The 96741-nt window shown below is 43.8% G+C and carries 65 protein-coding genes, 1 other RNA gene and 1 pseudogene; 28 read left to right on the plus strand and 39 right to left on the minus strand.

Annotated features, from left to right (window positions below):
• Nucleotides 1-41 precede the first annotated feature (41 nt).
• The 3 genes from PseudUWO310_RS04270 to PseudUWO310_RS04280 all read left to right on the plus strand — a co-directional run bounded on the left by PseudUWO310_RS04270 (nucleotide 42) and on the right by PseudUWO310_RS04280 (nucleotide 3079).
• Nucleotides 42-1844, plus strand: a complete 1803-nt coding sequence (locus PseudUWO310_RS04270; protein WP_142599316.1) for an ATP-binding protein — start codon at nucleotides 42-44, stop codon at nucleotides 1842-1844.
• 138 nt (nucleotides 1845-1982) lie between these two features.
• The gene (locus tag PseudUWO310_RS04275; RefSeq protein WP_142599318.1) at nucleotides 1983-2615 is read left to right on the plus strand and encodes an ABC transporter ATP-binding protein; all 633 of its coding nucleotides are present in this window, start codon (nucleotides 1983-1985) and stop codon (nucleotides 2613-2615) included.
• Complete coding sequence (locus PseudUWO310_RS04280) at nucleotides 2612-3079, plus strand: gas vesicle protein K (RefSeq protein WP_263363380.1); 468 nt, start codon at nucleotides 2612-2614, stop codon at nucleotides 3077-3079. The genes PseudUWO310_RS04275 and PseudUWO310_RS04280 overlap by 4 nt, the downstream gene beginning before the upstream one ends.
• Before the next feature lie 232 nt (nucleotides 3080-3311).
• Here the strand turns inward: PseudUWO310_RS04280 and larC are convergent.
• The 12 genes and pseudogenes from larC to PseudUWO310_RS04345 all read right to left on the minus strand — a co-directional run bounded on the left by larC (nucleotide 3312) and on the right by PseudUWO310_RS04345 (nucleotide 15761).
• Nucleotides 3312-4705: pseudogene (larC, locus tag PseudUWO310_RS04290) on the minus strand (nickel pincer cofactor biosynthesis protein LarC).
• A gap of 293 nt (nucleotides 4706-4998) precedes the next feature.
• A complete protein-coding gene (locus PseudUWO310_RS04295; protein ID WP_142599325.1) occupies nucleotides 4999-6093 on the minus strand; it encodes a pentapeptide repeat-containing protein in 1095 nt (364 codons plus the stop codon).
• 103 nt (nucleotides 6094-6196) lie between these two features.
• Complete coding sequence (gene queG / locus PseudUWO310_RS04300; protein WP_142599327.1) at nucleotides 6197-7174, minus strand: tRNA epoxyqueuosine(34) reductase QueG; 978 nt, start codon at nucleotides 7172-7174, stop codon at nucleotides 6197-6199.
• Nucleotides 7175-7237: 63 nt separating this feature from the next.
• The gene (locus PseudUWO310_RS04305) at nucleotides 7238-8506 is read right to left on the minus strand and encodes a J domain-containing protein (protein WP_142599329.1); all 1269 of its coding nucleotides are present in this window, start codon (nucleotides 8504-8506) and stop codon (nucleotides 7238-7240) included.
• Between the two features lie 359 nt (nucleotides 8507-8865).
• Nucleotides 8866-9573: a tetratricopeptide repeat protein gene (locus PseudUWO310_RS04310; RefSeq protein WP_223805531.1), complete on the minus strand. Its 708-nt coding sequence runs from the start codon at nucleotides 9571-9573 to the stop codon at nucleotides 8866-8868.
• Between the two features lie 109 nt (nucleotides 9574-9682).
• Nucleotides 9683-10720, minus strand: a complete 1038-nt coding sequence (locus PseudUWO310_RS04315; RefSeq protein WP_055076348.1) for a hypothetical protein — start codon at nucleotides 10718-10720, stop codon at nucleotides 9683-9685.
• 424 nt (nucleotides 10721-11144) lie between these two features.
• Entirely contained in the window at nucleotides 11145-12248 is a 1104-nt protein-coding gene (ald, locus tag PseudUWO310_RS04320) for an alanine dehydrogenase (RefSeq protein WP_142599333.1), read from the minus strand.
• Nucleotides 12249-12283: 35 nt separating this feature from the next.
• Nucleotides 12284-12925: an LON peptidase substrate-binding domain-containing protein gene (locus tag PseudUWO310_RS04325; RefSeq protein ID WP_009628782.1), complete on the minus strand. Its 642-nt coding sequence runs from the start codon at nucleotides 12923-12925 to the stop codon at nucleotides 12284-12286.
• A 269-nt stretch (nucleotides 12926-13194) separates the two neighbouring features.
• The gene (locus PseudUWO310_RS04330) at nucleotides 13195-13632 is read right to left on the minus strand and encodes a PH domain-containing protein (RefSeq protein ID WP_142599335.1); all 438 of its coding nucleotides are present in this window, start codon (nucleotides 13630-13632) and stop codon (nucleotides 13195-13197) included.
• Between the two features lie 449 nt (nucleotides 13633-14081).
• A complete protein-coding gene (locus tag PseudUWO310_RS04335; RefSeq protein WP_009628780.1) occupies nucleotides 14082-15281 on the minus strand; it encodes an argininosuccinate synthase in 1200 nt (399 codons plus the stop codon).
• Nucleotides 15282-15315: 34 nt separating this feature from the next.
• Nucleotides 15316-15412: signal recognition particle sRNA small type (gene ffs / locus PseudUWO310_RS04340), an RNA gene on the minus strand.
• 127 nt (nucleotides 15413-15539) lie between these two features.
• Entirely contained in the window at nucleotides 15540-15761 is a 222-nt protein-coding gene (locus PseudUWO310_RS04345) for a hypothetical protein (RefSeq protein WP_142599337.1), read from the minus strand.
• A 675-nt stretch (nucleotides 15762-16436) separates the two neighbouring features.
• On the opposite strand from PseudUWO310_RS04345, the gene PseudUWO310_RS04350 reads away from it, so the two are divergent.
• Complete coding sequence (locus tag PseudUWO310_RS04350; RefSeq protein ID WP_142599339.1) at nucleotides 16437-18872, plus strand: SpoIIE family protein phosphatase; 2436 nt, start codon at nucleotides 16437-16439, stop codon at nucleotides 18870-18872.
• Nucleotides 18873-19151: 279 nt separating this feature from the next.
• Here the strand turns inward: PseudUWO310_RS04350 and PseudUWO310_RS04355 are convergent, their stop codons facing one another.
• Entirely contained in the window at nucleotides 19152-20213 is a 1062-nt protein-coding gene (locus tag PseudUWO310_RS04355; protein ID WP_009628813.1) for a 1,9-bis(guanidino)-5-aza-nonane synthase, read from the minus strand.
• 619 nt (nucleotides 20214-20832) lie between these two features.
• On the opposite strand from PseudUWO310_RS04355, the gene PseudUWO310_RS04360 reads away from it, so the two are divergent.
• Nucleotides 20833-24279, plus strand: a complete 3447-nt coding sequence (locus PseudUWO310_RS04360) for a methyl-accepting chemotaxis protein (RefSeq protein WP_142599349.1) — start codon at nucleotides 20833-20835, stop codon at nucleotides 24277-24279.
• 134 nt (nucleotides 24280-24413) lie between these two features.
• On the plus strand, nucleotides 24414-28265 hold the full coding sequence (locus PseudUWO310_RS04365; protein WP_142599351.1) for a response regulator: 3852 nt from the start codon (nucleotides 24414-24416) through the stop codon (nucleotides 28263-28265).
• Between the two features lie 156 nt (nucleotides 28266-28421).
• Here the strand turns inward: PseudUWO310_RS04365 and PseudUWO310_RS04370 are convergent, their stop codons facing one another.
• Nucleotides 28422-29321, minus strand: coding sequence for a branched-chain amino acid ABC transporter permease (locus PseudUWO310_RS04370; protein WP_009625131.1), 900 nt, complete (start codon nucleotides 29319-29321; stop codon nucleotides 28422-28424).
• 876 nt (nucleotides 29322-30197) lie between these two features.
• Here PseudUWO310_RS04370 and PseudUWO310_RS04375 point away from each other — a divergent pair.
• The 3 genes from PseudUWO310_RS04375 to PseudUWO310_RS04385 all read left to right on the plus strand — a co-directional run bounded on the left by PseudUWO310_RS04375 (nucleotide 30198) and on the right by PseudUWO310_RS04385 (nucleotide 36099).
• Nucleotides 30198-30896 (plus strand): VIT1/CCC1 transporter family protein, encoded by a 699-nt coding sequence (locus tag PseudUWO310_RS04375; RefSeq protein WP_055075196.1) that lies wholly within the window; start codon nucleotides 30198-30200, stop codon nucleotides 30894-30896.
• A 239-nt stretch (nucleotides 30897-31135) separates the two neighbouring features.
• Nucleotides 31136-33787, plus strand: coding sequence for a cation-translocating P-type ATPase (locus PseudUWO310_RS04380; RefSeq protein WP_142599353.1), 2652 nt, complete (start codon nucleotides 31136-31138; stop codon nucleotides 33785-33787).
• A 317-nt stretch (nucleotides 33788-34104) separates the two neighbouring features.
• Nucleotides 34105-36099: an adenylate/guanylate cyclase domain-containing protein gene (locus PseudUWO310_RS04385; protein ID WP_142599355.1), complete on the plus strand. Its 1995-nt coding sequence runs from the start codon at nucleotides 34105-34107 to the stop codon at nucleotides 36097-36099.
• 55 nt (nucleotides 36100-36154) lie between these two features.
• Here the strand turns inward: PseudUWO310_RS04385 and PseudUWO310_RS04390 are convergent, their stop codons facing one another.
• Both PseudUWO310_RS04390 and PseudUWO310_RS04395 read right to left on the minus strand, forming a co-directional pair.
• A complete protein-coding gene (locus PseudUWO310_RS04390; protein ID WP_009625135.1) occupies nucleotides 36155-37291 on the minus strand; it encodes a citrate synthase in 1137 nt (378 codons plus the stop codon).
• Between the two features lie 160 nt (nucleotides 37292-37451).
• Complete coding sequence (locus PseudUWO310_RS04395) at nucleotides 37452-37586, minus strand: photosystem II protein Y (protein WP_142599413.1); 135 nt, start codon at nucleotides 37584-37586, stop codon at nucleotides 37452-37454.
• Nucleotides 37587-37808: 222 nt separating this feature from the next.
• Here PseudUWO310_RS04395 and PseudUWO310_RS04400 point away from each other — a divergent pair, with 222 nt between their 5' ends.
• The 3 genes from PseudUWO310_RS04400 (at nucleotide 37809) to rpmA (ending at nucleotide 39690) form a co-directional block, all read left to right on the plus strand.
• The gene (locus PseudUWO310_RS04400) at nucleotides 37809-38651 is read left to right on the plus strand and encodes an undecaprenyl-diphosphate phosphatase (protein ID WP_142599356.1); all 843 of its coding nucleotides are present in this window, start codon (nucleotides 37809-37811) and stop codon (nucleotides 38649-38651) included.
• A gap of 340 nt (nucleotides 38652-38991) precedes the next feature.
• On the plus strand, nucleotides 38992-39321 hold the full coding sequence (rplU, locus tag PseudUWO310_RS04405; protein WP_009629203.1) for a 50S ribosomal protein L21: 330 nt from the start codon (nucleotides 38992-38994) through the stop codon (nucleotides 39319-39321).
• An 81-nt stretch (nucleotides 39322-39402) separates the two neighbouring features.
• Nucleotides 39403-39690, plus strand: a complete 288-nt coding sequence (rpmA, locus tag PseudUWO310_RS04410) for a 50S ribosomal protein L27 (RefSeq protein ID WP_009629204.1) — start codon at nucleotides 39403-39405, stop codon at nucleotides 39688-39690.
• Nucleotides 39691-39967: 277 nt separating this feature from the next.
• On the opposite strand, the gene PseudUWO310_RS04415 is transcribed toward rpmA, so the two are convergent.
• From PseudUWO310_RS04415 to PseudUWO310_RS04430, 4 genes are all read right to left on the minus strand, one after another.
• Nucleotides 39968-40390: a response regulator gene (locus tag PseudUWO310_RS04415; protein WP_142599358.1), complete on the minus strand. Its 423-nt coding sequence runs from the start codon at nucleotides 40388-40390 to the stop codon at nucleotides 39968-39970.
• A gap of 59 nt (nucleotides 40391-40449) precedes the next feature.
• Nucleotides 40450-40740 carry an Asp-tRNA(Asn)/Glu-tRNA(Gln) amidotransferase subunit GatC gene (gene gatC / locus PseudUWO310_RS04420; protein ID WP_009627975.1) on the minus strand — a complete coding sequence of 97 codons (291 nt, stop codon included), beginning with the start codon at nucleotides 40738-40740 and terminating at the stop codon, nucleotides 40450-40452.
• Nucleotides 40741-41227: 487 nt separating this feature from the next.
• Complete coding sequence (locus PseudUWO310_RS04425; RefSeq protein ID WP_142599360.1) at nucleotides 41228-41740, minus strand: photosystem I assembly protein Ycf3; 513 nt, start codon at nucleotides 41738-41740, stop codon at nucleotides 41228-41230.
• Nucleotides 41741-42051: 311 nt separating this feature from the next.
• Nucleotides 42052-42339, minus strand: coding sequence for an RNA recognition motif domain-containing protein (locus PseudUWO310_RS04430; RefSeq protein ID WP_009627977.1), 288 nt, complete (start codon nucleotides 42337-42339; stop codon nucleotides 42052-42054).
• A gap of 624 nt (nucleotides 42340-42963) precedes the next feature.
• Here PseudUWO310_RS04430 and secD point away from each other — a divergent pair.
• The 4 genes from secD (at nucleotide 42964) to sbcD (ending at nucleotide 47677) form a co-directional block, all read left to right on the plus strand.
• Nucleotides 42964-44457 (plus strand): protein translocase subunit SecD, encoded by a 1494-nt coding sequence (gene secD / locus PseudUWO310_RS04435; protein WP_142599362.1) that lies wholly within the window; start codon nucleotides 42964-42966, stop codon nucleotides 44455-44457.
• Nucleotides 44454-45413: a protein translocase subunit SecF gene (gene secF / locus PseudUWO310_RS04440; RefSeq protein ID WP_142599364.1), complete on the plus strand. Its 960-nt coding sequence runs from the start codon at nucleotides 44454-44456 to the stop codon at nucleotides 45411-45413. Before secD ends, secF begins: the two co-directional genes overlap by 4 nt.
• Nucleotides 45414-45703: 290 nt before the next feature.
• Nucleotides 45704-46147 (plus strand): hypothetical protein, encoded by a 444-nt coding sequence (locus PseudUWO310_RS04445; protein ID WP_142599366.1) that lies wholly within the window; start codon nucleotides 45704-45706, stop codon nucleotides 46145-46147.
• A 243-nt stretch (nucleotides 46148-46390) separates the two neighbouring features.
• Nucleotides 46391-47677, plus strand: coding sequence for an exonuclease subunit SbcD (sbcD, locus tag PseudUWO310_RS04450; RefSeq protein WP_142599368.1), 1287 nt, complete (start codon nucleotides 46391-46393; stop codon nucleotides 47675-47677).
• Here sbcD and PseudUWO310_RS04455 read toward each other — a convergent pair.
• From PseudUWO310_RS04455 to PseudUWO310_RS23860, 3 genes are all read right to left on the minus strand, one after another.
• Nucleotides 47588-48301 (minus strand): TatD family hydrolase, encoded by a 714-nt coding sequence (locus tag PseudUWO310_RS04455; RefSeq protein WP_142599370.1) that lies wholly within the window; start codon nucleotides 48299-48301, stop codon nucleotides 47588-47590. The two genes, sbcD and PseudUWO310_RS04455, sit on opposite strands and share 90 nt — an antisense overlap.
• 62 nt (nucleotides 48302-48363) lie before the next feature.
• On the minus strand, nucleotides 48364-49860 hold the full coding sequence (locus PseudUWO310_RS04460) for a ShlB/FhaC/HecB family hemolysin secretion/activation protein (protein WP_223805534.1): 1497 nt from the start codon (nucleotides 49858-49860) through the stop codon (nucleotides 48364-48366).
• The gene (locus tag PseudUWO310_RS23860; protein WP_142599417.1) at nucleotides 49838-49942 is read right to left on the minus strand and encodes a pentapeptide repeat-containing protein; all 105 of its coding nucleotides are present in this window, start codon (nucleotides 49940-49942) and stop codon (nucleotides 49838-49840) included. Before PseudUWO310_RS23860 ends, PseudUWO310_RS04460 begins: the two co-directional genes overlap by 23 nt.
• A 354-nt stretch (nucleotides 49943-50296) precedes the next feature.
• On the opposite strand from PseudUWO310_RS23860, the gene PseudUWO310_RS04470 reads away from it, so the two are divergent.
• Entirely contained in the window at nucleotides 50297-54628 is a 4332-nt protein-coding gene (locus PseudUWO310_RS04470) for a DUF4347 domain-containing protein (protein ID WP_190315902.1), read from the plus strand.
• Between the two features lie 58 nt (nucleotides 54629-54686).
• Here the strand turns inward: PseudUWO310_RS04470 and PseudUWO310_RS04475 are convergent, their stop codons facing one another.
• The gene (locus PseudUWO310_RS04475) at nucleotides 54687-55601 is read right to left on the minus strand and encodes an Rpn family recombination-promoting nuclease/putative transposase (RefSeq protein ID WP_223805532.1); all 915 of its coding nucleotides are present in this window, start codon (nucleotides 55599-55601) and stop codon (nucleotides 54687-54689) included.
• A 163-nt stretch (nucleotides 55602-55764) separates the two neighbouring features.
• On the opposite strand from PseudUWO310_RS04475, the gene PseudUWO310_RS04480 reads away from it, so the two are divergent.
• Entirely contained in the window at nucleotides 55765-58782 is a 3018-nt protein-coding gene (locus tag PseudUWO310_RS04480; protein ID WP_142599374.1) for a DUF4347 domain-containing protein, read from the plus strand.
• Nucleotides 58783-58787: 5 nt separating this feature from the next.
• On the opposite strand, the gene PseudUWO310_RS04485 is transcribed toward PseudUWO310_RS04480, so the two are convergent.
• Complete coding sequence (locus PseudUWO310_RS04485; protein WP_142599376.1) at nucleotides 58788-59636, minus strand: Rpn family recombination-promoting nuclease/putative transposase; 849 nt, start codon at nucleotides 59634-59636, stop codon at nucleotides 58788-58790.
• Between the two features lie 163 nt (nucleotides 59637-59799).
• Here PseudUWO310_RS04485 and PseudUWO310_RS04490 point away from each other — a divergent pair, with 163 nt between their 5' ends.
• Nucleotides 59800-63291, plus strand: coding sequence for a DUF4347 domain-containing protein (locus tag PseudUWO310_RS04490; protein ID WP_142599378.1), 3492 nt, complete (start codon nucleotides 59800-59802; stop codon nucleotides 63289-63291).
• Between the two features lie 235 nt (nucleotides 63292-63526).
• Here the strand turns inward: PseudUWO310_RS04490 and lpxD (PseudUWO310_RS04495) are convergent, their stop codons facing one another.
• The 4 genes from lpxD (PseudUWO310_RS04495) to PseudUWO310_RS04510 all read right to left on the minus strand — a co-directional run bounded on the left by lpxD (PseudUWO310_RS04495) (nucleotide 63527) and on the right by PseudUWO310_RS04510 (nucleotide 70556).
• Nucleotides 63527-64588 (minus strand): UDP-3-O-(3-hydroxymyristoyl)glucosamine N-acyltransferase, encoded by a 1062-nt coding sequence (gene lpxD, locus PseudUWO310_RS04495; protein ID WP_142599380.1) that lies wholly within the window; start codon nucleotides 64586-64588, stop codon nucleotides 63527-63529.
• A 14-nt stretch (nucleotides 64589-64602) separates the two neighbouring features.
• A complete protein-coding gene (gene lpxD / locus PseudUWO310_RS04500) occupies nucleotides 64603-65664 on the minus strand; it encodes a UDP-3-O-(3-hydroxymyristoyl)glucosamine N-acyltransferase (RefSeq protein WP_223805533.1) in 1062 nt (353 codons plus the stop codon).
• A 200-nt stretch (nucleotides 65665-65864) separates the two neighbouring features.
• On the minus strand, nucleotides 65865-66356 hold the full coding sequence (locus tag PseudUWO310_RS04505; protein ID WP_142599382.1) for a DUF427 domain-containing protein: 492 nt from the start codon (nucleotides 66354-66356) through the stop codon (nucleotides 65865-65867).
• Nucleotides 66357-66794: 438 nt separating this feature from the next.
• Nucleotides 66795-70556 carry a response regulator gene (locus PseudUWO310_RS04510; RefSeq protein ID WP_142599384.1) on the minus strand — a complete coding sequence of 1254 codons (3762 nt, stop codon included), beginning with the start codon at nucleotides 70554-70556 and terminating at the stop codon, nucleotides 66795-66797.
• Nucleotides 70557-71182: 626 nt separating this feature from the next.
• Between PseudUWO310_RS04510 and PseudUWO310_RS04515 the strand changes: the two genes are divergently transcribed.
• On the plus strand, nucleotides 71183-72889 hold the full coding sequence (locus PseudUWO310_RS04515) for an ABC transporter ATP-binding protein (RefSeq protein WP_142599421.1): 1707 nt from the start codon (nucleotides 71183-71185) through the stop codon (nucleotides 72887-72889).
• A 217-nt stretch (nucleotides 72890-73106) separates the two neighbouring features.
• On the plus strand, nucleotides 73107-74321 hold the full coding sequence (tyrS, locus tag PseudUWO310_RS04520) for a tyrosine--tRNA ligase (RefSeq protein ID WP_142599386.1): 1215 nt from the start codon (nucleotides 73107-73109) through the stop codon (nucleotides 74319-74321).
• Nucleotides 74322-74526: 205 nt separating this feature from the next.
• Here the strand turns inward: tyrS and PseudUWO310_RS04525 are convergent, their stop codons facing one another.
• Nucleotides 74527-75066, minus strand: coding sequence for a hypothetical protein (locus tag PseudUWO310_RS04525; protein WP_142599388.1), 540 nt, complete (start codon nucleotides 75064-75066; stop codon nucleotides 74527-74529).
• Nucleotides 75067-75198: 132 nt separating this feature from the next.
• Entirely contained in the window at nucleotides 75199-76320 is a 1122-nt protein-coding gene (locus PseudUWO310_RS04530; RefSeq protein WP_142599390.1) for a hypothetical protein, read from the minus strand.
• A 302-nt stretch (nucleotides 76321-76622) separates the two neighbouring features.
• Here PseudUWO310_RS04530 and tilS point away from each other — a divergent pair, with 302 nt between their 5' ends.
• A complete protein-coding gene (gene tilS, locus PseudUWO310_RS04535) occupies nucleotides 76623-77624 on the plus strand; it encodes a tRNA lysidine(34) synthetase TilS (protein WP_142599392.1) in 1002 nt (333 codons plus the stop codon).
• Nucleotides 77625-77756: 132 nt separating this feature from the next.
• Here the strand turns inward: tilS and PseudUWO310_RS04540 are convergent, their stop codons facing one another.
• The 8 genes from PseudUWO310_RS04540 to PseudUWO310_RS04570 form a co-directional block, all read right to left on the minus strand.
• Nucleotides 77757-79337, minus strand: a complete 1581-nt coding sequence (locus PseudUWO310_RS04540; RefSeq protein ID WP_142599394.1) for a CPBP family intramembrane glutamic endopeptidase — start codon at nucleotides 79335-79337, stop codon at nucleotides 77757-77759.
• A gap of 46 nt (nucleotides 79338-79383) precedes the next feature.
• On the minus strand, nucleotides 79384-79704 hold the full coding sequence (sugE, locus tag PseudUWO310_RS04545) for a quaternary ammonium compound efflux SMR transporter SugE (RefSeq protein WP_142599396.1): 321 nt from the start codon (nucleotides 79702-79704) through the stop codon (nucleotides 79384-79386).
• A 515-nt stretch (nucleotides 79705-80219) separates the two neighbouring features.
• Nucleotides 80220-82628, minus strand: coding sequence for a heavy metal translocating P-type ATPase (locus tag PseudUWO310_RS04550; protein WP_263363382.1), 2409 nt, complete (start codon nucleotides 82626-82628; stop codon nucleotides 80220-80222).
• 436 nt (nucleotides 82629-83064) lie between these two features.
• Nucleotides 83065-84120 carry a hypothetical protein gene (locus PseudUWO310_RS04555; protein ID WP_142599398.1) on the minus strand — a complete coding sequence of 352 codons (1056 nt, stop codon included), beginning with the start codon at nucleotides 84118-84120 and terminating at the stop codon, nucleotides 83065-83067.
• Between the two features lie 65 nt (nucleotides 84121-84185).
• The gene (locus PseudUWO310_RS04560) at nucleotides 84186-85322 is read right to left on the minus strand and encodes a hypothetical protein (protein WP_142599400.1); all 1137 of its coding nucleotides are present in this window, start codon (nucleotides 85320-85322) and stop codon (nucleotides 84186-84188) included.
• 11 nt (nucleotides 85323-85333) lie between these two features.
• On the minus strand, nucleotides 85334-89047 hold the full coding sequence (locus tag PseudUWO310_RS04565) for a hypothetical protein (protein ID WP_142599402.1): 3714 nt from the start codon (nucleotides 89045-89047) through the stop codon (nucleotides 85334-85336).
• Nucleotides 89048-89326: 279 nt separating this feature from the next.
• Nucleotides 89327-89473, minus strand: coding sequence for a hypothetical protein (locus tag PseudUWO310_RS22735; protein ID WP_190315903.1), 147 nt, complete (start codon nucleotides 89471-89473; stop codon nucleotides 89327-89329).
• A 73-nt stretch (nucleotides 89474-89546) separates the two neighbouring features.
• Nucleotides 89547-90230 (minus strand): hypothetical protein, encoded by a 684-nt coding sequence (locus tag PseudUWO310_RS04570; protein ID WP_142599404.1) that lies wholly within the window; start codon nucleotides 90228-90230, stop codon nucleotides 89547-89549.
• Between the two features lie 1180 nt (nucleotides 90231-91410).
• Here PseudUWO310_RS04570 and PseudUWO310_RS04575 point away from each other — a divergent pair.
• The 6 genes from PseudUWO310_RS04575 (at nucleotide 91411) to PseudUWO310_RS23545 (ending at nucleotide 96307) form a co-directional block, all read left to right on the plus strand.
• Nucleotides 91411-92295, plus strand: coding sequence for an MBL fold metallo-hydrolase (locus tag PseudUWO310_RS04575; RefSeq protein ID WP_009628137.1), 885 nt, complete (start codon nucleotides 91411-91413; stop codon nucleotides 92293-92295).
• Between the two features lie 376 nt (nucleotides 92296-92671).
• Nucleotides 92672-93166 (plus strand): thiol-disulfide oxidoreductase DCC family protein, encoded by a 495-nt coding sequence (locus tag PseudUWO310_RS04580; RefSeq protein ID WP_142599405.1) that lies wholly within the window; start codon nucleotides 92672-92674, stop codon nucleotides 93164-93166.
• Nucleotides 93163-93636, plus strand: coding sequence for a TspO/MBR family protein (locus PseudUWO310_RS04585; protein ID WP_142599407.1), 474 nt, complete (start codon nucleotides 93163-93165; stop codon nucleotides 93634-93636). Before PseudUWO310_RS04580 ends, PseudUWO310_RS04585 begins: the two co-directional genes overlap by 4 nt.
• 181 nt (nucleotides 93637-93817) lie before the next feature.
• Nucleotides 93818-94828 carry an L-histidine N(alpha)-methyltransferase gene (egtD, locus tag PseudUWO310_RS04590; protein ID WP_142599409.1) on the plus strand — a complete coding sequence of 337 codons (1011 nt, stop codon included), beginning with the start codon at nucleotides 93818-93820 and terminating at the stop codon, nucleotides 94826-94828.
• A gap of 14 nt (nucleotides 94829-94842) precedes the next feature.
• Nucleotides 94843-96189 (plus strand): 5-histidylcysteine sulfoxide synthase, encoded by a 1347-nt coding sequence (gene ovoA / locus PseudUWO310_RS04595; RefSeq protein ID WP_142599411.1) that lies wholly within the window; start codon nucleotides 94843-94845, stop codon nucleotides 96187-96189.
• Entirely contained in the window at nucleotides 96182-96307 is a 126-nt protein-coding gene (locus PseudUWO310_RS23545) for a hypothetical protein (RefSeq protein WP_263363385.1), read from the plus strand. The genes ovoA and PseudUWO310_RS23545 overlap by 8 nt, the downstream gene beginning before the upstream one ends.
• Nucleotides 96308-96741: the final 434 nt, after the last annotated feature.

Consider the following 96741-nt stretch of genomic DNA (forward strand, 5'->3'; position numbering starts at 1 on the left):
CCTGATTTTGATGACCGTCTCATGTTGAATGCGGCTGGCTTATGGAACTTCTATTTAGATTTTGCTTGCAATGGACAGAAAAAGTAAAATCACCTCTGTGCTTTGCTTTTATTTCCCAACAAGTCTATTACACCAGTCCCGTTTATTCCGAGCAAAACAAGTTTTGCGGCTTAATTTGGTGCTTTCGTGATATTACCGCCAAAAAACAGGCGGATCTTCTGCAACTGCAATTAATGGAAGATCTGCGTAAAGCCAAAGAGGAAGCCGAAGCAGCCGTACAGACTAAGGCAGCTTTTCTCGCCATGATGAGCCATGAAATCCGCACCCCGATCAATGGTGTCATTGGTATGACCCAACTTTTAGCGGGAACTAAACTCAATGCCGAACAGGATAAGTTCGTGCGGACAATCCAAGTAAGCGGTGAAATGTTGCTGTCGGTTGTCAATGATATTTTGGATTTTTCCAAAATTGAATCTGGCAAATTGGAATTAGAGAATAGGGCTCTGGATGTGAGAGCTTTAGTGCGTGACATCTATGATGTGCAATTGTCTAAAGCGAAGGAAAAAGACCTTAAGTTTGAATTTAACGTGCAGTCCCAAGTACCACCATTTATTATGGGGGATGTCACCAGACTCAGACAAATTTTACTAAATCTTGTTTCCAATGCTCTGAAATTTACGGAGACAGGTGGAGTAAGTATAGGCGTTCGCTTAGCTGTCGAGGAGACTCCTACTGCCGATCGCCCTTTTCAATTGCTGTTTTCGGTTACTGATACGGGGATCGGCATCACTGACGATCAAATGCAGCGTCTGTTTCAGCCCTTTTCTCAAGCCACGGCTGCGACCTCCCGCAAGTATGGTGGTACGGGGCTGGGATTGGTAATTTGCAAAAATTTGGTTGAGAATATGGGAGGGGAAATTCAAGTTGAAAGTAAGAACGATCGAGGTTCTACTTTTTCTTTTACGATGACAACGCAAATTGCTAAAAGTCAGCCAAGCTATACGCTGCAAGATGCGGTGAATAAAGCTCCCAGTAGCAATAATACTAGTCTTGGTAGTCGCTTAGGCGATCGCGTGCCCTTAAAGATTTTGATTGCTGAAGACAACTTGATCAACCAAGAGCTAGCTATGGCGATGCTGATTAAAATGGGGTATCAACCCGATGTGGTCGATAACGGGCTTGCCGTGTTAGAAGCGGTACAGGTTAGCCATTATGACTTACTTTTGCTAGATGTGCAGATGCCTGAAATGGATGGTTTAGAAACTGCCGCCTATCTAGTCAATCATTGGCATGAATTACATATCAGTTACGAACGTCCCACGATTATTGCAATGACAGCAAGTGCGATGCAGGGCGATCGCGAAATGTGTCTGCGGGCAGGTATGGATGACTACATCAGTAAGCCAATCATGATGGATTCACTCCAACGGACTATTGAAAAATGGACGTTAGGAGGACATAGTAATGAAGCGATCGACCTAGATAAAGATATGCAATCAAATCCCCCCTCCGTTATCGATCGAGCAGCTATCAAAAATCTCGAACAAATTAATCCTAAACTCATCGGACGGATGATTAACTTATTCACGACTGAAGAAGCTCCGATATTATTGTACAATCTGCGGCAAGCAATCTCTAACAACGATCTTAAGGAAGTGAGTTATGGCGCTCACACCTTAAAAGGAAGTAGCAATATTTTGGGTGCAAAAGCATTGGGGAAATTGTGCCTTGAAGTCGAACTAAAGGGAAAGCAAGGAGACAAAGAAGGATTAACTGAGTTATTAGTGGAAATTGAAAAGCAATATCAAATTGCCTGTGAAGAGTTGGCGAAATTATCTAGCTAGATATATTGCTCTGCACTGTATAAAAAGAGGGTTGCTGCGCGGAGCGCGGCAACCCTCTTTTGAGGTTTATGATGATGCAGTTGACGGTAGCTATAGAATAGAAAAGCGCAACTTTTCTATTCTATAGCTGCCAAATTTATGCTCTCCATCCGCAATCTTTGCTATCACCCATCCGCTACTCCTGAGGCAATCCTTAACAATATATCCTTTGAACTACAGGATCGGCAATTGGGGCTGATGGTGGGACCTAGTGGTTCTGGCAAAAGTACATTACTCGAAATTTTGGCAGGATTTGTAGAGTGGAATAGTGGCAGTATTTATTGGAAATCGCAGGAACTAATGCCCGATCACTTGCAGCAAATATGTGGTTTAGTATTTCAGTTTCCCGAACGTCATTTTTGTGGGAGTACTATTCTAGAAGAACTCAGGTTAGGACATATCGATCTAGATGGCGATCGCATCCAAGGTGCTTTAAGCTCAGTGGGGCTTAGTCATCTCAATCCTAGTAATTCACCGCAATCCCTTAGCGGTGGGCAGCAGAGGCGATTAGCCCTCGCCGTACAATTAATTCGCCAGCCCAGTCTGCTGTTACTGGACGAACCAACCGCAGGCTTAGATTGGTCAATGCGCAAACAAATTCTGGGTATTTTGCAAGAGCTTAAAAAAAATTGGACAATTCTCGTCGTTACCCACGATCCTGAAGAACTTGATGAAATGGCAGATCAGACTTGGTCGATCGATCATGGCAAGATAGGAACAATTCATAAATGAGTGATATGACCGATAACAATGGCAATCCTGATAGTTTAATCGTCAAGCCTAAAAAATCGGGACTAGCCCCCCTAATTCTTACTTTAGTAGAACTATTGCGCCAGCTAATGGAAGCTCAAGTAATTCGGCGCATGGATGCTGAAAAGCTGACAGAATCAGAAATTGAAAGGGCTGCCGATAGTTTACAGGCTTTAGAGCAGCAGATTCTCAATCTTTGCGATGTTCTCGATATCGATCCTGCGGATCTCAACCTCGATTTAGGAGAATTTGGCAAACTTCTTCCTAAATCTGGCTCCTACTATCCCGATAAATCTTCTAGTGAATCTTCAATTTTAGAATTGCTCGATCGCTTAATCAGTACTGGTATTGTCCTCGAAGGTGATGTGCAGATTGGCTTAGCGAATATTAATTTAATCGATCTCAAGTTGAAATTATTGCTGACTTCTGGCGATCGCACTTCGTAATACCAATTCCCAAAAGTATAGCTACAGTCACTTGACTTAGGACAAATCAAACCCCAAGAATTGACTGGCGGCGCTTCGCGCCGCCAGTCAATTCTTGGGGTTTATGTCCTAGTACAATTGGCGACAGCTAAATAGCCACACTTTTGGGAATTGAAAACCAAACCCAGTAAGGGTTTTAAAATCACAAAATGGCGTAGCCATTTTGTGATTTGGTATAAATTGGTAGTCTTTTTCAGATTTCCTGTGCTGCTTGTCTGACGGCTTCTTGAACTGTTAATAAAGGAACATTTTGCAAACGGGCTAGGCTCGCGCAATCCTCATATTCTGGCTGGATTGTCCGAAAGCCATGGCGCTGGGCAATTTTTACTCTCGCTTTACCATATACCGTTTCTACTTCATGGATTTCCCGATTGAGAATTTTACGCTCCTGTAATCGATATCGAATGCCGAGGGTACTCGTTTCTCGAAAGAGAACTCGTTCGCAAATATCCTGTCGATCGCAGGGACAGAGGACGGTAATTAAGATGCCGCTGCGAGATTTTTTCATGCCGATCGCTTGGGTATAGACATCCAAAGCGCCATGATGAAATAGTTGCTCCATCGTGTAGGCGATCGCTTGGGCAGTCATGTCATCGACTTGAGTTTCGAGGATCGCGATCGTTTCCGTTTGGATAGTAGGTGGATTCTCAAGATTTAAGCTTTTTTTTTACCCTCGCCCACCCATAAACGCAGAGCATTCGGAATTTCTAAATCCCTCGTACCCGCTCCCATACCCACTTTTTGGATTTCCATGAAGGGAACTTCACCGAATTTTTCACAGAGGGTAACGGCGATCGCTGCTCCTGTGGGCGTAACTAATTCTTTCCTGATGCCATTGTCAAAGGTGATGACTCCATGCAATTCCCATAGCTTTAATGTGGCAGGCGCAGGTACGGGCATCTTGCCATGATCGCAATCCACATAGCCACCGCCCGCAGGTAAAGCCGAACAGTAGATTTGTTCAATATCTAACCAAGCAAATCCCGCACAGGTACAGACAATATCGACGATCGCATCCAGCGCTCCTACTTCATGAAAATGGACGGCTTCGGGGGCAATGTTGTGGACGGCTCCCTCGGCGATCGCTAATGCTTTAAAGGTAGCGAGGCTCCATGCTTCAACCTGTTTTGGTAGCTTTGCCTCGCGAATAATTTTATTAATATCAGGTAAGTGCCGATGTCCTTGAGGAGAATGTTTATGATGGGAAGATTCATGATCAGCATTGGGTAAATGAGAATGCGATTCATGACTATGGGAACTAGGACTATGGGAACTAGGACTATGGGAACTAGGGCTATGCTCTCCATGATCGTGATGAGCGTGGGAATGCTCCTGACTTAACTCAACCGTGGGAGGCTCGCTACCACCATTGTTTCCTAATTGGTTTAGTAATTCGACATGTAGCTTTGTTGCGGTAATGCCACCACGAAAAACAGATTCTGTCCATAACTTGACTTCGCGATCGAGTCCTAATTTGTGAACGACCTCCTGTAGGTAAGCTAAGGGGACACCTGCACTTACCAGCGCTCCCAAGCACATATCACCAGCGATACCTGTTGGACAATCTAAATATGCCACACGTCCCATGAAAATACCTGTAGAGTCGATAAATTTATAAAATATTTCGCCTCTCAGAATCCTAGCATTGATAGCTATCGCCGCCTGTATTAATACCAAAGCTCAAAATGGCTATGCCATTTTGAGCTTGGAAAACCCCTACTGGGTTTGGTTTTTAATTCCCAAAAGTATTGTCACACTTGCGTGAATTGGTATAATCCCAATTCCCAAAATGGCAATGCCATTTTGGGAATCTCAAAATCTTACTGGGTTTAGTTTTTAATTCACAAAAGTGTTGCTACACTTTTGTGAATTGGTATAAATTAAGGAGAGAAACCGATCGCGCCTTGCAGATTGGCATCTGTCCAAATGGTGCTTTCCGTAACTATATTAGTTAAATTTGCATTAGTTAGATTTGCCTGTGTTAAGTTGGTTCCGATCAAGACGGCTTCACTCAAATCTGCACCCCCAAAATAGGCCCTTTGTAAATTCGCGATCGCAAAATTTGCTTTTTTGAGAAATGCCATACTTAAATCAACTTCCTGCATCTCGGCATTGCGAAATTTAGTTTCGATACAGATGGAATTCGACAAAATTGCTCTATACAAATAGGCATAACTGAGATCAGCCTCGCTGAGATTAGCCTTAGTCAGGTTCGCCATACTCAGAGAAGCATCACTTAAAAATGCATTGCACAACTCCGCCCCAACCATTTGGGCTCCACTAAAAATAGCGCCCCCAAGATTAGCTTTGTTTAAAATCGCCTTGTTTAAGATCGTCTCGCTAAAATTCGCCATCAGACAGCCAGCCATACTAATGTCGGCAAAATCAAGGGAGGTTCCCCATAAATTCGCGCGAGTTAGTAACGCTCCTCTCATTTTGACACGGCTCATTTTGGCGTTACTTAAATTGGCATTACTTAAGTTTGCGCCACCAAAATCAGCATTCTGAAGGTTTGCGCCACTGAGGTTTGCGCCACTAAAGTCAATATTTTTAAAACTACCCCCACTCAGATTTACCCCCCTTAGGTCAGCGCCACTGAGATTCGCTGCACCGAGATTGATGCCGCGTAGTTCTAGCGATCGCAGATCTGTGTTTGTAAGGTTAACGTCTTGGAGATTTGTTTGATTGAAATTGACCTGATGGATCAAGGCTCGGCTCAGATTTGCCCCCTGCAAGTTAGCATTCACAAAAACTGTTTCCTGTAAAACCGCCCGTGATAGATTGGCTTGAGTTAAATCGGTGCGACTAAAGTTCGCCCTACTCAAGTTAGTTTCGCTCAAGTTGATGCCTCTGAGTTTCAACGAGGACAAATCAACTTTTTGTAAATCGATCTCTGCGAGATCGGTGCTATCGCGCCAAGTATTCCAATGCTCGGCACCATCTTTAATATGTCGAACAATTCTTAGATCGGCCAAAATGATTTACTCAAATTGATGTTTAGACATGCTTCTAATTTAAGCTGTTTTTCCAGATAAATCTAGACAAGCCAAATGGCGCAGATCCAAGAACTTGAGGGAATTATGTGGGATTACCGTCTAAATTACTGTCTAAATTATTAACAACATTATGGATAACAGTTTGAGCATTTCGTTGCCAGCGATCGCGTTTAATCCTTCTCAATGCTGATCCCGTAAAATGTTGATTCCATTGCTCGTCAGTCATGGTTGCCAAATCGGTTAACTGCGGATTGAGATTGTGAGGAAAAGGTTGAAAATCAGTTTCCAAAGTCTCTTGGGCAAAACGTTGATTCCAAGGACAAACATCTTGGCAGATGTCACATCCCGCTACCCAATTTTGTAAATTAGCACCGATCGCTTCGGGGATCTGATCTGACCTATTCTCAATGGTATGGAAAGCGATGCAGCGATTGGCATCAACCACAAAGGGCTGAGCGATCGCTCCCGTCGGACAGGCCTCGATACAGCGCGTACAAGTACCGCAGTGATCGGTATGGGGGCGATCGGGCTCGATCTCCAGATTAGTTAGTAATTCTCCCAAAAATAACCAAGAACCATAGTCGCGGGTAATTACATTGCTATGCTTCCCAATCCAACCGATTCCTGCTCTCTGGGCTAAGGCTTTTTCGGCTATGGGTCCCGTATCTACATAATAACGAGTTTGAATATCTTCCCCTTGCGCCGTGAGCCAAGTGGCGAGAGCTTTAAGCTTCTTCGTCAAAACCTTGTGATAGTCCCTTCCCCAGCCATAGCGGGAAATTTTACCGATCTGGCGATCGCTGGAATGTTGGTTTGGGGTGTAGTAATTCAGAGCCACGCAAATGACTGACTTTACCCCTGTCATCACCGTTGTAATATCCTGCCGTTTAGGATTTGCCATCCAATCCATATCCGCTTGATATCCGAGTTCGAGCCATGCTTGTAAACGTTCTGCCTCAATCCCAGACTCGGCTCTGGCAATACCAACTTTGCTAAAACCGAGGGCGATCGCTTTTTGTTGAATCGCCTGTTTAATTTCTGCTTGTGACAAATTTTCCATAATATCGGCTAATTGGCTAATCGGCTAATCGACAGAGCCAATGGCGATCGGCGGCAACGACCACTAACCACCGCCCAACCAACCAAAAAATCCACTTTTCTTGTCATTTTTGGCTTTAGGATCTGGTTTTGCTGGATTTGCAGCAGCAGAACTTGTCCCACCAACTTGATCGATATATTGATTTGCCAGAGGCTCGTTAGGATTTAGTTTCAAGGCTTGCTGAAAACTCACTTTAGCCATGCCCGATAACTTTTGATTCATATACACAAGCCCTAACAATGCATGGCACTTACTATTATTGCAATCAAGTTGAATGGCACTCCGCAATTCTTTTAACGCTGATGTCCATAATTTTTGATTGATGTAGCTTTCAGCTTGGCGAATGTACTGCTTGATTGCTGCATCATTGGTGTCCTTGCTGCCATCTTGGTTCTGGCGTTGGGCTTGACTGTTGCTGGTTTGACTGGCACTTCTCGCCACTGTATTACCACTAGTATTGCCGCTAGTATTGCCACTGGTATTACCCATATTACTAGCACTTCTCGCTGCCGTATTGCCACTAGTATTGCCACTGGTATTACCTATATTACTGGCACTTCTCGCCGCCGTATTGCCACTGGTATTGCCGCTAGTATTGCCACTGGTATTATCTGTATTGCTGGCATTCCGCAACGACTCACTCCGCATTTGGTAGGCATTGCCACTGGTATAGCTTGGTCGCGCTCCCGTGTTAATGCCTGTATTACCATTTGGATTGCTGGTGGCGTGATGGTTAATGCTAGGATTAGGAGGAGGGGCAATAGGAGTTTTAAGCCCAGTATTAACTATGGGGTTGGGGGAATGACTGTAACCCTCTTGCAACAAAATATGGACTAAATTTAGTTCGCTTAATAAACCAATGTTTTCTAAAGCTTGTTCTAAATTTTGATACTGAACTTTTGCTATTTCTTGAACTGCTTGTTCGTAATTTACTTCTTTAGATGAAACTAAATATTTTTTAGCGATGTCTGATTGTGGAGAAAATTTTTGGTTGCGTTTCATCAATCGTTTACCCAGCAATTTTAAGATTGCTGAATACTCAGTCCGCTCTCGCTCTTGCGACAGCACATTGTAGGCTGGGTTAACTAATTTGGATAAATATTGGGTTGCTACTTGCTTTTCGGAATTCGATCGCCCATGAACATCGGGATGCAAGCATTTAGCAATTAAGAGATATCGTCTACGCACAAGGGAGGATTCAGCTGTTAATGGTAAGCCCAGTACAGCGTAATAATCGTTAAAGTCATATTGACCGATGCCGCGATCTATACGAAATGTCTTTGGATGTTCCACAATCTATCCTCGGCGTTGCGCTACTCAGAAAAGAGCTTTCAGGCTTTAAGAGTTTCTAAACCAGATAAGTAATGATAGCTTACCCACTAATAATACAGGTACGATCTCGACAATCATATATTTTCTAGAGATAAAACAGTGAAAATTCAGAAATAATTGTCAAATTATAAAGATGATTAGAAATTATTAATTATTAATTATTAATTTCTATAGCTGTCGCCAAATATCCTACTCCCTAACCAATAATTAGCGTTGCGGCGCGAAGCTAATTATTCACTGGGAAGGGAATAGGACATAAACCCCAAGGATTAATTGGCGGCGCTCCGCGCCGCCAATTAATCCTTGGGGTTTACATTCTTTTATGAACTAGCTAAAACTTGTTTTGCGGTTTGAATTTGATCGCTGCTAAAACCTGCTTCATTAAGAAAGTTTAAAAATTCAGAATTACGATATCTCGCGTCAACGCCGATCGCCTCGCGAAAAATTTTGCGTGCGTTAGGTAGATCGCCTGATGCCCATTGCGCGATCGCCTGAGCGACAAAGGGATGGGGATTATTGGGTTCCAGTTCGATCGCTTTTTGAGCATAGGCGATCGCCAGATCGTATTGCTTGAGACGTTGATAGGCCAAGCTGAGGTTGTAATGGGCGATCTCATTATCAGTTTTGAGGATAGCTGCCCAGCTATGCAGAACCACCGATTGAGGCAAGTCCCCACGGACTAGATATACAATCCCGATCGCATTAAAGGCTTGTAGCGAGGATGGGGATCGATAAATTGCTTCCCATAGGGATGCTGCCGCCGCCTCATCTTTTTTCGCAAGATGCTGTGTCCAACCCAGAATAATCCGACCATCAATATTTTGGGGATCGAGGGCAATGGATTTCTCTAAAGCCGCGATCGCTTCCTCAAATCGTTCTTGTTTGCGGTAAGCAAGCCCCTGTTGGCGATACTCATCCGCTGCTTGTTTATCGGCTGGGGTTGCTTTACGCGCCTGCGATGAATTTGATGGTTTAGAACTAGCAGCGATCGCAGGAAATATAAATATGAGGCTTGTTGCAAGCATCATTACAAGCATCATTAAATTTGACAAGCTGAAAATTGTGGGCAAGCGTTTCAAAGCAATTTTCCTATCGATAATGCAAAAGGCTCGCTTTGCGAGCCTTTTGCATTTTATTTTATTTGCTTGCCGTAAACTGACGATAGGCTCTGGAAACTAATTTGTCATCCAAAAAAGTAACATTCATATTCATCTCGCCACTCGACCAACTGACAATCACGGCGCGATCGCTAACATTGTGATCGATCCCCAAAGGCTTACCTTCACTGCCTAAAATACTTGCCACTTGGTCGTAACTCATTCCTCGACCGAGGCAGATATAGTTTTTCAAGGAGATGGCAGGATTGCCACAACGATATTGAACGTTGGTGATATTGGTGTCATGGTGCTGTTTGGGCATCAGAGCAAGGTTAATGGATGGTCCTGATAAGACTTCAGTTAGCCAATATAGAGCAATTAGCATCACGCCAAGGATCAGCACATCCTCAATTACAGCCCGAACTAAATTGCGTTGATGGCGACGCTTGATTTGCTGGGCTTTTTCCTTTGTCCAAGTTTCCCAAGGGAAGGTATCGACCCACTGGATTGTGTCGTTAAACTTAGCGATCGCGCTAGTGCCAATCGCCGCCAAAGCTCCTTTGGGATCGCGAATCGTGAGGCGGCTAGCAGTGCGGGCTGCTTGGATCGTTTTGGGATTAACTAACCAGCCACGGAAACGGCGCACCAAATTACCAGCTTTAAATTTACCTCTAGCTAGAGGGCTGCTTTGAGCGCTACGCGATGGCTGACGCGAATCGCGGACAAGTGCATTGGATGGCAAAGGCTTGGGGGCGGCAATAAATGGAATATCTCGTCCCTGTGCTAATAATGGAACTGCTTCGCCAATGACATAAAATTCCCATTCAATGCGCCGCACGCCCACGAGTTGGAGTCGATTAAAGTATCGATCGATATTTTGAGTAAATTCATTGAGGCGATCGCGATTAGCGTCAGAAGTAATCAGAGTAAAAGCAATGGATAGAACTTGCTGCTCAAACTTCAGCTCCGTTTGCTCAGCAGCCACTAGATCCATATAGTCGGAAGCAAGACTGGTCAAAACATGCTGCAATTTCTGCCAAGCTTGTCTGTCTTCAAGATTTAATCGCACTGCTTTCATGATTTATCCTCATCATTGACCCTAATTAGGTCTCATCATCTTAGGTAACTATGGGAACAGTTACGCTGTTTGTAACAAGGTCGATGTTACCCAAACCCAACAAGTTTTTTAACAACCCCAGCAAATATGGTTGTAAGTAGCTAGGCATAAGTAAACTTAAAACCTAGAAGAGCGTACCGCCCGCGTAGCGGGCGGTACGCTCTCTGGTTTTGGTTTTTAATTATGCCTAGCTACTTATCGCTAAAGTCACTTGACTTAGGACAAATCAAACCCCAAGAATTGAGTGGCGGCGCTCCGCGCCGCCACTCAATTCTTGGGGTTTATGTCCTAGTCCATTTGGCGATAGCTATATCTAGGACAAAATTAAAACCCAAAAGATGAGTGGCGACGCTTAGCGTCGCCACTCATCTTTTGGGTTTTATCGCTAAAAGATCCTCATGCTTGTGGGTAAATCAGGGAATGCTTCGGCTACAGCCTGATAAACAATACGACCATTCTGGATATTGAGCCCTTTAGCTAGAGTGCGATCGCGTCCAAGGGCTTCCAATCCAAAATCAGCTAAAGCACAGGCGTAAGGAAGCGTCGCATTGACTAAAGCCTGCGTTGCCGTCCAAGGTACTGCTCCTGGCATATTTGGTACGCCATAATGTAATATTCCTGCTTCTTCATACACTGGAGCTGTATGGGAAGTGGGATGTACAGTCTCAATACATCCGCCTTGATCGACTGCCACATCAACAATGACTGAATGCGATCGCATTCTTTGGACAAGTTCTCTTTTGACCAATGTAGGAGCGCGTTTACCCGCCACTAATACTGCGCCAATGACGAGATCTGCCAATGTAACCGCTTCAGCAATATTACTCGCCGTACTGTATAACAACTGTACCCGCGAGCCAAAGAGAGCTTCCAATTCTCCGAGGCGTTGAAGATTGACATCTAAAATGGTTACCCTTGCCCCCAAACCGATCGCCATTCTGGCGGCTTCCGTACCAACTACGCCACCTCCAAGGACGACCACATGCCCCGATCTCACTCCAGGAATGCCACCTAGTAAAACCCCGCTCCCTCCCTGTTGCTTAGTGAGGTAATGGGCTCCAAACTGCACCGATAATCGTCCTGCAATGATACTCATCGGTACTAATAAAGGCAACTGTCCGTTATCTAGCTGTACGGTTTCATAGGCGATACAGGTGGAACCAGACTGGATTAATGCTTCGGTTAATTGGCGATCGGCAGCGAGATGGAGATAAGTAAAGAGAATTAACTGGGAATGAAGTAGGGCATATTCGCTGGGCAAAGGCTCCTTCACCTTGATCACCATTTCTTGGGAGTACACATCCTCTGGTGCGTTAACAATTTTCCCCCCTGCTTGGATATATTCATCATCGCTAAACCCTGAACCAACGCCTGCGTTAGTCTCGATCATCACTTGATGCGATCGCGCGGTTAATGCTGCAACTCCCGCAGGGGTCATGCCTACCCGAAATTCCCGATCCTTGATTTCTTTCGGTATGCCGATCTTCACGGTTGATTCTCCTGAAAATACCTGAAAATAATAGCTTAAGTTTCCTTAAAGGTGTCCTTTAAGACAGTACGAGCGGCTAGCTGACTTCTGGTAGAAGATAAAATCTCCGCCTCCCGTCTTAGCCTTGCGGCTGTGTCACAGGTTTCTAACAAGGACTGCTGTTCGAGGCTGGCTCCTTGAAAGTTACTGGCTACCCAATAGGACAATTCGATTGGACCACGGGGGATTTTGGGTAGCTCGATTTCTTGATCGGTGAGCTTCTGGGATAGACGAATAACGTCATTGAGCAGTTCGCGGACTTCCGTTGCTAACAGAAATGGGGCATCGTTGCTAGGCTCGTCTTCAATCCATTCAACTAAGCCCACTCGATAGGGAGTTTCGCGCACATATTCCAGCACGCGAAATCGCTGTTGACCCATGGTTAAAATCTTAAATCGATCATCGGGTAGGCGATGGTACTGTACGATTTGAGCGACACAGCCGATATTGGCAGGCTTACCCGTCTCCGAGTCCCACATTAGTACTCCAAACATGCGATCGCTCTCCAGTACCGTATTGATCATCATGCGATAGCGATACTCAAAAATGTGAAGTGGCAGCGACTGTCCCGGAAATAGTACCAACTCAGGTAAGGGGAACAGAGGTAATTCGCGAACTGAAATCGATGATGAAGTCATTGTTGCTAAACTGGGCACTAGTTAAGACGCTCTCACTAGTTTAGCTTGAGTTTTATAGCGATCGTTAAGTAAATTCAAAGCTCAAGATCGCAAACCCAAGCAGAGAAGGTTGGCGCAAAGCGCCAACCTTCTCTGCTTGGGTTTGGATTTTGTCCCAGAGAGGTACAAACCAAAGCCCATAAAGTTGCGTCCCGTAGGGGCGCAACTTTATGGGCTTTGCATTTATCAATAGCTTTGATTTTGGGGATAAGCCGAGAAAAATCAAAATTTCAAAGCAATTCCCTTGGATTTTCTTCATCGCGGACACGATAGCGAAACCTTGCCTGCTGAATGCAAGGACGCATCTGTTCGTATAGTTCTCTGACATCAATTGGTAAGCGATCCAATATTACCCTTGGTGCGGAGAGATCGCGAGTTACTAAAAGTATGTTGCCCGTGCCCATAATGCGCTGATTTAAGGGCTTCTCTAAATGAATATCGTCGATCTGATAGATTTCTAGGGTTTCAATTTCCTTGGAAAAAATCCCAACTTCGATGACAATGCGCTGCGAAGTAATCAGATATTGCGTATTAATTGATTTCAACCAATACCAAATCGCTGCAAACCCTAGGGTAAAAATGGCAACAAGTAACCTCGTCACACTACCAATAACCGCAGGATGACCTTTGAAGAGAATACGCTCATCGGGTAAAGGTACTTTTGACATAGAAAAATTGCCAGTTAAGTGCTTATCGAGTGCTAGCTGTAGTAGATTTTACCGTGACTTGAGTCTCATCCCAATCAAAAATTATACCAAATTACAAAATGGCTACGCCATTTTGTAATTTTAAAACCCTTACTGGGTTTGGTTTTCAATTCCCAAAAGTGTAGCTACACTTTTGGGAATTGGTATTAGTCACTTGAATTAGGACAAATCAAACCCCAAGAATTTACTGTCGGCGCTTCGCGCCGACAGTAAATTCTTGGGGTTTATGTCCTAGTACATTTGGCGATGGCTATAAGGGACTTGCGAGAGAATAAGATACCAATCCAGATTTGCCAGAATCGGTGGCGCGGCGGAGCCGCGCCACCGATTCTGGCTTTATATTTGGTACTTCATTAAATCGCAAGTCCCTAAAAGCTAAAAGCTAAAAGCTAAAAGCTAAAAGCTAAAAGCTATTTATTTTTCTGCGCCCATACTCGAATTGGCATACCCCAGACATAGATAAAGCCTTCAGCCGCCTTATGATCGAACTGGTCGGCACTGGTGTAGGTTGCTAAATCTTCGTCGTAGAGGGAGTTAACCGACTGACGACCGACGATGATAGCATTGCCTTTATGGAACTTTACGCGGACGATCCCCGACACGCGCTCTTGGCTGCTATCAATAAAGGCATCAAGGGCGGATTTGAGGGGACTATACCAAAGCCCGTTATAGATCATCTTGCCGTAGGTATCTTCAATGCCGCGCTTGTATTGGGCGAGATCGGAAGGCAAAGCTAGACTTTCGAGATCGCGGTGGGCATGGATCAAAACCAACATTGCGGGAGCCTCGTAGATTTCGCGGGACTTGATCCCCACGAGACGATTTTCCACCATGTCAATTCGCCCGACACCGTTATTACCCGCGATCGCATTAAGCTGGGTAATCAATTCCACAGGCTCCAGAGCTTTGCCATCGATCGCTACAGGAATACCCTTCTCAAAACCAATTTCGGTATAGGTTGGCTCGTCAGGGGTATCTGCGATCGCCTTGGTCATAGCATAAATTTCTTCGGGGGGCTCGTTCCACGCATTCTCAAGGGGACCAGCTTCGATGCTGCGACCTAGCAAATTGCGATCGATACTAAAGGGTGAAGACTTCTTCACGGGTGAAGCAATCCCAAATCTTTCGCCATAGGCGATCGTTTCTTCCCGACTCATGCCCCACTCGCGTGCAGGAGCTAATACTTTAATATCAGGATTTAATGCGGCGATCGACACATCAAATCTGACTTGGTCGTTGCCTTTACCCGTACATCCATGGGCAACCGCATCTGCACCATACTCTTCCGCTGCTTCCACCAAAATCTTGGCGATGAGAGGACGTGCTAGAGCTGTGGTTAAAGGATAACGACTTTCGTAGAGTGCATTTGCCTTAATTGCTGGAAATGCATAGTCTGTAACAAATTCTTTGGTTACGTCTCTAACCAGTGAGACTGATGCTCCTGAATCTAGAGCCTTTTGCTTGATGGGATCTAATTCATCGCCTTGTCCTAGGTCTGCCGCAAGGGTAATGACTTCTTCAACACCCCATTCTTGCTTGAGATAAGGAATGCAAACAGATGTATCAACGCCGCCCGAATATGCAAGTACGACTTTTTTCGCCCGACCCATGAATCTCTCCTGAACCCATTGCTAAACCTAAAAAAGTAGCCCGGGTACTACGCCTATCTCAAGCATCCCTTAGTGCTGCTGTCTTCCGACCCTGACACGATTCGGGCGTTGCGATCGCATAGATCCGAGCCATTTATAAGATTAGCACTAAGAGGTGAAGTTATGGCAATAGTCAAATAAATTGTTGGCAAATCCACACATTACGAACCAGAAGGGAGAATATGGCGCTTTGCGCCATATTCTCCCTTCTGAGTAATTTCACCTTAAGAGATCGACTTTAGACCTTTCTAGCTGCTGCCATAGCTCTGCAATCTGTAGGTAGGCTTCCCGAGATGAAATTTTCCCCCCCGTTTCTAGGCTACTGATGATACTTACACGGTGAGAGAACTCCTGCAAATTAGCATTAAATATCAAGTTCTCAGGTGTGAATTTACCGTAGTAACGCGAACGAGGAAACAGACATTTGGTGATATTGGACATGATTTTCCCTCCGTAGATTACAACTCAGAGTGGCTAAAGTGCCTATAGGGGCAAAATTTGAGCCTTATAAAAGCAAACGTCGCAAAATGCAGAGTGTATGACATTTTGAGGCAGCTATCAGAATGACTATGGGTATAGATCTATCTGTTAAGTATGGTTTGTTAACTTAATCTTAACCTAGTTTTTACTTTAATTTGTGTATATGTATGATTCCCTATTTTGTGATAAGTTCCGACAGATTCGGATTTAGATTGTTTACTTAGCTAGGTTTACTAGTAGATTCGATTAGTATGGGATTAGCGATCGCTTTCTGCCCGATTTCCTGATGTCCTTCCCACTAAAGAAATAGATATATAAAACCAAGAAATAGCGGTATGGGACGAAGCCCCGCACTGCTATTTCTTGGCTGGGAAGGTAGTAGCAATAATTTGGCAATAACTTGGCGATAATTATTAATAGTCTTTAATTAATAATCTTTAGTTATTGATTAGTTATTAGTTGTTGATTAGTTATTTATAAGGATTAATTATTTAAGTACCTCAGCATAATTAAAATCCAGAGCTAAAACCTGCGGGGCAAGCGTAGCGTGCGCCACAGGTTTTAGGGTTTTATATTTAATTAAGCCCATTTACTTACTCACTTAAACCAAAGTTGTAAGTTGTTAGAGTCTGGAGCATGGCGAGAAATAGATTAGAAGATCGTCTCAAACAAAATATGATGCTATTCAAGCCCGCGATCGTGCTTATGAACCGATTGAAATATCCACAGAAATTTTTTCTGATCAGTTTGCTATTTGTCTTACCGCTTGCCTTGGTGATGAATTTGCTCATGTCAGAGCTAAACAGTCGTGTGGAATTTACCCAAAAAGAAATTTATGGCAATGCGTACCTAAGACCTATTAGCCAACTATGGCAATATATTCCCCAACGGCAATTAATTTTGCAAAATCAGTTTTACAGGAATTCGCAAGGTGCTAGTTTCATAGATCGTTCAGATCGCTCAGAAATATCTCAATCGCCGCAACGAGAATTGCAGGATCTCCAGAATGCGATCGATCGAGAGTTCGCCAATTTAGAGAAGGTAGATCGTCGTATTGGAGGCATTATTCAAACTGGCGATAAGCTCAAAGATATGGAGACTCTAAGGCAAGATTTGCAGAAATCGACAGGGCTTGCCGAGTTTCGTAATCAAGATTTAGTTTTAGAAAAACTCGATCGCTTGAGAGCTTATGTCGTCGATTTTTCAAATTTAATTCTCGATCCAGACCTAGATACCTTCTATCTAATGGATGCGAGTGCGGTTAAGCTGCCAGAGATGCAAAAAGTCTTAAATAAGATGATGCGGACATATCGGGAAATGTCATTTGCCAAAGAAACCGCTAATGAAAAAAAGACCTTACTGATTTCTTTGTTGGGGTCGCTGGATGAATCCAATAACGACTTAACTGCCAATTTAGAACGCGCTTTTAAAAATAATCGTCGTGGCAATTTGCGTAATTCGCTGAACGGGGCACTTCAAGATTTTGTTTCTGGCGTTAATGAGGCGATCGCTAATACCAATCAGATTATCGGTAAGGAAAGCAAGTCTGCTGTGGCGGAAGGGGCTTATCAACAAACCATTGAAAATACGCTGAAATATAGCTTTACGCTGTCACAACAAATTTTCGATCGCTTAGATGAATTATTGATGTATCGGATTCAAGCTATTGAGGAGCGCAAACTATTTATCTCGCTCTTCGTGTTGATTATCTTCATGGCGATCGCTTATTTGTTTGTCGGTTTCTATCTATCGGTGATGCGCACCGTTTATCAGTTGGACATTGCTTCTAAGCTCATGACATCGGGAAATGCGGCGGAGATCGAACTAGATAGCAAAGATGAATTATCGATGGTCGTGCGATCTTTCAACAAAGTGGCGATCGCTTTGAGAGAATCTGAAGAAAAATATCGGAGCATTTTTGAAAACTCCGTCGATGGCATTTTTCAGACTAGCCCTGAAGGGAAGTATCTCAGTGTCAATCTCGCCTTGGCGAAAATCTATGGCTATGAATCCGTTGAGCAGATGGTCGCACAATTAGTTGATGTTAATACCCAACTCTATGTCGATCCCGATCGCCGCCAGCAGTTTCAAGCTCTCATGGATGTAAATGATACGATTACTAACTTTGAATCGCAGGTATATAAACGCGATCGCAATGCGATCTGGATTAGTGAAAATGTTCGCGTCCTCCGCGATCAGCATGGCAGAATACTTTACTACGAAGGGACTGTTGAAGATATTAGTCAGCGTAAATTGGCAGAAATTGCCCTAGAGAAAGCAAATCAACAAATTATTGCGCTGAACGAGCGGCTCAAACAAGAAAATCTACGGATGAGTAGCGAGCTAGAAGTTACACGCAAACTACAGGAAATGATTCTGCCTAAAGACAAGGAATTAGCAATGGTCATGGGCTTAGATATTGCGGGCTTTATGGAACCTGCGGCGGAGGTCGGTGGCGATTATTACGATGTGCTGCAACAAAATGGGCGGATCAAGATTGGTATTGGCGATGTGACAGGGCATGGACTAGAAAGCGGTATGTTGATGATCATGGTGCAAACTGCGGTACGCACTCTACTCCAAAATGAAGAAGACGATCCAGTCAGATTTTTAGACATTCTCAACCGCACGATTTATGGCAATGTGCAGCGCATGGATTCGGACAAAAATTTAACCCTCTCCCTAATTGATTACGACCAAGGTAAGTTGACGCTAAGCGGTCAGCATGAAGAAATGATCGTGGTGCGTAAGAATGGCTATCTTGAGAGATTTGACACGATTGATTTGGGATTTCCCATTGGGCTAGAGGAGGAAATTGGGAACTTTCTTGCTCACAAGCAAATACATTTAAGTTCTGGAGATGTCGTTGTGTTGTATACCGATGGCATTACTGAGGCGGAAAACGAAGCCCGAAAACTTTATGGTGTCGATCGATTATGTGAAGTGATTTGCCAAAATGTTGATGCTTCCGCGATCGCTATTCGTCAGGCGGTAATTGAGGATTTGCGATCGCATATTGGCAAGCAAAAAATCTATGATGACATTACCCTTCTTGTACTCAAACAAAAATAGGTATTCCTAAATATAGCTACCGCCAGCCCCAAATAGTGTTGCCGCGCTCCGCGCGGCAACACTATTTGGGGCTTTATACCAATTCATAAAAGTGTGACAACGCTTCTATGAATTATATACGAATTACAACTGTTGCCAAGATTAGGACACACACCCCCAAAAATAGAATAGCGCCGCCATTCTATAACATAGAAAACATCCTGCATTGCAGGATGTTTTCTATCTGTTTTAGGAAAGATGCTGTCATGTATTGGAAACTACACAGCTTGACAATAAGAGCTATACGCCTACAGGAGCAGGAATACTGCTGAAGTTAGGAACGAAGGGCTTGTTGAATAGTTGCGCCAATTGACGAGGAGCGCGATCGCACCAATTGCGCTTACCGTAGACATAGCCAGCGATGAGAGGAAGAGCTACAGTTGCTTCCGAGTAAACCATTTGCTCTTGGACAATGTCCACCTTGCCCCAAGAATGTGCTTCCTTCAGAGTGGAACCTGAGAGAGCGCCATCACGTTCGTCAGCAACGGTAATCTGGACTGCGTATTTGTGCATTGCTGCTTCAAAACCAAGCAATTCCGCCGCAACAACTGTGTCTTGAGCAAAGTTCTTGGGAACACCACCACCGATCATGAATAGACCAGTATGAGGGCTTGCCAACTTGCATTGAGTCAATTCACGGAAATCGCGTACGGAGTCAATGCTGATGTGATCTTCAGGAGAGTTCCATTGGTGGTGAACAAGTCCAAAACCTGCGGAACAGTCACTGAAAGCAGGAACGAAGATGGGAATTTGATGTTGGTAGGCTGCCAATACTACCGAGTGACGGTTCTTCGCGTTTTTATCGAGATAGGCTCCCATTTCGTGGATAAATTCACGGGAAGAGTAGGTGCGACGAGGTAAAGAATTCGCGATTTCCGCGATCGTCATGTCGCAAACGCGCAATTCATCTTCATCGATGTAGGTGTCATAAATGCGGTCAATAGCATTTTCGCGGAGGACTGCATCATCAGCAAAGGTATCACCGACATAGTGACGAAAGCCGAGGGCTTCAAAGAAGTCTTGATCAACGATATTTGCGCCTGTAGAGACAATCATGTCAACCATGTTGTTGACGATCAAATCGTAGATAACTCCCTTTAGCCCTGCACTAAATAAAGAACCAGCTAAACAGAGGATGATCGCGCAATCTTTGTCTTTGATCATATCGTCATAGATATGAGCTGCACGTCCGAGGTTTCTACCTTGGAACGCTGTATTTGCCATTGCGTCAACCAATCCGACAACATCAAAAGCTTTGATGTCAATATGTTCAACAGTCTGTTTAAGTAGATCGCGTTTCATGATTTTGTTTGTCCTAGATGCTATGTGTTGTAGATGTATGCGAAAAAATTTTGAGCAAACTTCAATAACAGAACAAGCAAAACTACATACTCACGCATCAGGTAAAACTTTTATCTATGCCCATGATAACTCACAGCCCATATCAATCTTTTCGATAAAAGATATCGGCTCCAGCACCATTACACACAAACAAATCCTACCCCTAGGGAGTTCTTTGCTGCCTATTCAGTTTTGAAAAAATATTTAATCTTCCCCATGATGAGAAGCGATCGACCTAGGCTGTTAACAGTGGTTACAACCCTGATAGTTAGAAGGTCGATCGGAACATACTAGGTCCTTCACAGGCATCGTCCCAAGAAAGAGTAGGATCAGACTCGCGTCTTTCTCCCAACTTTAGGTTGAGGAGCCAATCACATCCAAGCAATAAAACCAGCTTTTTCAATTTCTATATAACTGAGTGCAACAAGTCCTTAAATACAATAGCACTTTTTTTAATAAACACAAGCAAAATGGCGCTAGAGGATCTATTTGTTAATGCGTTTAACTGTGTATTAGGAGACTTGTAGAGACTAAGCCTCCTTTTTGAAACAAGATAGACGTATTTCATGCAGGGACGATCATGATGACAGCGCAGTATCAGGCGGCTCTACACTCCTATGCAGAGGGTCGGTATGAAGAGGCGATGCAACAGTTCTCAGAATTGTTGTATGAAGATCCTCGCAATCCCAAGCTGCATATTTGGTTGGGGGCAACTTTTCGTAAGGCAGGGAAGATTGAGTATGCCAAGGTTCAGTACCAACAAGTATTGACGCTTACTGACGATCCTGACCTACTCGATTTGGCGAGTACTTCCCTAGCTCAAATTCAGAATAAGCTTGCTAATCTTGCTAAGAAAAACAAGTCTCCCGAAGAGCTTAAGGAGCTTCAGGAAAATGCAAATACTTTCAGTACTTTTAATCAAAAGGCTAAGCCAAAAGGATCTGGGGATCAGGGGACTGGTGCTCAAGGAACGGATAAGCTCGAAGGGGCTAAGCAGAAAAATAGAAACTCGCAACCAAAATCTGGGCGTAACAAAAGCCCCAAGTCTAATGGGACGAGTGCTAATAGTATTGCCTACATAATTGATCCTGAAGATGAATCGGGTTTAGATGAATTGACGGTCTTAGCTACGCCTCCTAATAAGACAGTTGATAAGACGGTTGCTAAACCAAAATTTACAACCAATGCCGTAGGTGCTAGTAATGGGAATGGAATGATCCCACCACCACCCGCGATCGCTGCGCTATCTAAGAACGCATCTCAGAATCGTGAACAGGTTCCTTTGACACAGCCAGAGGATCTGCTCGAAGATCAGCCCTTGATATTTGGCGATATAGAGAATCTTGTGGAAGATATCGATGACCTAACTGATCGATCTTCTTCCTACGCTCTAATTGGTGATGGTCTAATTGGTGATGGTCTAATTGGCGATGGTCTAATCGGTGATGGTCTAATTGGTGATGGTCTAATCGGTGATGGTCTAATTGGTGAAACTCAGAAAAGCTATCAATCAAGTAACAGTCAGGATACAACCCTTAAAGGTAAAGGTGAAAATAAAGGTGAAAAGAATAAGGATTTAGATTCCGTATTTCTTGATTGGGGGACATCATCTCAAAATAGTCGCGTTAAGGGGAAAGATACTGCCGCGATCGCTTTGGAGGATATGTTTAAATTTTCTAGCGTGGGGCAAAAGATCACTCTATGGGGTACGCTAATTGCCACCATTCCTGCGATCGCTTTAGGGGTAACGGCTTATCAAGTCGGGGATAGCTTGTTATTAAATAGGGTTAAGCAAGCCCAACAGTCAGAGGCGATCGCCCTTGCCAACGCGACCAAAAGCTTTCTCAAGGGACAAACGGGCGATGTGGAGGTCTTGCAGAAGCTATTGGGATCGACGGATTTAGGGCAAATCAATTCGTCCAAGCCAGCCAATCCGACAAATAACAAATTGCTTTCCCTTGAGTCCCTACCAATTGCTGAGCAACGTCAATATAAGCAGCAGTTGACTAATCGCCTTAATCTTTACGGTCAAGCCTATCCTGAATATACCAGCATCGCTTTGTTTAGTGTTAATGGTGAATTACTGGCTCAGTCAGCTAATTCCAAAACGCTGCAAACTATTAATCCCAAAGCTCTGAATAGGGCAAAGTCCACTGAAACAGTGCAACTTAGTAATGCGATCGTTACCAAGAATGGAGCGTACTTTTATGCGGTTGCCCCAATTAAATTTGCTGGTTCACCAAAGGCTAGCGTGATCTTACAGGTGGAAATTTCTACGAAGAATTTGGTGAATGAATTAACTAACGCTAGAAATAACAATGGGGTTGGGAATGGTAATTTTTATGTGATTGATAGCGCTAACAAGTACTTTGCTAGTTCGCAGCCAATTACGGGCAGTGAAGATGCGTTAGCAGATTTTGCGATATTGACCGATTTGCGATCGGGACAGTCCGCAAATCCCAAGGATTTAGTTAGGGGCGATCGCAATGTGCAAATGGTTGCCTATGCACCTGTTCCTAATGCCCAAGCTGCTGACTCATTGGCTTTAGACATACTGACAACCGTTGACAAAGCCACTGTCATTGCAGGCAACCAGAATCTACTGTTAGTAATTGGTATTGGTATTGGCGCAACTCCCTTACTTGCCGCAGCCATTATTTATGCATTGTCGCGGCGCATAAGTAACAGACTGAAAGATATTCGGGCTGTTTTACGAGATCTCAGACAGGGGAATGTTGATGCTAGCTTTGGGGCTTTAAGCGTGGAAGGAAATGACGAACTGTCAGACATTTCTTTCAGTATTAATCGGATGTCCGAGCAGTTTCAGACGATGATGCAAAAGCAGGAGCAGGAGAAACAACACCTGCAATTGCAAGTGGTCAAACTGTTTAAAGTTTTGGCAAAACTGGCGAGAGAAGAAAAACAAGAAGTTAAAGATGAGGATTTACTAGACGAGAAAATATTGTATTTGGGTAAAAAAGTACGAGCGGAGATCGTCCAAAGACATGCTGAAGCTGAGAGCTATCGCCTACAGAAGGAAGAGCTTCAGGAGCAGTTGATGAAGATGCTTAAGGATGTTCAAGCTCTGTCTGAAGGGGATCTTACTGTCTCCACCAAGTCGATTGACGGTAGTTTAGAGAATGTGGCTATATTCTTTGATGATGTAATTCGTGGTTTACATAATATCGTTGGTCAAGTGAAGTCCTCGACTAACCAAGTTAATTTCTCCCTCGGACAGAATGAGCAGGCGATCGCTAATCTCGCAAGTATTTCGCAGAGACAATTAGATACGGTGACGCGCTCCCTTAATACTGCTCAAATGGCGAAACTTTCGGCAGATACGATCGCCAACCATAGTCAGCGAGTAGTGCAATCATCACAACTGGTAGTAGAAAAACTGTCGGATGGCGATCGCTCTTTGGATGCAGTTATGTCCAAGGTCGGCGAATTACAAAACACGGTTTCGACCACTGCCAAGCGAATCAAGCAACTGGGAACTGTATCCCAAAAAATTGCGAAGGCGATTTCGACAATTAATGAGATTGCCATTAAGACAAATTTCCTCGCAATTAACGCCACGCTTGAATCTTCGCGGACAGGTGATGGCGTAAGTGGATTTGCGATGGTTGCTGAAGAGGTCGGCGAACTGGCGTTCCGTTCCGTTGAGGTAACTAAGGAGGTGGAAGTTCTACTTGGTAATATCCAAACCGAAACTACGGCTGTAATGGCAGCGGTGGAATCGGGTAGTACTCAGATCTCGGAAAGTAATACATTGACGATCGCCGCTAAGGATAGTCTCCAACAGATCGCGCAGATCTCACAGCAAATTGACGGATTGATGGCAGCGATCGCTGAGGCAACATCATCCCAAGTTCAAACATCTGAGGGGGTTGCGAACTTGATGCAGGATATTTCTCATATGGCTAAGAGAACCTTGGCTTCTTCATCGGAGGCTGCCAAATTCATTAAGGCAACGCGCCGATATTCTGGCGACCTACAACAGTCCTTAACTCATTTTAAAACATGATGCAAAACCGTGATGCAAAAACATGACGCAAAAACATGATGCAAACTCGATCGAGTCTACCTGAGCGATCGCTCTTTATTACTACTGAGTTTTAAGGCGGAAGATAAACAAAGTTAGATATACCGACTTTTCCTATGATTGAAATATTACCTCAACCGAAAAAAATCTTTTCTGAAGAGTCTCAAGTTCATACCCAGAATCTGAAAAATAAAGTTCTGGAATTAGATGCGACTTTGCCCAATTTTCGCGAGCAAATTGATAGTCTGATTGCCACGAATAAATTACTCCAAGATGCTGCGCTTCGGGCAGATTTTTGCCAACCGAACTCTGCTTTTGCGGAGATAATTAGGCGTTTTGAGGAGGTGTTTTATCTATTACGCGATCGCCATTCTGAGGTTGATTGGATTACGAAGGAGTTGCTTTTAGAGATAATTGGCGTAGCTAATCAGATAATCAATGAGTTCTGTCTGGAGATCGAAACCTCTAAAGACTGGATGAAAATTCAGTGTGACCTGTTCGAGCAGCTCCATGAGGATTTATCGTTAGAGTTGGAAGTGTTTGATACTCTAGAGGAAATAAACTCTCAGGATAAAAAGGATAAAGGCGAACCTTTTGGTTTAGATAATACGTCGGAGGGGATGCATTTATTCGATATAGATTTTAGAACTGATTTGGATGGTGATTTTGAAGAGGATTTTGCTAATCCATCCTATATCAATAATATCAATATAAGCAGTCAGCTTAATAGTTTGGATGGCTTTCTGATCATTCAGGAGGATCGAGATCTAGACATGGCTAGCGAACCATTTGAAGATATCTCAGGAATGGCTAGTCGGGAATTAGAGGGATTGTTTCCTGATTTGTTTTCGGATACTGCGGATACTATCAGTCTAGATGGTGATCTAGATAGTAATCTAGATGGTTTTTTTGATGGTTCTGGTGACTTAGGAAAAGAAATTCCACTTGGCGATGAGAATATATTGCCAAAGCCAGAAATTCTTACAGAAATATTTATGGAGTCTCCTTTTGAAGTCTTGGCGAATGATCCCGACTCCCATGAATATGAACCCATGCCACAGGAAATCAGCGCAAGTGAGTCTATCGTTCTAGAAGATATTCTAGAAGAAGTTCTAGAAGATATGCCTGAGGATAGGTATGAAAACCCTGCTGAGGTTACTGCTGAAGAGCTTGTTAATGAAGATGGAGATGAGGCGATCGCAGATCATTACGATCACGATCATCACGATCACGATCATCACAATAATATTGAAGTTAAAGCCATTGAAGAGGATTGGATTGCTGAGATTGCCCCAGAAAGCGATCGGGGTATTTCAATTATTCCCCTATTGCGGGAACTTGAGGTTCCATCTGCGCCTCCTAGCTTTGATTTGGTCGAAGATAATTATGCCGATATCACAATTTCCAGCGATTTCTTTGAAGCTATAGATAACGGGGACGATCGTTCAATAGCTGGTGATTTTTTTGAATCTTTAGAAGGCGATTTAATCTCCAGCGATTTTTTTGAATCTTTAGAGCAAGACGATATATCTATTGGTTTGACTGATAGTGATATGGGCGATGACGATATGTCTATTGGTTTGATAGCTAACGATTTTTTTGCATCCCTAAAGCAGGATAAAGAGCAAGATCATAATATTTCTGTCGAATTGATTAACACCGATTTTTTTGTTGCCTTAGAGCAGGGTGACGATATCCCCGATGATGTTGACCATTCTCTAGGATTGGATCAGGACTTCCAATTAGCTTCATTAGCTGATGCTGAAATAGTTAGAGAGGATTTTTCCGTTTCCGATATTGATACCTCGTTGGAGGAATCACCAATTTATCATAATAGTATTGATAATACTCCCACGGATTGGCAGGATCTGTCTCAGTTGGATTTGGGCGATCGCGAAATGTCCTATGCAGAATTTACAAATCTGTCATTGACCGCTAACTATGAAATGAGTCCAGAAACTGATGGGGGCGATTTAATCGAAGCAAAAGCTTCCCAAGGTGATGTGAGTGACAGTGAAGAAACCATTCGGCTTCCCTTAAATCATGTAGAACTGCTGAGGGATCTGTCGGAAGAGCTATTGTTGCGTAAAGGGAGCCTAGATGTCTATTTAGAAGAAATGCAAATGTTGTCGGGAGAGGTGCAAAAACACCTCCAGTTGTTAGAACCTAAATTGGCGAACGACAACCCTGAGGCGATCGCAAATCTCCAAGGGGCGATCGCTAGGATCGCTAACGTCATCGAACTAGCGGACAAACAGACCGATGTGATGAGCCAAGATATTTGTCATTTGAGAAAAAATTTACGTCAAGTTCTCAAATGTCCTGTCTCTAGCCTTGTGAGAAAATTTCCGCGAATTTTGCGAGAGATGTCATTACATAATGGTAAGCAAGTTGAGTTGATTGTCAAAGGGGCGGAAATTGGACTGGAAAGAGCGATCGCTGCCGTTGTTGCTGAGTCTATGGAAGTTTTGCTTCGTAATGCTCTCGACCATGGGATCGAGTCCATTGACGATCGCCAACGGATGGGCAAGACTCCACAAGGTAAGATCGAACTCATGGCAACTCAATCTGACGAAGGTATCCAAATCAAGGTCTCCGATGATGGACGGGGGCTGGATATGGAAAAGATTCGCCAACAGTTTGAGCAAGCGATCGCGGTTACGGATAGGTCGAAATTTTCGGCCATGGATATGAGTGACGAGCAATTAACAAACTTGATTTTTGAGCCAGATTTTAATCTCATCAATAGTTCTGTTCAAGGAGCCAAGTTGAGCGATGTGAGAGCCAAGCTTGGCGAGTTTGGTGGTTCTATCACCGTACATTCCGAGAGGGGGAAGGGAACTCAATTTACTTTGATGTTGCCAAACCTGCTTTCCTTGATGCGCGTATTACTGATTGATATTGATCGCATGTGCTTAGCAATCTCCAGTAAAAATGTATGGGAAGTAATTGCGATCGAGGATCAAGCCCTTAATCAAACATTGGAAGGCAAAGAAACCTTGCTATGGCGTGATCGGACGTTGCCAATTGTTCAACTTAATTCTCTTCTTCAGATCAATTGTCGTCAAACTTTAAGTCAAGGCGCGGAACTGAGTCATTCTTGGGGTTACCCCTATCGGAGCGAAACCCAGTCATCTGGTCGTAATCCATCTTCCTTTCTGATAATTCATCACGAAAATAACTTCTTTGCCCTACAGGTAGATGGTTGCTGGCACGAACAAGAAGCCACGTTCCAGCCTATTGAAGGCGATATCCTACTCCCTCAGATTTTTCTGGGAAGCGTGATTTTGGGTAATAATCAGGCGGTGGCTCTACTCAATCCTGCTGAATTAGCGAGCCAGTTTTTGCGATCGCTTCCGAAGGAAAACGAGCAATTATCGCGTCCGCATCCAGTAAGTTTAAACAATTTGAGTAGTTTATCTGACTTTTTTAGTGCTGGTGATAGATCCTCAGAATTGCCACCTGTTAAATTACCTGTGCAGGTAACAACCATAGCCGAACGATTGGAGCGATCGCCTAAGTCAGAAAATCTAGAAAGTTCGGGGTTATTTACAGACGCGATCGCCAAGAATTCGCCTCGGAAATTATTGCACCCTAGAGTATTAATCGTTGAATCTTCGGCGAATGTCAGACGCTATCTAGCGATGACGCTTACCAAGTCTGGATTTGTAACCGAGCAAGTTCAAAATGCGAAGGAAGCTCTTGCGCTGCTGAAGACGGAAGTCACCCTAAGTCAGAATTTTGATGTGATGATTACTGATTTAGAGATGCCTCAAATGGATGGATTTAAGCTGCTATCGACAGTTCGCTCCGATACCGATCTCCGCAATTTGCCAATAGTTGCACTGATGGCAAAGAACAATGAAAATGGGCAAAAGTTGGCTCTAGAATTAGGCGCAAATGCTTGCTTTAGTAAGCCTTACCAAGAAAAAGAATTAGTCAACAAACTGAAACAACTAATCGCTTGATCCCCAAGGATAGCGGAGCAAAGCTCCGCCATCCTTTGACATGTTACAGCGTTTTGCGCTCAAACCTAAACCAAGGAAATTTTTGAAAGCGTTGCGAAGCAACGCTTTCAAAAATTTCCTTGTGGTTCGTTTGATCGGTAATTGCTGTATGCTTGATTAAATCGTGCCTTTGAATAAACCTTGGGGTTTAAAGAGCAATACCAAAATCATAATTACCAAACCTACCCCTAACTTATAGTCAGTCCCGATACAGTATTTTTGCAACTCTCCTAAAGCCGCAGGACAGGTAGTTGCTACCTCTTGGGAAATTCCCACAATTAAGGCTCCTGCGATCGCTCCGTAGGGATTGCCAATTCCTCCCAAAATTACGGCGGCAAACATGGGCAAAATTAGGAACCAACCCATATTGGGACGGAGGTTGGTAATCAATCCATACATACTGCCGCCAAAAGCTGTCATGCCTCCTGCAATTACCCATGTCCAGATAATGACAGCGTTAACATCGATACCTGCAACCTTGGCAAGTTCAGGATTATCCGCCACGGCTCGCATCGCCTTCCCGATTTTGGTGTTTTGCAATAGGTAATACAGTCCTACAATTATGGCGATCGCTGCCACAATAACCACCATTTTATTGCGAGTCATCTCTAGCCCCAATACATTAATCGCTGAAAAAGTTGGTAAATTGTATTTCTGAGGTTTTGCTCCCCAAATTAAAACGATCGCATTGCGAATCACAAGAGCTAAGCCAATTGACACGATCATCATGGTCGTTGCGGTCGCTTTTTTGGCACGTAGGGGTTGCCATAGGATTTTTTCCCATATAAGCACTAAGGCGATCGAGATAGCACTACCAAAAGCGATCGATAACCAAATATCGAGCTTGAGGGTGGTATTGGCAAGAAAGGCAAGGTATGCGCCTAGGGTGAGAATGTCGCCATGGGCAAAGTTAGCAAGACGTAAGATGCCATAGGTAAGCGTTAAACCGACTGCCGCGAGTGCAATAATGCTTCCGACAGCGATACCATCAATGGTTGATTGCAGGACTTCCAGCATTAAAAGAATTTATCAGAACTTTGTAGCTATCCATATTAACGCCATTTAAACAATTATTCCATAAACCAGAATGCAGAGACCCACCCCCCAAGATAAGTGGCGGCGCGGAGCGCCGCCACTCATCTTGGGGGGGGTATGTTGCTATAGGTTTTCAGTTTACTTATGCTTAGCTGCTTACTTCATAATTCCTCTTCATAATTCCTCTTCTTTTTTAACGTGAGTTCAGGATAATTTGAAACGGGTTTTGAGAAAGGGTTGGCGTAGCCAACCCTTTCTCAAAGCCCAAAGTAAAAGCCTTGCATAGCAAGGCTTTTACTTTGGGCTTTACCTTGGGCTTTGAGAATTTGCCAGCTTAATCCGAACTGACGTTTTTTTAGGAAAGGGATATGCTGAATTAGTTCACCATGAAAATTACAAGCGATTATTTTTACCATCTGAGCCTGTAAATGCTTTGTGTGACAAGGAATTTCAACTTCTATGTTAACTATTAATTCTATCTTTTTCTGTTAGTTATAGACGATAGTTCTCATTAATAGATTTGCAAGGTTGTAAATCTGAACTAACTGTTATAAAACTGTAAGTAGCTAAGTAAACTTAAAACCTTGAAGAGAGTATCGCCCGCTACTCGGGCGGTACTCTCTCTGATTTTGGTTTTTAATTATGCTGAACTACTTAAATATAGCGAACTGAACTGAGTTGAAAGAGGGTTCGTCTTCGCTTAACCACGGGATACGCTGGTTTCGTGAAGTCGAAGTTCTACTTTTCTCATCGGTGAATCTCAAGGAAAGACGTTCCCATTTTGATAATTCCCATTTTGATAATTCCCATTTTGTAATTCTCATTTTGTAAATATTCTCTAGCTGATTTCTAATTAAGATGCAAAATAAGCCACACTATGAATATCACTTCTCGTCAAGTGAATTCATCCGAGATATTGTCATTGGCATGTCAGATGGTTTGACAGTTCCTTTTGCCCTAGCAGCAGGATTGTCAGGCTCAGTTGCATCAACAGCGATCGTGGTTACGGCAGGATTTGCCGAAATTGTGGCAGGCTCGATCGCGATGGGACTAGGTGGGTATCTAGCGGCAAAGACCGATGCAGAGCATTATCAAAGCGAACTAGAACGCGAATATTTAGAAGTGAGTGAAGTGCCTATGGTTGAAATGTCAGAAGTAATGGATATCTTCCAATCCTATGGCGTTTCTGAACTAGAAAGTGAAGTTATTGCCAAGACACTCATCAAAAATCCCGACAGCTTTGTGAACTTTATGATGCGGTTTGAATTGGGCTTAGAAAAGCCCCATCCCAAACGCGCATTGACAAGTGCGATGACGATCGCGATTGCTTATATGGTTGGAGGTCTGATCCCCCTATCTCCTTACATATTTATGCGTAATTTGAATAGTGCTTTCCTAGTTTCTATTGTGGTTACCCATATTGCCCTTGCTGCTTTTGGCTATGTCAAGGGAAGATTTACAGGAACTACCCCTATCCGTAGTGCCGTTCAAACTGTGTTAATTGGTGGCATTGCTGCGGCTGCGGCTTTCTTTATTGCAAAAGCTATTTCTCACTAACGCCAGCTAAGTAGTTCGGCGAGCATACCGCCCGCTGCGCGGGCGGTATGCTCTTCTCGGTTTTAAGTTTACTTATGCCTAGCTACTTATACCAAATCACAAAATGGCTATGCCATTTTGTGATTTTAAAACCCTTACTGGATTTGGATTTTAATTCCCAAAAGTGTAGCCACACTTTTGGGAATTGGTATTACTAAGCAACTCGATTGAGATTGTTAATTTTCAACAATAGGAGCTATATGAAGTCTGTACTGAACCCCCAAGAATTAACAGGTCTATCAGAACAGGAAGTTAGCCAACGCCTGCAAACTGAGGGATATAACGAATTACCATCAAGCGATCGCCGCAATATTTTGGGAATCATTCTCGAAATTACTAGTGAACCCATCTTTCTACTATTGCTTGGTTGTGGTGGTATTTATCTTTTTTTGGGGGATGTGCAAGAAGCACTGATATTACTAGGTTTCGTCTTCTTTATTGTGGTAATTAATCTCTACCAAGAGCAGAAAACCGAGAAATCCCTCGAAGCTTTACGCGATCTCTCTAGTCCTCGTGCTCTGGTAATTCGGGATGGAGTGCGGAAAAGAATTGCAGGTCGAGAAGTAGTACGTAGCGATCTGATTGTAATTGCGGAAGGCGATCGCATACCTGCGGATGGGGTCTTGCTATGGTCAACGCATCTCACCGTTGACGAATCCCTTCTCACAGGTGAATCAGTACCCGTGCGAAAAACTGCGCTTGACGATCGCGAACCCGTACCGATTAATCGCGCTGGTGGTGATGATTTGCCCTACGTTTATTCGGGGACTTTAGCTGTCCAAGGACAGGCGATCGTCGAAGTACAAGCCACTGGCTCAAAGACCGAAATGGGTAAAATTGGCAAGGCTTTACAAACGATCAAACAAGAAGACTCGAAACTCCAAAAGGAAACAAGGCGGATGGTCAAGCAACTGACCGTCATTGCGATCGCTATTTGTGTTGTCGCAGTGGTGATTTATGGAATTACACGCGGCGATTGGCTGCATGGAGTGCTGGCAGGATTAGCTTTAGGAATGGCAATTTTGCCCAATGAAATTCCCGTGGTTTTAGCGATCTTTTTAGCTTTAGGCGCATGGCGCTTTTCGCAACAAAATGTTTTGACTCGGCGTATTCCCGTCGTGGAAACCCTCGGAGCAGCCACAGTGCTTTGTGTCGATAAAACAGGTACGCTGACGATTAATCAAATGACTGTGCAGCAGTTATTTGTTTATCAAAAGGAATCGCAATGTCCCGCTTTTTACGATCTAACTTTGCACGAACGGGAAGTTCTACCCGAAGACTTCCATCGCTTGATCGAATATGGAATTCTCGCCAGTCGCAAAGATCCCTTCGATCCCATGGAAAAGGCTCTCAAATTGGTGGGTGTGGAATTACTCACGGGCACAGAACACCTTCATGATGATTGGGATATTTTACGTGAATATCCCTTGTCGGGAGAATTACGAGCCATGTCTTGTGTCTGGGAAACCAGTCAAGGGGTTGAAAGTCAAGGGGTTGAAAGTCAAGGGGTTGAAAAAGAAATCGCAGCTAAAGGCGCACCCGAAGCGATCGCGGATCTCTGTCACTTTAGTCCAGAAGCGATCGCCGATCTCGCAACTCAAGTTAACATCATGGCATCGGTAGGACTGCGCGTGCTAGGTGTGGCTAAGGGAACGCTTTCAGCAAACAGTTCGCGCCATATTTATCCTGTCGATGGATCTTTACCCAGCGATCAGCATGACTTTGATTTTGAATTTATTGGGCTAGTTGGTTTAGCCGATCCAGTGCGTTCTAATGTTGCCCCTGCGATCGCGGAATGCTATCAGGCAGGAATTCGCGTAGTGATGATTACGGGTGACTATCCCTCTACGGCGCAAAATATTGCTAAGCAAATTGGGCTGTCAGGTGGTGAAGTAATCACGGGTTCTGAATTAGAACAAATGTCCGCCGAACAATTACAATCGCGCATTCGCAGCACGAATATCTTTGCCCGTGTTGTGCCCGAACAAAAACTCTTGATTGTGAATGCACTTAAACAAAGCGGTGAAATTGTTGCCATGACAGGTGATGGTGTCAATGATGCCCCTGCGCTCAAAGCCGCGCATATTGGGATCGCTATGGGCGAAAGAGGTACTGATGTCGCTAGAGAATCAGCCGATCTGGTTCTGCTTAATGACGACTTTAACTCAATTGTCGGATCGGTCAAGCTCGGTCGTCGCATCTTCGATAATCTCAAGAAAGGGATGTCCTATACCCTTGCCGTTCATATTCCGATCGCAGGCATTTCTCTAGTACCAATTTTTATGCAATGGCCCCTAGTGCTTTTGCCCATTCACATCGCCTTTTTGCATCTGATCATCGATCCCGCCTGTACGATCGCCTTTGAAGCTGAACCCGCCGAAGCCAATATCATGCAGCGATCGCCCCGCAACCCGAAGGAACCACTCTTCGATAAGCGCACTTTACAAATAGCTTTTTTCCAAGGCTTAAGTGTCTTAGTTGTATTAGTGACGGTTTATGCGATCGCTTACTATCAGGGTAACTATGCCCCCAATGTCAAACTTTGTAGTGCAGGAGCCTGTGATGCGAGGGGTTTAGTCTTTACGACATTGATCGTTTCTAACCTTGCGATGATTCTGACCAATCGTTCATGGACTAAAACGATCATCAGTACGATACGAGTCCCTAATCCCGCGATCTGGTGGATTATTGGCGGTGGTGTATTATTTCTTGGACTAATTCTTTATATTCCATTTTTGAGACAACTCTTCCAGTTTGACTATCTCCATTTTGAGGATTTAGCGATCGCCTTATTGTCTGGCATTGTCAGTGTCATCTGGTTTGAGTTATTTAAATGGAAAACTGCCAAGTAGTTTAGTATATCGCTGTCGTCACTCTTGTTAGCAGATAATACTAATTCACGAAAGTGTGATAAGTAGCATAAGTAAACTTAAAACCGAAAAGAGCATACCGCCCGCTGCGCGGGCGGTATGCTCTCTGGTTTTGGTTTTTAATTATGCTTAGCTGCTTATCACTTTTGTGAATGAAGAAATGAACCTAGTGAGGTTTTCAATTTAAGAAATGGCGTAGCCATTTCTTAAATTGGTATTAGATCGTTAAAAAGGTAAGTGATTCTGACGATTTTTTTGCAAAGCAACTGCGATAATCTTACTAAAAATCTCACTAATTTATGAGTATCGTTAAACTGTCCATTCCCAAATTTCGATTGCGGACAACCATTGTCATTCCCTTTGTCCTGCAAATCATTGCAGCCGTAAGTATAGTAGGCTATCTATCATTTCGGAATGGACAGCACGCTGTTAACGTTCTTGCCGACCGATTAAATGGAGAAATTAGCGCCAGAATTGAACAGCATGTGATTGGTTATCTCCATAAATCTCAGAACACCCTATGGTTAACCAAGGCAAATGTTTTAAGCGGAAACCTTAACCTGAAAGACTTTGAAGGAATGCAACGCTATTTTTGGCAGATCGTGCATAAAGGGAACTTTGAGGGATATTTATCCTATGGTAATGAAAAGGGAGAGTTTGTCGGTGTTGAATATCAGGAAGATGGTACTGTCCAACTGAAAACGGTTACTAGTGAAACTATTCCTCAAAGAGAAACCTATGCTTTAAATAGTGTTGGCGATCGCCAAAAGTTCTTAAAATCTGCTAAATACGATCCGCGCGATCGCCCTTGGTACAAAGCCGCGAAACAGGCGGGAAAAACAACATGGAGCGAAATCTACCCATTTTTTTCCAGTAAAAATACAGTTATGGGGATTTCGCCCGTATCGCCAATTTTCGATTCCCAAGGAAATCTCCAAGGCGTTTTATGTATTAATGTCCGCTTGACTCAGGTTACAGACTTCCTCAGCCATTTGCAGATTAGTGCCAATGCGCAAAGCTTTATTATCGAGCGAACAGGGGATTTGGTAGCAAGTTCGGCGATCGCTCAACCTTTTAAGGTGATTGGTGAAGGCGATAATCGGACAATTGAGAGGCTTTTAGTCACTCAAAGTGACAATCCCATGATCAAAGCAACTGCGCGACATTTACTCGAAAAATTTGGCAGTTTTGCTGCAATTAACGGTAGCCAAAATCTCAAGTTTCAAAGCGGTGATGGCGGTTGGTATTACGTTCAGGTCTTGCCCATTAAGGATGAGATGGGTATTGATTGGCTGACGGTGGTGGTCGTGCCTGAGAATGACTTCATGAGTCAAATTAATCAAAATAATCGGGATACTCTTTTCTTATGTTTGGGGGCTTTAATTATTTCGATTCTCCTCGGTATTCGGGCAGCGCATTTGATCGCTCGTCCATTATTACAGTTGGCTAAAGCCTCCGAGCAGGTTGCTGAGGGTAATTTAGAACAACAGATTCATAGTAGTGCGATCGTGGAAATTGCAACCTTGAGTCATTCCTTTAATCATATGACCGCCCAACTAAAGGAATCCTTTGCGGCACTCTACCAAAGTCAAGAATCTCTTCGTTTAGCGAATGAGGAATTAGAAGCGCGAGTGGAAAGACGCACAGCTGAACTCCGAAAGGAAAAGGAACGCTCGGAGCAGTTGCTATTAAACGTCTTGCCTGCCTCGATCGCTGATCGCCTCAAACAAACGAATGAATCACCTGCCGAGCATTTTGAGGATGCCACAATTCTATTTGCGGATATTGTCGGCTTTACGAGCTTGTCAGCGCGGATGGAGCCTCTAGAACTAGTTTCGGGGTTAAATCAGATCTTCTCAGCCTTCGACCAATTAACCGAAAAGTATGGGCTAGAAAAAATCAAAACGATTGGCGATGCCTATATGGTGGTGGGTGGTTTGCCGATTTCACGCCCAGATCACGCTAAGGCGATCGCCGATATGGCTCTGGATATGCAAGCCTATATCCAAAACGCATCTAGTCTGCTGAGTGAATCCATAGAGCTACGCATTGGCATTAATACGGGAGCGGTCATTGCGGGAGTAATTGGCATCAAGAAATTTATCTACGATCTGTGGGGTGATGCCGTTAATGTTGCCTCTCGGATGGAGTCCCACGGTAAACCAGGATATATTCAGGTGACCGAAGCAACCTATCAACGTCTAAAAGAGGATTACTTACTGGAATCACGAGGTACTATCACCGTCAAAGGGCGAGGGGAAATGGTGACCTATTGGCTGATCGCTAAAAAATAACTGACAAGCGATTAAAGCGATCAAAAAGAGCGCGTAAAACGCGCCCTGTCTAATTTTATCGTTCGTTTATGGGTTTATAGGTTACATCATGCAAACCTGTATAGACCTGTGTTGGACGGAAGAGACGGTTATCAGAGAGTTGTTCCTTCCAATGGGCTAGCCATCCTGGGACACGGGCGATCGCAAAAATAGTTGTAAACAAATTGCTAGGAATACCAAGCTTTTTGTACACCAAGCCCGAATAGAAATCGACATTTGGATGAATCCCTTTGTTGGCAAGCTTTTCATAAGCCTGCTTTTCCAGTTCTAGGGCAATATCATAGTAAGGATCATGCCCGAACTCATCAAACATTTTGTGCACTAAGTCCTGTAGTACGATCGCGCGGGGATCTTTGACTTTATAAATGCGATGACCAAAGCCCATGAGTTTTTCTTTGCGTTCGATCTTGCGCTCCAAGTAAGCGGTCACATTGTCAACGGAGCCAATTTCCTCAAGCATCATCATTACCTGCTCGTTAGCACCACCATGGAGAGGTCCTGCCAAAGTCCCGATCGCCGAAGTCATCACCGCATAGGGATCGGTCAAGGTCGAAGCCGTTACCAAAGCCGCAAAGGTGGAAGCGTTAACCGTATGTTCGGCATGAAGGGTCAAGCATACATCAAAAATTCTCGCCGCTAGAGGATCGGGAACTTTCTCATTTAACATGTAAAGAAAATTGGAGGCATAATCGAGATCATCGCGGGGCATTACGGGATCGTTGCCTTGGCGCATCATATGAAAAGCTGCCACCATCGTGGGCACTTTCGCAAGCAGCCTTACCGTGGCTTGATAAATGTATTCTGCATCATGAAAATTTCCCAGCGGATAGAACATTCCTAAAGCCGCCACACTTGTTTGCAAAGCATCCATGGGATGGGCATTATCTGGGAAAGACTTAATCATGTCGCGAATGCGATATTTAATCCTTCTTCTGTGTGTAAGATCATGTTCAAATTCTTCTAATTGAGTAGCTTTTGGCAATTCACCAAAGATTAGTAAGTAGCTGGTTTCAAGGAAATTACTATGCTTGCAGAGATCCTCAATACGGATGCCTCGATATTCGAGCAATCCTACTTGACCATCAACATAACTTATATTGGACTGGGTGGCAGGAACTCCTTCTAAACCAGGCTTATATTCTCCGATCGCCATATCTTAGCTACCTTACAAGATTAATTTTGTTTATTTCTTGGTTTATTTTATCGCTATGTATGCTTATGACTGTGCATCCCTAACAATAAACCCAAAGAAAGCCAAAGATTAAGAGAGGACGCATTGCGTCCTCTCTTAATCTTTGGCTTTTAAGCTGAAATTATTGAAAAGGGTTATTGCCCTGTTTGCCAAATAGGGAAGCTTCGCCCTTGATCACAGCTTTTCCGAGATTAAAAACTGCCCAAGCAACAACTAAAGCAATGGGACCCAATACGACTAATACTCTTAAATCCATATATTTATACCAAGTTAAATAGAAATTGATTTTATTATTCATTATGACAGCAAAGCCGAGAATTAAAAAGCTAGAAACCTTGGTGTGGTGGCTTTAATTTTTCTGGGTTTTTAATGGCGACAGCTATAATTATGCTGAACTACTTATTTCTCTTGCGCTGCGGATTTTTTGGGGAGTATATTTAGTTGCGCCCAGCTACCTACGTCCTTTGTTTAAATTTTTATGGAATATTGGCAAGCATTTGTTTTGGGAATCGTACAAGGACTAACTGAGTTTTTGCCAATTAGCAGTACGGCTCATCTGAAGGTATTGCCCGCAATTTTGGGGTGGAAAGATGCAGGCTTATCCTTTGATGCCGTCATTCAGCTTGGCAGCATTGTGGCGGTAGTTGGCTATTTCTGGAAAGATCTTCGCAATATTACGCTGGGGAGTATTCAAGCGGCGCGATCGCAAAATTACAAATCCCAAGAATTTAAGCTAGCCACAGCGATCGTTTTAGGTACTTTCCCGATTTTGTTTGTGGGATTGCTAATTAAGATATTTGTCCCAGACTATGACAAGTCGCCCTTGCGCAGTTTAACGGCGATCGCGATTGCTTCAATTGTGATGTCTAGCTTACTTGCGCTAGCGGAAATATTGGGACGACGCGAAGACAAAGACAAACGTCATTTTCAGAGAGTAAGGGTAATTGATGGCATCTTAATGGGCTTGGCTCAGGCGATGGCAATCATCCCTGGAGTATCTAGATCTGGTTCTACTCTAACCGCAGGATTGTTTCTCGGTTTAGATCGGGTGGCAGCAACCAGATTTTCCTTCTTATTAGGTATTCCTGCGATTACGATTGGGGGGCTGGTCGAATTAATTAGCATTATCAAAAAAGGGTTTGGTGATGTCAGTATGGGGGCGTTAGCGATCGGGCTATTGTCATCGGTGATTTTTTCGTATTTGGCGATCGCATGGCTATTGAAGTTTTTCCAAACCCATACAACTTGGATCTTTGTGGGCTATCGATTAATATTTGGCGCTTTATTGCTAACGGGAGTAGGACTGGGTTGGTTGAAATAAGAGTAAGTAGCAAAACCAGAGAGCGTAACGCTCTCTGGTTTTAAATAACGTCAGTTCGGGATAATTTGCAACGGGCTTTGAGAAAGGGTTTGCTACGCAAACCCTTTCTCAAAGCCCAAAAGTAAAAGCCTTGCGTAGCAAGGCTTTTACTTTTGGGCTTTGAGAATTTGCCAGTTCAACCTGAACTGGCAAAAAATGTGAGCCTTATTTTGTGATTTCATGTATAGTTATAGATCGCACGATCTTTCATGCTCGGATCGGGTTATTTAGAAAATTGGTGAAACTTAGGTAAAGCTGATTTCCCCATACCTGTACGGCATCTACTGAATATTTAAACACCATGAGTTACGCAATCATTGAAACAGGCGGTAAGCAATATCGCGTCGAAGTCGGCAGATTTTATGACGTTGAGCTTCTCGAAGCCGAACCAGACAGTAAATTGACCATCGATAAAGTTTTGTTTGTCAATATGGACGGTGATATCTCCATCGGTCAGCCCGTAGTTGATAGCGCCAGTGTAGAAGTTACCGTCATGCGCCATCTGAAGGCGAAAAAAGTAATCGTTTACAAAATGCGTCCTAAAAAGAAAACCCGTAGAAAGAACGGTCACCGTCAGCCCTTGACTCGGATCATGGTTGAAGCGATTAATCTTAGCGGTCAGGCTGCTTAATAACCAATCTTAACCAGAAATAAATGGATCGTAGTTTCATTTATTTCTGCATCTTTTAATCATTAAGAGGATAAACACAAAATGGCACATAAGAAGGGTACAGGTAGTACAAGAAACGGTCGTGACTCTAATGCTAAGCGCCTCGGTGTAAAGCGTTACGGCGGTCAAGTTGTTAAAGCTGGCAGCATTCTCGTTCGTCAACGTGGCACTAAGTTTCACCCAGGCAACAATGTTGGTCGCGGTAGCGATGACACATTGTATGCCACCGTTGATGGCGTAGTTACTTTTGAGCGTTTTGGCAAAACCCGCAAGAAAATTAGCGTATACGCTCCTGTAGCCGTAGAAGTTGCAGAAGCTGAAGTTGCTTAAGCGACTTGCTAAGTAGCTGTTGGGCATAATTAAAGCCCCGAACGCAAGCTGTAGCGCACGCTGCGCGTGCGCTACAGCTTGCGTTTGGGATAATTTGAAACGGGATTTGAGAAAGGATTTGCTAGGTATAGCTACAGTCACTTGACTTAGTACAATTGGCGACAGCTATAAATCCTTTCTCAAATCCCAAAAGCAAAAGCCTTGCTACGCAAGGCTTTTGCTTTAATTAATCCTAAGTCTGTGAAATAAAAAATAGAGTCCATGCATTGCATGGACTCTATTTTTTATTTTTCATGGATTCGTATCGCTGCAAAATATTTTTCAGCTTATCGATCTGAATCGGTTTGCTAATGTAATCACTCATACCCGCATCACGGCAGATATTTTGATCGTCATCGGTAGCATTGGCAGTCATCGCCACGATCGCGATCGGAGGTGATTGCGATGCGTTTTCGCGATCGCGAATATGTTTAGTTGCCTGTATCCCGTCCATTTCAGGCATCTGAATATCCATGAGAATTAAATCGTAGGCTTTGTCGGCGATCGCTGCGATCGCTTCTTGCCCATTGCCTACGATGTCAGCCTCATAACCGAGGTGTTTGAGTACGCGCATCGCTACTTTTTGATTGACAGGATTGTCCTCAGCTAACAAAATGCTGAAGCTAGATAAAGATGGCTCTGGCTTAACTGAAATATCCATGATTTTATGGTGCTGTTTTTTTCCCTACCTGAAACCAGTAGCGCGATTGCCAGTAACATTTAACCCATAATTTGGGGCACGCGGAAAAAGTCTTCTTCCCGATCAGGCGCACAGTCCAGCAAGACTTCGCGATCGGCAAAAGGTTGCAGGATATCGGCGCGAGTAATATTGACGGTGTTAACAGCCCTAGTCGTTGGTTCAACCCCCTCTAACAGAGAATCAAGTTCATTTAGCTGTTGGAAATAGTCCAAAATGCTATCTAGCTGCTTGGTAAAAGAAATTTCTTCGGCTTCAGTTAATTGCAAACGCCCCAAATGGGCAACATGGCGAACTTGATCTCTATCAATCATAATATCTGTGCGATCTTTATATAAATTTATATGTGGTATGTATAGGTGATTTGTGTTTAGGGTAACCGTTAGGTTTTGGTATTTCTTTGACCATCCTAGATCATCTGGATCATTTGCCTAAACTATCCCCAAGAATATATTGCGGTTTTCAAGTGAGTGCGTACTCATTTGAAAACAAAAAACAATCCTAGTAAGGGTTTTGAGTTTTCATTTTGCCGTAGGCAAAATGAAAACTGCAATATTTATCAGGATATGCATATAGTTCTAATACCAATTCACGAAAGCGTGACAACAATTTTGTGGATTAAAAACTAAACCTAGCGAGGGTTCTCAAGTTAAAAAATGGCTACGCCATTTTTTAACTTAGTATAAGAATATATAGTATTCCTAAATCATACGCTCAGCCAATGTTAGCCGAGCGTAAGTCTCTTAGGACTTTGATTAGGACTTACACCAAAAATTGCTAGGTTTAATAGAGGTTAATCGTTTAAAAGAACAGATTAATATCGGCTCTACCAGTTGTCTTTAGCCAATTTTGCGCTTCGATATAGTTGTTGGGAGCAAGTCGTATGGCTCTCACCCAATGATCGGCAGCAATGTTGAAATATTCTTCGGCTTGCTCTTCATCCTGAGCATTTTCCCCTTTATGGTGATAAATCACCGCAACATTGTTCAATGCTTGAGGCATACGGGGATTGAGATCGATCGCCTGCTCGTAAAATTCAAGAGCCTTATTGTGATCGCCATTACTAGCATGAATTAAACCCATGTTGTAATAGATATAACTGCGATCGTAGGAATTTTCTTCGAGTTTGAGAGCTTCTTCGTAGTTTGATAGGGCTTCGGCATACTCACCGTCACCTTGAGCGGACATCCCATCTCGATAGTAAGCAAAGGCTTCTTTTTCTTTCTGACTAGCAGGAAAGAGTTTTAAAATCGTGTCGGCAATAACGGTAAAGGTTTGATCGACGAAGTTGTCATTACGTTGCGATCTAGGCATAGTTCTTTATAAATTTGCAGTCAGTTGTTAATCAGCATATCAAAAGCTTGATATAGATGAAGTTTCGTTTTGTGATAATGCTGTGCTGTAACGTTGCTTTTTGGCGATGTTTTTTACTGACAGTTCAAATTAATGACAATTAAGCCAAGCTTAATGCCAAGTTTTTGCCAAGAATATTTAGGTTTCACCTTTTGTTTATATAACTTAACTTTAGCCGTTGAGTCATGAGCCGTTGAGTCATGAGCCGTTGAGTCATGGCATTCGTAAAGCATAGCTTAGCCATGCTTTACGAATGTTGCAATTAATTAGGCTTAGGCGTAGCCGCGACCTCTAGGGCGATCGTTGTTAGTACGTTCACCACGAGGCTTAGCCTTATTAACGCGTAGGGTTCTTCCCATCCATTCGGCTTCGTTAAGCGCCGCGATCGCCGCTTCTTCTTGGGCATCATCCTCCATATCAACGAAGGCGAAACCCCGAACCCGACCTGTTTCTTGGTCGGTGGGCAATTGCACGCGTTTTACAGTGCCGTAGTCTGAGAAGACGCTTGTCAAATCATCCTTAGCAGCTTGATAAGACAAATTTCCAACGTAAATAGTCACAGTCAGTTCGCTCCAAAAAAGAGATCGATAAAATAGTTTAGCCAGTCTTCGGAAAAGACTCGCTCGATCCGAGATCTCACAAATCCAACCTAAATTTCAGCTTTGATATAAGTTTACCGTTTAGCCGCAACAATTTGCGTAGGCTGTATTACAAAGCTTTGTCCAAGTAATGCTAAAGAGCGCATAAACCGTAAAAAAGAGCGATCAATTCCTTGCTGTAAGCGGTATTTCTCGTCAGGGGCGATCGCTTATGCTGCAAGTCTTTGAGAATTAGCTTAAAATATCAGTCTAAAGAAATAAGTCAAATTACTTACTAGTTAGCGTTTGCGAGGAGTTTGACGAGAAATTTTTACCAAACTTAAAGATAATTAAAAATTTAAAAATGGGGAGACAAAGTTAATTTATTACTTTTTTATTACTTGGTTATTCGCCCTTTTCTTGGTGATCAATATGCATGTGGTTTTGCCGTTAAGGCTGGGCATAATTAAAAACCAGCATCGAAACCCGTAGCGGTAGTGGGTTATGATGGCAGATGTCTAAAAATTTTCTCTGTTCACTCTGGCTCGAAGTAAAGCTATATAAATAGCTTTATCAAAACAGCTATCAAAAAAAGCTATAAAAAATATGGGTAAACAAAGCCGCCTGCTTGCCTTTGTATTGGCAGTTTTATTGGGGGCTGTGTATCTCATCGTAAATCATCCACCTAAGTTAGGGCTAGATTTACGGGGTGGTGCGCAGCTCACACTCCAAGCAAAAATTAATCCCGAACAAGGAATTAATGAAATTACACCACGCATTATGGAAACTGCAAAGTTTGTGGTGGAGCAACGTATTAATGGCTTGGGTGTTTCCGAAGCAACAATTGTGATATCGGGTAATAATCAACTAGTCGTGCAACTGCCAGGAGTAAACGATCCTGCGCAGGCTGAACGGGTAATTGGGACAACTGCCCAGCTTGATTTTCGGAAGCAAAAAAAAGGGACTGAAAGCGAGCTAAGGGCAAGATTGCAAATTCAGCAGGCGGCAACGCTGCAACGCGAAATCCTGAAAAACTCTGGCGATCAAAAGGCGATCGCCGATAACGAAGCGGAATATCAAAAGAGTGTAGAAGCCCTGAAGGGGATTTTTGAGCGCACAGGTTTAAGCGGCAATATGCTCAAGGATGCAGTCGCATCGCCATCGGGCAATGGTCCTGATTCTTGGCAAGTGGCGCTCACCTTTGATGATAAAGGCGGCGATCTATTTGCGAAAACTACTGGTGAAATTGGCGGTACAGGTCGCGCTTTAGGTATTTTCTTAGACGATAAGTTAATCAGCTCCCCATCCGTTGGTCCTGAATTTCAAGGCAAGGGTATTACTGGTGGAAGAGCTGTAATTACAGGAAACTTTACACTTGATACGGCTAACGAACTTGCTTTGCAGTTAAGAGCAGGAGCCTTACCAGTGCCTGTAGAAATTGTTGAAAACCGTACTGTCGGGGCTACCCTTGGGGCGGATAGTATCCTGAGTAGCATTTATGCTGGAGTTGCGGGGCTAGTCTTAGTCATCATTTTTATGGTGCTGTATTACCGCATTTTAGGTGTGGTTGCCGATATTGCCCTCATTACCTATGCGGTGATTACCTTTGCTTCGTTTTGTCTGTTAGGCGTGGTCTTGACTTTACCAGGTATTGCAGGATTTATTCTCAGTATCGGTATTGCCGTGGATGCCAATGTATTAATTTTTGAACGGACAAAAGAAGAGTTAAATGCAGGAAGAACTCTCTATAAATCCGTTGAAGCTGGCTTTTATCGAGCTTGGTCGAGCATCCTTGATAGTCATGTAACTACCTTGATTTCTTGTTTTGCCCTGTTTTGGCTTGGTTCGGGATTTGTCAAAGGATTTGCGGTTACTTTAGGCGTTGGGGTGCTGGTGAGTGTCTTTACGGCGGTGACATTGAGCCGATCGCTCATGTTGGCAATGATCAGCAATCCCCTATTTCGCAAGCCAGAATATTATGGCGTAAAGGCTTTTGGCAAAATTTCTCTAACTAAAGCTGAGGTGGAAACTAAGTCCGAGGATAAATCGAGCGATCGAGAAAACGGTAATAAAAAAGACAATACAGGTGCAGTGCTATGAAATTAGATGTAATTAAACATGGTCGCCTTTACATCACGATTTCCACGACAGTGATTGTGGCGGGTTTAATCGCGATGGTTCTCTCCTTTCAACAGTTAGGATCGCCTTTACGCCTCGGTATTGACTTTACGGGTGGTTCTAATATTACGCTCGGTTTGGCTTGTAATGCTGGCAATTGTGGTAAGCCCATTGATGTGGCTGTGATCCGCCAAGCGGTAGAAAGTAAGGGTTTTAGTAATAGCGTCATTCAGTTAGTTGAGGGCAAAGACCTTAGGGGTGTATCGGTTCGGACATCCCATCTCTCCTCTGAGCAGCGGGTCAAGCTCAAGGAAACAATGACTGAAGCGTTGAAGCAGTATGGAGAAGTTGACCCCAAGAAATCCCAGATTGATGAAGTCGGCCCCGCGATCGGGCAGCAGGCTCTCAATAATGGTTTGCTTGCCCTTGGTTTATCCTTTGCGGGGATCGGTGTTTATCTCGCCTTTCGCTTTCAACTGGACTATGCCACCTTTGCGATCGTGGCGCTGTTCCACGATATTTTTGTTACGGCTGGTGTATTTGCCATTTTAGGGCTGACGATGGGGGTAGAAATTGATAGTTTATTTATCGTTTCGATGCTCACGATCTGCGGCTTCTCCGTTAACGATACGGTGGTAATCTACGATCGCATTCGCGAAAATGTGAAGATCGATACGGATACGACCAGTTTTAATGATTTGGTTAATGCTTCGGTAAATCAAACCCTCTGGCGATCGATCAACACCACTCTCACGGCAACTTTGCCTTTAATTGCTATTTTCCTATTCGGTGGTGCGACGCTAAGATTTTTCTCGCTAGCTTTGATCGTTGGGTTCCTGTCGGGGGCTTATTCCAGCATTTTTAATGCCAGTATTTTGCTCGCTTGGTGGCGTAGCCGTCAGGTGACAGTCCGCCAACCGCCCCTTGAAGCCAACTAATTAAAACCTAGAAGAGCATACCGCCCGCTGCGCGGGCGGTATGCTCTCTGGTTTTGGTTTTTAATTATGCCTAACTACTTAGATAAAAAATGTCAGTTGGGGTTAAGCTGTCACACTTTTGTGAATTGGTATAAAAGGACAAATCCCTCCCAAGAAGAGAAGGTTGGCACGAAGTGCCAACCTTCTCTTCTTGGGAGGAGGATTTTCGCACTACCGAAGGTAGCGAGGAAACCCCATAATTCAATAGACTGGGAAACGCTATATACTTACCTCAATGCTTGGTCTGAGTTATGAATGAAGAAGACATCAGCAATATTGCTCAGCCTCGATCTGAACTAAATTCCGATCAAATATCTGATCCTGATCCACTTCTCGAACGGCAAATCCAGCGTCTGATCGAAGTCCAAACCTATTTGCGGTGGATATTTGACGGCTTTCTGTGGTTGACCGTGGGAACGGCAAGCATTTGGGCTTTGCGATCGGATATTGAGCTATGGTTTGCCTCGTTTACATGGGCGGCGGTGCGGATGACTTTGGCTTACAATCGTTTGCCGATGTTAGGCTTGGGGATATGTGTGGCAATGACCTTAGCGACTTTGGTTTGGCAGAGTTCGATTATTTTATGGGGACTGAATCAACGGGAAAAGCGATCGCTTGCCCATCAAGTAAAAGGAATTCAAGCAAAAGGTAAAAGCCATCCATTATGGCGCTGGGTTTGTGAGGAGAAATTATAGCTGCCATCTTTTTGGGTTTATTCCTTACGTTGCTATAAAGTGAACAATTAGAAACCATTTAAGAATTCACTAGATCCCCCCCAGCCCCCCTTAAAAAGGGGGGAGAATTAAATTTTCCCCCCTTTTTAAGGGGGATTGAGGGGGATCTGTTAGAGTTTTTGACCGCAGAAAGTACTTCTTAAATGGTTTCTTAGTATTGCGCGGCAAAGCGGCGCAATACTAATTGTTCACTAGGGAGTAATTATGGCTATTAAAGTTTTACATCTCTCTGATATTCATCTTGGCAGTACGACCCATGGCAAGATTAATCCGCAAACGGGTTTAAATACTCGTCTTGAAGACTTTGTGGCGGCGCTAACCCTCTGTATCGATCGCGCGATGCGGGAACCAGCCGATTTAGTTCTCTTTGGTGGGGATGCCTTTCCTGATGCCACGCCGCCGCCTTTGGTGCAGCAAGCCTTTGCCAAGCAGTTTCGTCGTCTTGCCGATGCTGGGATTCCCACGGTTTTATTAGTTGGTAACCACGACCAGCATTCGCAGGGAGTCGGTGGAGCGAGTTTGGCTATTTATCGCAGTCTTGCCGTACCGAATTTTACCGTGGGCGACACGATCGCCACCCATCGTATTTCTACTAACGCGGGGGCAATTCAGATTATTACCCTACCTTGGATTACGCGATCGACTCTACTCACGAAGTCGGAAACCGAAGGATTTTCGATGGCAGATGTGAATCAATTCCTGATCGATCGCTTACAGGTGGTGATCGAAGGTGAAATTCGGCAGCTCGATCCGAGCTTACCAACGATTTTATTGGCTCATGTAATGGTGGATACGGCAACCTACGGTGCAGAGAGGTTTTTGGCGGCGGGCAAGGGATTCACGATTCCATTGTCGATGTTAACCCGCGAAGCCTTTGATTATGTGGCTTTGGGGCATGTGCATCGACATCAAATTCTTGCCACGCAGCCAATGGTAGTTTATCCAGGCAGCATTGAGCGGGTTGATTTTGGCGAAGAGAATGAGGCAAAGGGCTATTGCTGGTTAGAAGTTGAGAAGGGGAATGTAAAATTTGAGTTTTGTCCAATTCCGACCCGCGTATTTCGGACAATCGAAGTAGATGTGACACAGGCGGAGGATCCGCAAGCAAAGTTACTCAAAGCAATTCAAAAAGGGAAAATTGATCGGGCGATCGCGAGGCTGATTTATAAAATTAAAGCCGAACAACTAGCGCTAATTGACGATCGCTTACTCCATGAAGCCATGGAAAGCGCCCATAATTATTCTCTGATTCCAGAAGTAGTCAGCCAAAATCCACGGAGTCGAATGCCCGATCTCAGCACTGCGGAAGCCCTCGATCCGATGACGGCGCTGAAAACCTATCTCAGTACTAGGGAAGACTTACACAATCTGGAACCTGAAATGCTGAATGCTGCTCAAGAACTACTCAGTGAGATTGGGCTGGCTATGGATAGTATCGATCCTGCGATTGATACGACTCAAGCTAGTCAATTGGTGATAAGTTTCGACTAGTTGAGATTGCAGAGTGACGAGGGAAACCTGTCGCAGCGCCGCAGTGCGATCGTAAATTTGTTCGATACTAATATCATCGCGATCGTCGGTTTCTAAAAGGAACCGCCCCTGCGGAATGGTGGCGATCGCTGGCACTACAGGAGAGCGATCGCTTAAAATTGCTGCGCCAAATGAAAAGTAAAAACCATGTTCGAGCAATTGTTGAAAGACTTCCTTTTTTTTGTGAAAACCATGAACGATCCAAGGAATGACAGATTTCGTAGTTTTCTTTAAAGCGATTAGTTCGGAAAAGGCTCTTACACAGTGGATTACCAGTGGCTTTTGTAATGTTTCCGCCAATTCTATATGTCTTTGAAAAATTGTAATTTGCAATTCCATTGGTAAATCAATATTGCGATCGAGTCCGCATTCTCCAATCGCTATTACTTCTGGTAATTTCGCCAATATTTCCAGATTTTGGTAAGCCTCTTCCCACGATGACATGGCTATAAACCAAGGGTGTAACCCCAGACTACAGGTAGGCGGTAATGAGTGGGCTGGCAAGTCCGTATTGACATGCAGGGTTTGCAGGTTGATCAGATTTTGACATTGGCGATCGCGATGGGTATGGAAATCAATAAACATTTTGATTAGTCCCCAAGGTGTGACAACGGAAGTAATTCTAAAATGGTTTCTAAAATGGTTTCCTAAAATTGGTAGCCGATGCTGAAATAGAGCGAAGACTCTTGCAAATTAGAGCCGCGATCGCTGAGGTTTACAAATGGAATTGCATAATCTAGCCGCAAGTTGAGCCGTTTAATTGGTTCAAATAGAACTCCTAACCCACCACCAGCTAAAAAGTTCTGATTGGGTAGCACGTTGAGATTTCTGGAGTTGTTCCAAACTGTCCCGAGATCGACAAAAGGAGCTAGCTGGAGAACTGTGCGATCTTCTTCATTTCGCGCCACCACAAATCGGCTCTCCAAAGAAAGGCGGATACCGTTGTCACCTGAACGCGCATTTTGACGAAATCCCCGCACCGATTGCCCACCTCCAATCACAAACTGCTGCGATGGCAAAAGCGGATCAGCCGAGAGTTGAGTATCTAATGATCCGATCAAAATTGTGTCAGTGCCAAGAACTTGAACTCGTTGAATCTGACCTAGCCAGCTAAGGAAAGCTGCACTAGGATTGGTGACAAAAGTTGCACCAAATAAGCCTGTCCCAAGACTAAACTGCGATCGCAATGACCAAACTCCTTCAGTGTCGCGACTGGTATATTCTTGTCCAAATTTAAATACACTGGTGCGACTAGTCCCATCGGCTTCGGCTCCAATCCCAAATGGCACAGCCAGATCGTTAAATAGGAATGTTTGACCCCTTTGATATTCATAACCTAGAGACAGGGCAAATTCTTCACGGGGATTACGAACCAAGGGTTGGCGATAGGTAGCGGAGTAAACTTCATTATTACCCCGAATATTAAAGACATCAAATGGGGACTGGGTAATGCGATAATTGCTGGGTGCAACCCGAAGTGAAACAGTTCCATTCATCGGATTGACGGGAATGCTAAAACCAAAATCATATTGGTTAGAGCCGCCTGTTGTAGTTCTGTAATAATTGGCTGTAAACACATCTCCCAATCCAAAAAGATTGCGGTAGTTTAGCCCCGCACCCATGCGCTCAGAACCAACCGCAGGTGGGGAAAAGTTATCAAAACTGACAGAACCTGTCAGTTGATTTGCCTCAACGACTGTAATCGTGAGTATGCTCAAACCAGCTTTGCTACCAGCTTTGAGGCTAGCATCTACGCTGGTAAAATTGGGATCGGCACGGAGAAGCCGCAGTTGATCTTCGACGTTATTGGTGTTGAGGGGAGTACCAATTCCTAGCTCAGTTCGCGATCGCACGTAGTCAGGATTAAGTGCATTAACACCAACAACTTCGATTTTTTCGACTTTTCCTTCCAAAACCTGAATCTTGGCAACACCATCAATGACACTTTGAGGAGTATATATCGCTTGAGAAGTGACATAGCCATTACTGACATACAGTTGGGTAATGGCATTGGTGGCGGCTATGAGTTGATCTTCCGTAACTGATTTCCCTTCGAGAGGTTCGATGATGGGACTGAGTTTCGCTGCATCGAAAACTGTACTGCCAATAACTTCAATTCTTTTAATTGGAATTGCTTGAGTGATTTGATTTTGAGAAGTTTGATTTTGAGAAGTTTGATTTTGAGAAGTTTGATTTTGAGAAGTTTGAAATTGAGCAACTTGAGATGGAGAAGTCTGAGAAGAATGGGCTAAGTTTTGTGAGGGAATAGAACTAGTTGATAATGAAGGTGTTAAATCTGTGGAAATTGGATTAGCGTTAGTCGATAACCCGCAATCTGTTGCTACTAATGCAAGGGTAGAAAGCCCTAATAATATTGGATGAATTCTTGCGAGCTTGACCTTTAATTCCGCTATTTTTGGGCGCATAGTTCTTGTTTTTACGTTGATTCCTCACTAACAGTAAAAACGTTAGCATATGTCAGTCTTAATTAAATATATTATTGCGATGAAGTCTCAATAGTATAGTATAAATTTGTATTGTTAAGTCTCAGTAAAAATTTTGATGGGGTTGTGGGAGATTATGTTGAAGTCAACTTGGGGGAAGTATTGGGCAACAATTGCGATCGCGATCGCCCTATCACCAATAATACTGACAGCACCCGTCACAGCACAATCGATCACCGCCGCGCAAGATGGTACGAACACCGTCATATTGCCAAATGGACAAAGATTTGACATAACAGGCGGAACGCAAGCAGGTGCAAATCTCTTCCATAGTTTTCAACAATTTGGCTTAAGTCAAGGACAAATCGCCAACTTTCTCAGTCAACCCAACATTCAAAATATCCTTGGTCGAGTAGTTGGCGGCGATCCTTCCGTCATCAATGGCTTAATCCAACTGACAGGCGGCAATTCCAATCTCTACATCATGAACCCCGCAGGGATTATCTTTGGGAATAATGCAAGTTTAAACGTACCAGCTTCCTTTACGGCTACTACAGCGAGTGGAATCCAAGTTGGCAATAGTTGGTTTGGCATGAATACCAGTGCTAGTGATCTGCAAAAGCTTAATGGAACTCCTAATGCTTTAGCTTTTACTAGTCCGACATCGCCACTGACTCAAGGACAAACTTCTGGCGTGATTCTCAATCAAGGCAGTCTCAATGTTCCTCAAGGGAAAAGTATTTCGCTTGTTGGTGGGATTGTAATCAATACAGGAACTATATCCACACCTAACGGCACGATCAATATCGTGGCTGTTCCTGATGGTAAGTATGTAAGGATTACACCTGAAGGTGGTGTTCTCAGCTTTGATCTACCGATCGCCACTCAGCAAGAATTAGGCAGTAACAAAGCGATCGCAGGAATTGATTTGCCAAAATTATTGACTGGTTCAGGGATTACCGCACCGACCAAAGCGGGAGAGGCGATCGCATCGGGTAATCTCACGGCAGCAAACATCAACGTCCTTGCCAATCGTTACAATACGACTCAAGCTTCTTTGAATGCGACTAATATCCAACAGGGCTGGAATTTTGTGTTCATCGACAGCACCATTAAAAATTATCAAACCTTACTTGATGGCACTAATGGCGGTAGTAGTGTCACCTTGATTAATCCAGATCAGTATGGGATTCAGAAAGTGACTGAGACTTTAGCGAGTGTGACGGGTGCAAATAGTTTGCATATTGTCTCTGAGGGAGATGTTGGCAATTTCTGGTTAGGAAAAGATTTTGTTAGTACTGAGAATATTGCTAAATATGCTAACGATCTCCAAGCTTGGAAGACGGCTCTATCTCCTGCGGCGAATATTTTGCTCTATGCTTGTAATTTGGCTAGTGGAGAGAATGGGGCGGCACTGGTTCAAGCAGTAAAGAATTATACGGGGCATGATGTCGCGGCTTCGACTGATATCACGGGTAGCAGCAAGCTTGGTGGCAACTGGAATTTGGAATATACGACTGGGAAACTGAATACGGGAGTGGTGTTTAGTTCTGAAGCCCAGAATAGTTATGATGGCAGACTGGTTACCTTTACGGCTACGAATACAAATGATGCGGGTGCAGGGTCATTGAGGCAAGCAATTCTTGATGCCAATGCTTTAGCGGGCGCTGATGATATTCGGTTTGACCCGACTGTGTTTAATGGATCTCAAGCAGCGATTACTTTGGCATCAACTTTGGCGATTAATGTCGCTACTGGCGATCTCAACATCAGTGGCGCATTTGGAGCAAGCAATGTCACGGTGAGTGGCAATAATTTGGTGGGAGTATTTGGTATCGCGGGTAATGGCAATACCACGTTTGATAGTTTAAGAATTATCAATGGGAATACATCAGGCAATGGTGGTGGAATAAATAACAATGGAACTGGAGCCGTGACGCTCACCAATAGCACTGTCTCTGGTAATAGGGCGAATATTGGTGGTGGGATTTATAGCAATGGAGCCGTGACGCTCACCAATAGCACTGTATCTGGTAATACGTCGGATTTTAATGGTGGTGGGATTTATGGCGATGGAGCTGTGACCCTCACCAATAGTACTTTGTCGGGCAATACGGCGAGTACTGGTGGTGGGATTTCTGGCAATGGAGCCGTGATGCTTACCAATAGCACTGTCTCTGGTAATACGGCTAGTACTGGTGGTGGTGGTGGGATTTTGGGCAATGGAGCCGTGACACTCACCAATAGCACTGTCTCTGGTAATACGTCAACTACTAGTGATGGTGGTGGGATTTATGGCTATGGAGCCGTGACGCTCACCGATAGTACTGTGTCAGGTAATACGGCTAGTACTGGTGGTGGGATTTCTGGCGATGGAGCCGTGACGCTCATCAATAGCACTGTATCTGGTAATACGGCTAGTAGTTATTATGGTGGTGGGATTTATGGCTATGGAGCCGTGACGCTCACCAATAGCACTGTGTCTGGTAATACGGCTACTACTAATGATGGTGGAGGGATTTATGGCAATAGAGACGTGACGCTCACCAATAGCACTGTATCTGGTAATACGGCTGGTAATAATGGTGATGGTGGAGGGATTTATGGCAAGGGAGACGTGACGCTCACTAATAGTACTATCTCTGGTAATACGTCAACTAATGATGGTGGAGGGATTTATGGCAATGGAGCCGTGACGCTCACCAATAGCACTGTCTCTGTTAATACGTCGGATTTTAATGGTGGAGGGATTTATGGCAAGGGAGCAGTGACGCTTACCAATAGCACTGTGTCTGGTAATACTGCTACTACTAATGATGGTGGTGGGATTTCTGGCAATGGAGACGTGACGCTCATCAATAGCACTGTCTCTGGTAATACGGCTGGTAATAATGGTGGTGGGATTTCTGGCAATGGAGCCGTGACGCTCACCAATAGCACCGTCTCTGGTAATACGGCGAGTATTGGTGGTGGGATTTCTGGCAAGGGAGCCGTGACCCTCACCAATAGCACTGTCTCTGGTAATACGGCTACTAAGTATGGTAATGGTGGTGGGATTTCTGGCATTAGCGCCGTGACGCTCACCAATAGCACTGTCTCTGGTAATACAGCTAAAGTTAATGGTGGTGGGATTTATGGCATTAGCGCCGTGACGCTCACCAATAGCACTGTCTCTGGTAATACGGCTACTACTAATGATGGTGGTGGGATTTATGGCATTAGCGCCGTGATGCTCACCAATAGCACTGTCTCTGGTAATACAGCTAAAGTTAATGGTGGTGGGATTTATGGCAATGGAGCCGTGACGCTCACCAATGGCACTGTCTCTGGTAATACAACTAAAGCTAATGGTGGTGGGATTTATAGCAATGGAGCAGTGACGCTCACCAATAGCACTGTCTCTGGTAATACAACTAAAGGTAATGGTGGTGGGATTTATAGCAATGGAGCCGTGACGCTCACCAATAGCACTGTGTCGGGTAATACGGCGAATTTTAATGGTGGTGGGATTTGGGGCAATAACGGAGGCACGATCGCCAATAGCACCATTACCAACAACACTGCCGATGCCGATAACAATGGCACAGCTGATGGTGGTGGGATTTTTCGTAATAACGGCACATTCACGATTAGAAACTCGATAATTGCAGGTAACTTTGACCGAGGATTGCAAGCCCCTGACTTGGGTAGTAGTACCGCAGGAGTAGGTTTTACTAATGGCGGCAATAATTTAATCGGTGCAAATGATGGCTTCGCCGCCACATTTCCCACTAGCTCCCTCATCGGCACGATCGCAAATCCCATCAATCCGCAACTAGCCCCCCTTGGCAACTATGGCGGCACAACCCAAACCCATGCCCTCTTGCCCAATAGCCCAGCCCTAAATGCAGGGAATAACGCAGGCGTAGCCGCTACCGATCAACGCGGCGCAACCCGCATTTTTGGTGGTGTTGTCGATATTGGTGCATTTGAATCTCAAGGCTTTAGTCTCACCCCATTAGCTAACTCCACACCCCAAAGTACCAATATCAACACCAGTTTTGCTCAGCTTCTAGGGGTGCAAGTCACCGAAAACTTCGTGAATAGCCCCATTCCCGTACCAAATATTCTCGTTACCTTTGCGCCGTCATCTAGCAGTGCTAGTGGCTCATTTGCTGGTAATGCCAGCGTATTAACCAATAATCTTGGTATTGCCGTAGCTCCTACCTTTACCGCCAATGGAGTTTCAGGCAGTTACACTGTGGCGGCGACAGCAACTGGATTTACTCCTGCATCCTTTTCACTGACTAATGCAGCCAATAAAGTTGATGGATTTGGTGGTGTATTTCCTAGTCGTGAGGATTTAGAAGGACGCGCTTCCAGATTAGATGAGCAAGATCTAGAACTAAGTTTCTCACAAGTGCTATGCCTTGACCCATCCCTCGCCAATGTTCAGAATACTTCCATTCCAACTTGCAAAGGTAAATAGCATCCAACCAATTAAAAAAATAGAACAAAATCCCTGTACGGGCAGGTTTAGAAACCATTTAAGAATTGTCTAGATCCCCCCCAGCCCCCCTTAAAAAGGGGGAAGAATTAAATTCTCCCCCCTTTTTAAGGGAGATTGAGGGGGATCTCTTAGAGCTTCTTCTCAATTCCGCAATTTCTGCCAAGCTAAGCCCAGTCGCCCGCGCGATCGCCTCATCATCCAGTATATCCAGCAATTGCTTAGCTATTTCTAGCTTGCCTTGCTTGAGAGCCTTAGCGATCGCATTATGTTGATCTTGGATAAAGAACTCCTGATGTTGTAACTCATCTAATTCTTCAGCCGAAAGATTTCCTTCTCTGGCAAACTCAAAGGCTTGCCTAATTTCTGGTACTGAATTCATACTCTCTGGCACAACATCTAAGTCTAGGGCATGTTTGAGAAAATATAGCCACTTGTCTGCCAAGGTTTCTAGATCCGCGATCGCTTTATCAAACTTTGGTAACTCGACAAACACTAACTCAAGATCATAAATGGGATAATCAATCAAAAAGTCTTTCTCTTTTAAAATAAACCGAGAAGTTAATCGATCCATCTCTGGAAACATCTCAAAATCTGTAATTGTCAGTGCAATTACTGGATTGAGTAGTGAATAGGATTGCCCAATACCGAGTTGAATGGAATAAGCTTTGGCAGCATTGTAGAGAATCCGCTTCTCAAAGCCTTCGATATTCAATACTTGCATCTCGATAATTACGCTTGTGTTGTTATCGAGCCTAGCTTTGACATCAAGATAGGTATCCTTAACTCCTCGAATGCGTGGAGCTAAGTAAGGATTGAGAATTTCTAATTGCGAGATCCTGCGATCGCCGTTATAAAGCAGCGCATTCAAAAAACTGATCAAGACATCATGGCTTTGTTCGGATCCAAAGATTTTCTTGAACGCAAAATCAGTTTTTGGACTAATAAATCTCATATGCTTATGTGATTATTTCTCAGCTTCAGTCTAGCAAAAATTTGTTAAAATCTTTGCCGCACGCTGATCTGACTGGACAGATTTTGATTCTGTTTTTTAATAGCGATTACAGGGTAAATTATATTTTAAGATAAAGTGAATTTTAGTGGGATTATTGGAGATTATGCTGAAATTAACTTTGGGAAAGTATTGGGCAACAATTGCGATCGCGATCGCCCTATCACCAATCATGCTGACAGCCCCCGTCACAGCACAATCGATCACCGCCGCGCAAGATGGGACTGGCACAGTCATATTGCCAAATGGACAAAGATTTGACATAACAGGCGGAACGCAAGCAGGGGCAAATCTCTTCCATAGTTTTCAGCAATTTGGCTTAAGTCAAGGACAAATCGCCAACTTTCTCAGTCAACCCAACATTCAAAATATTCTTGGTCGAGTAGTTGGCGGCGATCCTTCCGTCATCAATGGACTAATCCAACTGACAGGCGGCAATTCCAATCTCTACATCATGAACCCCGCAGGTGTGATTTTTGGGTCAAATGCGAGTTTAAATGTGCCAGCTTCTTTTACAGCTACGACTGCTAATGGAATTCAGATTGGGAATAGTTGGTTTGGCATGAATACTAGCGCCAGTGATCTGAAGAATCTGACAGGAACTCCCAATGCTTTCGCCTTTACTAGTCCGACATCGCCACTGATTCAAGGACAAACTTCTGGCGTGATTCTCAATCAAGGAAATCTTACTGCTTCTCAAGGGAAAAGTATTTCTCTAGTTGGTGGGATAGTCATTAATACAGGATCTATATCCACACCTAACGGCACAATCAATATCGTGGCAGTACCCGATGGTAAGTATGTGCGAATTACACCTGAAGGTGGTGTTCTCAGCTTTGATCTACCGATCGCTACTCAGCAAGAATTGGGCAGTACCAAAGCGATCGCAGGAATTGATTTGCCAAAATTACTGACTGGTTCAGGGATTACTGCACCGACCAAAGCAGGAGAAGCGATCGCTACAGGTAATCTCACGGCAACAAACATCAACGTCCTTGCCAATCGTTACAACACGACTCAAGCTTCTTTGAATGCGACTAATATCCAACAGGGTTGGAATTTTGTATTTATCGATAGCACCGTTAAAAATTATCAAACCTTACTGGATGGGACTAATGGCGGTAGTAGTGTGACGGTGATTAATCCTGACCAGTATGGCATTCAGAAAGTGACCGAAACCTTGGCGAGTGTGACGGGTGCAAATAGTTTGCATATTGTCTCTGAAGGAGATGCTGGCAATTTCTGGCTGGGTAAAGATTTTGTTAGTACTGAGAATATTGCTAAGTATGCTAACGATCTCCAAGCATGGAAGACGGCTCTATCTCCTGCGGCGAATATTCTGCTCTATGCTTGTAATCTCGCTAATGGAGAGAATGGGGCGGCGCTTGTTCAAGCAGTAAAGAATTATACGGGGCATGATGTGGCGGCTTCCATTAATCGCACAGGTAATGTGGATTTGGGTGGTGATTGGAATTTGGAATACCAAACTGGGAAGAACCCCGCGACGGTGATTTTCAATAATGCGGCGACAAATGCTTATCAAAATGCTCTAGCGATTTTTACGGCAACCAATGCTAATGATGCGGGTGCAGGTTCTTTGAGAGCGCAGGTACTCTTAGCAAATGGGGTCGCAGGTGCGGATGAGATTCGGTTTAGTTTTAGTGGAACACCTATTGTACTTACGAGTGGGGAGATTCAAATTACCGAAGATCTTACGATTAGCGGCAATGGCAGCACCAATACCATTATTAATGGCAATAACAATAGTCGTATTTTTAACATTACATCTGCTGCGCCTGTCACCATTGATGGGGTCACGATTAGAAATGGCAGAGCAGCAAATGATGGTGGTGGGATTTTAAGCAATGGAGATCTAACTCTCACTAACAGCACTGTATCAGGTAATACAGCGAATGCTGGTGGTGGTGGTGGGATTTGGGTTAGTGGAGTCCTGACTCTCTCCAATAGCACTGTGTCGGGTAATAGAGCTGGTGGTAATTCTGGTGGTGGGATTAGCGGTGCAGCCATGACTCTCTCCAATAGCACTGTGTCGGGTAATACGTCTCCTTTTAGTGGTGGTGGGATTATTTCTAATAACACTGTCACGATCATTAACAGCACCATTACCAACAATACTGCCGATGTTGATAACAATGGTTCAGGCAATGGTGGTGGGATTTTCCGCAGTGGTGGCACAATCACAATTACAAACTCGATTATTGCGGGTAACTTTGACCTAGGATTGCAAGCTCCTGACTTAGCTAGTAGTACCGCAGGAGTAGGGTTTGCTAATGGTGGCAATAACTTAATCGGAGCAAATGATGGCTTTGCCGCAACATTCCCCACTAGCTCCCTAGTAGGCACGATCGCAAATCCTATCAATCCGCAACTAGCACCCCTTGGCAACTATGGCGGCACAACCCAAACCCATTTGCTCTTGCCCAATAGCCCAGCCTTAAATGCAGGGAATAACGCAGGCGTAGCCGCTACCGATCAACGGGGTGCAACCCGCATTTTTGGCGGCACTGTCGATATCGGTGCATTTGAATCTCAAGGCTTTACCCTCACGCCCTTAGCCAACACCACACCCCAGAGTACCAATATCAACACCAGTTTTGCTCAGCTTCTAGGCGTACAAGTCACCGAAAACTTCGCAAATACCTCAATTTCTGTCCCCAATATTCTCATCACCTTTGATCCACCATCTAGCGGAACCAGCGGTACATTCGCGGGTAGCGCTAGCGTGCTGACCAATAATCTCGGCATTGCCAAAGCTCCTGTATTCACCGCCAATGGAGTTGCAGGCAGTTACACAGTGACAGCGACAGCAATTGGATTCGCTCCCGCATCATTTTCACTGACCAATATAGCTTTACCCACGCCCACATCTACTTCTAATCCTACTTCTACTTCTAATCCTACTTCTACTTCTAATCCTACTTCTACTTCTAATCAAGTTGCAAATGGATTTGGTGGTGTATTTCCAAGCCGTGAGGATTTAGAAGGACGCGCTCCCAGATTAGGCGAGCAAGATCTAGAAGTAAGTTTCTCACAAGTGCTATGCCTTGACCCATCTCTCGCCAATGCCCAGAATACTTCCATTACCACTTGCAAAGGTAAATAGCATCCTTATTGATCTTGCGATCGCCTACTTCTCAATTCCGCAATTTTTGGACTACTCAGCCCAGTCGCCCGACTAATAGCATCATCATCCAGCATATCCAGCAATTTTGTAGCCATTTCTATCGTTGCCTCTGTCTTTCCTTGTTTCAGAGCCTTAACGATCGCATTATGTTGATCTTGAATAAAGAACTCCTGATGTTGTAACTCATCTAATTCTTCAGGCGAGAGATTTCCTTCTCTGGCAAACTCAAAGGCTTGCCTAATTTCTGGTACTGAATTCATACTCTCTGGCACAACATCTAAGTCTAGGGCATGTTTGAGAAAATATAGCCACTTGTCTGCCAAGGTTTCTAGATCCGCGATCGCTTTATCAAACTTTGGTAATTCGACAAACACTAACTCAAGATCATAAATGGGATAATCAATCAAAAAGTCTTTCTCTTTTAAAATAAACCGAGAAGTTAATCGATCCATCTCTGGAAACATCTCAAAATCTGTAATTGTCAGTGCAATTACTGGATTGAGTAGTGAATAGGATTGCCCAATACCGAGTTGAATGGAATAAGCTTTGGCAGCATTGTAGAGAATCCGCTTCTCAAAGCCTTCAATATTCAATACTTGCATCTCGATAATTACGCTTGTGTTGTTATCGAGCTTAGCTTTGACATCAAGATAGGTATCCTTAACACCTCGAATGCGTGGAGCTAAGTAAGGATTGAGAATTTCTAATTGCGAGATCCTGCGATCGCCGTTATAAAGCATCGCATTCAAAAAACTGATCAAGACATCATGGCTTTGTTCAGAGCCAAAGATTTTCTTGAACGCAAAATCAGTTTTTGGACTAATAAATCTCATATGCTTATGTGATTATTTCTCAGCTTCAGTCTAGCAAAAATTTTTTAAAATCTTTGCCGCACGCTGATCTGACTGGACAGATTTTGATTCTGTTTTTTAATAGCGATTACAGGGTAAATTATATTTTAAGATAAATTAAATTTTAGCGGAGTTGTGGGAGATTATGCTGAAATCAACTTTGGGAAAGTATTGGGCAACAACGGCGATCGCGATCGCCCTATCACCAATAATACTGACAGCACCCGTCACAGCACAATCGATCACCGCCGCGCAAGATGGTACGAACACCGTCATATTGCCAAATGGACAAAGATTTGACATAACAGGCGGAACGCAAGCAGGAACAAATCTCTTCCATAGTTTTCAGCAATTTGGCTTAAGTCAAGGACAAATCGCCAACTTTCTCAGTCAACCCAACATTCAAAATATCCTTGGTCGAGTAGTTGGAGGCGATCCTTCCGTCATCAATGGCTTAATCCAACTTACAGGCGGCAATTCCAATCTCTACATCATGAACCCCGCAGGTGTGATTTTTGGGTCAAATGCGAGTTTAAATGTGCCAGCTTCTTTTACAGCTACGACTGCTAATGGAATTCAGGTTGGTAATGGTTGGTTTGGCATGAATACTAGCGCCAGTGATCTGAAGAATCTGACAGGAACTCCCAATGCTTTCGCCTTTACTAGTCCGACATCGCCACTGACTCAAGGACAAACATCAGGCGTGATTCTCAATCAAGGCAGTCTCAATGTCTCGCAAGGGAAAAGTATTTCGCTTGTTGGTGGGATAGTCATTAATACAGGAGCTATATCCACACCTAACGGCACAATCAATATCGTAGCTGTTCCCGATGGTAAGTATGTGCGAATTACGCCTGAAGGTGGTGTTCTCAGCTTTGATCTACCGATCTCTACTCAGCAAGAATTAGTCAGTACCAAAGCGATCGCAGGAATTGATTTGCCAAAATTACTGACTGGGTCAGGGATTACTGCACCGACTAAAGCGGGAGAGGCGATCGCATCGGGTAATCTCACGGCAGCAAATATCAATGTCCTTGCCAATCGTTACGACACGACTCAAGCTTCTTTGAATGCGACTAATATCCAACAGGGTTGGAATTTTGTGTTTATCGACAGCACGGTTAAGAATTATCAAACGTTGCTGGATGGCACTAATGGCGGAAGTAGTGTGACGGTGATTAATCCTAATCAGTATGGGATTCAGAAAGTGACTGAGACTTTAGCGAGTGTGACGGGTGCAAATAGTTTGCATATTGTCTCTGAAGGAGATGTTGGTAATTTCTGGCTAGGCAAAGATTTTGTTAGTACTGAGAATATAGCTAAATATGCCAATGATCTCCAAGCATGGAAAACTGCTCTATCTCCTGCGGCGAATATTCTGCTCTATGCCTGTAATTTGGCTAATGGAGAGAATGGGGCGGCACTGGTTCAAGCAGTGAAGAACTATACTGGGCGTGAGGTGGCGGCTTCGACTGACCTCACGGGTAGCAGTAAGCTTGGTGGCAACTGGAATCTAGAGTATCAGACTGGGAAACTTAATACGGGAGTGGTGTTTAGTTCTGAAGCCCAGAATAGTTATGATGGCAGACTGGTTACCTTTACGGCTACGAATACAAATGATGCGGGTGCAGGGTCATTGAGGCAAGCAATTCTTGATGCCAATGCTTTAGCGGGCGCTGATGATATTCGGTTTGACCCGACTGTGTTTAATGGATCTCAAGCAGCGATTACTTTGGCATCAACTTTGGCGATTAATGTCGCTACTGGCGATCTCAACATTAGTGGCGCATTTGGAGCAAGCAATGTCACGGTGAGTGGGAATAATGCGGTGCGAGTCTTTGGTATCGCGGGTAATGGCAATACCACGTTTGATAGTTTAAGAATTATCAATGGGAATACATCAGGCAATGGTGGTGGGATAAATAATAATGGCTTTGGAGCCGTGACGCTCACCAATAGCAATGTCTCTGGTAATACGGCTAATGCTATTGGTGGTGGGATTTTTGGCAATGGAGCTGTGACTCTCACCAATAGCAATGTCTCTGGTAATACGGCTGATTTTTTTGGTGGTGGGATTTATGGCAATGGAGCCGTGACGCTCACCAATAGCAATGTCTCTGGTAATAGGGCGAATATTGGTGGAGGGATTTCTGGCGATGTAGACGTGACGCTCACCAATAGCACTGTCTCGGGTAACACGGCTATTAATGGTGGAGGGATTTCTGGCGCTGGAGCCGTGACCCTCACCAATAGCATTGTCTCGGGTAATACGGCTAATGCTATTGGTGGAGGGATTTCTGGCGCTGGAGCCGTGACCCTCACCAATAGCACTGTCTCTGGTAATACGGCTACTAATGGTGGTGGGATTTATGGCAGTGGAGCCGTGACGCTCACCAATAGCACCGTCTCTGGTAATACAGCTGGTAATTATGGTGATGGTGGTGGGATTTATGGCAATGGAGACGTGACGCTCACCAATAGCACTGTCTCTGGTAATACGGCTGTTTCTAATGCTGGTGGGATTTTTGGCTTTGGAACCGTGACCCTTACCAATAGTACTGTGTCGGGTAATACGGCGACGTTAAATGCTGCTGGTGGGATTTATGGCAATGGAGCCGTGATCCTCACCAATAGTACTGTCTCTGGTAATACGGCTGCTAATAATGGTGGTGGAATTGTTAGTTTTATTAATGGAGGCACAATCACCAATAGCACCATTACCAACAACACTACCGATGCCGATAACAATGGCACAGGTAATGGTGGTGGGATTTTTCGTGATGGTGGCATATTCACGATTAGAAACTCGATAATTGCAGGTAACTTTGATCGAGGCTTGGAAGCTCCTGACTTGGGTAGTACTGTTGCAGGAGTAGGTTTTACTAATGGCGGCAATAATTTAATCGGTGCAAATGATGGCTTTGCCGCAACATTTCCCACTAGCTCTCTCATCGGCACGATCGCAAATCCCATCAATCCGCAACTAGCACCCCTTGGCAACTATGGCGGCCCAACCCAAACCCATGCCCTCTTGCCCAATAGCCCAGCCTTAAATGCAGGGAATAATGCTAATGCTCCAGTGGGTAACGATCAACGGGGTGCAACCCGCATTTTTGGTGGCACTGTCGATATCGGTGCATTTGAATCTCAAGGTTTTAGTCTCACCCCATTAGCTAACACCACACCCCAGAGCACCAATATCAACACCAGTTTTGCTCAGCTTCTAGGCGTGCAAGTCACCGAAAACTTCGTGAATAGCCCCATTTCTGTACCAAATATTCTCGTTACCTTTGCGCCACCATCTAGCAGTGCCAGTGGCTCATTTGCTGGTAATGCCAGCGTATTAACCAATAATCTCGGTATTGCCGTAGCTCCTACATTTACCGCCAATGGAATTTCAGGCAGTTATACTGTGGCGGCGACAGCAACTGGATTTACTCCCGCATCCTTTTCACTGACTAATGCAGCCAATAAAGTTGATGGATTTGGTGGTGTATTTCCTAGTCGTGAGGATTTAGAAGGACGCGCTCCCAGATTAGACGAGCAAGATCTAGAAGTGAGTTTCTCACAAGTGCTATGCCTTGACCCTTCCCTCGCCAATGCTCAGACTACTTCCATTCCAATTTGCAAAAAATAAAATGTAAGTAGCTAAGCATAATTAAAAACCAAACCCAGAGAACATACCGCCCGCTGCGCGGGCGGTATGTTCTCTGGGTTTTATACCAAAACCCCAAAGAGAGTTGCCGCGCGGAGCGCGGCAACTCTCTTTGGGGTTTTGATTTTGTCCTAACAAAACTGGCGGCAGCTATAAACACCAAACCTAGTAAGGTTTTGAGATTTCCAAAATGGCAACGCCATTTTGGAAATTAGTATTATTCCGCAATTTTGGCTTCTAGTTCCGAAACTTTTTGTTCCAGTTGACGCACAGTGCGGAGGAGAGCGGGAAGGTGACTTTTCGCAATCGTAATGCGATGCCAATCTTCTTCAGGAACGACGGGATAGCCCACCACCCGCGCACCTGCGGGAATATCGCTAGGAATACCTGAATTAACACCAATATTTGCGCCATCACCAATATGAAGGTGATACGCAGAACCCGACTGCGCCCCCATGACCACATGATGTCCGAGCGCCGCTCCACCCGCTAACCCTACCTGTGAGCCGAGCCGCGAATCGGCTCCGACTTCTGCGCCATGCCCAATTTGCACCAAGTTATCGAGCTTTGCCCCTTGTCGAATAGTTGTCATCCCGATCGCAGCACGGTCAACGCCGCAAGAGCAACCGATCTCAACATTATCTTCAATGATTGTCCGCCCAATTTGAGGGATTTTATACCAATTCCCATCAGGGGCAAGGTCAAACCCAAACCCATCGGCTCCGAGAACTGTATTAGGGTAGATGATGCAATTCGCGCCAATTTTAGTACGATCCGCGATCGTACAACTGGTATGGATGACTGTATTTGCCCCAATTTCCACATCGTTGTAAATGGTCACGCGGGAATCGATTATGGTGTTATCGCCAATTTTGACGCGATCGCTAATGACGACATAGGGAGCGATCGTCACGTTTTTGCCCAGTTGGACATCTTCACCCAAAACCGCTGTGGGATGAATACCCACAGGGGGCGCAACTGGTGGATGAAACTTTTCGAGAATTTTGGCAAGGAGAATCTGAGGATAGGCGCTGCGAATACAGGGTAAGGAGGAACTCGTTTGCAGATCGAGGATGACGGCACTGGCTTGAGTCTCCTCCAGTAGGGGAATAAATTTTGCCGTGGGGATAAAGGTCACCTCTCCCGATCGGGCAGATGCGATCTCGGCGACCCCTGTAATGATCGGATCGGTACTATCGGATTCAAAATGGCAATCGGGCAATAGGGCTCTAAACTCGGCTGCCAGTTCAGAGAGTTTCAAACTAATCAGTTGAGTCATGGATCTAGATAAATTTATTCAGCGAGCTTTGATTCTAGTTCGGCAATGCGCTTTTCCAATTTACGAACGGTATGGAGTAGATCGGGAAGCTGACGTTCGGCGATGACAACGCGCTTCCAGCTTTTTTCAGGAACTGTAGGAAACCCGATCATAGAAGCGCCTGCGGGAACATCACTGGTAATGCCCGCTTTACCACCAATAATTGCGCCATCCCCAACATGAACGCGATCGTTGGCTCCCACTTGTCCCGCCATCACCACATGGTGACCGAGGGTGACCCCACCTGCTAAGCCGACCTGTGCCGCAAGAACCGAGTGCGCCCCAACCCTCACCCCGTGAGCGATTTGCACGAAGTTATCCAGCTTTGCCCCTTTATGAATTATGGTCACACCGACGGAGGGGCGATCGACGGCACAAGAACAACCCAGCTCGACATTATCCTCAATGATCACATACCCCGTTTGCGGGATTTTATACCAAGTAGCATCGGGGGAGAGTTCAAACCCAAATCCATCCGCACCAAGTACGGCGTTGGGATGAAAAATACAATTTGCCCCGACCTGAGTGCGATCCCTAATGACACAGTTGGCATGAATGGTCGTGCCTATACCAATCTCGACATCGTTGTAAATGGTGACATGGGGGAAAATTGTGACGTTATCGGCAATTTTGGTGCGATCGCCAATTACGGCATAGGCTCCGATCGCGGCATTCTCTCCCAATTGTACGCCCTCGCCTAAAATGGCAGTGGGATGGATGCCAAGGGGCGCGATGGGTGGTTGATAAAACTTTTCGAGAACCTTAGCAAAGAGAATGCGCGGATTAGTGGTACGAATACAGGGCAAGGTTGACGGTGTTTTTTGATCGAGAATGACCGCACTGGCTTGCGTATCTTTGAGCTTAGAAACAAATTTTGATGAGGACACAAAGGTGATTTCTCCTGCCTGAGCCTTATCGATCGCTGCTACACCTGTAATGATCGGATCGTCACCATCGGACTCAAAGCGACAATCGGGTAAGACGGTGGCTAGCTCTGAAGCGAGTTCGGAGAGTTTGAAAGAAATCATTGGTGTCATGATTTAGATGAATATCAAGAGTAATGGCGATCATCATACCAAACCCCCAACTAAACCCCCAACTAACCCGCCAACTAACCCGCCAACTAAAGACTTTACAAAGCGCCGTCTTTACTTTTGGCTATCCTCAACTTCCTCAATTTGCCAGAGCCAATGTATCAGCTCTAAATTTACCAGTCCTAAATTTACCAGCCCAAAATTTACCAGCCCCAAGTTCCTGCTTCGCCCTTAAAGGGACCCACAATATCGGAGGTAATCCAGCCACCGTAAAAATCGCCTGCTTGCGGTGTGATTAGCTCATCATTGACATAGCAGGCATCCATCAGACTGCCATAGAAACTTAATGAATCTTGAATATCTACAAAATTAGGGGTCGGGTTTGTATATCGCCAAGCCGCATTTTGAATGTATCTATCTGCGATCGCTATATCATAATATTGACTAATCCCCTTCCATTCACACATTGTTCTCCGCGAAGTCTCAATTAAATATTCCATTTGAATATCTGCTAAGGGAATGTAGTAGCAAGGAGGATGACTGGTTTCCAAAACGCGCTTGGCTCGTTGGGTTTTAGCGATGACGATGCCATTGCAAATGATGCGAATATGTTTATTTGTACTTTCGAGAATTGCAGGGCGGGGATAGTCCCATACAGATTCCTGTCCTGCTTGTGGCACAATTCGTTCGGGCATGAGGTTTTCTCTTAAAAAAATTCTTAAAAAAATTAGAGTTGTGGCGTAAAGCGCCACAACTCTAATTTATACCAATTCATTATTTTTGGTTTTGCATAGCTATAGTCACTTAATACCAAATCACAAAATGGCTACGCCATTTTGTGATTTGAAAACCCTTACTGGGTTTGGTTTTCAATTCCCAAAAGTGTAGCCACACTTTTGGGAATTGGTATAAGTCAAGACATTAAACCCAATAGAGAGTTGCGGCGCGAAGCGCCGCTCTCTATTGGGTTTGATTTTTGTCCTAACATAACGTGAGTTCGGGATAATTTGAAACGAGATTTGAGAAAGGGTTTGCGTAGCAAACCCTTTCTCAAATCTCATAAGTAAAAGCCTTGCTAAGCAAGGCTTTTACTTATGGGCTTTTAAGATTTGCCAGCTTAACCCAAACTGACGTTAAGTATGCTGGAAAATTTGCTGAATGGTGGTATGTAGTTTTTTGAGCTTGATTGGTTTAGCCAAATATTCGCTTGCTCCTGCCTTCAGACATCTTTCGCGATCGCCTTCCATCGCTAGAGCGGTGAGCGCAATGATTGGCGTTGCCGCAAATTTGGGATCGTTACGAATCAATTGGATTGCCTCTAGCCCATCCATTCCTGGCATTTGAATATCCATGATGATAATGTCTGGGCAATGTTCTTGAGTCATGGCGACGGCTTCTTTGCCATTTTTAGCGATCGCAAGGCGGTATTTGAGCGCCAATAGGTACGAACTAAAGGTTTGGATATTGGCTTCATTATCTTCCGCCAGTAATACTAGCGGCGCGATCGCGTTTTCACGATTGGGATCCTGTGGCAACGACGCATTTGTCAAGGATGCGTTTGCTTCCAAAGCATCGGACTGATAAATCTCATAGGGTAGCGCCACGGTAAAACGACTGCCCTTGCCAACTTCGCTCTCCACAAAGACCCGACCGCCATGCATTTCGGTAATCTGCTTAACTAGCGCCAGTCCTAACCCAGTACCTTCATAGCGGCGATTGAGACTACTGCTGATCTGCACAAAGGGTTGAAAGAGGCGAGCCAGATCATGGGGAGAGATGCCAATCCCCGTATCCACAATTTGAAAGAGAATCATCGGCGCATTCATTTCTCTGACACTCTGGGGAATTGTCGCCGCTCCCTGCCATCGCTCGCCCTGCCCAAAGGCAACAAGCAAACTAATCGTGCCTTCATTGGGAGTAAATTTAACTGCATTGGTGAGCAGATTAATCAGTACCTGTTTGATCCGCCGCTGTTCGACATTGATATTATGGATATTTTCAGGAATTTCACTAAAAACACGAACTCGCTTATGGTTTGCCTGCTGTCTGATAAAAACAAGACTGGACTCACAGAGATTGCGAACTGATACTGGTTCGATATGGATTTCCATCATCCCCGATGAGATTTTTGATAGATCGAGAATGTCATTAATGAGGGAAAGGAGATGTTCGCCACTTGAGGCGACCGTATTGATCGCCTTGACTTGCTTTTCGTTCATTAAACCAAAGACCTGCTCTCCCAAAGCTTCGGACAGTCCCAAAATAGAATTTAGCGGCGTGCGGAGTTCGTGGCTCATATTGGCAAGAAACTCGTCCTTCATTTTGGTGGCGCGGAGGAGTTCTTCATTGGCTTTGCGTATTTGTGCTTCAGTTTGCTTGCGAATCAACAGTTCGGTCTGAATCTGTTCGTATAGATGAGCCTGTTGAATGGCGATCGCCACTTGATTGGCGATTTGTTCTAACAAGTCGATTTCCCATTCTTGCCATACATAGGGGCGATCGTTTTGGTACATGCCCAACAGCCCCCAGAGATTGCCACTGACAAAGATGGGCACGATCGCATAAGCTCTGGCTTGAAACTGCTCCAGCAGCTCGATATGACAAGGTTGTAAACCCTCTTCATAAATATCCGTGACGATCATGTTTTCATAATTGGCAAATCGACCGCCTTGGGTCTCTTGGAGATAAGTATCTTCCCAAACCTTATGCAAGTTATCATCGACCAGTTTTACCCAGCCATCGGCAACGGATTCGACGATGAATTCGCCATTCCAATCAGGTTGGAAGCGATAAATGGCAACCCGATCAAGATCGAAGGCTAGCCTCAACTCCTGTACGGCAATATTGAGAATATTAAGGACATTTAGGGGTTGGCGAATTGCTTGGGTAATATGGAGGAGGACTTGTTTTTGCAAAGCCTGCTGCTTCAAACGCAACTCGGCTTCTTTGCGATCGCTAATATCTTGTCTGACGCTCAAAGTACCGATCGGTTGATCGCTATCATCCTTGAGCACTGTCATTGCCATAGACACAGGAAAGCGGGAACCATCTTTCCGAATATCGATCCATTCTTCGTCAATCAAGCCTTGCATCGCCATCGATATTAACGCCGTAAAGCCCGTACCAATATCTTGCCCCAAGACAGCGGTAGCCTTATTCGCTTTCGCAAGTATTTCTTCGTGGTCGTGAAATATTTCGGGAGTAACCAGACCAACTACTTCTTCCATGCGGTAACCAAACATTTTCTCAGCACCAGCATTAAAGGTCTGGATAATGCCGTTTAAATCCGTGGAAATAATCGCATAGTCAGTGCCATCGAGAATAGCGCGTTGTAATTTGTTAACCTGTGATAGCTCTTGCGTTCTCTCTTTGACCTTGATCTCTAGGGATTGGTTGAGTTGTTGCAGCGCTTGCTCCGCTAGTTTGCGATCGCTAATATTGCGAATAATCCAACAGAGCTGAAGCTCTTTATCGGCAGGATTAATATTTTTAGTAGCCGTAATTTCCGCAGGGAAAGGATGAGACTGAAGGGATTCCATCGTGATTTCCCAAGTCGTTTTCTCATAGTCTCGGGATACTAAATAACTGAGTTGACTATAGAAAAATTCTCTTTGGATAATAAATTCATCTAAAAAGCTGCCTAAAATATCACTGTAATGAATCTCCAACAGCTCTAAAATAACTTGATTTGCTTCGAGAATCTGTCCCGACTTATCGGTCACAAGGTAGCCATCGGGTGCAACGTCAAATAAGTTCTGATAACGGATCTGGGCATACTCTAGCTGGCGGTGCTGGGAGATCAAGTCCTCCGTCGTGACCCGCAACTCCTCGATCGTGCATTGCAACTCCTCACTGGTGACCTCTAGTAATCTATTGCGCTCCTCTAGCTCAACTTGCTGTGTTAGAAGTAGCGCTTCAAATCGTTTGCGTTCTGTCAACTCATTTTGGACTTGTTGATAGGTGATCGCCTGTTGAATGGCAATCTCTAAATGGATGGACAACTGTTGTACTAATTGAATATCGGACTCTTCCCAAATCCTTGGAGCCCCACATTGGTGCACCACTAACAATCCCCATAAAGTTCGTTCTTTTAGTTTCGATAACAGAATTGGTACTACCAAATTAGCCCTTACTTGAAATCTTTCCAGCAATTGGATATGGCAATCGGTTAAGTTTGCTTCATAAATATCACTAGCCGCGAAAATCTTGCCCTTGCAATAGTCACCACCGAGATTTTTCTGAAAGCAAGTATCGGCAATTCTCACATCCAAGCTCGATCGCCAAGGGGCAACCACATCTTCCGCAACTACGACCCCACCCATATCGGGTTGAAATTTATAGACAACTACCCGATCTGCTCCTAAAAATTGACGCACTTCTCGCACAATGGTGCTAGAAATATCATCTAAATTTAGGAATTCGCGAACCCGCAGAGCAATTTCGGCAATCAGTCCCTGCTGTTTTTGCGATCGCTGCAACCGACGACTCAGGACAGTTTGCCTCAATACTTGCTTAATTACTATGGCGAGAGATTTGGCGGTTAATTCCCCCTTAAGCAAATAGTCAGATGCCCCCAACTTCATGGCTCTTACGGCCAGTTTTTCATCCCCCTGTCCCGTCAAAATGATCGCAGGTGTTTTTTCACCTGTCTCCTCTTGATGGATGATTTCGAGAAACTCCAAGCCATCCCCATCAGGAAGCCTGATATCAATGAGCATAATATCTGGCTTTTGCGATCGCCAAAAATTGAGTCCTTCCTCTAGGCTTTCTGCCTCGATACAATTACAAAGAAGCTCTGAGTCTAATTGTAGATAGCGCAGATAAGTAGCACGATCGCTTTCAGAATCATCGACTATCAAAACATTTACAGCAGGCGGTGATACTTGATAAGTCATTACAAGATTTCTATCTACTCTATCCTTTCAACATATTACAATACTGCCCATTCTTTGGGGAAATGGTATTAGGTGAAGGGGCTATATCCCTGATCCCCCTGAACTTTGGGAGAGAGAAATTATATTTTACTGATTCGGAATAGGATGACTTATTTATTTGTATTTAATTGGTATTTAATTGGTATTTAAGTAGTTTAGAGCATGATTAAAAACCAAAATCTAAAGCGCGTAACGCCCACCTAGCAGGCGGTATGCTCTTCTAGATTTTAAGTTTACTTATGCTTAGCTAACTATACTAATGCCAATTCACAAAAGTGTGACCACACTTTTGTGAATTAAAAACCAAACCCAATAAGGGTTTTCAAAGCTGAAAATGGCTACACCATTTTCAGCCTTGGTATTATTTGGAGAATGTGTCATGGCAACGTAACGCATTAATTAGGTAATATTTAGGGAATTATTCTAAAAGCTGGGTCGTAGCTTTTAGAATGGGATTTTAATTATGCTGAAGTACTTAAAAGACGATAAAGTGCGAAACTTATCCTTGGTGAATTGCAAATATTTGAGCTACGAGTTTGAAACAACGATCTTCGGGAAAATCTTCAAAGCCGTCTTCTTATTGGCAGATGAGGGACTACGTCTACCCACAGCGTTTTCTGATTGCTAAAGCATTTTTATGTACCCTAGTCTTTATCGGCACAATGCCCCTCCTTGCCGAGCTCCTAGGACGTGTCGCCCAAGCACTAGGGAAAGGAGATGTGAATGCGATTATCCAGATCGCTATTTTCGCGGTAATTATGTTTGTCTTCAGAGGATTGGGGCAGTATGGTCAGGATGCGATGATGGCGCAAGCCGCCCTAAATGCCGCGAGGGATTTGCGCGTGGATGTATATGCCCACCTGCAAACCCTCGATCTAGATTATTTTGCGGAATCACGCACAGGTGATTTATCCTATCGCCTAACTGAAGATGTCGATCGCATTGGCGAAGTTATTAGTAAGTTTTTTCATCAGTTCATTCCGTCCGTACTGCAATTGATTTTTGTACTGGCGTACATGATCTATTTGAATTGGATTTTAACTCTCACGACCCTTGCCGTTGCCCCCTTAATTGCCATCTTAATCGCATGGTTTGGCGATCGCATGTTGAGCCTCAGTCGCCGCAGCCAAGATCAAGTGTCGAACCTCGCCGCCCTATTGTCGGAAATCTTTAGTGGAATTCGCCTCGTCCGCGCCTTTGCCACCGAGTCTTACGAAATTGATCGGTTTAAACAGGAGGCTGAACAAAACAGCCGTCGCAAATATGCCGCCGATCGCGTCAGAGCCATTCAATACCCCGTCGTTGGATTTTTAGAAGCCGTAGGAATTTGCTTCCTGTTTTTGTTAGGAGGTTGGCTAATTTCTAATAATTGGCTGCGACCAGAACAGTTTGTTGCCTTTGGTGCGGGTGTCGCGCTCTTGATTGATCCCATTTCCAATACCACCAATAGTTATAACGAAATCAAGCAAGCGGAAGCTTCCGTCGATCGCATTTTCGAGATTTTTAAAATTCAACCCATCGTTACCGAAAAGCCCAATGCGATCGTTCTTCCTGAAATCACGGGCAAGGTTGAATATGTGCAGGTGGGATTCCATTACCAGAGCGATCGTCCCGTTCTTACCGATATCAATTTGGTCGCCAATCAGGGTGAAGCGATCGCCCTCGTCGGAGCATCAGGCGCAGGTAAGTCCACCATGATGAATCTCTTAATGCGCTTCTATGATGTGAATTCGGGAAAGATTTTGATCGATGGCTACGACCTCCGCGACATCCAAATCAGAAGCCTGCGCCAACAAATCGCCCTAGTTCCCCAAGAAAATATCCTCTTCTCAGGAACCGTGGCTTCTAATATTGCGTTTGGACAAAAGGATTACGATACCCAAGCCGTAGAAAGTGCCGCCAGAATTGCCAATGCCCATAATTTCATTATGGAACTTTCTCAAGGTTACGACACATGGGTCGGCGAACGTGGCGTAAATTTATCTGGCGGTCAACGCCAGCGCATTTCTATCGCTCGCGCCGTTCTCCATAATCCCAAAATCCTCATTCTCGATGAAGCAACCTCGGCTCTTGATGCGGAGTCAGAGAGTCTCGTCCAAGAAGCCTTACAGAGGCTAATGCAAGGTAGAACAACCTTCATCATCGCGCACCGTTTGGCAACAATTAGAAATAGCGATCGCATTATCGTTTTAGAACAAGGTCACATCATCGAATCGGGAACCCATGACGAACTGCTCCAAAAGGCAGGACGTTACGCCCAGCTACATTCTCGTCAGTTTGATGCCATTGGCTAAAAGCTCAAGGTATAATTTGTAGCGAACGCTGTGCGTTCGCTACAGGGTTTGATTTTGGATTTTAAGTAGCTAGGTATAAGTAAACTTAAAACCTAGAAGAGCATACCGCCCGCGCAGCGGGCGGTATGCTCTCTGGTTTTGGTTTTTAATTATGCTGAACTACTTAATTATGCTCAGCTACTTATCGCTCGTAAAATATTTAAATAGCCTTTTTAGAATGTCTCAAAGCTCAAACCTAACTAATTTAACAACCCTTCTAGAACGTGGGGTTGTCGAAATATTCCCAGATAGCGAAACTGACAATTTAGGCGATCGCATTCAAAGGAGCGATCGCCCCCTGCGTATCAAACTCGGCATCGATCCCACCCGCCCCGACTTACATTTAGGGCATACGGTCGCTTTGCGAAAACTCCGCCAATTCCAAGATGCAGGACATAAAGCTGTATTAATCATCGGCGACTTTACAGCGCAGATCGGCGATCCGACGGGACGCTCGGAAGCCAGACCGAGACTCACTCCTGAAGAAGTGGCGTACAATGCCGAAACCTACTTAGAGCAGGCTAAGAAAATTCTTGATTTTTCTAGCGATCGCTTTGAGTTGCGCCGTAACGGGGAATGGCTCAACCAACTGGACTTACAGCAAATCATCACCCTGCAAGCCAGTATGACCGTGGGGCAAATGCTGGCGAAGGAAGGCTTTAGCGATCGCTATGAAAAGGGTACACCGATCTATTTGCATGAATTTCTCTATCCCCTGTTACAGGGCTACGACTCTGTGGCGATCGATGCCGATGTAGAGTTAGGCGGAACCGATCAAAAATTTAATATTCTCGTCGGTCGGGATCTACAACTAAAAGATAAAAATCGACAGGGGCAATCAGCCCAATTTGGTCTATTGCTGCCTTTGTTAGTAGGCTTAGATGGCGTACAAAAGATGTCTAAGTCCCTCGGCAACTACGTCGGACTCACCGACGAGCCATTGAGTATGTATTCCAAACTCGAAAAAGTCCCCGATGCCTTAGTTGACAAATATTTTGAGCTACTGACAGATATCGATCTAGCCACGCTACCCCAAAATCCTCGCGAAAAGCAAAAACAACTAGCTTTAGCGATCGTCGGTCAATACCACAGTCCAGAAGCTGCCCTTCAAGCCCAACAGGATGCCGAACAAATTGTCCTCGCAGGGAATACCACCGATCTAGGCGATATCCCCGAATTCGACCTCTCCCAAATTAATTTCCCTGCTCCCTTACGCTATTTAGTCAAGGCGGCGGGACTTTGCAAAAGCAATAGCGAAGCCCAAAGCCAGATCGAAAATGGCGCGGTTAAACTAGATGGCGAGAAATTAGGCGATCACACCTTTGCTGAAGCGAGTGAGTTATCGGGAAAGGTATTGCAAGTCGGGAAGAAAAAGTTTTTACGATTGCTGTAATCTTTTGATTCGATCTAGTTTGGACATAAACCCCAAAAGAGAGTTGCCGCGCTCCGCACGGCAACTCTCTTTTGGGGTTTTAAAATTATCCCGAACTCACGTTATACCAATTCACGAAAGTGTGACAACACTTTTGTGAATCAAAAACCAAACCCAGTAAGGGTTTTCAAAGCTCAAAATGGCGTAGCCATTTTGAGCTTTGGTATTACCTAGCTCGGAGAAAGGCGCTAATTGCCATAAAAACCTTATTATTGAGAAGCTCGGCACGCTTCTTTCTGCTCGTATCATCATTACCCTGAAGTGAATCGATGATGGCATTAAAATCTTGAATAGCTTGATTAAAAGCCGCTTGATTAACAGTAATAGTTGATTTGCTTATCGATACTTTGCCGTCACTAGCGATCGATATATCACCATTGGTTAACGCAGGACTTAACGCTGAAATGAGATCGTTTACCAAGGTACTTGACACGCCAGCATCAAATCCTGAGTTTTGCAAAGATAGGATTAACCCCTGTTTACCCAGTTCGATGGTAGCTGGGTCTATCTTTGCAGGAACAAGACTAATTATTTGAGGGATGATATCAGAAACGTTAATGGTTAAGAGATTTGTACTGGAGTTTTCCGAACCAATCGGGGAGTTAGAGGTTGGCGTTACCACCACAGGAGCAGGTCCCGCTTGTACAGGCATCGGGACGCTCAAGCAAAGTATGGAGACCCAGAGAACGAATAATGTCTTTTTCATGGCAAGCTACCTAGCTTATTTAAACTTTAAAAATGCGGTTGATTGGAGCGATCGCTAGCCTTTTTTAGAGCAGTTGATATTGTAAAAAACTTCGCCATCAACTGCTCTAGACATTATATGACTTAGATAAATTTATCTGCGCCCAAGGTAATTAAACCCGTAGGTAATGCCCAAAATAAGCTGAGTACCAGCATTACTATTATTGGTAACATCCGAGTAGGTCAAGTTGATATTGAGCGGTAAAGTGCGATCGGGAAGAAAGCCCACAGCGAAGTTCAGTCCTTGCCCCGACCAAGCCGAACTCACAGCCCATTGGGGATCTAATAGATAGCCAATGCTGCCAAATACGCCGACACCACCATTGCTATCAGATTTACGATAGGTTCCACCACCCACACCAGCAGAAATAACCAAAGGCTTAGGGTTATCTTTGCTTGAAGGATCGGTCAACCGCGATAATGTCGCCACCCCATAGACGGAGGATGGCGTTCCTCCTGCATTAACTCCATAGTTAGCAAAGTTCGTCCAACCCACAGCAACGCCTACTTGGTTCTCAGCATCACCATAAATTATTTTATGTACCTTAAGGTCAAAGGAACCATTAGAAGCAAAGCGGCGAATACTGTTGATATTGAAGACTCCTTCAACCGCAAAGTATTTATTCGCATCACCTATACCCGTCGCTAGAGCAATACTTCCATCCACGGAATCCCGTAGCTTTCCAGCCGTAGCTCCAAAAAGACCAACAAAAGCATCTCCCGTCTCTAGCCCAAATCCACTGGGCGTTCCTGCGTTTAAGCCGGGATAGTAGGAGGGCTTGATCGAGAGAGGCTCAATCTTAATAAAGGGAGAATTAGATGTTGGCTCTGTTTGAGCGATTTTATTCTGGACAGCTTCTACTAGATTGCTATCTGGTTTAGTAGAGATTTTAATAGAGGGGCTGGGCTTATAGGCAATTGTGGGTTGCTGAAGATCCTTCGCGGTAAAGGGCAACCTGTTTTGAAGAACGGGAGGATTCGTTACTTTATTTTTGGGGTTAGTTGTCTTAGTTACCTTGTTTTGGGCAACATTTTTGACTGTAACATTCTTGACGGTGGGAACTGTGACCGTTGGAGCGCTTTTAGTAGAATTTTTTAGATCCGAAGAGGATGTTTTTTTGGGGCTATTTTTGGGGTTAGCTTCTGTCTGGGCAGATATCTCACCAATGGAAATCATCCCTAGATTAACCACTGCAACGGTAGATACTAGTAGCAATCTCTTTGTAGAGAATTTTATAGAACATTTTGTAGAGCATTTCTGTAGCATTTATATTCCTCACCCACGATCTAACTTTGCTGAATCTATCGAAATCGTGCAATCTTAGGCTCAATATATTCAAAACAGCAAGAGAGGCGATCGCTTCTCACTCAAACAACACAAAAATGCAATACTCTTTTAAGATCTTCGCACGATTTCTCTTACGACGAAGAAACAAGATTATACATTATTTATGCCGTATCATGCGGTTAAAGATCGGTTTTTATTAGCTGACTATTAGCAGGTTAGGTCAATAAGTCTTGAAATCGAACAGTCATTTTACAAAATTATTGCGAATTAAATTAAATGCGGTTCTAAAAGCCCAGCCCAGCCTATTGCCCAAAGGGGCAGCTTGTCTGCTTGCGGTTTCAGGGGGGCAGGACTCCCTATGCTTAGCCAAAATCTTCCAGATGCAACGGAGCAAATTTAATTGGGGTTTGACGATCGCCCATTGCGATCATCAATGGCGGCATGACTCAAGGGCGAATGCGGAACATGTCGAAAAAATAGCGAAGGAATGGGGGATCAGCTTTTGTTTGAGAACTGCGACAGGATCGCTAACGAGCGAAGCTAGTGCGAGGGAATGGCGCTATGAAATGCTGGTAGATATGGCAAGGGAAAGTAAAAGCGCCTATGTCGTCACGGGACATACCCGCAGCGATCGCGTGGAGACCTTACTCTATAACTTGATGCGCGGTAGCGGAGCCGATGGCTTAGCTTCATTAACTTGGCAGCGATCGCTAACCCCTGAGATTAATTTAGTGCGTCCGTTATTACAGGTCAGTCGTCATGAGACTGCGGCTTTCTGTCAAGAAAACAACATTGTAGTTTGGGAAGATAGTACCAATCAAAATCTCGATTACCGTCGCAATCGTCTGCGCTTAGAAACTATTCCCTATCTCCAAACTCATTTTAATCCCCAGCTAGAAAATGCGATCGCCCAGACCTCAGAGCTTTTGCAAGCGGATGTAATCTATTTAGAGGAAAAGGCGCAACATTTTTTTGTGGAAAATGTTTCCGTAATTTGGGATGCAACTGCACCTCGGCTGCACCGCCAACACTTGCAGCAGCAACCTTTAGCTTTACAAAGAAGAATTGCCAGACAGTTTCTATCCAGATATTTAATCCATCAAGTAAATTTTGAAGATATCGAGCGATTTTTAAATTTATTAACCGCTCAAAACCGATCGCAAAGCGCTCCTTTTAAAGGGCAGATTTTTGCCCTAGTCGATCATCCTTGGATTGTCCTCCAGCATCAGTAATAAGTTCGGCATAAAAAAACAAAACCAGAGAGCGTACCGCCCGCTACGCGGGCGGTACGCTCTTCTAGGTTTTAAGTTTTTAGCTACTTAATGCCAAAGTTCAAAATGGCAACGCCATTTTGAACTTTGATACTACTTTCCACCAAGGGCGATCAGCGCAAAAAAACTACCACTATTCCAGAGACAATGTAATAGCATGGAAGATAGGAGGTTTTTGGATCGCCAATAGACAAAACCCATCACCATACCGAGCACGCTGAGGGGAATGATATCGGCAATGTTTAAATGAGCCAAGGCAAAGAAAAACCCACTCAGGGCGATCGCTCCCCACACTGGCAAAGATTTGGTAAGCGAATGTAGTAAAAATCCCCGAAACAGGTATTCCTCAAAGAAAGGTGCGGCGATCGCTAAAGTCGTCCAGAGCAGAAATTTCGGTAGATTATCTTGACTATCGGTCAAGATTGGTAATAGGGGATTACCACCACCCTGTCCTTGGAGAAATTTTTGGCTGATTACCGATACGATCAAAACCAACGGAACTGCGGCAAAATACCCGCCAATTCCCCATGCTAGCCACTTTAGGGAAGTAAATTTGATGCGAAACCAACCTTCTGGCAAGGGACGATAGGGGGCAAGGCTAGCTTGCAGAATCGGTAACATAGGAATTACGGAAAGGACATAAGGAATAAGTACGAGTAATGCTTGAACGGTGAAATCTTCCTTAGCCCTTGTGGAAATATCTAGGAATTCAAAGATTAAGGGCAACACAAATTGCGTCATCAAACAAAATGCGGTAAACCACAAAACCATTACTTCCCAAGTGGTTTTTATACCCCAAGGAACTTCCCAACTAATTTGAGAGTGTTTGATTGGAGAATGACGGTCAAAGGGAGAAGACTTGCGAAAGAAGATCCATTGAATTAATAGGGCGAGCCAAAGTAGAACCCCGACACCACCGCCAATCACAGGAATAGAATTGATGATGGCTAGTCGATTAATCGCTAAGGTAACTTCTATACGCGCCTGTTGCTCTAGTTCAGAGATCTTTTCACTCCTTTGCTGAGCTTGATAGAGCTTTGTCAAAGCCTGTTTGCGATACCAACCGTCAAGGGTGCGTCGAATCTGCGTTTCGGCATTGGGGAATAGCGCTACGGGTTCCGACCATAGCCCTTTCAGGATTTGAGCAGTTAATCCATAACTGGTCATGGACTGTTCTTCTAATTTGGTGACGTTCTCCCATGTGGCGATCGCCCCTTTAATATCCCCAGTTTGAATTTGGAGCAGCCCTGTGCGATCGCTAATTTCACTGATACTTTCTATTTTCTTTTGTTTCTGTTTAGAGAGTGTCTGCCGCTCATAGCTATCTAGATCTCCATTTCGAGCTTGGCGATCGAGACGGATGAGATTATCTTTAGCATCACTGAGAACTTCTTGATAACTACTGAGAGCTTGTGTATATAAATCCTGAGAAGTTCCATCACCAACAAGAATTTGAAATATGTCATCGGCAGAGCTATTGGGCGACTGCTCGGATACTTGTGTGGCTTGTAAAATCAAATCATTTTGGAGCAAATCTAATTTTGTCTGCTCCTGAGGATTATTCCAGCTTGCTTGTAAAGTGAAGATAATAAATAAAATAGACAATAAGCTGAGAACACTTAGCAGTAATGATTTAACATCCAAAGATTTTTCATTCAAAGGCTTAGAATCCATTCTTTTATTTCAGGGGTTAGGGCTGGGTGAAGCACCGCCCATCCTATCATTTTGCTCCAGTAAATCGCAAACCCGCAATACCTATCACGATCGCCCCAATGCAGATAAATCTGGACAAATCTCGCGACTCACCGAGAAATATAGAACCGACTAGCGCCGTCCCCACGACACCGATACCCGTCCAGACAGCATAGGCTGTGCCCACGGGTAAGGTTTTTAGGCTTTGGGCGAGGAGGATCAGACTGGTGGTAATGGCGGCGATCGTTAGCAGGCTGGGTAATGGTTTGCTAAAACCATCGGTATATTTCAAGCTACTCGCCCAGACAACTTCCAATAGCCCCGCAATAATTAAATTAATCCAATCCATTATGTTTTTTATAGCTATATTCACTTAAGTCAGGACATCAAACCCAATAGAGAGTTGCGGCGCGAAGCGCCGCAACTCTCTATTGGGTTTGATTTTTGTCGTAACATTACTGACTATAGCTATATATACTCCTTTTTCGTCTAAGAAACCATTTAAGAATTGGATAGATCCCCCCCAGCCCCCCTTAATACCAAATCACAAAATGACGTAGCCATTTTGTGATTTTAAAACACTTTCTGGGTTTGGTTTTTAATTCCCAAAAGTGTAGCCACACTTTTGGGAATTGGTATAAAAAGGGGGGAGAATTAAATTCTTCCCCCTTTTTAAGGGGGATTGAGGGGGATCTCTTAGAGTTTTTGACCGCAGAAAGTAATTCTTAAATGGTTTCTAATATAGCAACGTAAGGTTGGCTTAGGACATAAACCTCCAAAGATGAATGGCGGCGCTTCGCGCCGCCATTCATGATACCAGTCAGGTAATGATGGGCGACGCTTTGCGCCGCCCATCATTACCCATTAAATATTTTTTGCCGCTGCCGAAGTTCGCAAGGATAGGGAACTTAAAACTACGCTGACAGAACTAAGCGCCATGGCTAATCCTGCGATCGTCGGATTGAGAGAAATCCCTAAACTAGGGTAGAGAATCCCCGCGGCAATAGGGATCGCTAAAGTATTGTAGGCAAAGGCCCAGAATAAATTTTGGCGAATTTTACTGAAGGTAGCGCGGCTGAGTTGGATCGCAGGCACAACATCGCTAATATCATGGCGCATTAACACAATATCCGCCGTTTCCATCGCCACATCCGTTCCCGAACTGAGGGCAATACCCACGGTGGCACTTGCAAGGGCTGGCGCATCGTTAACGCCATCCCCAATCATTGCCACCCGATTTCCCTCGGATAATAGTTTCCTAATGGCTGCGGCCTTGCCATCGGGCTTGACATCCGCGATCGCCCGTTCGGGAGGAATGCCCAACTGATGGGCGATCGCGATCGCCGTTTCTTGCCGATCGCCCGTAAGCATCCACACTGGCAGCCCCATCGCTTCGATTTGACGAACGACATTAATGGCATCAGGTTTGAGGCGATCGCGCAGGGCGATAATACCCGATAGTCTGGCATCTACGGCTACAAAAACGGGGGTTTTACCCGCCTCGGCAAATTGCCGCGATCGCTCTAACATCTCGCGGGAAATTTCTACTTGGCGAGTAGACAACCATGCACTATTCCCCACTAGAATCTCTTCACCCGTCACCAGTTGGGATTCCACGCCGCATCCTGCCACAATTTGCGAGGATTGGGTGGGTAATAGGTCGATGTTTAAGGATTCGGCTCTGGAGATCGTTGCTGCACCGAGAATGTGGTTTGCGCCAACTTCCGCACTTGCCGTAATTTGCAGCAGTCGTAATACTGGGGCTGGAACTTGGCGATCGGCGCGTTCAGTTAGATCTTGTAGATCTTGAAATAGATCTTGGAAGTTAGTTTGATCAATGACTTGGCGATCGCGATCCATCGCAAGGGTAACCACATCAGTGACTTCAGGTTTACCCTCAGTCAAGGTACCTGTTTTATCAAAAACTACCGCCGATAGCCGATCGATCTTTTCTAAGCTTGCGCCACCCTTAATGAGAATCCCTTTTTCCGCCCCCAGCCCTGTGCCGACCATAATCGCGGTGGGCGTTGCCAGTCCCAAGGCGCAGGGACAAGCCACCACCAAAACAGCGATCGCTAAACGCAGGCTAAATACAATTTCAGCATGGAGAATCCCATACCAAGTTAGAAATGTTAGAGCTGCGATCGCCATGACCGAGTAGGCAAAATATCCTGCCACGCGATCGGCTAGGTATTGAATGGGGGCTTTGCTTGCCTGTGCTGCTTCCACCAAGGATACGATTTTTGCCAACGTCGTTTCCGAACCAATCTGGAAAACCCGAACTGTAATGGCTCCTGTCAAATTTAACGTCGCTCCCGTAACTCTTGCTCCTAATTGCTTGGTGACAGGCATTGACTCGCCTGTAAGCATCGACTCATCAATACTCGAACTCCCGCCAACGATTTCCCCATCGATGGGAATTTTTTCTCCAGGCAAAACCACGATCCGATCGCCTACTTGCAAGTCTTCCACTGCTACCGAGACCTGCAATTCTCCATCAGCACCTTGCACTAACAATCTGGCGCTAGGAGGCTGCAACTCCATCAAGGCGCGGATAGCGTTGGAGGCTTTTCCCTTCGATCTCTCTAATAGGGCCTGTCCTAACAACACAAATCCCAACAACATTACAGGCTCTTCAAAAAAACACTGCCAATGGAGTTGTGGAACCCATAAAGCGATCGTGCTTGCCAAATAAGCCGCAACCGTTCCTAACCCTACTAAGGAGTTCATATTTGGCGCTCGATACCACAAAGATCTCAAGCCATCCCACCAAATTGGGCGACCAATCCAGCCTAGCGCTACCGTGGAGACAATCCAATGAACGTACATATTCCCCAACAGAGGTACATCCATTACGCCGATTAAACCCAAATGTCCCACGATCGCTAAAATTACTAACGATGCAGGAATTGCGATTTCCTTAGTAATCCCCAACCAAGAATTTACAGTCGGGTTTGGCGGTAATGCTTTGCCTGTCAATGGGCGATCGCGTTTATCAATAAATTCCGCTGCAAAACCTGCTTTAGCGATCGCCTCAATTAACTGCGGGGCTAGGTTCTGGGGCGATTCCTCTGTGCCATAAACTACGGTGGCTCTCTCCGTCAACAAATTGACGTTCGCCGCCTTGACCCCTTCACAGGCGAGCAGACGTTTTTCTACCGTTGCTACGCAACCTGCACATTTCATACCCGCGATCGCCAAGGCTAAGGAGCTAGATCGGGTTGTAGGTGGTGCTATGGGGGATATTGATGTTATTGATTGAGTCTCTGCCACAAACCTAATACCCAAAAACGATAATCTAAATTTAGAAAGCTCTTTAAGATTCCTACTTTAACCTAAGTTGCGACTCGCTCTGAAAACCTCTATCACAGCGATCGCGATCGTTCTGGATATTGTCGCGATCGCTTGTCAAACTAATATTGCCCCTAGTAGAGTCAGCAATGATATTAAAAGATATTAAAAGCTATGAGATAATTTCAGCATTCTTACCTAGGGGTAAATTTTAGGGAACTCTTCAGGGCTTTTGGATAGTTGACTAGCGCCAGAACTATAGCAATCATATTTTCTAAATTCTTGAAGCTCAAACCTCTCTTCAATGAGTTTATACTCCTCGGCAGATCCACAACCGCCAGCACCTATTCCTTTGTCAACTCCCCTATGAGTAATGTTCTTGCGAGCTTTTAATCCATAATAAAATTTCCAGTTTTATCTATGGATAGATTTTAGGGAATTCTTCAGGACTTTTAGGGGGTGCGTTACCAGAATTAGGATATTTCCTATATTCTTGGAGTTCAAATCGATCTTCAATGAGCTTATATTCCTGAGCATTACCCCAACCTCCAGATCCAACTGCTTTAAACTGAACTCTAAGTGTATTGTCTTCTGGGAAAAATTGATTAACACCCCAAATCGTTAATTTTTCTTCCATTGTTTTGTCAACTACAGGTGAGATTAATGTGTAAAAAGGGATCGGCTTAGCATTTTGCGCTGAAAATTCTTCAGAATATAAAATGTACTGAGTTAAAAAATTGTATGTACGTGTATCACAAATTATTTCAACTAAATATTTTTGTGGAGCAATCTCATAGGCTCTTACTATATTGAGATCCCATGTAATAATGCGACCTTCATATGACTCGGAGCAAACTGCAAACTGATTCTTTAAAGTAGGTAAAAATTTTAAAAATCGCTTGCTCGCTTGCTCGTTTTCTTGATCGTCAGGAGACAATATTGTTTTTCTATAGTTTGGTACAACTTTTTCATTAAATAGATATACTTGAATCGGATCTTCAGCAATAGTTTTGCTTGAATATCGATCTTTGATATCATTGATATCGAGAAAAAATATATGTTGGTGACCAGCCCCAATAGACCATGGTCTACCCAGCGTATATAAAACATCTTGTTTGCGAAACTTGTACGATCGGTCAAACCAAGAGATTGAAGGGTTCTCATCAATTATTGTTTTATGGGAAACTTTATCTTCTGTGAAGAAAATCATTGATTGAGGCTGATTGTTTGTCTCATCGCCACAAACATAGATACGATATTTTTTGGTTTTCGCATATGCAAGAATATCTCCAGACCCCGCACAGGTTCCATCTTTACCAAGTTTAGTAGTGCTTCCAATACGGGTTAATGCTGGTAATAGTTTAGGAGGTTCTTCTTTCTTTGTGAGATTTTCAAAAGTGCTTTTTGTAAGTGTGGATATAGAGATATAAGAGGTAAAAACTGCTATCAATAAAACATAAAGTCCGTTTATCATAAAGTTATCTATTAACAGTTAAACCTGCAAGTCCGTTATGATATTTTGTCCTTTCTGACAACGAGTCAGTCAGTGGATGGATAAATTTTAGGAAACTCCTCAGGGGTTCTACGGCGTGCGGTAGCAGTAGAAGGATATCGCCTATATTCTTGGAGTTCAAAACGATCTTCAATGAGTTTATGCTCTTGAGCAGTACCATAACCACCCGCACCAGATTCTATGTTATAAAGTCTAACTGTATTATCTTCAGGGAAAAAATTAGCGCCGCCTCTGGCTCTAAGGCTTAACGTTTCTCCCATTGTTTTGTCAGTCTCAGGCGAAATTAATGTGTGAAAGGGAATTATTTTTGCTTTTGGTTCTAAAGAATCTTCGGAATATAGGATGTATTGTATTAAATCGTTAGTATCAGAACGTGTGTATACATCACAAGCTAATTCAATTAAATATTTTTGCGGCTCTATTTCATAAGCGATTACTCTATCAGGCTTAGAACTAAAACTATATCCACTATAGGATTTATTTGTCGAAAACGGCTCGGAACAAATTACAAATTGCTTGTTTAATACTGGAAAGAATTTTAGGAACCGATCTTTAGCCCGATCATCAAACGGTAATACTGTCTTCCTGTAATTAGGCACAACCATTTCATTGAATAGATAGAGTTGGATTGGCTCCTTATTTAATTCTGTAGACGAATTAAAGTCTTTTGTAATGCGAAAGAAAAAAATGCGTGGCTGATTAAGATATATAGTCGAATTTGGTCTATCAAGCTGATAATAAGGCTCTTGTTTAAATGCATAAGATCGATTCCACCATGTGATTGAAGGATTTTGATCTATTACAGTTTTCTGAGGATTTTTATCTCGCGTGAATAAAACCATTGATTTAGGCTGATTGATCCCTTCGTCTCCACAAACATAGATGAGGTATTTTGCAGTTCTTGCATATGCGAGTATGTCGCCATAATCGCTACAGGTTTGATCTTCTCCTAATAGAGCCGTACTTCCTATCTGAGGTATATCTGGCAAAAAATCACGACGTTCTTTTTTTTGCAATAATTCTCCATAGTCTTTCGTCTTTGTTGGCATTTCAACAAGCATTTTTGACGATGTGTCATTTCCAGATTTATGCGCTTCTTTACAACCAAACAAAAAAATATATGGAGTTAAGAATATCAATAAAACATAAAATTTGTAGGTCATAAATTGATTGACTAACCTCTTAACCCTGCAAGTTTATTATAAATTTCTATTCTTTGCTGTAACGAAGGTGTACCATTATTTATAACATTGGTTATATATGTAACCTTTTCGACTGGAGTAAGTTCTGTGGAATCGGCGATTTGTCCAAATGTAGTATAAGCACCCTTCGTATCTGCTCTAATAATGCCGCTTTTATATGATGATGTCCAATACCAAATTGCAGATAGTACGGCTAGTCTATCGGTTTCTAATTGACTTGGATCTTTAATGAAGGCATCACCTAAATTTAGGAATATACCAAATTTTCGGTAGGAATCCTCGTTGGTTAGCTGAATCAAGCCTCGCCCATAAAAATCACCATGTCTTCCGCCTCCTTTTCCCTCTTCAGCGACATGTCTAAAACTATCGCTCTCTATAATAACTTGAGCCAAAAAATGATCTTGATTGGAAGGAGTAATAATTCCATAGAGAGCCATGTTAACCAATAGATATCCATAATATTTGTCCAAATCAGATTCAACAATATTTGGCTTGCCAATAGAAATCAGATCGAGATTTAATAGTTTTTGTTTTGGTATATCTAGAGCTAATGATACTGCCTTGTTATATATCTCTCCTACGTTGAATGAGATAAATGGCAACATATTCTCTATAGCTTGCCAAACAGTATTCTTTTTAACCAAAGTTCCAGAAGGAAGACCGAAAACACCAGAGAGATCAGCTACTACCCCTAATGGTCTCGTAATCCGAATATCATTAAATATGAAATTATCACCATACACTGGACGAGTGAATTCAGAGTCCACTAAAAAATCGACAATTCCATCTGAGATGGAGTTAAAAGTTCCATTCTGAGATGAGTCACCAATAATAAATGGAGTTACAGTTCCGTCTAAAACTTTTCTACTATGAGAAATGACTACTTTGGCGCTTCTTGCACCAGTGTCATTAGATGACGGATCAACATCCTTAGAATCAGTAAAAATACTGTAATCTGTGCCATTGACTGAAGTTGAACCTGTAATCTGAATAAACTTGTCAGCAGTCAATTTAATTTGTCCACCATCTGCGCCAACACTATCAGCACGCAATGACTCAGCAGTTATATTTTTACCATCAAGAGTAATATTTCCACCCTTACCAGAGCCAGCAGAGGCATTAGAAGCGATCTCCTTAGTTGTAATGTCCCCACCAGCCTTGATAGTTACAGCACCCGCATTACCATTAACTGAAGTAGTGATAATATTGCCAGACTCAACAGTCCCTTCTATCGATCCAAGTTTAGCTTTCAGCGTCACCTTACCCCCATTCCAAACACCATCCCCACTCCAAGACTGAGTGAAAATATTACCCACCTTAATCCCCTGCTGCTGCGATGTAAGCTCTGCCCTACCACCATTACCGCTGTTTGCATAGGCATCAACCTCACCCATCGCAATATCTTGATAAGCATTCAGAATTACAGATCCAGCATTGCCATCATTAGCAGTAGTTGAAATCTGCCTACCATTAGTATCAATGCGACCAGTCTGACTCGTCAGTTCGACCTTACCACCATTCCCACTACTTACAGAATATGCTGCAATATCTCCCATCACAATATCTTGATAGGCATTCAGAATTACAGATCCAGCATTACCAGTATTAGCAGTAGTTGATATCTGCTTATCATTAATATCAATGCGACCAGTCTTACTTGTCAGTTCGACCTTGCCACCATTACCACCACCGCCTGAATATGCGGAGACTCCACCACCCACCACAATATCCAGATCGGCATTTAGAATAACCTTGCCAGCATTACCATTACTAGCACTAGTTGCAATCTGCTTACCACTAGTATCAATGCGACCAGTCTGACTCGTCAGTTCGACCTTACCACCATTCCCACTACTTACAGAATATGCTGCAATATCTCCCACCACAATATCTTGATAAGCCTTCAGAATTACAGAGCCAGCATTACCAGTATTAGTAGCTGAGATCTGATAACCATTAGTATCAATGCGACCAGTCTGACTCGTCAGTTCAACCTTAGCGCCATTACCGATTTGAGAAGAATCAGCATGGATATCATTCGAGATAATGTCGCCATAGGCACTCATCGTTATCGCTCCTCCCTTACCTCCGAGACCATACGAACTGACATAGGCATTAATGTTGATGCCGCCACTTGTACTAACAACATCAATCTTTCCACCTGTGTTTTCAATGGAGAAAGAACGGAGAGTGGAAGCTACAATGTCGCCAATTGCCGATATATTAATATTGCCACCACGGATTGTTCCCGCAGCAGTAAGAAAACCAGCATTAATCGTCGTACCCGCCTTAAGAGTGATATTCCCACCGATATTTCCACTACTGCCGCCAGACTCAGTGAAAATCGTAGAAGAACCAACATTAAGATCGATCTCCCTTTGGCTCTCTAACCAAACATAGCCAGCTTTTCCCGTTCCATTACTACTAGAAATAGAACCATAACCCACTATCGCCCCAGCCATGATTTTGACATTGTGCTGTGGCGCAGATATATTTCCAAAAAGATTGACCGTTCCTCCAGCACTTAAGGTGAGCGTTCCCCCAGAAGGTACAAAGGAAGTATTGGCAAAGAGATAGATGTCATTGTCCGCAACTAGAGTTACGTTACCTTTTAGCTTGTTATAATAGGCAACATTCTCCGTATTAATGATGATATCTTCTGGATCGAGCAATACACTGCCAATCTTACCCTTAGCTGCGTCAACATCGATATTACCGACAAAGCTTAAACTCTTTTTCCCCGAAACTTCAACAAAACCACCATCTCCTCCTTTTCTTCCTCCATTTGCCTGAACATCACCCTGAAAGTCCGTATCCCGATCTGACCAAATGATTACTTTACCGCCATTACCAAGATCGTTGGCGTTCGCCAATAGCTGTGTATTCGCATCCACTGATGTCGATTCCGCATTCGCGAGGTTTGAGTTGCTATGCCCCCCTTGATAGTCTCCACCGATCAGAATCGTACCGCCTCCCAAATCGCCCGATGCATCCAGTTTCGCTCCGATCAAATCAACTGTTTTTCCTCGAAACTCAATCTGACCGCCGCTATTGCAGATCGCTTCATAGTCGCCTTTTGCTTCGAGGCGACCCGTTCTTTCCCCATTTAATAAAATACTGCCACCATTGCTAGCGATCATTTTTGATGTGGCTTCATCGCTATAACTATGGCTGAACTCTGCGGTGATATTATGGGCAACAACCTTACCTTGATTGACGATATCTTTCGCTTTGAAGAATACCGATTCGCTATGTACTTCTCCTTGAATCCCGAGGGAGTCGTCAGCAATTACTTGAAAATTCTGCTGGTGGGCTTGGCTACCTAAAATGAGAGTGTCATTCCCCAGTCCACCATCAAAGTTAATCCCGACTACATTGTCACCAATTGCTCCATCTAAGCTCTGCCAAAATGATGAAGAACTGCGATCGCTTGAAAAAAGATGACCGTCAATATCCAATTGGTAATAGCCATTACTGGTGAGAGTCTGCTTGACAACGTTATTACTAGCATCTCCAGCAATATTTAACCAACCCGTTAGAGCGTCAAAGGCAACACTTGGCATCTGCTGATTGCCTGTTGGCTGTATTCCCAATCCATAGGTGTCTGAAGTAGATATATTTACAGGTAATGGATCTACGATCCATTGCTGAGTATTTGTCCCCAATACATCGTTATTACCCCCCATTATCTCTTATCTCCTTAAGATTTAAGTCTTTTTTTATTAAATTAAATCGTATTTCTTTAAGTCAAATTTTGTCAAGCTAAATATTGCGATCATGTAGGGAATCAGGTGAAGCTTGATTTTACCCAAAAAAATGCATTTACTAAATATAAGGGACTCAGTTGCCATTTTTAACTGACTTCACCTACTTACCCATATGAGCGGATGTTTATTGATTGAGTCTCTGCCACAAACCTAATACCCAAAAACGATAATCTAAATTTAGAAAGCTCTTTAAGATTCCTACTTTAACCTAAGTTGCGACCCGCTCTGAAAACCTCTATCACAGCGATCGCGATCATTCTGGATATTGCCGCGATCGCTTGTCAAACTGATACTGCCACCTTTGCCAGAGCAATCAGAGACATTTGAAGCGATCGCATTACGCATTACTATTCGTGATTCTTAGAGAACCTTTCAAATAATCTCTAAGAATCAAATATCAAATATCTACTAATAAATTCTACGGATAAATAACTTTAGATTCCCTTGATTTTATTTGATTTACTGGATCATCAGGATCTTTGTGGTAGTAAACAGTGTATTTTGCAAGTTTAAACTCATCATTCTCAAACTTATATTCAGCTTTATAACCCTCTAGATTATGAACTGCATTAACTTTTAAAGTTAAGTTTTCTAGATCGAAATCTGATAATCCATTAACTAACTTTCGATAAAACCAAATAGGTTGACCATTTAAATCCACCATTGAGTACGCATCAGATCTCATTAAAAAAGAGAGTGGCTTAATTTCAATAGTGTCATTTTTTATTGAATAGAGCATGTACTCAAAATAATCAGTGTATGCTCCGTTACCACAATAAACCTGTAAAATGTATGTTTGACTATTGACTTGATAAACTTTAGAAGATTTCCCAATTACATCGCGTCTTAATCCAGTTTCTTCACAAACATGTAGATTCTTTCTATGCTTGTAAATATATGCTAATTTTTCATCATTAAAATCTGGCTCAACTTCTTCTTTTTTAATATTTTCTGTCTTTAGAGGAGCAGATTTTGGATTGAAAATTTCTACTATTTTTGATTTAACTGTTGAATAGTCTGGCACTTCTTCTTTTTTTGTATATTCACAAGATGTGATAATCGTGAGAACTAGAATGGCAAAGATATACTGTTTTTTTAGCATTTAGATATTAAGGTGTATCTTATAAATTAAATCAATCGATTGCCTGCACTTTATTGTCTTATACATAAAAATTATAGATCCTTGAGGGCTTCAAGGTATATCCAAGCATTTTTGGCAATTACATCAGCTTTATCTAAAAGTCCATTTACAAGCTTTCTAGCTTGGGTAAATTTTGCTATCGCTACATCCTTATAATTAGGATTGGGAGCAATATTGTCCTAAAAACCAGCGAAATCAGTAGATGAAGGGGGCGCTTCCACAAACCCAAGAATCTACAAATGATTTAGGACTGCCATATAGCAATATATGGCAACGTAAGATTTGATGAGGACATAAAACCCCAAAGATAAGTGGCGGCGCGAAATACCGCCACTTATCTTTGAGATTTTGATTTTTTCTAACGATCTCTTACGTTGCGATAAAAACTCAAAAGCTGTGGCGTACACGCAGCAGCTTTTGACTCTGATTTTTAATTACGCCCAGTTACTTAAGACAACCAATGAGGTCTAACAATTTAGAAGTGACCCAAAGCCTCCTCCCAAAATCTCCTCCCAAAGTCTCCTCCCTAAATCTATTTATGTCTAGGCAAGTAATACCAATTCCCAAAATGGCAACGCCATTTTGGGAATCTCAAAACCTTACTGGGTTTGGTGTTTAATTCACAAAAGTGTTGTCATACTTTCGTGAATTGGTAATAAGTGGGCTTAATTAAATATAAAACCCTAAAGCCTGCGGCGCACGCTGCGCGTGCGCCGCAGGCTTTAGCTCTGGATTTTAATTATGCTGAGGTACTTAGTACTAAAAGCTGATAGCCACAAGGCGATACATAGGGTTAGCATATACCCAAATATAGTTTGATTAATTGGGTAATTACTCTGATACCTTGTATTGATATTTTAATCGTCTTTTACTTACCTTGCTCCTTCGATGTGACTGCTAAAATTAGATATGTTTAGATTTAAGGTTATGGTAATTATTGCTATTTGCAATGTATAACAGCCTCTAGATTAAAGGAAACTATAAGGAACATGAGAAGTCCCTGAGGTTAGCAAGATTGGTAAGTTCGCGTGATATTTATGCTTAGTATTGAGATTAATAATGTAAAAGTGGAAATTTACCATAATTTCTAAATTTCAGACTTGCCCCAATGGTTCAAAATTCTCTGACAATGAGTTAGCTAATGTCCATTTCTGACAGCGAGTTCTCTATTCACTTTTGGGGTGTGCGTGGTAGCATTGCCACCCCAGGCTCAACCACAGTCCGCTATGGGGGAAATACTCCTTGTGTAGAAATGCGTTGTCAAGGTGAGCGTATTATTTTTGATGGGGGGACAGGAATTAGAGTACTAGGTCAGCATCTACTCAAGCAGATGCCCGTCGAAGCAAGTATTTTCTTTACCCACAGCCATTGGGATCACGTTCAGGGATTTCCATTTTTTACACCAGCTTTTATTAAGGGAAATCTCTTTAAGATTTACGGTAAGATTGCGCCGACTGGTCAAACGATGCAAGAGCGCCTAGAAGAACAGATGCATCATCCTAATTTCCCAGTACCACTGAGGGTGATGGCATCATGTTTAAAGTTTTTTGACGTGGAAGTTCCCAGTCTGATCGAGCTCGGTCATGGCGTGACCGTGGAGACAGGGCTACTCAATCATCCAGGAGAAGCCACAGGATATCGAGTTACCTGTGGCGATCGCGTAGCGGTTTACGCGACGGATACCGAACATTTTAGCGATCGCCTAGATGAAAATCTCCTTTATCTAGCCCGTGATGCCGACGTACTCATCATGGATGCGACCTATTCCGATGAAGAATATTGGTCGAGTGTAAATCCCAAAATCGGTTGGGGACATTCCACATGGCAAGAAGCGATCAAGGTCGCTGAAGCAGCAAACGTCAAGACCCTAGTCATTTTTCATCACGATCCTCTCCATAGTGACGATCAGTTAGATGAGTTTGGACGGTTGGCGCAGGAGCGGTTTGCGGGGGCTGTGATGGCAAGAGAAGGGATGCATATTTCTATTCCCATTCGTGCGGATGCCAAACCGCTCGTCCATGTTTGAGCTTTATAATTAAAGTAGTTCAGCAATCAAACCCAATAGAGAGTTGCGGCGCTTCGCGCCGCAACTCTCTATTGGGTTTGATGTCTTGACTTATAGCTGTCGCCAAGTGTATTAGGACATAAACCCCAAGAATTGACTGGCGGCGCTTCGCGCCGCCAGTCAATTCTTGGGGTTTGGTATCAAACCCTTACTGGGTTTGGTTTTCAATTCCCAAAAGTGTAGCCACACTTTTGGGAATTGGTATGATGTCTTGATTTAAGTGAATATAGCTATAATTCAGGAAAGTGTGACAACACTTTCCTGAATTGGTATTCAGTTTACTTACGCTTAGCTGAAGATTAAGCTGAATATTAGCCCAATACATTAGCCCAAGCCAATGCTATCTCCCCAGACAATCACCAACGACTGCAAATCTAAGAGTTGGAAAATCAAACTCCTATACGATGGGGCATGTCCTTTATGCTTGCGCGAAGTCAATTTTTTAAAGAGTAAAGATGGCGATCGCGGCTTGGTGAAATTCGTTGATATAGCTGCCGATGACTATCAGCCCGCCGACAATGCAGGGATTGATTTTAAGACAGCGATGGGGCGAATTCATGCCGTCTTACCCGATGACACGATCCTCCAAAATGTAGAAGTATTTCGGCAAATTTACGACCTTCTCGGCATTGGTTGGATCTATGCGATTACTAGATTACCCCTCGTCGGACGGTTGGCTGACGCGATATATGGAGTTTGGGCAGATTATCGACTCTTACTGACGGGTCGAGCCGATCTCCAAACCTTGATCGCCGAACGGGAGCAAAGGCTAGCCGCTTGCCAAGATAATTGTGTAATTAATTCGCCGATCGCCGATCGCCAAACATCATGATCGTAACTTGGCTCGCGATCGCTATTTTGTCCTTTGCAGAAGGCTTTGCCCTGAACAAGCTTTTTCCTGCGGACTACCAATGGTTTATGCAATTACGCCGTCCGCGATGGCTCACCTTTGAAGGCGCGATTCCCTTTATTTGGATTGCGATCTTCATTTGTGGCATCACTTCGGCAGCTATCCTTTGGGAAACCCAGCCAGCCACCCTTAATACATGGCTATTGATGGCTGGCTATGCGATCGTCGAGATCGCGATTCTGTCCTATACGCCAATCCTCACCCGTTTGCGCAATGTTCGGGCAGGAGCGATCGCAGGGGCGATCGGTTTTATATTAGGGGCGATTTTAACCATTCAAGTTTGGCAAATTTCTAGCACCGCAGGATGGCTACTCATCCCCTATTTGCTTTGGAGTCCCATCGGTACTTACGTAACATGGGTAATGGCAAGACTCAATCCTCCCCCACCTTAAAAAGCGGTAGCAAACTCTGGGCATTCTCCCAAGATGAGTGGCGGCACAAAGTGCCGCCACTCATCTTGGTTTTTATTTGGGTTTTATTTCTAAAGCAAAACTTGCATTGCTATACAATTACGAGCAATCATCCAAATCATTATTTGGGATCGTAAAAATACAAACAGGAAAAAATCCAAGTATGACAGTTAAACATTTAAAAATACTCCATGAGAGTAATCCAGCCATTATTCAAAACATTGGTAAAGATGGTGATGATGTATGCCAAGGATTAACACAAACCCCCAAAAGTTTGCCCCCAAAGTATTTTTATGACGATCGCGGTTCGGAATTATTCGAGCAGATTTGTGATTTACCCGAATATTATCCCACGCGCACTGAAGCATGGATTTTAAACCAATATGCCGATGAAATTGCCGCAATTACTGGCTCCTGTGAATTAGTAGAATTAGGTAGTGGTAGCTCTACAAAAACCCATTATTTATTAAATGCCTATCAAAAAGCAGCTAACTTATTAACTCCGTCTATTCCTGATGCCTTTAGTTATATTCCGATCGATGTCAGTGGTGGCATCCTCAAAACGACCGTCTCACATTTGCAACAAAAGTATCCCGATCTCTCCCTCGAAGGACTACTTGGTACCTACGAAGAAGCCCTACTTTATCTTGGTAAAAATCATGGGCGATCGCGCATGATTTTCTTTTTAGGTAGCTCCATCGGCAATTTTTCCGCCCTAGAGTCTAATGCGTTCCTCAGTAAAGTTTCTCATTCCTTAACTCAAGGGGATTATTTTTTATTGGGGATTGATTTACAGAAGCCCAAAGATATCTTAGAAGCTGCCTATAACGACAGTCAAGGCGTTACGGCAGCTTTTAATTTAAATATGCTTTCCCATTTAAATTGGCGTTTCCAAGGTAATTTCAACCTCGATCTATTTACCCATCAAGCTATTTATAACGAATTAGATCGCCAAATCGAAATGTATCTTTATGCCAGAGAAACCCATCAAGTATCCCTAGATATTCTTGATCTCAAAATCGAATTTCAAGCTGGCGATCGCATTCTCACCGAGATTTCCCGTAAGTTCGATCTAGAGTCGATACAAGCCCAACTGCGATCGCAAGGTTTAACAACCATCAAAATCTGGACAGATTCCCATCAATGGTTTGCTCTAGTTCTCTGTCAGTTGTAAGGAAATTTAAATCTATGCCTAATATTCCCTTTGCTAAGGTTCCGCAATTAGATAAATGCGATCGCCAAGAGATTCTGGATTATTTTCAACGGGCTTGGCAAATTGAAGATGACTTGATGAAAAGTTTAGTTGATTCCGAAACTTTTTATACGAATCCCGATCCACTGCGTAATTTATTGATTTTCTACTTAGGACATTCAGCCGTATTTTATATTAACAAAGCGATCCGTGTTGGACTCCTAGAGCAACGGATACATCCCGATTTTGAAAGGTTATTTGAAATTGGGGTCGATCCTGAAAAGCCCGATGAAATTGAGAGTATTTTTGATGGTCTACGGCAAGCAGAAGTTACTGCTGTTTGGCATTATCGCGAACAGGTATATCAGGCGATCGTCAAGCTAATCAAGGGATTGACGAATATTGCTCTACCCATTAATCAAGAGCATCCGCTTTGGGCGCTCATGATGGCGATCGAGCATCAATATATCCATATCGAAACTTCATCGATGTTGATTCGCCAATTGCCCGTTGCAAAACTACAACGTCCTCCCAACTGGCAATATGCCCCCACCAATGGCTATACCAACACCAATGGAATGGTCGAAATTAAGCATGGGAAGGTGCATTTGGGCAAACCTCAAGATTCTGCTACCTATGGCTGGGATATTGAATATGGCGATCGCCTTGTGGATGTAGCAACTTTTCAAGCCAGTAAATATCTGGTGACTAATGCCGAATTTCTGGATTTTGTAAAGGATGGTGGCTACGCGAATCAAGCCTATTGGGACGAACGATCTTGGGCTTGGCGGCAGCAACACCAAGTGCAACATCCTAAATTTTGGATTCCTAGCAATGACACCTATAGATATCGGGCGATGTTCGATGAAATCCCCATGCCCTTTGATTTTCCCGTAGAAGTCAATCACTATGAAGCGATCGCCTATTGTCGCTGGAAAGGTGATCGCATACGCCTGATGAGCGAAGCGGAATGGCATCTAGCAACCTACGGCGAAGCGGGCTCGCCTTCTTCACCATCGACAGAGAATTCTGGCTTCAATCTCAATTTAAAATTTGCTTCACCTAACCCCGTCGGGTATCTAGAGCAAGCCCAAAGTCCATCAGGACTATACGACCTGCGCGGTAATGTTTGGGAATGGTTGGGCGATAATTTAACACCGCTTACAGGATATAAACCCCATTATCTCTATGAGAACTATTCCGCACCATATTTTGACACAAAGCATAATATGATGGCGGGTGGCTCATGGATTACCAATGGAACGGAAGCCTGTAAGTATTACCGCAACTGGTTTCGCCCTAACTTCTATCAACATGCAGGATTTAGGATCGCCTATGCTTAGTGATCATATTCTTACAGCAATTGCCGATCAAACGAACCACAAGGGAATTTTGGGTTTGAGTGCCAAGCGCTGTAGCTATAGCGCTTGGCAAAAAGGATTTATAGCTACAGTCACTTGACTTAGGACAAATCAAACCCCAAGAATTGACTTGTGGCGCGAAGCGCCACAAGTCAATTCTTGGGGTTTATGTCCTAGTGCAATTGGCGACAGCTATATATTCAGTAACTTAAACAATACTTCGGACATTTTTAGAAAATAGAGAAAAAAAGCTATTCATCGTATAAGGTGCAGATATTGAACACCAGCACCAAATGAATAGCATCAATTTCATAATACCCAGTCTACTGAGTAAACCCCAACAAAAGTTTTTGATAACGTTGTTTTCGACAATATTGGTGTTGTGTGGGAAAGTAAACTTTACGAACCTGAGTCGATATAGTCAAATATCAGAACGGAGCTATCGTCGGCAATTCCAGAAATCCTTTAACTTTATCAAAGGTAACGCCGACCTAATAGAACAAGCAATACCAGCCACCGCACGTCAGATCATCG

Origin of the sequence: Pseudanabaena sp. UWO310, assembly GCF_006861605.1 — a bacterium.
Taxonomy (GTDB): domain Bacteria; phylum Cyanobacteriota; class Cyanobacteriia; order Pseudanabaenales; family Pseudanabaenaceae; genus Pseudanabaena.

Coding starts and splice junctions, on each gene's coding strand:
- PseudUWO310_RS04270 (WP_142599316.1), top strand. CDS start 42: ATGGAACTTCTATTTAGATTTTGCTTGCAATGGACAGAAAAAGTAAAA.
- PseudUWO310_RS04275 (WP_142599318.1), top strand. CDS start 1,983: ATGCTCTCCATCCGCAATCTTTGCTATCACCCATCCGCTACTCCTGAG.
- PseudUWO310_RS04280 (WP_263363380.1), top strand. CDS start 2,612: ATGAGTGATATGACCGATAACAATGGCAATCCTGATAGTTTAATCGTC.
- queG (WP_142599327.1), bottom strand. CDS start 7,174: ATGGAAAATTTGTCACAAGCAGAAATTAAACAGGCGATTCAACAAAAA.
- PseudUWO310_RS04310 (WP_223805531.1), bottom strand. CDS start 9,573: ATGATGCTTGCAACAAGCCTCATATTTATATTTCCTGCGATCGCTGCT.
- PseudUWO310_RS04315 (WP_055076348.1), bottom strand. CDS start 10,720: ATGAAAGCAGTGCGATTAAATCTTGAAGACAGACAAGCTTGGCAGAAA.
- PseudUWO310_RS04325 (WP_009628782.1), bottom strand. CDS start 12,925: ATGACTTCATCATCGATTTCAGTTCGCGAATTACCTCTGTTCCCCTTA.
- PseudUWO310_RS04330 (WP_142599335.1), bottom strand. CDS start 13,632: ATGTCAAAAGTACCTTTACCCGATGAGCGTATTCTCTTCAAAGGTCAT.
- PseudUWO310_RS04335 (WP_009628780.1), bottom strand. CDS start 15,281: ATGGGTCGGGCGAAAAAAGTCGTACTTGCATATTCGGGCGGCGTTGAT.
- PseudUWO310_RS04345 (WP_142599337.1), bottom strand. CDS start 15,761: ATGTCCAATATCACCAAATGTCTGTTTCCTCGTTCGCGTTACTACGGT.
- PseudUWO310_RS04350 (WP_142599339.1), top strand. CDS start 16,437: ATGGCGAGAAATAGATTAGAAGATCGTCTCAAACAAAATATGATGCTA.
- PseudUWO310_RS04355 (WP_009628813.1), bottom strand. CDS start 20,213: ATGAAACGCGATCTACTTAAACAGACTGTTGAACATATTGACATCAAA.
- PseudUWO310_RS04360 (WP_142599349.1), top strand. CDS start 20,833: ATGATGACAGCGCAGTATCAGGCGGCTCTACACTCCTATGCAGAGGGT.
- PseudUWO310_RS04365 (WP_142599351.1), top strand. CDS start 24,414: ATGATTGAAATATTACCTCAACCGAAAAAAATCTTTTCTGAAGAGTCT.
- PseudUWO310_RS04370 (WP_009625131.1), bottom strand. CDS start 29,321: ATGCTGGAAGTCCTGCAATCAACCATTGATGGTATCGCTGTCGGAAGC.
- PseudUWO310_RS04375 (WP_055075196.1), top strand. CDS start 30,198: ATGCAAAATAAGCCACACTATGAATATCACTTCTCGTCAAGTGAATTC.
- PseudUWO310_RS04380 (WP_142599353.1), top strand. CDS start 31,136: ATGAAGTCTGTACTGAACCCCCAAGAATTAACAGGTCTATCAGAACAG.
- PseudUWO310_RS04385 (WP_142599355.1), top strand. CDS start 34,105: ATGAGTATCGTTAAACTGTCCATTCCCAAATTTCGATTGCGGACAACC.
- PseudUWO310_RS04390 (WP_009625135.1), bottom strand. CDS start 37,291: ATGGCGATCGGAGAATATAAGCCTGGTTTAGAAGGAGTTCCTGCCACC.
- PseudUWO310_RS04395 (WP_142599413.1), bottom strand. CDS start 37,586: ATGGATTTAAGAGTATTAGTCGTATTGGGTCCCATTGCTTTAGTTGTT.
- PseudUWO310_RS04400 (WP_142599356.1), top strand. CDS start 37,809: ATGGAATATTGGCAAGCATTTGTTTTGGGAATCGTACAAGGACTAACT.
- rplU (WP_009629203.1), top strand. CDS start 38,992: ATGAGTTACGCAATCATTGAAACAGGCGGTAAGCAATATCGCGTCGAA.
- rpmA (WP_009629204.1), top strand. CDS start 39,403: ATGGCACATAAGAAGGGTACAGGTAGTACAAGAAACGGTCGTGACTCT.
- PseudUWO310_RS04415 (WP_142599358.1), bottom strand. CDS start 40,390: ATGGATATTTCAGTTAAGCCAGAGCCATCTTTATCTAGCTTCAGCATT.
- gatC (WP_009627975.1), bottom strand. CDS start 40,740: ATGATTGATAGAGATCAAGTTCGCCATGTTGCCCATTTGGGGCGTTTG.
- PseudUWO310_RS04425 (WP_142599360.1), bottom strand. CDS start 41,740: ATGCCTAGATCGCAACGTAATGACAACTTCGTCGATCAAACCTTTACC.
- secD (WP_142599362.1), top strand. CDS start 42,964: ATGGGTAAACAAAGCCGCCTGCTTGCCTTTGTATTGGCAGTTTTATTG.
- secF (WP_142599364.1), top strand. CDS start 44,454: ATGAAATTAGATGTAATTAAACATGGTCGCCTTTACATCACGATTTCC.
- PseudUWO310_RS04445 (WP_142599366.1), top strand. CDS start 45,704: ATGAATGAAGAAGACATCAGCAATATTGCTCAGCCTCGATCTGAACTA.
- sbcD (WP_142599368.1), top strand. CDS start 46,391: ATGGCTATTAAAGTTTTACATCTCTCTGATATTCATCTTGGCAGTACG.
- PseudUWO310_RS04455 (WP_142599370.1), bottom strand. CDS start 48,301: ATGTTTATTGATTTCCATACCCATCGCGATCGCCAATGTCAAAATCTG.
- PseudUWO310_RS04470 (WP_190315902.1), top strand. CDS start 50,297: ATGTTGAAGTCAACTTGGGGGAAGTATTGGGCAACAATTGCGATCGCG.
- PseudUWO310_RS04475 (WP_223805532.1), bottom strand. CDS start 55,601: ATGAGATTTATTAGTCCAAAAACTGATTTTGCGTTCAAGAAAATCTTT.
- PseudUWO310_RS04480 (WP_142599374.1), top strand. CDS start 55,765: ATGCTGAAATTAACTTTGGGAAAGTATTGGGCAACAATTGCGATCGCG.
- PseudUWO310_RS04485 (WP_142599376.1), bottom strand. CDS start 59,636: ATGAGATTTATTAGTCCAAAAACTGATTTTGCGTTCAAGAAAATCTTT.
- PseudUWO310_RS04490 (WP_142599378.1), top strand. CDS start 59,800: ATGCTGAAATCAACTTTGGGAAAGTATTGGGCAACAACGGCGATCGCG.
- lpxD (WP_142599380.1), bottom strand. CDS start 64,588: ATGACTCAACTGATTAGTTTGAAACTCTCTGAACTGGCAGCCGAGTTT.
- lpxD (WP_223805533.1), bottom strand. CDS start 65,664: ATGACACCAATGATTTCTTTCAAACTCTCCGAACTCGCTTCAGAGCTA.
- PseudUWO310_RS04505 (WP_142599382.1), bottom strand. CDS start 66,356: ATGCCCGAACGAATTGTGCCACAAGCAGGACAGGAATCTGTATGGGAC.
- PseudUWO310_RS04510 (WP_142599384.1), bottom strand. CDS start 70,556: ATGACTTATCAAGTATCACCGCCTGCTGTAAATGTTTTGATAGTCGAT.
- PseudUWO310_RS04515 (WP_142599421.1), top strand. CDS start 71,183: ATGAGGGACTACGTCTACCCACAGCGTTTTCTGATTGCTAAAGCATTT.
- tyrS (WP_142599386.1), top strand. CDS start 73,107: ATGTCTCAAAGCTCAAACCTAACTAATTTAACAACCCTTCTAGAACGT.
- PseudUWO310_RS04525 (WP_142599388.1), bottom strand. CDS start 75,066: ATGAAAAAGACATTATTCGTTCTCTGGGTCTCCATACTTTGCTTGAGC.
- PseudUWO310_RS04540 (WP_142599394.1), bottom strand. CDS start 79,337: ATGGATTCTAAGCCTTTGAATGAAAAATCTTTGGATGTTAAATCATTA.
- sugE (WP_142599396.1), bottom strand. CDS start 79,704: ATGGATTGGATTAATTTAATTATTGCGGGGCTATTGGAAGTTGTCTGG.
- PseudUWO310_RS04555 (WP_142599398.1), bottom strand. CDS start 84,120: ATGATAAACGGACTTTATGTTTTATTGATAGCAGTTTTTACCTCTTAT.
- PseudUWO310_RS04560 (WP_142599400.1), bottom strand. CDS start 85,322: ATGACCTACAAATTTTATGTTTTATTGATATTCTTAACTCCATATATT.
- PseudUWO310_RS04565 (WP_142599402.1), bottom strand. CDS start 89,047: ATGGGGGGTAATAACGATGTATTGGGGACAAATACTCAGCAATGGATC.
- PseudUWO310_RS22735 (WP_190315903.1), bottom strand. CDS start 89,473: ATGCGTAATGCGATCGCTTCAAATGTCTCTGATTGCTCTGGCAAAGGT.
- PseudUWO310_RS04570 (WP_142599404.1), bottom strand. CDS start 90,230: ATGCTAAAAAAACAGTATATCTTTGCCATTCTAGTTCTCACGATTATC.
- PseudUWO310_RS04575 (WP_009628137.1), top strand. CDS start 91,411: ATGTCCATTTCTGACAGCGAGTTCTCTATTCACTTTTGGGGTGTGCGT.
- PseudUWO310_RS04580 (WP_142599405.1), top strand. CDS start 92,672: ATGCTATCTCCCCAGACAATCACCAACGACTGCAAATCTAAGAGTTGG.
- PseudUWO310_RS04585 (WP_142599407.1), top strand. CDS start 93,163: ATGATCGTAACTTGGCTCGCGATCGCTATTTTGTCCTTTGCAGAAGGC.
- egtD (WP_142599409.1), top strand. CDS start 93,818: ATGACAGTTAAACATTTAAAAATACTCCATGAGAGTAATCCAGCCATT.
- ovoA (WP_142599411.1), top strand. CDS start 94,843: ATGCCTAATATTCCCTTTGCTAAGGTTCCGCAATTAGATAAATGCGAT.
- PseudUWO310_RS23545 (WP_263363385.1), top strand. CDS start 96,182: ATGCTTAGTGATCATATTCTTACAGCAATTGCCGATCAAACGAACCAC.